Origin of the sequence: Rhizobium sp. CG4, assembly GCF_023701965.1 — a bacterium.
Taxonomy (GTDB): Bacteria; Pseudomonadota; Alphaproteobacteria; order Rhizobiales; family Rhizobiaceae; genus Agrobacterium.
In genome coordinates, this window is record NZ_JABAEG010000009.1 from 1 (window position 1) to 115343 (window position 115343).

Sequence of the window (115343 nt, forward strand, 5' to 3'; positions counted from 1 at the left end):
GTCTAATGTCCGTTTCTGTTGAAACTCGCGATCTGTCCATTTCCTTCGGCACTGAACCCAATGCGGTCAAGGTTCTGCCCGGCGTATCGTTTTCTGTTCAGCCGGGAGAATGTTTTGGCCTCGTCGGTGAATCCGGCTCTGGCAAGTCCACCGTTCTGCGTTGCGTTTCCATGCTGACGGATTTCTGGAAGGGTGAGGTGCTGATCGCCGGCAAATCCGTTCGGGATATGCCGCTGATCGACCGTTGCCGCATCCTGCAAATGGTGTTTCAGGACCCCTATGGTTCCTTGCATCCGCGCCAGTCGGTGCGCACAGTTCTGAATGAACCGCTGGTCATCCACAAGCTGGGCGACAGGGAAGAGCGCATGCGCAAAGCCATCACCGATGTTGGCTTGCCGGTTTCGTTCCTTGATCGTTTTCCGCACCAGCTGTCCGGCGGTCAGCGCCAGCGCGTTGCTATTGCCCGCGCGCTGATCCTGGAGCCATCCTTGCTGCTATTGGATGAACCAACTTCGGCACTGGATGTGTCTGTTCAGGCGGAAATTCTCAACCTGTTGCAGCGTCTTCGCGAAGAGCGTGGTTTTACCTACATCATGGTCACCCATGATCTGGCCGTGGTTGATCATATGTGTGATCGCTTTGCCGTGATGTTGCGGGGCGAAATTACGGAAATCCTGCCGCGCCAAGCCATCGCTGGAAACGGTGCCACGCATGAATATGCGCGTGAACTCATAGGTGCATCTCTGGAGTACGAAGGCGCACATTAAAGTGCTTGGCGCTTAACCGCGCAAAAGGTGTTTCGACTATACCAAACCGGCGTAATCTTCGCCCCTATATGGGGTGTGCTTAAGCCGATATATCGCATCTTCTATCGGGCCGCACCTCCATTGCGGCCCGTGTCCCGGGGCATCAGCCCAACTCCTCCCCACTTGCCCGGCATTTTTGCCGGGCATTTTTTCTGCGAAGTGTTTTAGATGGCCGCGAGGATGCGGTTGCAGATCGGCTTGCTGGCTGCTTTCTGCATGGTCACTTTTTGCTCGACTGCTTGAATGATTGTGTCGCTGAAGTCTACACCGCTCAATTCTTTGATATTCCACAGGCCGCCCGGCGAAAAAACATTCACTTCCAATATCTTGTCACCGACAATATCGAGACCGACAAGGAACATTCCGTCCTCAATCAGCTTGGGGCGCATGACCTCTGCAAGCGCCAGAATGTCGTCATTGATTTTTACTGCCTCCGCAGTCCCCTTTGCATGAATGTTGGAACGCAGATCGCCCTTGGCAGGGACGCGTCTCAGCGCCGCATGCACGCCATTATGGACAAGTGGCTTGCCATTCATCATGAAAAACCGAACGTCACCTTCGGTCGCAGCTGGCAGATATGCCTGCGCAATCAAATAGCCTTCGACGCTGATAGCTTCGAAAATCTGGTTAAGGTTGGCTTCCTTGCTGGAGCTGATTTTAAATACGTTCTTTCCGCCTGATCCCTGTAAAGGCTTTACGACAACCCCTTTGGGATGCTGTTCCACAAAGCTGCGCAGTTCCTCCGGATTACGGGTGATCAGTGTGGTAGGGCGCACAATTTCCGGAAAGCTTTGAAAATAGAGCTTGTTCTGGGCCTTTGTCAGTCCCTCGGGATCGTTGAGGACAACTACACCGCGTTCTGCCGCCATTCGTCCGAACAGCACACCGGCATGAACTGCCCAAGGGCGGGCCGTTAGGTCAAGCGACGGGTCGTTGCGCAACATCAATGCATCGATTTCGCTAACATCGAATGTCTTGCGTTCCAGAGCCTTGTCTTGCAAAGCGGCATGGAAGGTTTCCGGCTTCTTATATTTAGCGTGTGGTAACACTGCTGCATGAACAGCGAGGCTGTCGTCATCACGCAGGCTGAAATCGCCGGGGCAGAGGTATACGACCTCATGTCCGCGATTGAGTGCTGCCATAGCCATCAGTGCGGTTGCAAACTGTGGGCCTTCTGACTCGATGGAATTTACGAAAAATGCAATACGCATATGTCCCTCCTAAAGATTTGCCATGTCCGATATCGGCAATCCCTTGCTGATGTCTTCCAGTCGCTTTTTTGCGCTGACGTCAGCGAGAAATGCCGGATAAATATTTGGTGAGCGCAGGAGGCCACGTTGTGCCAATTCCTGCATAATGGGAAAATGATCGGCAGCAATTTTGCCCATCCAGAATGGATCAAGTGATCCGCCATCGCGCAGATGAAAGACCACCTGGGCCAGACCGCGAAGATAGATCGCATCCTTGCTCAAGCCACCACCGCGATAAATCCTCAGTGTCAGGTTGAAAGCACCCGCAGCACTAAGTCCGTGGGTTTTGGTCATCAGGTGAAATGTTTCGGTAAATGATGCGCCGTCAAGCATGGCCGCGCAGGCAACGACCCGCGCTGCAATCAGGCGCAAGCGTTCGCGGGTCATGCCGCCGGTGAGATATTCAGCCAGCACGGCCAGCCCTTCCTGAACACCTTCGTAGCCGGAAAGGCCATTTCTGAACACTCGCAGGCCCTGCGAGGAGCCGTTGAAGTATGTTAAAAGATGCACGCCGATTTCATGGGAAAGAAGGGCATCGATCCGTCGCCGTTCCATGAGTGTATGGCGGGAAACCAGCAGTTTACTGCCAGTGACCATCAGGCCGGGTGGCAAGTCGTCCCGTATTTCAACCCTCGCCGAAAACTCGGGTGAAACATCATGATATGCCGCCACCATGTCACGGGACTTTTGAGCCACTTCATAACAATCTGCCATGGCGATCTCGCTTGCATCGTCATCCAGTTTGCAATGTGCAAGCACATCTTTGGCAAGAGAGAGCAGGTTGTCCTCGACCGGACCGTAAAGGGCGCGGCTGAAATCCGTGAAGCGGTGGGTGTTCAACGATCGTAACATCGTCAGTTGCAGGTCTGTCTCCTGCTGCTTTTCTCTGTAAAGACGATAAAGAACCGGGTCTTCCAGATGTTCGAAAGCTATAGAATAGAGTTTTCGTTTTTGTGCTTCCACGTCCACACCCAATGGACGGTAGAGGAATTTTGGCTCACGCCCAAAATCGCTTTTCTCAAAATCCTTGAATGCCTGACCGGCATTGATGGGCGTGACGGCGAGTAGAAAGTCGAAAGAAGAAACTATCTCGTCCATAGCGCGATCTGCGCGACGCACAGCGTCGACGAAAGCTTTACGGCCAAGTGCGCGGTGTGAAGCAGTTTCGAGCGCTCCGGTCTTGCTGCTATAGGCCGCGAAAGCCTGTAACCCTGCATCGGAAATGTTGGAGATCAGACGTTCCCGCAGGTCTGGATAAAAAGCACCGGATTCGGGTTGTCGATAGATTGGTGCATAACGCACGGTGATACTGGGAAAATCGATGCCAGCTTTGCGCAATTTAAGCTGAGGGTCGTCTTCTGGACGCGGCGCTGTAATACGCGGTATTCGGAACATGACCTCTGCATCGCAGACTGCCTTGATGAACGCCTCCATGGCGATATGTATTTCAGGCCCGTTGCTCGCTGAGACAGAGACATTGAAATGTGGAAGATATGGCGAGTCATCGGCAAGAAGGATGTCATGCTCGAGTTCGCCCACATCCAGCAGCATGAATGCGCCAAAGGTCTTTCGCATGGCGTTGCCGACAGCGCGGATAAGCGGGGCGGCTTCATTCAGTGTATTGGCGATGAGATAAGATGCATTTGCGGCGACGACATCGCGGGCAGCGAGGTCCTTTGTACCGCCTGCAATGTGAACACACAGGAATGGCAATGGCCGGTCGATGTGCAAACGCCCCGCCGTGCCGATATCTCGGCGAACGGGGGTGCCCGCCTGAAGACAGTTGACGACATCATCCAGCAGTTCGTCGCTCGCTGTTGTACTGATCAGAGGAACAACGCTCATCTGCCATCCCGAACCAAGCTCTCAAGCATCTTGGCGCCCGCTGATACAAGTTCTCTCAACTCGGTAATCGCCTGCTGATCTGGCTCGCCGGTCCATTCATCCATGAAGATTTTCTTGAATTCGACTGCTATTGCGCAGCCGGTCTGCGGAAAGCGCTCGTGAATGAAACGGGTCTGCTCACCTTTGCCTTGAAATGCCACATTTTCGCGGACGTCCAAAAGACGCCCTTTTATCCGGCGTGATGCAAAAAGCTGTCCGAGTGCCGTTACAACACTGCTCCAGCGCTGCGTATCCATCGACCATGTTCCGATGTTAATATCAGGGGCATCAGCTTGCGGAGTAGGCGCAACATCTGCGCCGCCACGGCGATGGTTGTAGCTGTGGACATCCAGAACGATAAACTGGCCGTGCCGCTTTTCCATGCGCTTCAACACAGTTTCGAGCGTTGCATAATAGTCATCATGAAATGAAAGGGACTGGTCAATTTCGTCTGATGAAAGGGGTCGTTTCCAGACCTCAAGCCCCCAGGATTGTTCGGGACTACTATAGACGGCATCCGGTTTGGCGCGGTTGAGATCGGTTTCAAACCGCGAGTGATGGACGATGATGCGGTTCTGGACGTCGCGAATAATCTCGCCGGTAAACGGATCTTCTTCACGTAGCCTTTGATCAGCCGAAAGTGCCATGATGTCGCTGATATCAGGGCGCACAGCATGTCCGTCATGTATGGCAGTGGCAATAACGGGGCTATCGGCAAATTCCAGCGTCCAGAGTTTCCCTGTTGCTGTCTTTTCCAAGCCTTCGTTGATACGCATACTGTCCCAATCCTTACTTATGTTTTCTGGATTGGGAAATGATTGGCCAGGCTTGTTTGTTCCCTTGATGCGTGTCCCTAGACAGCAATTTCTGGTTTTAGATGGGGGATACGCAGCGCGGCAAAGGCGATTGGCCGATGGAAAAGACTGGTGGGATGTGGCCGTTTTTTATGTCTGCGGCTGATGCATTTTACGGCAGCTTTACATACTGGCGCAATTAATTCGGCTCTAATGGATGTTAAACCCAATGTGGCAAGCAGACCCAACGTTAGGTGCGCCATCGCCTGCTTTCCGTCCGATATGCATCAGCAAACGGTTTGGTAGCGCTGGACGATTGTCGACAGTACCTCGTCCACTGGACGGGCCAGCCAGCGGTGCGAGAAAATCTCCACCTCTTGGGGGCCATGGAAACCGGCAGCTTCTATCATGCGCCGGAAGCCTTTCAGGTCGATGACGCCATCTCCCATCATGCCGCGATCATTAAGCGGGTCCGTGGTTGGGACAAGCCAGTCGCAGATATGATGCGCCAGAATTTGACCGTTGCGACCAGCGCGTGCCACCTGTTCCTGAAGCTCGGGATCCCACCACACATGATACACATCAATGGCGACGCCTGTGCCGACTCCAAGCCTGTCACAAAGGTCGAGCGACTGCTTGAGTGTGTTGAAACATGCGCGATCTGCGGCATAAAACGGATGAAGAGGCTCGATGGCCAGCGGAACGCCGGCCGCACGGGCATAGGGCAAAAGTGCCGCCATGCCATCCTCAACCATTTGTCTTGCTCCTACAATATCGCGAGAGCCCTGTGGTAATCCGCCGACCACCATGACCAGGCAATCTGCGTTCATGGCGGCTGCTTCCTCTACCGCGCGACGGTTATCTTCGAGAGCTTTTTGTCGTCCGGCTTCGTCCGGTGCGGGGAAAAAACCACCGCGGCAATGGCCGCTGAGGCGTATGCCGTTTTGTTCGATGATTGTGGCAGCCTCTTTCAGACCAACACCGTGAACCTGATCGCGCCACGGAGAAATGGTGGTGATGCCGTGGGCAAGGCAGGCATCGATCAGTGCGCCGAATGAACCACCCTGTTTGATCGTCGCAAAATTGATCGAAAGACCGTCGATAGTCATTATGTTCTCTCCTGATCTGACGAAGATGTTTCCAAGGCGCTAAATGTGGCTTTCGCCGCATTGGCAGCGACCCCAAGCCCCTTGGCCGCGATAACTGTCGCCAAAGAAATCTGGCCGTTGACGGCATTGAGTTTGGCTCGGCTGTCGCCTGCATTACGGTAGAGATCCGGATGCGCACTCAGCCAGGCGTGGTTTTCACTGTCTGTTGCTCCGGCCATGCCGTTAACATAGTGGTGACCGTTTCGCTCGATGTGGCCAAGGCCGAGCAGGGCGGCCAGCGCCAAATCCTGCTGAACTGCAATGCCAGCCTGCGTGGTCAAATCTTCCGCCGACATGAAGTAACCGCCGCTATTTTCGCCATTCCATTTTGAAATGCGCATGGCGTTCAGAACCGAACGGTAAAAGCCCTTGCAGGATTTCGATGAGATGCCGCGATACCCCTGCGCTTTCGCCAACAGGAAAGCGTCTGGTGTGCCATCCGATTCATCAATTTCAACCGGTACCTTGGCGGCAAGGCGGGATACAGATTGATTGAAAGCATTATGCCTGGCTATCGGCTGTTCGATGAACAGCAGGGAGCGTCGCAACTGTGCAAGTGCCGGTTCAGCATCAATCCGCGCCAATAGATCGAGCACACTGTCTTCATCTGCGAACTGTTCGTTACCATCAAGTGTCACCCGATAGTCTGGCAGGGTCGCCAGAACTGCTGCTATGGCCTTCAGTCTTTCCGTGTCTTCTTTTGGTCGTCCCGATACCTTGAGCTTGAAGTAACGTATGCCGTAGGTCGCGATTTCTTCTTCCAGGCATTCCGGTAAGCCGTCATTGAGGCGAGGGGCCTTGATGTCATCAGGTCGCAGCGCATCTATGTAGCCGACCGTATGACGCAGAAAGAGGCTTGGTTGTGGTTTTAAACCTTCGAGGAAAACGCGCATATCAAATGCGGCAAGATCGGGCGTGGTCGATGCATTGATGCCGGGTAGGTTTATGCGGATTGCGTCTGTAACGGACAGATCATTGAGCCTGCAAATTGCGTCGAGAATGGCACGGTCGACAAGGGCAAGTCCAAATGATGCGATAAGGCCGTTAAACCCGCGCTTTGCCGCATCATTGTGATGCTGAAGCTCCATCCTCGCATGAAGCTCAAAAGCCGTTGCAGGCTCTGCCGTTCTAGCAAGGGCGACCGCCATATGCAGCGATTGGCGCAGTTGATCTTCGTTCTCTGCATTTCCAAGATCCGGGTTCTTGTCGAACCATTTGGGCACCATCAACTCGGCTGCATAACCTTCCGCTACGCGTCCCTTGCTGTCCTCAATCGTCAGCGAGAGAAAAGCCTGCGTTGCTTCGGTTACGGTGGCCGCACCAAAACGAAACGGCACCCGCATGGCAAGACGCCGTTCGTAAATTGCGGCGTCCTTGATTTTCAAGACAGGTGTTTCGGACATCTCAATTGACACCTCGAACAGCGAGAAATGCTTTCATGCGATGTGTGGCTTCATCCGGGTCCGCCAAGACATTGGCCTTGTCAGCCAATCGAAACAGCTCTGCAAAATGTTGAGTCGAACGGGTACTTTCCTGTCCACCAATCATGGTGAAATGGTTTTGTAGTCCATTGAGGTAAGCAAGGAAGACAACGCCAGTTTTATAAAAACGGGTTGGTGCCTTGAATATATGGCGCGACAACGCAACGGTTGGCTCCAAAATGTCGAAGAACTCATTGTTGGCACCACGTTTCAGACTGGCGAGTGCCTTGGACGCGGCGGGCGCGATGGAATCAAAAATGCCAAGCAAAGCGTCGGAATGGCCGTGCTCATCACCGGCAATGAGTTCGGCGTAATTGAAGTCGTCGCCGGTATACATGCGCACACCAGATGCCAGTCGGCGACGCATCAATATTTCCTTTTCCTTGGAAAGAAGAGAGATCTTGATGCCGTCGATCTTGTGGGTATTGGCAGAAATCATTGCAAGGCAGGTATCCATCGCCGCCATATGATCGCCCGATCCCCAATAACCCTCCAGCGCGGGATCGAACATTTCACCCAGCCAATGGATGATAACCTTCTCTTTTGCCTGTACGAGAACCCGTGCATAGGTTTCGAGATAATCGTCAGGTGATTTTGCTGCGGCCGCCAATGCGCGACTTGCCATCAAGATGACCCGTCCACCTTCGCCTTGCACGAAATCCAGCTGTTCAAGATAGGCGTCAACAATCGCATCGAGGCTGTAATCGGTGCCGACCAGATGATCAGTACCGACGCCGCAGGCGATCAATGCGCCCTTGCGACTTGCAGCTTCCTTCAGGGAGCGGGAAATCAGTTCCTGCGCCTGTGGCCATGCTAGTCCCATACCACGCTGGGCGGTATCCATGGCTTCTGCAACACCGAGCCCCAAATCCCAAAGCCGGTGGCGGAAATGCAGCGTGCCTTCCCAGTCAATGGCCGGGGTTAGCCATGGGTCGTTTTCTGCAAATGGGTCTGCGACAACATGGGCGGCTGCAAAGGCCACGCGGTTAAAATCTACGGCACTGCGCTTTTCGAGCGCTATAGGTGTACCACTCAGTGTGTAAAGCTCGATCGAGCGATCAGCTTTAGGCAGCTTGAGTTCGGTCATTGTCGCCTCCCTCAGGAAATGGCCGGAACATCGAGCCAGCGGCGTTCCTTCCAGGATTTTAGCCCCAGTTCTGCCAGCTGTACGCCCTTGACGCCTTCGATCAGGCCGTATGGCCAAGGATCATAGTCAACCAGATGCCGAACGAACATTTCCCATTGGGCTTTGAAGCCGTTGTCGTAAACGGTGTTGTCAGGCACTTCCTGCCATGTCTTGTAAAAATCGATTGTCTGCGGCTGGTCCGGGTTCCAGACCGGTTTCGGCGTGTTGGTGCGATGCTGTGTCCAGCATTTCGTCAGGCCGGCCACGGCAGAGCCATGGGTGCCATCCACTTGAAATGTCACGAGATCGTCGCGACGAACGCGAACTGCCCATGACGAATTGATATGAGCGATAACGCCACCTTCAAGTTCAAATGTGGCATAGGCGGCGTCATCGGCGTCGGCAACGTAAGGGCGGCCTTGTTCATCGAAACGCTGTGGAATGTGCGTTGCACCAAGGCAGCTCACAGCTTTGACTTCACCAAACAGATTGTCGAGCACGTAGCGCCAATGGCACAGCATATCGAGAATAATGCCGCCGCCATCCTTCAGGCGATAATTCCAGGATGGACGTTGCGCTGGCTGCCAGTCACCTTCAAACACCCAATACCCGAACTCGCCACGAACCGAGAGGATTTTGCCGAAGAAGCCGCTATCGCGCAGCATTGCCAATTTGCGCAGGCCCGGCAGGAACAGCTTGTCTTGTACAACGCCATGTTTGATGCCCGAGCTTTCCGCAAGGCGCGCAACTGCAATCGCTTCTTCCATGTTGTCGGAAATCGGTTTTTCACAATAGACATTCTTGCCCGCCTTGATGGCCTTCGTCAGCAGGCTGCCGCGCATCTGGGTGGTGCCAGCGTCAAAAAACAGCGTATCGTCCGGGTTGGCCAATGCGGCGTCGATATCTGTCGTCCAGCGCGCAATGTTGTGTTTCTTGGCAATAGCCTCGATTTTTTCACCGTTTCGCCCGACGAGAATCGGATCAAGCATAACTTTTTCGCCACTTTTTAGTGTGACGCCGCCCTGATCGCGAATGGCAAGAACAGAACGCACAAGGTGCTGGTTGTAACCCATGCGGCCAGTAATGCCATGCATGATGACGCCAATACGTTTCATGATATTTCCTCCCATGACCACCTTCTCCCAAAGGCGGTGTCTCCTCAGACAATGGCAACTTGTAACCATTTGGTTATTTGTGAAATTGAAAGGCCTGTTCTGTCAAGATGTTTTTCAAAATATGGAGGCGCCATTTTACTGTGCCGTGAGGCGGCAAGGGTGATGCAATGCAACGACGGGCGCGCAGCGGCGCGCGCCTTTAAGGCATCAGATGTATCTGAATCGATGGTGACGTCAGGGTCTTATGCTGGCTAGCACGGTATCGACAATATGCTGTCCCCATCGATCGAGTTCTGCCGGTGCGGCAAGGTCCCGCTGGAAAATTGTTGAAAGCGTGTAGCGGTTCGACAGGTAAAAAAATCCGAGTGACGCGATGGTCAGATAAACGTCGACCGGATCAAGGCCGGCTCGAAATTCACCGCTTTCAGCGCCACGCTTCAGCACGTTTTCCAGTTCCGAGATAAAGTTGGAATGCATCTCGGTAATCGTTGTGGATTGCCTGAGATAGCGGGCCTGATTGAGGTTCTCAGTTGCGAGAATACTGAGAAATTCCGGGTGATCCAGAAAGTAATGCCAGGTAAAAAGCGCGAGTTCTTTTAGACCTGCAGACGGTGCCTTGTGGGTCAGGTCCAGTCTGTGTTCTGCGTGACGAATGTGGTGATAAGCGTCTTCAAGGACTGCAAGATAAAGCGCATCCTTGTCACCAAAATAGTGATAAATCATGCGCTTGTTTGTGCCGGCCCTGCGCGCCACAACATCAATACGTGCTCCGGCCAGCCCCTTCGCTGCGACCTCGCGACGGGCCGCCTCTAAAATGGCCGCGCGTGTCCGTTCTGGATTGCGCTGCTGTGTAGACCCGCGTTTGCGAACAGGCTTCACGCTCTCGTTTATGTCCGGATCAATATTGTTATTCGTATTTGTTTTATCCATCACGACACCCGCTTGACAATGCGCTCGATCAGTGTTCCCATGTAACCAATTAGTTATAAAACAGCAATAGCTGTTCTCGAGCATCATCAATTGGCATTCAATATGGGAGGAGTTGCCAATGTCCATGACGCTTCACAGGCGCACTGTGCTTTCGGGAGGCCTTGCGGCCTTAACTCTTGCAACTCTTGGCGGTGGTTCTGCCAATGCGCAGGCTGCGCGCCTCCGCATGTTATGGTGGGGTTCGCAGGAGCGAGCTGACCGTACCAACAAGGCCATTGAGGCCTATAAGGCGGTAAAGCCCGACCTTGCGATTGCGGGAGAATTCGCAGGCTGGAGTGATTACTGGCCACGCCTTGCGACACAGGTTGCCGGGCGCAATGCCCCAGACCTGATCCAGATGGATTACCGTTATATTTTTGAATATGCGCGCCGCGGCGCGCTGGCGCCACTTGATGATTATATTGGCAAGGCGCTGAAAATTGATGATTTCGGCAAGATGAACATCGATTCCGGCCGCGTGGATGGCAAGCTTTACGGCGTCAATCTCGGTGTGAATTCCAGCGTCATGTTTTTTGATGCTGCAGCCTGGGAAAAAGCCAAGGCAACGCCACCATCAGCCGGCCAGACATGGGAAGAGTTTGCAGAAAATGCCACGATCTTTGGCAAGAACAAACCAAAGCCCGGTTATTTTGCAACGGCTGATTCCAGTGGTCTGGAGCCGAGTTATGAAAACTGGCTGCGCCAGAACGGCAAGTCACTATTCACGCCTGAAGGCGGTCTGGGATACGATGCCAGCGATGCTGCCAAGTGGTTTACGATGTGGGCCAAGATGCGTGAAGCCGGCGCCTGTGTACCCGCAGATATCCAGGCTCTTGATCAGCTGAACATCGAAACGAACCCGTTGACCACGGGCAAGTCGGCGACGGCTTTTGCTCACTCCAACCAGTTTGTCGGCTATCAGGCACTCAACAAGGCCAAATTGTCGTTGACCTCCTATCCAAAGGTTTCCAAGGATTCGCCATCCGGTCACTATCTCAAGCCGTCCATGCTGATGAGCGTTGCCAATGGCAGTGCGGGTGCTGAAGCGGCGGTTGAATTTATCAACTTCCTCGTATCGGAGCCGGAAGGCGTTGATATCTTGGGTGTGGAACGCGGCGTGCCAGCATCGGAAGCCATGCGTAGCCAGTTGGGTCCAAAGCTGAACGACGTCAGCCAGGCAATGGTGAAATACATCGCCGACATTACCCCTGATGTCGGTGACTTGCCGCCTGCACCACCACCCGGCGCCGGTGAGCTGGCGTTCGTACTGACCCGCACCAGCCAGGAAGTATCGTTTGGGAAAATGACGCCGGAGCAGGGCGGTGAGCGCCTTGTCACAGAAGCTGAAGCTGTTCTGAAGCGGAAGTAATCGCAAATGACCATGCAGTCTGACATTCTTGCGAGGGAGGGCCGTGAAACGGCTCTCCCAAAACGGGGCGGTTTGCGTCGTGTTTTTGATCGCAACTTCCACGCCTATATGTTTCTGCTGCCATGGCTGATCGGCTTTTTCGGCCTGACGCTGGGCCCTGCATTGGCCTCGCTCTACCTGTCATTCACCAATTACGATTTGCTGCAATCGCCCGACTGGGTGGGGGCATCCAACTATGTGCGCATTGCAACGGCCGATCCGAAATTTGCCGCAGCGATGAAGGTGACCTTTACGTATGTTCTGCTGTCGGTGCCGCTGAAGCTGGCTTTCGCCTTGCTGGTTGCGATGGCGTTCAATCGCGGCATCAAGGGGCTGACGCTCTATCGTGCTATCTTCTACCTGCCGTCGCTTCTCGGTTCCAGCGTGGCAATAGCCGTGTTGTGGCGTCAGCTGTTTGCCTCCGACGGTCTCGTCAACATGGTTCTGTGGCAACTGTTCGGTTACGAGGGACCAAGCTGGGTCTCCAACCCGGATTATTCGCTCTACACGCTGGTTATCCTGTCTGTTTGGCAGTTCGGCTCGCCGATGATCATCTTCCTGGCCGGCCTTCGCCAGATCCCGCAGGATATGTATGAAGCCGCCGAAATGGACGGTGCCAGCAAAACACGTCAATTTTTCCGCATTACGTTGCCGTTGCTGACGCCAGTGATTTTCTTCAATGCGGTGATCCAGACAATCGACGCCTTCAAGGCATTTACGCCAGCCTTCATCATCTCCGAGGGTACTGGCGGACCGATCAATTCGACATTGTTCTACACATTGTATCTCTATCAGGAAGCCTTTGGGTTCTTCCGTATGGGATACGCCTCCGCTTTGGCATGGATCCTGGTTGTCATCATTTCTTTGTTCACAGCCTTTTCCTTCCTCAGCGCACGTTATTGGGTGCATTACGATGACTGATGCTGTTACCGCCCCACGTCCGGGAACCGAAGTTCAACGTTCGCCAGTTCGCTCCACCTTGTTGCATGCGGCCCTGATCATCAGTTCGATCGGCATGCTTTATCCCATCTTGTGGATGATCTCCGGCTCGTTCCGACCGCAGGAGGAATTGTTCGGTTCCTCATCGCTTATTCCATCTGCACTTGATCTCGGCGGTTATATCCGTGGCTGGACAGGTTTGCAGGTCAGTTTCGGCCAGTTCTTCTGGAACTCGTTTTTCATCGCCGTGCTGGCAACAATAGGTAACGTGGTCGGATGTTCGCTGGCGGCCTTCGCCTTTGCGAGACTGCGGTTTGGTGGGCGCAATTTCTGGTTTGCCTTGATGCTGGGCACATTGATGCTACCCTATCACGTGGTGCTCATCCCGCAGTACATCATGTTTTTGGAGCTTGGCTGGGTCAACACATCACTGCCTTTGATCGTGCCAAAATATCTGGCGACCGATGCCTTCTTCATCTTTCTAATGGTGCAGTTCTTCCGGGGTATTCCAAGAGAATTGGATGAGGCTGCGGTGATGGATGGATGCAGCCCCTTCCGTATCTACTGGAAGATCATGCTGCCCTTGTCTTTGCCGGTCCTAGCCACTGCCGCGATCTTTTCTTTCATCTGGACTTGGGACGATTTCTTCGGGCCGCTGATTTATCTGAACGATATCAATACCTACACGGTGCAGCTTGGTCTGCGGTCCTTCATCGACTCCACCGGTAGCTCCGACTGGACAGCCTTGTTCGCCATGTCCAACCTGTCGCTGATACCTGTTTTCCTCTTCTTCCTGTTTTTCCAGCGCCTTCTGATCGAAGGCATCGCAACAACCGGCATGAAACGCTGAAACGCCAAGGCATACCCATGAAACCTGTTCGATTTGCAGCCATAGGCATCAACCACGACCACATTACCGGGCAAACCCGTTGCCTGCTGGATGCGGGCGCTGAGTTTGTCGGTTTCCATGCAGTGGAAGACGACTTGTCCCAGGCCTACAGCGCGAAATTCCCCGGCGCACAGCGGTTTGATGATAAGCGCCGCCTTATTGAAGACGAAACCATCGATCTGATTATCAGCGCCGCCATCCCCGATGAGCGTGCTGGCATCGCCATCCAAGCGATGAAGGCGGGCAAGGATGTGATGGTTGATAAACCTGGAATGACCACGCTTGAACAACTTGCCGAGGTGAAACGCGTTCAGGAAGACACTGGCCGCATTTTCTCTATTCTCTACTCAGAGCATTTCGAAAATCGAGCGACCGTAAAAGCGGGAGAACTGATTGCCGCTGGCGCAATTGGCAAGGTGGTGTCGACGGCCGGTTTTGGGCCACATCGCTTGCGCGCACCGACCCGACCCGAGTGGTTTTTCAAGCGCGAGCGATACGGCGGTATTCTGGTTGATATAGCGTCGCACCAATGCGAACAATTCCTGTTTTTCACGGGGTCAGATACGGCCGACATCCTGTCGGCAACGGTTTCAAACCGTGCCAATTCGCAGTTTCCTGGCCTGCAGGACAGCGGTGATATCCATCTTTCGACTGCTGATGCCGATGGCTTTATCCGAGTAGACTGGTTCACACCCGAGGGGTTGCCGAGCTGGGGTGATGGTCGTCTGTTTATCACTGGAACGGAAGGCGCAATCGAACTGCGCAAAAATATTGACGTTGCTGGTCGTGAAGGTGGCAATCACCTGTTCCTCAGCGACAAAAAGGGTGTTCAATACATCGATTGCTCCAATGTGCAGCTTCCCTATGGTGCGCAACTGCTCGCCGATATCCGCAACCGTGCCGAAACGGCGATGCCGCAGGCCCGTTGTTACGCAGCGATGGACATTGCCCTGAAGGCCCAGAAGCTGGCGGAGGATAAAATCCATGCCTAAGCGTTACAAGGTCGGCATTATCGGATGCGGTATCGGCAAGTCGCACATGGAAGAGGGATATTTTCCGCATGTCGACAAATATGAAGTTGCTGTGTTGTGTGATCTCGATGAGGTCAGGCTGAATGCGGTTGCTGACGAGTTCGGTGTCAAAACGCGGACACGCCTGTCCGATGAGGTGATGGCTATGGAGGATATCGACATCATCGATATCTGCACGCCGCCCGCCACCCATACCAAGCTCATTCTGCAGGCGCTTGCCGCAGGAAAACATGTCGTTTGCGAAAAGCCGCTGACAGGATCATTGGCGGAAGTGGATGAAGTAAGGCGTGCCGAACAGACCGCAAAAGGCGTTCTCATGCCGATTTTCCAGTACCGATATGGTGAAGGTGTCGCTCAGGCGCGTCACATCATTGAAAGCGGATTGGCAGGTAAACCTTATGCTGGGACTGCAGAAACCTTCTGGAAGCGTACTGCCGATTATTACGACAATCCGTGGCGTGGACGCTGGGCAACCGAGCTTGGCGGCGTGCTGATGACCCATGCAATCCATCTGCATGACATGCTGACATATCTCATGGGACCGGTTGAGCGTGTTTTTGCGCGCACGGCAACGCGAGTCAATGCCATTGAGGTTGAGGATTGTGTTTCAGCCAGCCTTCTCATGCAAAATGGTGCGCTTGTTTCCGCCACCTGCACGTTGGGGTCTCAGGAAGAGATCAGCCGCCTCCGACTCGCATTTGAAAATGTCACCTTCGAAAGCGTGCATTCTGCCTATTCGCCCGGGGATGGGCCGTGGCAGATCATTCCTGCAAATGAAGAGATTGGTTTGAAAATCGCTGAGCTTGTTAAAGAAATGCCGTCGATTGGTCGACGGTTCAACGGCCAGATGGCAGCCTTTTATGAGACGCTTGAAAAAGGAGAACGCCCGCCGGTGACGAGTGATGACGCGCACCGCTCCTTGGAGCTTTTGACGGCGATTTATCATTCAAACGATACCAACAGCGATGTTGCTCTGCCGATTACGCAGGCCCATCCGAAGTACAAGAGCTGGCGGCCTTAACAGGCTGGATCTAGGCTGCCGGACGGGAGGAAACGATATGGCAAGCAGCATTATACTGGAAAAAATCGTCAAACGTTATGGTTCGCTGCCAGTCATCCACGGCATCGACCTGCAAATTGAGCCGGGTGAGTTTACGGTTTTTGTCGGTCCTTCCGGCTGTGGCAAGTCTACGCTGTTGCGCATGATTGCCGGGCTGGAAGAAATCTCCGGCGGCGAATTGCGTATTGATGGTGAGCGGGTGAATGAGACGGCTGCGTCCAAGCGTGGCATCGCCATGGTGTTTCAGTCCTATGCGCTGTACCCGCATATGAGTGTTTATAAGAACCTGGCTTTTGGTCTGGAAACGGCCGGTTACAAGAAGCCGGAAATCGAAGCACGCGTCAAAAAGGCAGCTGATATTCTGCAGATTGATCCACTGTTGCAGCGCAAGCCAAAAGCACTCTCCGGTGGCCAGCGTCAGCGTGTTGCGATTGGGCGTGCAATTGTGCGCGAACCCAAGATATTTTTGTTCGATGAACCTCTGTCCAACCTTGATGCCGAACTGCGCGTGCAGATGCGCGTTGAAATCGCCAAGCTGCACCAGACACTTGGCAGTACAATGATTTATGTGACGCATGATCAGGTGGAAGCCATGACCATGGCCGATAAGATTGTTGTGCTTCGGGACGGACATATCATGCAGGTTGGCAAGCCGCTTGACCTCTACAACCACCCGGCAAACCAGTTCGTTGCAGGCTTCATTGGCTCGCCAAAGATGAATTTTCTCAGTGCGAAGCTGGCGGCCGACGATGGTTCAAAGCGAACTTTGGAGGTTGCAGGCCAGAAAATACAGCTTGAAAAACCATTGGCGGCACAAGACGGCGAGCCGCTGACTTTTGGTGTGCGGCCCGAACATGTTGAACCGCAGGCACAGTCAGCCACCCTTGGTCAGGGCGCAATTCAGCTTGTCGAGCATTTGGGTGGTTCGACCGTTGTCTACACCAATACAGTGGATGGCCAGTCCGCGACGGTGCTACTGGATGGCCAAAAGCACATCAGGATTGGTGAAACCATTCCGCTGGCGTTTGAGCTTGCAAATACACACATCTTTGGCGCTGATGGGCGCAGGCTTTGAGGATGCTCCGCCCCCCGTCTATTTTGCAATCTTGAACGGGATGCCGGACACCAGTGTTTTCACATAGCGTTTTTTCTGGAAAAGGCCGTTCAGGGAAACGCGAGGTAGAAGTCCCATGGTGTCAAGACTGGCGTTCGACAGAACACCCGGTTGCGTGGTGACGGCGACCGGGATGCCAGCACTTAGAACGGCATCCGCTTCGCGTTCTCCCGTTGCCGACTTGTAGCCGTAGGGATAAGAGAACGAGCGCGGCTTGACGCCTGTAAAGCCGTGCAATGTCGAAATTGACTGGCGGATTTCCCTTTCCAGTCGTGCTTGGTCGACACGTTTCAGATTAACATGTGTCATGGTATGCGCACCCATATGCGCAAATGCATCGTCGCTTACCAGTCGGTGCAACTCATCCGTTGTCATGATGAGATTATCGACAATGCTGAGCGGATCGACGCCATACTGACGCGCTGCCGCGTCAATGCGTGCAACGGCGACATCCTCATCATTTGAGTGCACGAAGGCGGCCAGACGGTCAAACGCATCGTATTTTTGCGTTAGGCTTGCTGCTATTATGGTTTCAGTGCCTTGGCCAAAATCAAAGTCAAATTTGTCCTGTTGGCGGACCAGTGCCTCCGCGGTTTCCCACCACATGGAACGCGTGCGTTGTGTGAGGCCCGGGGATATGAATATCGTGTAGGGAACTTTGTATTTGCGGAAGATAGGCGCCGCAAACTGCGCATTGTTGCGATAGCCGTCATCCAACGTGAATGCGACAAAAGACCTGACATCTGTCGGGTCGCTCAGCAGGGCTGGCAGATCATGCAAATGTACCGGCGTGAGGTTCAATTCCAGCGCGGCGTTGATCGCCTCTTCCAGGAATTGCGGGGTGACCGAGAGAATGGCGTTCGGGCCAAAGGCGGGTGGCGCATCCGGGCGGACATGATGCAGGGTGAAAATGAGGCCCCGTCCACCTGCTTTGGGAAACAAGGCCCGAATAACCGGGATGGCAGAGACTTCGAGACCGGCCCTGATAATCTCATATTTCAGGATGCGCTTTGCGGATTTCAAAGAGAACATGGGATCGGTCCGGTTGTCTCGCGATTTTACTTCTTTGACAGGTTGAGCACTCTGTGTGTCAATACACGCCATGCGGTTAACGGCAGGTCAAGCAGGCCTGGCAGGGGATCTTTCCAGGCAAACGCCGCCACGGCGCGCACTTTGGCGAAGGAGCGGATGAATGTTTCGATATCCAGATTACCGCGTTTGATGAGTGTCATGGCCGCGGCAAGGTCACGAACAGCGTAAATCCATGCTGTTCCGGGCTTTGCGGTGGCGGATACTGGTGTCTGATGTCCTTGGGCGATGTTCCACATCATTGGGCCGAAATCGACGCCGGCTGCGGCTGAAAGTGCGAGCCAGGCCCAGGGTCTTGGATTGACGTCGAGAATATTGAGGGTGCCGTTGAGAGCGTGGCGTTTGAATTCAATCTCGACCAGACCACTAAATGTCAGGGATGAGAGCAGCTTGTGCGATGCTTCGATTAGTGAAGGTTCGTTGACCACCTCGACATAGGTGCTGGTAAAGCCGAAATCGACGGGATATTGCCGGGTGCGGCGCGCCGTGAATTCAGCCACCGTTTTTCCATCATGCCACAAGCCGACATAGGAAAACTGGCTTTCGCCGCCGCCAGGGATAAGTTCCTGCACAACAACATTGCGCGCGCCAATTTCACCGGCAGCATCGGTGAAACTGTAGATAAATGTCGTTTTATCATTAGCCCTGATGACTTTTGCCTTGACGATGCGGCTGTTTCCACCGCCCATATTGGGTTTCAAGATCACCGGGAATGTGGGCGCCAGCAAGTGCGCTTCTTCGGTGGATGCCAGTTCATAGGTGCGTGGATATTGCAGCCCCAGTTCCTCTGCACGCTTGTAGAGAAGAGGTTTGTCGCACAGCCATTGCAGCTCTTGCCATTGTGGTAACATGATGCGGTATTCGGCTTGCAGAATCTGTTTCTCTTGCGAGACCAGTAAAACCTCTGCGTCGCCGGCCGGTACCAAAAGACTACCTTGCAATGCATTTTTACGAGCAAAATCCACAAGGAAGCCGGTTGCGTCCGCATGGTCCGCGCCTGGCCATCTGATCTGCTTTTGCACGAAGCGCGACCAGCCGGTGAGGGGGGAGTCATTGCTGATATAATGTACCTTTATGCCTGAACGCCCGAGGCTTCTTGCCAATGCCAGTGCTCCGTGCGCTCCGCCAAGGATAACGACACCTGTCGATTGCGGTGAAATGGCTGTGCGTGGCAAGATTTTGGTCCTGAAAGGGCGCCGGACAAGGACGGCAAGGCGGGGCTGATACGTTAGAACGATACGCCCAAATGACAAGCAAACCCTTAATTCCTGCGGGACACTCACCAATGCCGTCTGAATAGTTTCAATGGCTTCAAATTGCTTATGCTCGAATATCTGAAACAATATGTGGAAACGTTACCACAATTTTGTTGACGCTCACTCTTGAACCCGATAGCAAAATATGGAAACGTTACCATATTGGGAGGAACCATCATGAAGGCAGCACGCCTCAATCGTCTTTTCGGCACGTCCGGAAACTGCTTTGACGTGGCAATCGACCACGGCATGTTCAATGAGCGCACGTTCCTTGCGGGCATTGAAAACATGAAAACCGCCATTCATGTGATTGCTGAAGCAAAGCCGGATGCCATTCAGCTTCCGCCGGGTACAGCACCCCTTCTTCAGGCGATTCCAGGCAAGGACCGTCCAGCCCTGGTGCTGCGCACCGACATCGCCAATATCTACGGCAACCCACTGCCATCCGTTCTGTTTTCAGAAGTGATTGACCGGGCTGTCGAACAGGGCGTGGTGCTGGATGCGGCCTGCGTGGTGGTCAATCTACTGATGTTGCCGAACCAGCCTGAGGTTTACCGGGCCTGCGTGCGCAATGTGAACATTCTCAAGCGCGAATGCGAAATCTACGGCATGCCATTGATGGTTGAGCCTCTGGTCATGCAGGACAATTCCAAGGGCGCTTATATGGTTGACGGCGCGATTGATAAAATCCTGCCTTTGGTACGCCAGGCTGCTGAATTGGGCGCTGATATCATCAAGGCCGATCCATGCGATAACGTTGAAGAATATCACCGCGTTATCGAGATTGCGCAGGGGCTTCCCGTGCTGGTGCGTGGCGGTGGCCGCGTCAGTGATCAGGAAATCCTGTCACGCACCAAGGTGCTGATGGAGCAGGGCGCTCGCGGCATTGTCTATGGTCGTAACGTAATCCAGCACAACAATCCCAAGGGCATGACACAGGCGCTGATGGCTATCGTTCACGACGGTGTAACTGCAGAGGAAGCGGCACGCCATCTCGGCTAACCGTGCGGTAACAAAGGGAGGAATGTTATGACGAAGATTTTCCGCTTCGGCGTTATCGGCTGCGGTCTGATGGGTCGCGAATTTGCAAGTGCGGCCGCGCGTTGGCTGCACTTGGTGGATGCGCAAGCCCGACCTGAAATTGTTGCGGTGTGCGATACGAACACCGCCTTGATGGACTGGTTCAGCGACAACGTACCAACCGTGCGACAGCGCACAACGGACTATAATGAACTGCTGGCTAATCCCGATGTGGATGCCATTTATTGCGCCGTTCCGCATGTCCTGCATGCGGAATTCTACACGGATATCCTGCGGGCAGGCAAACATCTGCTCGGCGAAAAACCATTTGGCATGGATCAGTTACAAAACAGCGAGATCATGAAGGTTTTGGGTGAAAAACCTGAGCTCGTGGTGCGTTGCTCGTCTGAAATGCCGTTTTTTCCTGGTGCGCAGAAAGTCATTGAACTGGCGCGTGGTGGCGAGATGGGTGAGATTCTGGAAGTCGAAGCCGGCTTCCTGCATTCTTCCGACATTGATCGGCAAAAGCCGATCAACTGGAAGCGTATGGAACACATCAACGGCGCCTACGGGTGCATGGGTGATCTTGGCATGCACGTGCTGCATGTACCGCTGCGTCTCGGCTGGCGCCCTTCCACCCTTCACGCACAATTGGTGAAGAAGGTAACGGAACGCCCAGACGGCAAGGGTGGCATTGCACCTTGCACCACTTGGGACAACGCGACTATCAGCGCTCGTGTCACGACGCAGGATCAGGACTTTCCCATGGTGCTGAAAACCTGGCGTATTGCGCCCGGTGAATCCAACACCTGGTATATCCGCATTCTCGGTATGAAAAAGAGCGCCTATTTCAGCACCAAGTCTCCACGCCAGTGGCAGTGGATGGACTATAACGGCGCCAGCCAGGCCTGGAGCACCGAAGATCTCGGATATGGTTCGCTTTTCCCTGCGATAACAGGCAAGATTTTCGAGTTCGGTTTTGCCGACGCCATCCAGCAAATGTGGGCAGCATTCGTTGACGAATTGGCGGGTGGTAATGGCAGAGGTTTCCATTGCGCGACACCGCAAGAAGCCGCTGCACATCATGCCGTGTTGACGGCGGCCTTGCAGTCTGGCCGCGAAAATCGCGTTGTTTCCGTCAATTATGCCGAGGGGGCGTCCTGATGAAGCGCTCCGAAATCAATACGGCCCTCAAATTTGCCGTTGAGATGCTGGATAACTGGAAATGGTCGCTTCCGGTGTGGGGCGACTGGACCGGTGAAACACTTGCAGCCCGACCCGAAGATGCTGCTTATCTGCGCGCTCACCAACTGGGCTGGGATGTGACAGACTTTGGCAGCGGCAAGTTTGCGGAGTGTGGTCTTGTGCTTTTTTGCCTTCGCAACGGCATCGTTGGGCAGGCAGATGAACGCACCTACGCTGAAAAACTGCTGTTCGTTGCCGAAGGGCAAATGACGCCCGCACATCTTCACAAAGCCAAGATGGAAGACATCATCAATCGCGGCGGCGGTACACTGGTGATCGAGTTCTGTGCTGCGAATGAAGATGGTACGTCGAGCAGTGAGGATGTTGTTGTGCTTGTTGACGGCCTGCCACAGCTGTTGGCGCAGTGGGAAGAGCTTGAGCTGTCTCCCGGACAGAGTGTGACGATCCATCCCGGTCTTTACCACCGGTTCTACGGCAAGGCAGGAGACGGACCAGTGCTGGTCGGTGAGGTCAGCCAGGTCAATGACGACCGCAACGATAACTTCTTCCTTGAGCCGATTGGGCGTTTTGCGGACATTGAGGAAGATGAGCCACCCTTCCGGCCGCTCTGGAACGAAGGGGGCGGCTGATGTCTTTGGGGGAGGAGACAAAAAGCGGACATACTGGAGGTATCGTCTGCGCCGGAAATTTCATCGTGGACCGCGTCCATGCTCTTTCCTATTGGCCGGAGCAGGGTAATCTCACGCACATATTGCATCAGGACATCGGCGTTGGTGGTGGAGCCGCCAATGTTGTCACTGATCTTGCTTCGCTTGGTTTTCCCGGCGGGCTTTCTGCAGCCGGCTGCCTTGGTGATGATGCTGATGGCTTGTTTGTCCGCGAACGTCTTGCACAACACGGCATCGATGTTTCAGGCATGGTGTCGTCAGGTGAAGCTGCCACAGCCCATACCCATGTGATGACGGTTCCCGGGCAAAGCCGGACCTTCTTCTACCATGGCGGTGCCAATGATGACCTGACGCAGGCGTCGATCAACACGGCATCCTATGCCCAACAGGGGTATCGCCTTTTTTATCTGGGCTATCTCATGTTGCTGCCGGGGTTGGACAAGCTTGATGGTCATGGCCGCTCCGGTGCCAGTCATCTGCTGGAAGCTGCGCAAAAAGCGGGATTGCTAACCTGCGTGGATTTCGTTTCCAGCGAGGACCCTGCCTTCCAGCGTCAGGTTGGCGTTGCTTTGCCCTATTGCGATTACGTCATCATAAACGAGATTGAAGCCGGGCGGGCAACGGGAATTGCCGTTCGTGACAGTCAAGGCAAGTTGCTCGTTGATGCCGTTCACAAGGCAGGCAATAGTTTGCTGGCAGGTGGCGTGCGGCGTGGCGCAATCATCCATGCACCAGAACTTTCTTTATGGCTTGAGCGTGGATGTGAGGCGATCACAACCTACTCGCTTCCGGTCGCAGTAGAAGATATCGTTAGCCCGGTCGGTGCCGGAGATGCTTTCTGCGCCGCTGTTCTTTACGGCCTGCATGAGGGCTGGCCCTCTGCCAGAATTGCCGCTGTCGCGCATCGTGCGGCGGCCCACTGTCTCGGTGGTGCAACCGCCACCGATGGAATTCCGCATATGTCCGTTCTCGTTGAGGAAACAAAGGAGACGAGACCGGCATTCGGCTAAATCCCGGTTTTTCGCAGAAGGAGTATGCGAAGGCCGGTACCATCAACACAAGGGAGGAGAATAGCATGAAGGCATATCTTAAAGCCGCAGCATTGGGTTTGATTACATCTGTCAGCATGGCGCCAATGCTGGCACAGGCTGCCGACAAACCGGTGGTGGCAAGCATCGTGTTCCAGGGCGACCAGTTCATGAAATCCTTGCAGGCCGGCATGCGCAGTGCGGCCGAAAAGGCCGGTGCGGAAATTCTTGAAATCAATATCGATGGCGATCAGGCCAAGGAAACGCAGGCGATCGATACCTATATCGCCCGCAAGGTGAATGCGATCGTCATTGCCCCGGTGTCTGCCAAGAACTCGGCCGCAGCTCTGAAGCGCGCCCGTGATGCAGGTATTGTGGTGGTTGCCGTAAATGGCGGCCTGACCGATGCCGGTATTGCACAGGCAACATTCTCGACCTCAAACAAGGATCTTGGCATTTCCACCGGCAAGGCGGCAGGCAAGTTCATCACTGAAACTCTGGGCGGTAAGGCAAAGGTTGCCATTTTGGGCTTCAAGTCGCTGTTGCCCGAACAAAGTGGTGAGCGCACAGGGGGCTTCAAGGAAGCTGCAGCTGAAGGCAATACCGTTGATGTCGTGACCGAACAGGACGCATGGCTTCCGGAAAAGGCAGTGTCTGTCGCCACCGACATTCTCACCGCCAATCCTGACGTTAATGTGGTCTACGCGGCCAATGAAGGTGGTACGATTGGTGCCATGCAGGCAGTGCGCAATGCTGGAAAGGCTGGTTCCGTTTATGTCTTCGGTATCGACGGTTCCGAACAGCTTGCCAAAGGCTTGATGGCCAATGACAATGTTTTGCAGGCCGTAACGGCGCAGTCTCCATTCGACATGGGCGCACAGGGTGTCGATTCCGCTCTTTCCATTCTTAAGGGCGACAAGGTGGCTGAACAGACGACCGTTCCGGCTTTGCTGCTGTCACGCGCTGATCCTGACGGCGTGAAGGCCTTTGCCGAAAGCCTCAAGAAGTAAGGAAACGCGCACGGCATAATCAATTTATGCCGTGCGTATTCTCCCACCCTCCAGACAACATAACGGAGAACGTATGTCTTCCGTCCTCGAATTGCGTGGCCTCACCAAGCATTATGGCCGGGTGACGGCGCTCGATGACTTCAACCACTCCTTTGAACGGGGGAAGGTTCACGCCCTGCTTGGTAAAAACGGTTCAGGCAAAAGCACCTTCATCAAGATGATGTCTGGTGCCACCGAACCGACAAGGGGCGAGATCCTTCTGAATGGTGAAGTATGCCGTTTTTCGCGTCCATCCGACGCGCTAGAAGCGGGTATTGTCACGGTTTATCAGGAGCTAAGCCTTGTGCCACATTTGAGTGTGGCCGAGAACATCTTCATGGGACGTTTGCCCAAGCGCAAAGGCACGCCGTTTATTGACTGGCCTGATTTGCGCAAGCGTGCGGCCCAACTGCTGAATGATATGGGGGCGGGTGACATTGATCCGGATATTCCCGCTGGTTCCTTGTCCGTCGGACGCCAGCAGGTCGTGGAAATCGTCAAGGCGATGTCGTTCAAACCGATTGTGCTGCAATTGGACGAACCGACCTCGGCGCTGGCACAGGCTGAAGTCAAACAATTGTTTGAGCTTGTCCGGCGTCTGCGGGATCGCGGTGTGACGATCATCTATATCTCGCATAGACTGGCAGAACTGACCGAGATTGCCGACACGGTAACAGCGCTGCGGGATGGTGTTTTCACGGGCTCCTGCTCGATTGAGGAGGCGACACCTGCGGTTATTCTTGAAATGATGTTTGGGCAAATCCAGCCGGTTCATCGCCCGTTGCACCCCAAAGAGCGGACCAAACCCATCCTTTCGGTGCGCAACCTGTCGCTTGCCCCTTTGCTAAAAGACATTTCCTTCGACCTTTACCCCGGTGAAGTGGTCGGTATTGCGGGAATGCTCGGCTCGGGCAGAACGGAGCTTTTGCGGGCGATCTACGGCGCAGGACCGCATGATGCGGGTGAAATTGTCGTTGATGGCAAAACCGTTTCGAATGTCTCCATCCCTGTCATGAAAGCATTTGGTATCGGCTACACCTCCGAAGACCGCAAGCATGGAGGACTGGCGCAAATTCTGTCCAGTCATGCAAACCTGTGTCTTGCCGCCATGCAGCGCATTGGCAAACTCGGTTTCATAACCACCGGTCGCGAAGACCCTTATGTCAAACGGCAGATCGACAATTTGCTGATCAAGGTTGGCGACCCATCCTTGCCCGTGTCGAGCCTTTCTGGCGGCAACCAGCAGAAAATCGTTGTCGGCAACTGGCTGAATGACGATCCTCGCATACTGCTCTTTGACGAGCCGGGGCGCGGCGTTGACGTGCTGGCCAAACAGCAGATCTACAACATCATCTGGGAACAGGCGACCCGCGGCCTTGCCAGTATTGTGGTCTCCACCGAACTGGAAGATCTGGTCGAATGCTGTGACCGCATCCTCATCTTGCGCGACGGCGTTATCGCCGACGAATTCGTCAATGAGAAGCTTGATCCCAAAACCCTCTATGCCGCCTGCATGGTCCGGCACCAAACCCATTGAATTCAGGAGATTTCCATGACGCTTTCCGGCGGAAAAATCGGAACCTTCGCACGGCGGAACTCCATGCTGATCATCCTCATCGGCCTTTACGTGCTGGTGGCGTTCACCGCACGGGGGTTCATGTCGCTTGATAACCAACTCAATATTTTGCGCACCATCGCCGTGCCTGGCATGATCGCATTTGGCATGACACTGCTGATCATTGTTGGTGAAATCGACCTTTCAGTCGGCTCCATGGTGGCGGCGTCGTCATGTCTTGTCGCGTGGCTGGTGTCATGGATATCAGGCGGTGACTTTGAGCCCGCCATATGGGTCGTTATTGCGGCCTTTGCACTGACATTCGCTTTCGGCGCCGGCATCGGCATCTTTAATGGCTGGTTGAGAAACCGCTTCATGGTGCCGACCTTTATTTCTTCGCTGGCGATGATGGCAACGCTTGCCGGCTTGGCCAATCTGATCACCGACGGAACACCGATCGAGTCCTTCCCGTCATGGTATTATTTCATCGGAAGCGGACGCATATTCCACGTTCCGGTACCGGTATATCTGCTGTTGATTGCCTTTATTATCGCTTACGTTCTGGCCAATTACACCAGCTTTGGACGTTCGGTCTACGCCATCGGTGGTAATGCGGAGGCAGCGCGCCTTTCAGGTCTTGCTGTGAGCCGCACCCGCACCTTGTGCATGATCATTACCAGCCTTTTTGCTGTCACGGGTGGCATCGTTTATTCGTCGCTTCTCAATTCCGGCAATCCGACCATTGCTAAAGGCATGGAATTGGAGGTCATCTCTGCTGTCATCATCGGCGGTGTCAGCCTGTTTGGGGGCAAAGGATCGATATGGGGAGCCTTTGTTGGCGTGTTGTTTTTAGGTGTGCTTTTGAACGCTATGACGTTGTGGGGCTTTAACCCCTACGCGCAGCAGGTGGTTCGTGGCGCACTGATCCTTGGCGCTGTATTCATCAATCTGATCATCGATCGCCCACATGCCGGCCATGGCTGAGGAAGACAAGCACATGCAAAATTTGTCGATGTTATGGGATCGGGGTGAGGCAGCACTGCAAAGTCTGGGCGGCATGCTGGGACCGGTGTCTTTTATCCTCGAGGATGGGCGGTCAGTGTCGCCGTTGCATGTTGCTCCCTGGGCAAATGAGGATATGGCCGATCAACCGGCCATCCTTCAGCGTTTGCGCGGTGTATGGCCTTGCGTGCCATTTGGTGCGGTTCCGGATCGACCACTTCCCGAACGCTGGCGCGAGGCGCAAGGACGCGCCGTCATCTCTGATCCTGCATTCGAGGATCCACGTGGCTTTGGTTCAAACCACCATTGGACCATCTCGGCTGGTGGCGAAGGAGAACTTCTGGCTGAAATTGAATATCCGCAGGCAAGCGTGATCAAATCCCTGCAACGGCGTATTGTAGCTCTGACCGGCAATGCGGGGTTGGAATTTGAGCTGACGATCACGGCGCGGCGCGATTGCGAGATACCTATTGGCCTGCATCCCTGTTTTGTTTTGCCGGAAACGCCTGGTGCCATCAAGCTTCACACCGGTCCGCACAGTGGTGTGTGGACACACCCTCTGGATGAACGCCAGCCATTGTCACGTTTTGCAGAGGATCAATGTTTCGCAGATCTGTCCGTGTTAAAGAGCCGCGACGGCGATGAGGTCGATGCCACCGCTTTGCCATTTGCGGGGCAATCCGAAAATCTTCTTCTGGTGACGGTCGTTGAAGGACGGCTGGTCCTCGATAATCTCGAGCAGAATTATCGCACCGTTCTTGAATGGGACCGTGAAATCTTCCCGAGCCTGATGTTGTGGATTTCCAATCGCGGCCGCAGCCAGCGCCCGTGGCTCAACAGACATCTGGCACTCGGGGCAGAGCCGGTGAGGGCGGCGTTCGATCTGGGGGTCGGCATTTCAGCGGCCTCAAATCCGCTCAATCAGGCTGGTGTGCCAACAGCGTGGCGTTTTACGGCCGGTGAGAGCCTGACGACACGTTATTCGATTTCAGCTTCTGTTCTGCCGTGACCGCAACATTGCCACCGGGTTAAAGCCGTGCAGGCCCGGTGGATTCACGCTCAACCAGCGTAACCGGCAAGCGCAGCACTCCCATGGCTGGAAGGTCCTTTTCCTTGCGGTGTGCATCAATCAATTTTTCCAGCCGCTCGACAGCCTGCAGACCAACCTCACGAATGGGCTGTGCAATAGTGGTAAGGCGCGGCAACATGTGCGACGCTTCCGGCAAATCATCAAAGCCGATTACCGAGTAATCCTGCGGCACAGAGTGCCCCTGATGATGAATGGCATGAATGGCGGCAATCGCGGCAATATCGGTTGTCCCAATCAGCCCCGTTACGTCGGGGCAGTCGCGCAACAGCTGTTGCGCCATTTCGTGGATTTCCGCAAAGCGATGTTCCTCGCCGATTGCTTCCTTGGCGGGCGCAAGTCCGTGAGCGGCAAGTTCCTGGCGCACACCTTCAAGGCGCAGTTGAATAGGCTGGCTGTGACCGGGTGCGCCGATGACGGCGATTTTGCGGTGGCCAAGGTCGAGAAGATGTTTCGCCATCATGCGTCCACCCTCGATATGGTCAGCCATAACAGCATCTTTGGAAATGCCGCTCATTTCGCGGTCAATTCCGACGATTGGAATTTGTGTACTGGCGAGAGAACGGAAATGCGACAGGTCGCCAAAGGCGCTTGCAACGATGACGCCATCGACACGCTGCGACAACAGCATGGAAATGTAGCGTTCTTCATGTTCACGGTTTTCAGCGGTGCTGCAAATCAGCGTCTGATAGCCCCGTTCAAAAAGCTGTTGTTCGATGCTGTGGGCAAGAATACCAAAAAACGGCAGATCGATTGATGGCAACAGCAAACCAATCATGCGGCTTGGTTCGCCGCGCAACATGCGCGCCCCCTTGCTCGGCGTGTAGTTGAGTTCCTTGATTGCCGCTTCGACCTTTTCACGCACATCTGCGGACGTGTAGCCGCTGTTGTTCAGCACGCGCGAGACTGAGGTAACGGAGGTTCCCGCCAATTTGGCAATGGTTCTAATGCTTGTTTTCACGTCGATGGGTTCCATACCCAGAGGGTATTCAGTCAATACTTGGAAAAGGCGATGTTCACAAGTTTTATCAGTGCCTTATCGTGACTGAGGTGACACGAAACGGATGGTCTCGTCATGTAATTCGCCATCGATCCCCAGTATGGCCCGCCACTGCCGGTTGCCACACCGCAAGGTAAGCCGCCAGGTGTTGGCGTCAGTGTCGCGACCTTCCTCGACCAGGCTGTGAACGAGGTTGCGCCGCATCAAGTCGCGCACGGCATTTTCCTGCAGGCCGAAGCGGCTGGCAATGAATTCTGCATCGAGAATGAAGTTTCCGTCTTCATCGCGCTTTGCAGAAGGGGCTTTTTTGTCAGGTGATACTGTTGGAGGCTGGCTCATGGTGGCTGGTGATTTCCGCACAAATGGCGTTGGTTGCTTGCCTTTGAGGATAATGCGCAGATGCGTGATGCGCCAGTGACCGACTGACGCATCAATTCCTGAATTTCAAACGATCGATACGAGCTCGCGAGAAAGACGGTTCATGGTTTCTGCGCCAGTTGATGTGATCAGGAATTGCTCCTCAATCATCAGCGCACCCAGGCCGTTGGCATAAAATGGCGCTTCCAATGCCAGCACCATATTGGGTTCTATGGTGATGTCATTGCCATGCGAAATAAATGGCCATTCTTCGATGCCAACTGCGGCGCCAACCGAGTGGCCGAAATGGCCGCGATAATATTCTTCAAAGCCGAGCTTGCGCATGTTTGCCAACATGACTGCGTGGGCCTGACCGAATGTATTGCCGGGTTTGAGTGCGTCCACCCCGATAAGAAACGTTTCAAGCAACGCCTTGTAGACTTCGCTGGCGAGTGGTGAGGGCTGACCAAAGACGAATGTTCGCGCGCCATCGGATGAGTATCCGCAGACGAGCGTACCGACATCGGCCTTTATCAGGTCGCCGTCTTTAACGGTTGCTGCCATGTTCTGCAGATCTGCGCCGATGGAGATGTAATCCCAGTGTCCTGAAAGAACCTCACCATTGGCGATCGCTGCTTCTGTCGCACCTGTGAGCCATGCGGTGGACAAATCCTTGAGGCTGGAGCCAGATTTTGCTGACTTTGCCAGCAGTTGCAGCCCGGCTTCCGCATAGGATGCAGCATTGCGCAAACGCTGGATTTCAGGGGGATTCTTGATCATCCGCAGCCGTTTGACGATGCCGGACGCGTCCTGCCAGTTGACTGTCGGGATCGTCTTTTTCAGTTTCGCAAAATCGGCTGCGGGCATGAACTCGAGATCGACACCGAGGCGTGCATGATCGAGACCACGCTCCTTTATGATGTCGGCCAGAAGCTGAAAACATGCCTGTTGGTCAAAGGTTTCAGGCCTCGGCCCAATATTATTGCTGTTGCGATAGGCCGCATTGATGTCTGAAACCGAGGTCGTCTCATGAAGTGACACGGCATCGATCCAGATGCGGTGTGAACGCAGATCGATCGATTGGCGCAAATTGCCTTTACCGGCAAAAACATGGTCGCTGACGACTGCGGCGAGCCTCGATGTGCTGTCGGCCGGGACCAGTGCGATAGCCGAGCCCGCACGCCCCCACATGGTGGCAACGCCCGCGCTTATGCCGGTCGCATAACGGAAGGTTTCCGGCTGGAATAAAACCATGCCGTCCAGCCCCGAGGCGCCCAGCAGTTGCTGCGCCCGTTCGCGATCCATATCCGCCATAATGTCCTCTTGTCGTCGATTCCAGATTTGATGGAGTGAAGTTTATCCTGTCCGACGAAAACATGCTTCTGCCAATTTAGCAAAAAATCTCTGCGTAATGATCTTTAATCGAGATAAATTTCTATGAAACAATTATAAATAGGTGTTCAGCCAGATATCGATCCTATCGGCGTGATTGTATAATCTCTGTCGACGGCAAGCCACAACAGGCAGCAATTTCGAACAGGAGAATGATATGAGCGGTTTCAAAACCCGCAACGGCACCATGAAACACACCAACCGGGCTGTAGCGACCGCACTTGCGATCGTGCTTGGAGCTGGCGTGTTCACCCATGCGTTTGCTGCTGAAAACAATCCGGATGCCACAATCAATATCGGTTCGCTCTATGAGCCGCAAAACCTTGATAACACCGCCGGTGCCGGTCAGGGTATCAACGAAGCCTTCAATGGCAACGTTTATGAAGCGCTTTTCCGCCTTGATGATGATGGCTCCGTACAGCCCGCCCTGTCGAAAGAGTTCACTGCAAGCGAAGATGGTCTGACATACACCTTCAAACTTCAGCCTGGTGTGACCTTCCATTCGGGTGCGCCGCTGACCTCGAAGGACGTCAAGTTCTCTATTGAACGCGTTGCTGCGCCGGAATCGAAAAGCTCGCGCAAGAACAGCCTGAAGACAATTGCCGGTATCGAAACCCCTGACGATGAAACGGTTGTCATCAAGCTGTCGTCGCGCTCGATCTCGCTGCCGTATAATCTCAGCTATGTCTGGATCGTCAATGATGACGCGACGGACCTGCAGGCGAAAGAAGACGGTACCGGTCCATATGCGCTCGAAGATTGGCGTCGCGGTTCATCGCTGGCCATCAAACGCTTTGACAAGTACTGGGGCGAAAAGCCGAAAAATGGCGAAGTTGTTTTTCAGTATTTCACGGAAGCGACTGCTCTTAACAATGCCTTGCTGACCGGTTCGGTGGACGTCATCACATCGGTACAGAGCCCGGATTCTCTGGCGCAGTTCAAGGATAATCCTGACTTTACCGTCAGCGAAGGCAAGTCCACCACCAAGCTTTTGCTTGCCTATAATGACCGCGTTGCACCATTCGACAACGTCAAGGTTCGCAAGGCGCTCGCCCGCGCAATTGATGATGAAAAGCTGCTCAAGGCCGTTTGGGGTGATTATGGTACTCTGATCGGTTCCTTCGTACCGCCAACCGATCCATGGTATGTCGATCTGACCAAAGTTGATGCCTATAATCCTGACAGCGCCAAGGAATTGTTGAAGGAAGCCGGCTATCCCGATGGCTTCACCTTCACAATCGACACGCCGAACTACGACCCGCATCCGATTGCTGCCCAGTTTATCCAGAGCGAACTGGCCAAGGTGGGCGTGAAGGTCAACATCAACATCATTACCGCCAATGAGTGGTACACAAAAATCTACAAGGCGCATGATTTCCAGGCGACCCTGCAGGAGCACGTGAACCACCGTGATATCGTGTTCTACGGTAACCCGGACTTCTACTGGGGTTATAACAACCCTCAGGTTGTTGATCTGATCAAGCAGGCGGAAGCCAGTGCAACGACCGATGAACAGACCGCAAAACTGACCGAAGCAAACAAGATCATTGCTGAAGATGCAGCCAGCAACTGGTTCTATCTCTATCCGCAGATTGTTGTTTCGAAAAAGTCGGTCGGCGGTTATTCGCTGAACGGATTGAACTCGCAGTTCTTCGCTTACGACATCACCAAAGCCGAATAAGCAGAGAAACTCTATACTCGACACAGAACGCCGCCTGAATTATTTTCCGGCGGCGTTGCTGCGTTTGCTGTAATCCGTTGATCTTGTATAAGGAAATGGTCAGAAGCAAACTGTGAAATGTCAGCCGATGAGCGGACCGGACGTCGGCAGCTCATGCTTGAGAGGTAAGCGTCATATTTTCCTATCTTGTTCGCCGCTCGGCCATTCTGGTCCTGTCGGTTGTTATCGCTTCTCTCGTCCTGTTTCTTTTGCTGCGGCTGCTGCCGGGTGATCCTGCCAATGCGCTTGTTTCTGTCGGTGCCGATGCCGTGCAGATTGAGGCAGCACGCCGGCAAGTTGGTTCCGATCTGCCACTTTACGAGCAGTTTTTGCGCTTCATCAGCAGTCTTGCACGCTTTGACCTTGGAAACTCATTCGTCAGTGGTGCGCCCGTGCTGTCTGAAATCGGCAAGCGGTTGATTGTGACCGTACCGCTCACGTTGATGGCGTTTTTTGTTGCGATCGCGATCGCTGTTCCGCTCGGGATTTTGTCGGTGGTGCGTCAGAACCGCTGGTATGGGACGGTGATATCCGTCGTTTCACAGCTCGGTATCGCGGTTCCAGTCTTCTGGATCGGCATTCTGCTGGTCGGCATTTTTGCGGTTAACCTGCGGCTGTTTCCATCGGGCGGCTTTCCGTCTCGTGGATGGCAAACCGCGCCTGCCGCGTTTCAATCCCTTGTGCTGCCCGTTGCGACCATCGCCATCGTCATGTCAGCCTCTTTGATCCGCTATGTTCGTTCTGCGACGCAGGATGTGCTGGGCAGTGATTATCTGCGCACCGCACGTGCGCTCGGAGCGACGTTTTCGCAGGCGCTGATCCGCCACGGAATTCGAAACGGCGCTGTGCCGGTCATTTCCATTATCGGTATGGAAATGGCGTCCACATTGCTTGGCGCTGTGGTGGTTGAGCGGGTGTTTTCGCTTCCCGGCCTCGGCTCCATGCTGCTTTTAGGCATTGAGCAGCGCGATTATCCGAATGTTCAGGGCGTGCTTTTTATCTCGACATTGTTGGTGCTGCTTGTCGGTTTTGCGGCTGATCTGGCGCAACGAATTATTGATCCGCGATTGCGCAATCGTGTAGCAGGAGGTGGTGCATGAGCGATCATCATATGACCCTTCCTGTGGAGACAGCCGAAGCGAAGATAAAACTGCCATTGCCGCTGCTGATTGGTGGTCTGTTTGTCGGGTTGCATCTGGCAATCGCGCTTCTGTCACTGTTTTGGACACCTTACGGTGTCAGCGACATGGTGGGTGGGAGGCTTGAAGGTCCATCGCTCATTCATTGGGCGGGAACCGACAGGCTGGGCCGCGACCTGATGACACAAATCATGATTGGCTCGCGGATCGCTCTGATCGTCGGCTGTGGTGCGGTTGCCATCAGTGCATTGATCGGGGTGACAATTGGCATACTCTCGGCATTTGCAACGCAGACACTGGATGATGTGCTGGCCGCGACGCTTGATATTCTGATTGCCTTTCCGACACTGCTTCTGGCCATGCTGATTGTCGCCTCAAGCGATGGAGCAAGCCTTTGGACCGCAATCCTTGCCATCGGTATTGCCGGTTCGGCCATTGTCGCCAGACTGACCCGCATTCTGGCAAAGCGTGTCTTGGCGATGGATTACATAACGGCCTCCAGAATATCTGGAACCTCGTGGCTGGGCACCGTTCGTATTCACGTCCTTCCCAACATCTGGCCGACATTGATCGTCAATTTTGCCCTGCAATTCGGCTTGGCCGTCATTGCGGAGGCGTCGCTTTCCTATCTTGGACTTGGCGCGCCACCCCCCAATGCATCGTGGGGAAGATTGCTGCAGGAAGCACAGGCATCCGTTTATACAGCACCTTTTGGTGCCATTGCTCCCGGTCTTGCTCTTGTGTCTCTGGTGATTGGGTTGAACCTGTTTGCCGATGGCCTGCGTGATGCGGCAGATCCAACACGCAGGAGACAGAGATGAGCATTTTGCTGTCGGTTGAAAATCTTGAAATCGAAACCGCAGGCCGCAAGCTGGTTTCCGGCATCTCCTTCTCGATCTCACAGGGTGAACGGGTTGGACTTATTGGTGAGTCCGGCTCGGGCAAATCATTGACGGCGCTTGCTGCTATGGGTCTGCTGACCGACGCCATGCGAGCAAGCGGCTCCATTATCCTTGATGGACAACAGGTGATCGGGGCGAAAGACCGTGATCTCGTGCCTCTGCGCGGCAACAGCGTGGCGGCGGTATTTCAGGAGCCGATGACAGCGCTTGATCCATTGATGCGAATTGGTGACCAAGTCGCAGAAGTCGTATCTCGCCGTGCTTTACGTGATCGGCAGAGAGCTTCGAAGGCCGAGATTCACAAACGGGTTGTGGCGTTGCTGGAGCGCGTTGCATTGCCGGATCCGGAGCGGATTGCTGCGTCATGGCCGCATGAAATCTCCGGCGGCCAACGGCAGCGTGCGGCGATCGCAATGGCCTTGGCCTGCCGCCCCAAGCTGCTGATTGCGGATGAACCGACAACTGCACTTGATGTCACAACGCAGGCCGAAATCCTGAAACTGCTTGAGGCGCTGGTGCGGGATGAAGGCATGGGGCTGCTGTTTATCAGTCACGACTTGCCAGTTGTTGCGACGGTAACAGAACGCGCACTTGTTTTGCGGCAAGGAGAGTTGATTGAGCAAGGACCGGTAGGATCCCTGTTTTCCCAACCCGCGCATCCTTATACGCAGGGGTTGGTTGCCGCTGCCCGTGCCTTTGATAAGGCGTTGGAGATTGCGTCATGAGCCTGCTGAATTTGTCCAATGTGTCGTTTTCCTACACCGCAGGAAAACCGGTGTTGTATGATATCAACCTGACGCTGGCGGCTGGCAGCAATCTGGGAATTGTTGGCGAATCCGGTTCAGGTAAGACAACCATGCTGAAGCTGTTGCTTGGGCTTCAGCGAGCGTCTGCTGGACAGGTTTCTTTCCGCGGAGAGGCGCTTGATATTAAAAATAGCGGTTTCATGCGTGGCTTTCGTCGCAGCGTGCAGGCCGTGTTTCAGGATCCCTATTCGTCGCTTGATCCTCGTCAGCGTGTGTTCGACATTATTGCCGAACCACTGCGTTCTCTCAAAATCGAAACAGATATCATGCAGGCTGTGTCGCAGGCTCTGGCAGCGGTTGACCTGCCTGCGGATGCGCTCAGACGTTATCCTCATGAATTTTCCGGTGGTCAGCGTCAACGTATTGCGATTGCCCGTGCGATTGTCTCAAACCCCGATCTCATTATCGCCGACGAGGTCGTCAGTGCCCTCGATCTTTCCACGCGCGCACGTATCATCGAGTTGCTGCGTGACCTATCAAAACGCATGACTTTTGTGGTGGTGTCGCATGATATTGCGCTGGTTGCTTTGCTGTGTGACCAGCTGATCGTGCTTGAAAAGGGCAGGATAGTGGAGCAGGGCGCAACACGCGATATTCTGGCGAACCCTTCGCATATCTATACGCAAAATCTACTCGCCAGCACACCTCGCATGCCAAAGGCGGGTTGAGCTCTTCCGAAGATCAATTTCCTGAACTGCTCTGCAGGGGGATTGCGAAACGTGCTGCGCTGCGTCATGAATTGCGCCATGACGCATCTGGACCTCACAATCCTAGTTATCGACGAAAACGCTATCCGCGCTTCTATTATCGAGGAAGGGCTTCGAGAGGCAGGGCACAGCCGCGTCACAGTGATTCATGAGGTCCATGGCGTGGCGCGCACAATCGAAACGTTGCGCCCGGATGTGATTGTTATCGATATAGAAAATCCTAATCGCGATATGATGGAACATCTGTTCCAGTTGACGCGCACCGTTGGACGGCCGATTGCGATGTTTGTGGACCGCTCAGATACGGCCTCTATCGAGGCGGCCGTCGAAGCCGGTGTTTCTGCCTATATTGTCGATGGATTGAAGAAGGAACGGGTCAAGCCGATCCTTGATATGGCTGTCAGCCGCTTCAATGCCTTCAGCCGTTTGCAGCGTGAATTGGCGGAAGCCAAATCGGCGCTGGTAGATCGCAAGGTTGTTGAGCGCGCCAAGGGTGTTTTGATGAAAATGCGCGGTCTTTCCGAAGAGGAAGCTTTTGCGTTGCTGCGTCAGACGGCCATGAACGAGAAAAAGAAGTTGTCTGAAATTGCGCAAAGCGTGGTTACGGCTGCCGGTTTGCTGATGTGATGTCTACAGGTTTTGGTCCTGGGCATCAGCGCAAATTGACGGTAGATGTGGAGTTAATGGCATGACGGCAAACGGCAATAAAACCGAAGGGCAGAGCAACGGTGATACGTCACACGTTGCTCCGGCATTGATCGGCAATGACCGGCAGCGCACGCTACGCGCCGGGTTCATTCCCCTTGTTGATGCTTCTGTGCTGATTGCTGCCGCAGAATTTGGCTTTGCTGCCAAAGAGGGGCTGACCCTTGATCTAGTGAAGGATGTTTCATGGGCAAATGTGCGTGACAGGCTGGCGTTTCGGCAGTTTGATATTGCGCATATGCTTTCTCCCATGCCGGTCGCGTCCATGCTTGGCCTCGGCTCAAACCCGTCGCCGACCATCACGCCGTTTTCTCTGGGACGTGGCGGTAACGCGATTACGCTATCCAGTCGGCTTTTTGTCAAAATGCGCGAAGCGACCGGACTTTCGGAAACGGCAAGCGCTCTGGAAAACGCTGTCGCACTGAAGCGGGTTCTTGAAACCATGCGTGAGCAAGGTGAGCCACAGCCAACTTTTGGCGTAACCTATCCGTTCTCGTCGCACAATTATGAGTTCCGATACTGGCTGGCAGCTGGCGGCATCGATCCTGATCTTGATGTGAAGCTTGTTGTCGTGCCGCCGCCACTAACCTCGGATGCGTTGGCTGCAGGTGCTATTGATGGATTTTGTGTCGGTGCGCCATGGAACATGGTGGCGTGTGAGCGTGGTGTAGGCAAAATTGTCGCCGCCAAGCAGGACATCTGGCCCTCTGCGCCTGAAAAGGTCATTGGCATGCGCCCTGAATGGGCAGAAACGCAGCAGGAATGTGTGGCGAGACTGCTGGTCGCATTGGATGCGGCGGCGCGGTGGTGCGATGTGCCTGACAACCATGATGCGCTCAGCAGTGTGCTGGCTGACCCGCGCTACATCGGCACTTCGTCTGAGATTTTACGGCATGTATTGGCGGGCGAGTTCAACATTGATGATCGCGGCAACCGTCGGGTCATCAGCCGTTATTTCACCTTCCATGGTGACCATGCCAACTATCCCCGGCAGAGCCAGGCCCTGTGGATTTATAGCCAGATGATCCGCTGGGGGCAGACGAGGTTTTCATCGCAAGGTGCGGATGCCTGTGCATCTGCCTACCGCCCGGATATTTATCGTGCCGCGCTCGGCGACAGCAATGTACCGTCTGATGCTGATATTCGCGTTGAAGGTGCTGATGCTGATGATCGTTTCATGGACGGACATGTATTCGATCCGGCGTCCATTGAAAGCTACGTAGAGGCATTCGCGGTGCGCCGGAAAACCGGCGAACTTGCACGTCGCGATCACGAATAAAATCTGCCAGCTGCACAAACGCTGCCCAAAACTGATTTCGTACTTTGCAGCAATTGCATAAATAACGCCCTATTCTTGTGCGGCCTAAAAAATAGGCGATTGAATTTTCATTCAAAATAATCGTTTGAATACAGCGCTTTGTTGTCCGTTTTTCGAACTGGCACGCTGATTGCTTTGTATTTTGCGCAGCGGTCAATGGAGATCGCGGCAAGCTGGGTGCGGGATATGCACCCACAGAAGACACGGACGTCGCAAGGTTTTGCTGCCCGGGACATTGGATCCTGATGGCGCAATATCCGAGCGGCGTTTTTTTATTTCCGGATTTTTTTCGCAAGAAACAAACCACCGTTCCGGTGGTCACCAAAAGGGGAACATGCGAATGAAAAATATACTCACGGGTTCTGTCAGTCGCCGCGGCCTTTTGAAAACCACAGCAACCGCTGCCCTGATTACGGCGGTCCGGTCAGCATTTCCATCCGGAGCCTTTGCTGCCGCTGCCACTCCGGAAGTAACGGGAGCAAAGCTTGGTTACATCGCCCTGACGGATGCCGCTCCTTTGGTGGTGGCAGCGGAAAAAGGTCTGTTTGCCAAACATGGCATGCCGGATGTTGAGGTTATCAAGCAGGCGTCCTGGGGTGCGACCCGCGATAATCTGGTGCTGGGTGGTGCCTCTAACGGCATTGATGGCGCGCATATTCTGACGCCCATGCCTTATCTCATGCATACCGGTAAGGTAACGCAAAACAATGTGCCGGTGCCGATGGCAATTCTTGCTCGCCTCAACCTTGATAGTCAGGGCATTTCGGTCGCCAAGGAATATGCCGAAACCGGTGTCCAGCTGGATGCTTCGAAATTGAAGGCAGCGTTTGAAAAAAAGAAAGCTGAAGGCAAGGAAATCAAGGCCGCCATGACGTTCCCTGGTGGAACACACGATCTGTGGATCCGCTATTGGCTGGCTGCAGGTGGTATTGATCCCGACAAGGACGTGTCCACCGTTGTCGTTCCTCCTCCGCAGATGGTCGCCAATATGAAGGTTGGCAACATGGATGTTTTCTGTGTTGGCGAACCGTGGAATGAGCAGCTCGTCAATCAGGGTATCGGCTTCACAGCCTGTACCACCGGTGAATTGTGGAAAGGACATCCTGAAAAGGCGCTCGGCATGCGTGCCGATTGGGTCGAGAAAAATCCAAATGCTGCAAAGGCCCTGCTCATGGCCGTGATGGAGGCGCAGCAGTGGTGCGACAGCATGGACAACAAGGATGAGATGTCGACGATCCTTGGCAAGCGTCAATGGTTTAACGTGCCCCCGAAAGATGTTTTGGGCCGCCTAAAAGGCGACATCAACTACGGCAATGAACGTATCGTTCACGGCAGTGATCTCTATATGAAGTTCTGGAAAGACGGTGCGTCTTATCCATACAAGAGCCACGACACGTGGTTCATTGCTGAAAATGCCCGCTGGGGCAAGTTTGCACCAGACACTGATATCAAGGCGCTGGTCGATCAGGTCAACCGCGAGGACCTGTGGCGGGAAGCAGCGCAAGCGCTTGGCGTCGCTGCTGCCGATATTCCTGCCTCACCTTCGCGTGGCAAGGAAACATTCTTCGACGGCAAGGTCTTCGATCCGGAAAACCCATCATCCTATCTCGAAAGTCTCAGCATCAAAGTTGCCTCCTGAGGAGGAGAGCGGGGATATGTCATGCCTGAGCGTCGCACCCTTTCGTTCCCCTCTTGGGTGCGGTCAGAACGGCGGGCATATCCCCACGGCATACAATTGATTTTAAAGGAATAATTCATGTCTGCATTGGCCCGTGAATTGCAACCGCAACCGGAAAAGCCGAAGATTTCCAAGGCGACGGTCGTGACACTGACGACGAAGCCCGCTTCGCGTTTTCGGTTTGACCAAATTGGTGTAGCTGCTGCACGCAATACACTGCCTCCTCTGGTGGTCTTGGTGATGATGCTGGGGATCTGGCAGTTTCTCTGTTCTGCCCCCGGTGCGACCTTGCCGCCTCCCAGCCAGGTTTTTCAGGAAAGCTATGACCTGATTGCCTATCCGTTCTTCAATTACGGCTCGCAGGATATCGGTCTTGGCTGGCGTGTCCTGGTGTCGCTGGAGCGTGTCGCTTACGGATTTGGTCTTGCCGCGATTGCCGGCGTCGTGGTCGGTGCTGTCATCGGACAATCGATATGGGCCATGCGGGGTCTCGATCCAATCTTTCAGGTGCTGCGGACAGTACCGCCGCTTGCTTGGCTTCCGCTTTCGCTTGCTGCGTTTCAAGACAGTAATCCATCGGCAATTTTTGTGATTTTCATCACGTCAATCTGGCCGGTCATCATCAATACGGCCGTGGGTGTGCGTAACATTCCGCAGGACTATCGCAACGTCGCCAAGGTGTTGCGGCTCAATCAACTCGAATTCTTCTTCAAGATTATGTTGCCGTCCGCCGCGCCCTACATTTTCACCGGGCTTCGCATTGGTGTTGGCCTGTCATGGCTGGCTATTGTTGCAGCCGAGATGCTGACGGGTGGTGTCGGTATTGGCTTCTTCATCTGGGATGCGTGGAATTCATCCCGGCTGCCCGACATCATCGTCGCGTTGGCATATATCGGTGTGGTTGGTTTTGTCCTCGACAAGCTGGTGGCCGCACTTGGAAAATTCATCACCCGTGGCGCCGCGGCAAATTGAGGAGCCCATCATGAATGCTTATCTCAAGCTTGATCATATCGACAAATATTTCGACAAGGGTGGTTCTCGGGCCGAGGTATTGAAAGGTATCAATCTCACCATCGACAAAGGCGAGTTTGTGTCGGTCATCGGCCATTCCGGATGCGGGAAATCAACGATGCTGAACCTGATTGCCGGCCTGACGAAGGTGTCGTCCGGCGCTGTTCTGCTTGAAAACCGTGAGGTGAATGAACCAGGGCCAGAACGTGCCGTCGTGTTTCAGAACCACAGCCTGCTACCCTGGCTTTCGGTCTACGAGAACGTCAATCTAGCTGTCGAGAAAGTATTCAGCTCCACTAAGAGCAAATCCGAGAGGCATGACTGGGTCATGCGCAATCTTGATCTGGTTCAGATGGGGCACGCCCGGGACAAGAAACCCTCGGAAATTTCCGGTGGCATGAAACAGCGTGTCGGCATTGCCCGGGCACTTTCTATGGAGCCAAAAATTCTGCTGCTGGATGAGCCGTTTGGCGCGCTGGATGCGCTGACGCGTGCGCATCTCCAGGATGCGGTGATGGAAATCCATGCCCGCCTCGGGAACACTATGGTGATGATTACCCATGATGTCGACGAAGCGGTCCTGCTGTCCGATCGCATTGTCATGATGACCAACGGACCAGCCGCCCATATCGGTGAAGTGCTTGACGTGCCGCTGTCTCGACCACGCAACCGCATCGAGCTTGCGGCCGACAAAACCTACCTCAAATGCCGCGAAGCCGTTTTGAAGTTCCTTTACGAACGTCACCGTTTTGTTGAAGCAGCGGAGTGAAACCATGACGCAAAAACTTGTCATTATCGGCAACGGCATGGCTCCGGGCCGCATGCTAGAAAATCTGTTTGAGACGGCTCCAGGCCTTTATGATGTTACGATTTTTAATGCCGAGCCGAGAGTTAACTACGACCGTATCATGCTGTCACCGGTGCTTTCCGGCGAGAAGGATTATGAAGATATCATCATTCATTCGGATGAATGGTATGCGGCAAATAATGTGACATTACACAAGGGAGCCAAGGTCTCCGATATTGATCGTGATCGCAAGACGGTAACCAGCGAAAACGGAATTACAGTTTCCTATGACAAGCTGGTGATTGCGACGGGTTCTTCTCCCTTCATCATTCCAGTGCCGGGCCATCAATTGCCGGGGGTTCTGGCTTACCGCGACCTGGATGATGTCACAAAGATGCTGGACATTGCGGCGCGACGCGGCCGAGCAATTGTCATCGGGGCAGGTCTGCTGGGACTTGAGGCGGCCTATGGGCTGAAGCGCCAGGGAATGGACGTTACCGTCATTCACCTGATGCCGACCATCATGGAGCGCCAGCTTGATCCCGCCTCTGCCTATCTTCTGGAAAAGGCTCTCACTGATCGCGGTATCGACATCATCACCAAAGCCAACACCAAGCGTATTCTCGGTGAGGACAAGGTGGAGGGTATTGAACTCGAAGATGGCCGTATCATAGCAGGTGAGATGGTGGTTATGGCGGTCGGCATTCGTCCGTCCGCCGGCCTCGCGAAGGATGCTGGCCTTGCCGTCAACCGCGGTATCGTGGTCGACGATGGTATGATGACCTCTGATGCTTCGATCTATGCGTTGGGTGAATGTGCCGAACATCGTGGCATGTGCTACGGCCTTGTCGCTCCGCTCTATGAAAGTGCAAAGGTTTTGGCCGACAGGCTGACTGGCGGCCAAACGGAATATCATGGCTCCGTTACCAATACTAAGCTGAAGGTCACAGGCATCAATCTGTTTTCTGCAGGTGATTTTGCCGAGGGTGACGACCGTGAAGAGATCGTGCTGCGTGATGCCACGGCCGGCGTCTACAAACGCCTGATCCTTAAAGAAAACCGTATTATCGGTGCTGTGCTTTACGGTGAAACCTCGGATGGCTCGTGGTTCTTCGACCTGTTGAAGAAAGGCACGAATGTCTCCGAAATGCGGGATACACTGATTTTCGGGCAAGCCTATCAGGGTGGTTCTCCGCTCGATCCGATGGCGGCAGTGGCAGCCTTGTTAGCTGATGCGGAAATATGCGGCTGTAACGGCGTCTGCAAGGGACAGATCGTCAGTGCCATTACATCCAAGGGTCTGACGAGCCTTGACGACGTTCGTGCCCACACCAAGGCCTCTGCCTCCTGTGGCAACTGTACGGGTCTGGTTGAGCAGTTGATGACCCTGACGCTTGGCGACAGTTACAATCCGGCAGCCGTTCAACCGATGTGCAAATGTACGGATCTTGGCCATGATGATGTTCGCCGACTGATCAAAGCCAAGGGTCTGAAGTCAATTCCTGCTGTCATGCAGGAGCTGGAATGGAAGACATCATGCGGTTGCGCGAAATGTCGCCCGGCGGTGAACTACTACCTCGTCTGTGACTGGCCAGATGAATATGCCGACGATTACCAGTCCCGTTTCATCAACGAGCGCGTTCACGCAAATATTCAAAAGGATGGCACCTATTCTGTTGTGCCGCGAATGTGGGGCGGTGTGACCAATGCCAATGAATTGCGTGCAATCGCCGACGTTGTCGACAAGTTCGAAATTCCGCTTGTGAAAGTTACAGGCGGCCAGCGTATCGACCTGTTGGGGATTGAGAAAGAGGATTTGCCAGCGGTATGGGCTGATCTTGGCAAGGCCGGGTTCATTTCCGGCCAGGCCTACGCCAAGGGTCTGCGGACGGTGAAAACCTGCGTTGGCCAGCAGTGGTGCCGCTTTGGAACACAGGATTCGACCGGATTTGGAGTGCGCATCGAAAAGTTCATGTGGGGTTCCTGGACACCTGCGAAATTGAAGCTGGCAGTGTCAGGTTGTCCACGCAACTGTGCTGAGGCGACCTGCAAGGATATCGGCATCATCTGCGTGGATTCCGGTTTCGAAATCCATTTCGCCGGTGCCGCCGGTCTGGATATCAAGGGAACCGAGGTTCTTGGTCTTGTAAAGACCGAGGACGAGGCACTGGAGCACATTGTGGCTCTGACCCAGATGTACCGTGAGCAGGCGCGGTATCTTGAGCGCATCTACAAATGGGCCAAGCGTATCGGTTACGACGAGGTCCGCCGCCAGATCATGGAGGATGGAGAAAAGCGACGCGCTTATTACAACCGCTTTGTCTTTAGCCAGAAGTTTGCGCAGGTCGACCCATGGTCCGAACGTGTGTCTGGCGAACATAAACACGAGTTCAATCCGATGGCGACCATCGGTTTTAATCAGGCCGCGGAGTAAAACCATGAGCAACTGGGTCGAAATTGGTCATGTCTCGGATATTCCACTGCGAGGTGCGCGCTGCGTGAAAACACCTATGGGGAAGATTGCCGTTTTCCGCACAGCGGACGATCAGATTTTTGCGATTGAAGATCATTGCCCGCACAAGGGCGGCCCGCTTTCACAGGGCATCGTCCACGGCGCGTCCGTTACATGTCCACTGCACAACTGGGTGATCTCGCTTGAGACGGGTAAGGCCTTGGGAGCGGATGAGGGGGGGGTGAGAACCATTCCCGTTCGCAATGTAAATGGCATGCTGGCCATTACGCTTGAAGCGCTGATGATCGCGGCAGAGTAACCGCAGTCTAGTCGCGGTCCTGGATCCGAAAACGCCTGCGCCATTTTCTCCTGGCGCAGGCGCAAACACAACAGCCACATTTTCAATGCCAACGCGACCTGCAACAGATCGGCCGCTGCGATGGAAGGGATCAGCCATGGATGTCGTGCAAACCGCGCGAAATGAAACCGTCCGCATGGAGGCGCTGGCCAAATTGCCGGTATTTTGGGATTTGGCTGGCAAGGCCGTTGTCTTGTGTGGCGGCTCAGATGCTGCGGCGTGGAAGGCGGAACTCCTGCTGGCCTGCGGTGCGCAATTGCATCTGTATTGTCCGCAACAGGCGCTTGGTGAATCGATGCTTTCGCTTATGGGGCGGGCTTTGCCAAACCCTGCCGCAGTCATCACTCATCACGATACAGATTGGCATGAAGGCTGCTTTCAGGCCGCAGTTTTGGCGATTGCAGATTGTGATGACGAACAGGATGCCAAAGTATTTTTTGAGGCAGCCACACGTGCAGGTGTTCCTGCCAATGTTATCGACAAACCGCAGTTTTGCCAGTTTCAGTTTGGTTCGATCGTCAATCGATCACCTGTTGTGGTTGCGATTTCCACTGATGGTGCAGCGCCTATCCTGGCGCAGGCTATCCGCCGACGCATTGAGACCCTGCTACCGCTGTCGCTTCAGAAGTGGGCCGACATGGCTCAACATATTCGTGAGCATGTGAACGGCTCACTTGCGCCCGGAAATGCCCGGCGGAACTTCTGGGAGCGGTTTGTTGATCGCGCATTTACCGAGAGCGCCGACAACCAGATGCAGGACAAGTTATTGTCGGATATTGGCGGCGCCGGAAAGCTCGCTGCTGGCAGATATGGCAAGGTCACGCTGGTTGGTGCCGGGCCGGGGGATGCGGAGCTGTTAACGCTCAAGGCGGTTCGTGCGTTGCAGGCGGCAGATATTATTCTGTTTGATGACCTAGTGTCTGATGAGGTGCTTGAACTTGCCCGACGTGAGGCCAAACGCATGCTGGTTGGTAAGCGTGGTGGCCGCACAAGCTGCAAGCAGGAAGACATCAACGCCATGATGATCAATTTCGCCAAGGCAGGCAAAAGGGTTGTGCGGCTGAAATCGGGTGATCCGATGATTTTCGGCCGGGCAGGGGAAGAAATTGCAGCCCTTAAAGCCGAGAATATTCCGGTGGAAATTGTGCCAGGCATCACTGCGGCGAGCGCTATGGCGTCCCGCCTTGGCGTTTCTTTGACGCATCGAGATCATGCACAATCCGTGCGCTTTGTGACCGGACATTCCCGCAAAGGAAATTTGCCGGAAAATCTCGACTGGAACGCATTGGCAAGCCCGACCGTGACGACGGTTTTTTACATGGGCGGTCGTACAGCACCAGAAATCAAAGCACGCCTCATCGAACATGGCATGAGCGATTGCGCACCCATTGTTATCATGAGTGCTATTACCCGAGCTGGAGAGCGGCGCTGGTGCGGACGTTTGCGCGATCTCGATGCCGGAATTATTGAAATTGGTGTAGATGAGCCGGTTTTGATTGGCATCGGCAACGCATTTGCACCGGCGCTCTGCCGAGTTATCGATGTAACAACTGCCGATGTTTTTGCTTCAACGGCTATGCTTTAATACCATCTATCTTTTTAGCCTGTCGGCTTTTCTGGGGGCGGGCTGTGTCGAGGGTGCTCCATAATCAGGCGCTGCTTCATCCCTAGGCCACGGCTGCATCGCAGCCATTTAGCCATGTACACATTGGGCTATGCGACTGTGCGCTGTTCCAGATGAATACCCGCGTGACGAGGATATTCAATGCTAACCAACACTCGTCCGCTGCCGCCGAGTTGTGTCGTAAAAAATATAGTTTAATCCGCAATTTCCAATCAGCTTTCGAAGGTGCTCAGCTTATTTAAAAGGTCTTGGGATATCTCGAATTGACGCGCGGTCCCCCTGCCCATGGAATTGGTACCCATGGTTTCATTCAGCATGCCCCGCTTGACGAGCAGATCAACAGTCTCCTTTGCACCGCTTCGGGTTAATCCTGAAATATCTACGATATTTGTGAGGGTTAACCTCTGGTGAGCCTGGCTCATAGTGTAAAGGATCGTCATCATTCCGATCTCCTTTAGCCGTGCTTGTGGCGTTTCGTCCTCAAGCGGATGTTCGAAAATCTCCTTCAGGATTAGTCCGGAGAAGGCAAGGTTGTGCAATTGTGTCTTGATCGCTCTTGTCATGCTATTTAACTATGTTATATACGATAGTAAAATTGCATTGCGTACTTGTTGGCCATTGCTGCCGCAGCGCGCTGTCGTTGTACCGGAGGGGCAAGTCCATGAAAAACCTTCTGCTGAATAGTCTGCTGTCTGTCTCCTTCATGCTGCTATCCTATCTGATTTCCGGCAGCAATGCGCGTGCAGATAATTGGGGATGCGAGGTCATCTTGTGCCTTTCCAATCCCGGCGGGCCAACCCAGTATGCCGAATGCCGGCCTCCAATTCAAAAACTCTGGCGCGCGCTTGCCAAAGGCCATTCGTTCCCAGCGTGCAGCGGCGTCGGATTTCGCAGCTCCCGGCCGGGCTACGAACCATACTATTGCAATGGGGGCTATCGCCTATCAGGCAGTTACGGTCCACGTGGTCGAGAGACGACCTGCGTTTCAAGCGAGCTCCAACGGATAGACCGGTCACTTTGCTCCTTCGGACATGACCATTCAGCTGGAGATTCCGACTCTGTCTTGTCTGCGCGGTGGCAGCGCCAGGAAGGTCGGCTTGAGTGCATGGGCTACCTTATCATGCGCCCCAATCTGCGATCACAACCCCACTACGTCGACGTCACCATCGACGGCGCCGGCAAGCAGCGCGTCTGGTATTGAGCGATGAGCGAAGCTTTCGTCGATATCGCGCAGAGCTGCGCGCCGGAAGTCCGGGTGGAAACACTAGCCGCCGTCGTGAGCCTTGAGAGCAGGTTCCTTCCCTTCAATATTCGTATCAGTAGAGGTATGCCGCTCCTTGCGCAGCCCGCCAGCAAGGCTGAAGCAATCGAGGTTGCAACCGCCTTGATAGCGGATCGCCAGGAGATCCAGATCGGACTTGGTGGTATCGGGGTTGCGGAGCTTCGCAAGCTGAACCTCTCTGTCTCTGATGCCTTTGACCCATGCGAGAATCTTAAGGCGACCGCTACGCTTCTCGACGGCTACTATCGCCTCGCTCTGCGTTTCGGAATGAGCGCCGCGCGGGCCGAAACGGTGATGCTCCAGTCCTACTATGGGCGATATGAACCTCCCGATGGAGACATGGTCCGGTATGACGAACAGGTACGCGATGAGGTGATGCGCCTCTCTCCAAAACTCACGTCACTCGCGATTGGCGGATCGCCTAGGTCAATGACCCGCGATGACACCACCAAAGAGCGCTCAGAAAACCAACTGACGAAGTCAGTCGCCAATCAAGTCACACAGACGGAAGAAACCGCATCATGGAACGTGTTCCGTTCCAGACGGCACTCTTCTGTCTTCGTTTTCCACAATGATCAATCGGAGCAGAGTGAATGATCTCCAGAACCAGCCTTCGACCCTATGCAGCCTCGGCGCTGATGGCAATCGCGATTGCTGCATGCCTTGTTGAACCGGCCTTTGCCCAGGCTGCCGGTATCGAAACCGTGTTGCAGAACATCGTTACCATGCTCACCGGCAATATTGCCCGCCTGCTGGCGATCATCGCCGTGATCGTCATCTGCATTGCCTGGATGTTCGGCTATATGGATCTCAGAAAAGCCGGATACTGGATTATCGGCATCGGTGGCATTTTCGGGGCCACCGAACTCGTCAACACCATCGTCGGCAGTTGAAGAGCATGGTGAGCGTTCCTGCACTCGAAGAAGACACGCTGTTCCTGGCTTGCACCCGACCGGCCATGGTCGCCGGTGTGACCATGGAAGCGATGGGCATCAACATCATGCTGACCACTGTCCTCTATATCACTGCCGGATCCATTGCTTATGCTCTTGTCGGTATCGTCTTCCATCTCGTGTTCCGGTCGCTGGTCAAGCAAGACCACAACATGTTCCGTATCCTGCTTGCCTGGATCGAAACCCGCGGACGCGCGCGCAATGCTGCTTATTGGGGCGGGGCGACACTCTCGCCGTTGAGGCTTGTCCGGTGCTACAACGAAAGGGATCTCAGCCTTGCGTGATCTCGCCAAATTACGGTCCCGGGAACTTGGGCCGGAGACCTTCATTCCCTATGTCCGCCACGTCGACGAGACCACCTTGGTGCTCGATTCCCGCGCGCTGATGACCGTGCTCGTGCTCGAAGGTGTTTCATTCGAGACTGCCGATAGTCTGGATATGAACGGTCTGCATCGCAACCTCAACACCCTCTATCGTAATATCGCCGACGAGCGGTTGGCGCTCTGGACGCATGTCATCCGTCGGCGTGACAACGACTATCCAGACGGACGCTTCACCAATCGTTTTTCCGAGGGCCTCAATGCCAGATACCGTGCGCGGATGGTGTGCGAGGACCTGTTCCGCAACGATCTCTATCTTACCCTGGTCTGGTCTCCGAGTCGTGATCCCGTCGACAAAGCCGCGCACCTTCTTTCTCGTTTGCGTAAGGCGCGGCGATCCGGGGTTGAGCTGGACGAAGCGGCGCTCAAACACCTGCACGACAAGGTGGTCGATGTGGTCGCCGGGCTGAGGCGATTCGCCCCGCGCGTCCTGTCTCTCCATGAGCGCGACGGGATCTTATTCTCCGAGCCGAGCGCGTTTCTCCACCAGCTTGTCGGTGGGCGTCGTGAGGCTTTGCCACTGACGGAGGGACGGATTTCGTCAGCGATCTATTCCGACCGGGTGATTTTCGGTCGTGAGACGGTGGAAATCCGTCATGAGGCGCAAACCCGCTATGCGGGCATGTTTGGCTTGAAGGAGTATCCGGCAACGACGCGTAGCGGCATGCTTGACGGCATCCTGACCGCGCCGTTCGAGCTTGTGTTGACACAGTCCTTTGCATTCACGTCGAAGGCCGACGCCCGCGCGATCATGGGCCGCAAGCAAAATCAAATGGTTAGCGCGGCCGACAAAGCAGCCTCACAGATCGAAGAGCTCGGTGCGGCGATGGATGATCTCGAATCCAACCGCTTTGTGATGGGCGAACATCACCTCGGACTTGCGGTATATGCTCCGTCTGTCAAGGAACTGACCGATCATATCGCAAAGGCACGCGCCCATCTCACCAGCGGCGGGGCCGTTGTCGCACGCGAGGATCTCGGGCTCGAGGCTGCCTGGTGGGCGCAACTGCCGGGCAATTTCCGATACCGCGCCCGCTCGGGTGCTATTACCTCGCGAAATTTCGCCGCTCTTTCCCCCTATCATTCCTACCCTGCCGGCCAGAAGGACGGCAATGAATGGGGGCCGGCGGTCGCCATGTTGAAAACAGCGTCCGGATCGCCGTTCTATTTCAATTTCCACCATAGCGATCTCGGCAACACCTTTGTCTGCGGTCCGTCTGGTGCGGGTAAGACGGTGCTCCTCAATTTCATGCTCTCACAGCTCGAGAAGCATGATCCGCATGTGGTGTTTTTCGACAAGGACCGGGGGGCTGACCTGTTCGTTCGTGCCGCAGGTGGCACCTACCTGCCGCTTCAAAACGGGGTGCCAACTGGCTGCGCGCCGCTGAAGGCGCTTGATCTGACGTCAGAGAACAGGCTTTTTCTTATCCGCTGGGTTGGCAAGCTGGTGGGAGCGGCGACACGGGAACTGACTGCCACTGAGCTGCGCGATATAGCCTCAGCCGTTGACGGTCTCGCGGACCTTCCTGTCGAACGCCGCTCGATCGGCGCGCTGCGTACGTTCCTCAACAATACCGATCCCGAAGGTATTGCGTCGCGGCTTCGACGCTGGGAACGGGGAGGGCCGCTTGGCTGGGTCTTCGACAATGATCTGGATGATATCGGGTTTTCCATGATCGAAGACGACTGTTCGAAACCGATTGATTGCTTGGCAAGGTTGCCCATCGCTTCGAAACCGGGATCCACGTTGTCGATGAGATCGCCACCATTGGTGACCGACATGATCTGCATGAGATAAGCCGCCATGATGTTCTGGAACGTCGGGAGGATGACCTTCCCTTTCAGTTCATCGCGAAATAAGGCCGACCAAGAGGCAGGCGCGAATGCAAGTTTGTCTTTGCGCCACAGAAGAGACAAATACTGAACTTCGTGGACCGCCCCGCAAGCGCCCGCGATGCTGCTGATCTCCGGACTGAGTTTTGCAATGTTCGGAACACTTTCCAGTGAAAATTTCTCGAGAAGGCCGTCCCTGCATCCGTCGAGCGACTGTGAAGCAGTCATGACGACGACATCGAAACCTGGCCGACCGCGTGTGGCCTTGATTTTAGCGTAGTCTTGCGACGCGGATCCCACCGCATCGTAAATGACCTTTGTATTGAACTCTTTTTCGAAGGGTTCGATGATCCGACTGCGGATGATATCCTCGTATGGTCCGCCATAGCTGTTGACGATCAGTTGCTCTGCAACTGCAGCGCTGGCCACGCTGGTTGCTGCTATAAATGTAATAAACAAAAATCCGCGTTTCATCGTTCGCCCTTTTGATTTTGCTGATTGTCCAGGATTTCCGCGAGATATTGCCGGTATTTTATTGGTAAGTTCCAATATTAATTTCCGACTATTGATCGGATTTGACGAACAATTAAATGGCGAAGGTTTTGGGAACAAAACAAGCGATTAAGATTGTCGCGAATGGTTTCGTCTTTTTGAGCATAGTCACCTTCAACCATCGACCGATCAATTTCTACGATCGGGGGCGGAAGGAGAGAAAAGACGGGGGAAGTCTTGCGAAGTTCGCAAAAAAGACCGAACCAGAAACGGTAGTGGTCATCGATACCATCGCTACGCGCTTCTATGGCGCACCACGCTGCTGCTGTCGCGGCATGGAGTCCATAGAGATCACGCATTACCTCAAGGGCGGTAGCAATAGGTATTCCGTCGTACACCTCAACAGGTGCGAACGGCAAAGGTGGCATTGCAGAAGATTTTTCTGACATGACGACTCTCCAATGAGAGTCCGGCCGAGCTAGTGAAAGAGTTGTGGCCGGACACTGCCTTGGCGACCCTCGCCGTCCGGATGCACACCACTTGTCATGTCCTCGCATGCTAGGACAATTTGTAACAAGAATGAAGCTAAATATCCATTCGGACAATACAAAGTGACCGGGCGCTAACGACTGACGCGACAATTCAGGTTTGGCAGCAAGTTTTTTTAAGGCGTGTGGGACCTTAATTGATCGTTACAAGGGACCTGTGATTATAGTCCCGAAGCACGGTCGATTTGGAGCAGATGATGGTAAGCATCCGGTAAGGGGCGCAGCTCGGGTTGCTTGAGAGTTAATGATTGAAGGCGTCCAATTCCACGGAAGCATAGCTCGAGTTTGACAACCGGTGTGGTCGCGACGCGGACGAGAACGTCGGCAAGCCACGCTTTTGGATCGATGTTGTTGAGCTTTGCCGTCAAGATCAATGTGGTAGTGAAGGCTGTACGATCTGCACCGCGATCTGACGCCGCGACGAGCCACGATTTTCTGCCGAGTGCAAAGCCTCGGAGTGCTCGCTCGCCCGCATTGTTCCTCAGGCAGATTCTGCCGTCTTCCAATGATGACGTGAAGCCATCTCATCGCTGGAGCGTATAATCGATCGCCTTTGCAACGGGAGAAGTGCGCGACAGGTTTTCCCGCTCTGTTTGAAGCCAGGCCTGCAGTTCGTCGACAGGGGGCGGACTGTCTGTGCTACGTCGATCCAGGCGTTGGTCAGCTGTAAACCGGTTGATCGTCACCTCGATACAGAACAGGACGCCGATCCGCTTGACGGCTCCCAGCGCCATCGGTGCGGTATTTTTTCCATGATTGGCGTTTGCGGCAATTTCGAAGAGCACGAAAAATTTGCGCTGCGAGTGCGCCCAGCTCTGTGCTTGCGTCAAAGGACCTGCGATCAACCTTGAACAGCGAATTGTAGCCGGCATATGGGTCAGCTTACAATATTCCGGAGACGTGATTCAGGGGGCGTCGTGGATGTTTCTGCGGTCTATCGCGCGAGTATAGTAAAGGCCGGTCGGCGGTGAGTGGCCTTCGAACGACCGATCCTCCCGCAGGTACTTACAGACGCGGCCCGTATTGGTCCTTTCCTTGGCTAGGATCGGCACGGTCGTACCGTCACCATGCAGGCGCTCAGCGGCAAGGACATGCGTTTCGATCAGAGAACGAAGTGGCTTGAACACCGTGGCACATGCTCGGACCTAGTCGGCCAGCGTTGATAAACTAACGGCGTCGCCTTCGCTATGGCGATTGAGCGGAGGGTGCTGAGCGAACTTCTCAAATAGGATCATTGCTAGCAAGTTCGGCCCGGCAAAAGCAAGGTGTGTCATATGGAAGGGAGCCGGTGGCTGGGCAATCTTCTGACATTCGCGGTAGGTAAACTTCTCTCGCTCCGTCTGGACAACTTTCCACTGGCGAGGGATGACCTCGAGGGTTTAGGTGATGTCCTCATCAAGCTTCGATAATTCGACCGAACCGCAGCAGGCTCAGTTCATCTTCCCCAGCGTCTGCCTCGAGTTCTTCGAGTTTTAACTCCATCTGCTCCAGGAGGCCTGCTTTCGGTTGGGCTGGCTGCCATAGAAGTCGCGGCGGACTTTTTTGATCTCCAGCTTCTACAGCACGATCAGCGGCTCAGAATGGGATACAAGTATCTCTGCAATGGCAGCCTTGGCCTTGACGGTCATCGGTTCTGCCTCAGCGGCGGCACGTCGGGAACGTCGGGCACATCGGTCGCATCGACCATAAAAAGATTGAATCATATTCGACCCTGTCATGCCAAGTTTGCTCATCCGGCAGATGTCGGACGCGAAGTCTTTTGCAGCATCCGCCATACGATACCTTCCAGCAGATAGCCGAATTGTGCAGGTGTAGTCGCCACCGTGCTGTCGACCGCTGATGGCCAGATGGACCTCCCGCGTTCCAGCTTCTTTGTGAACAGGCAAGCTCCCTGTCCATCATGCCAGATGACGATTATCAGGCGACCTTCAAGACAGCGGAATACGAGCAGGTGCCCACACATCGGGTCACGTTTCGATGCATCCTGCACCATCAAAGTAAGATCCGGAACGGCTTTGCGCGTTTCGGTGTAGCCCTTCGCCAGCCAGACCTTCACACCAGCAGGTGCGGGATCATCCGAGCACCATCACGCAATCGAGAATACGGCCAAGCCGTTCGGTATGGATGTCGTTATCCACCCAGACGCGACGGTTCCGTCCAAGTTCGATCGTCACATCGCTGCGCTTACAACGAGACTTGTATGTAGCAGGCGGTTACGGTTGAACCCTAGGTAATGCCGATGCGGCATCCGACACCAACGTGCTCGGTATCTGTGTTGGAGGCTCTCGATCCGGCAGGGTTCCTTGCGCCAACGGAAGAGCTGGCTCCAATGAACCCCGGCATTACGTGCAATCTCAGAGATGAGGACTCCCAGTTCAAGGCAAGCAGCAAAGAGTTGCCCCTTCTTCACGCGATCAACGCCGACTGAGTTGTACCGAGGTGATGGATTCAATCTGCACGGTAGTAGGACTACCTCTCGTGTTTGCACTAGGACTGGCAGTCCACACCTATCTCCGCAGGATGGCCTCAACCGTGTATTTACCTCTATACTCTCACTGCATTTTTGAACTCGGGTAAATGCGTGGTTATACTGCTGTTGTAGGAGGGATTTTTCGGAGAAATATTTAAGAATTTCCGTTCATACGTTGTCTGATCATCACCAAATCAACAATATCGGCGCTTGGACGGTAGCCCGATACCATTGTAGCCATCAGTTTGAGCACTTCAACAAGATCGTTGGCATCCATAGCGGATCTCAGTTTGTCGAGCATGGACTGTAGTTCCGACCATTGGAAGAACTCCTCATGCGCTGTCATGATGCGAGGGTGTGTCGTTGCGGTAGGATTGTCGCCAATCAACAGTTCTTCATAGAGTTTTTCGCCTGGTCTCTGGCCGGTCATGACGATCTCGATATTGCCATCGGGATTTGCCTCGTCCCTGATTGTCAGGCCGGAGAGTTCGACCATGCGACGGGCAAGATCGATAATTTTAACGGGCTCACCCATATCTAAAACGAAAACGTCTCCGCCAGTTGCCATCGCGCCGGCCTGAATGACAAGCTGGGACGCCTCGGGGATAGTCATGAAGTAACGGGTCATCTCCGGGTCGGTGAGCGTGATAGGTCCGCCATTGGCAATCTGCTGCCGGAAGAGTGGGACGACTGACCCGGAAGAACCCAATACATTACCAAATCGCACTATGGAAAAGGTGATATCACGGTTCTCTGCGGCCAGAGCCTGCAAAACCAGTTCCGCCATGCGCTTGGATGCGCCCATGATATTCGTAGGGCGAACCGCTTTGTCTGTGCTGACCAAAACGAACGATTCAACGCCTTTCTCAATCGCAACGCGTGCAGTCGCAAGTGTCCCGAGAACGTTGTTAGAAATGCCTTCTACCGGGTTTTGCTCGACAATAGGGACATGTTTATACGCTGCTGCGTGATAAATTGTATGTGGCCTAAAGCTTTCCATGACATCACCGAGACGCTTCCCATCGCGTACAGAACCAAGGAGAGCGACAATAGTGTATTCTCTTGATGGATCACCGCGAACAAGCTCGGCGTGGATGGAATAGAGTGTGAATTCGTTTTGCTCGAACAGGATTAGTCGTTCTGGACCAATCTGCAAGATTTGACGACAGAGTTCACTGCCGATCGAGCCGCCTGCGCCTGTGACCATTACGACCTTACCCTTGATGTTCCGGGTTAGCAGTTCATCAGACGGTTTTACCGGGGCACGGCCGAGGAGGTCGTCGATAGCTAGTTCCTGGAAGTCAGCCATGTTCACACGGCCCTGTGCAATCTCGCTGACATTGGGAACCAGTCTGACCGCGACGCCTACACCCCGTAAGCTCTCAATAATGGCCATGCGGCGTTCAGCGTTAATTCTAGGGGTAGCGAGAAGAACTGTTTTGACGTTCAAATGTGCGACGGCTTCCTTAAGCTCGTGAGGTGCATAAACACGCACACCGTTGATAAGTGAACCATGAAGATTTTTATCGTCATCAAGATAGCCGCGCACCATTAGCTGCCCGCCGTTCCGTAGAGCACTGGCAAGTTGCCGCCCGATGGTTCCTGCGCCGTAGATTAGGACATTACGCTGTGCATTTTTGGTGAGTTCACGACGATATGGTGCTCCTAGTATCTGTCGAGTGACCAATCGTGAAATGCAGATCGCCAACAGCAGCAAGAGAGGCTGCATGATGCCAACGGTTCTGGGTATACCCGGCACGCTAATGACCGAGAACACCAACATGAACACTAGGCCATAAAGCGCAATGGCGCGAATAATGGCAAGAAAGGCCGCCCAGCCAATGTAGCGAAAAATTGCCCTATACAAGCCGTTTACAATAAAGAGAGGTAGTGCAATGGCCAGAGAAACCGGTATCGTTAACAGTTGAACGTCCGATAAAAAATCCCAGGTGTCGAGGCGCAACGAGAAGGCTAGCCACAGCGTCAATACACAGAGCGTACTGTCAACAAAAACAGCAACTGTGCGTTTTGTCCAACGAGGCAGAGCCAATATCTCTGATGTAATGTATTCCCACTTCATCAACTATTGCCTGTCTGTCCTCTGATTTAATTTCTCATGTAGCGGACAATAGCCTGTCGGATCAATCTTTTGATGAACGATGGGATTTGTAAAATGCCCGAATAAGATAATTTCTGCTGGATGGTTTCTGTTTGGTGTCGGCTTGTTTGCGCTAACGGGTTAGGTGGAGCAGCCGATCCAGACAAATTGGAGACTTTTATATTGTTTTAGGGACGGCAGCCTTTTCTGGCCATGTAACAGTGCTGGAAATCAGTTGCCTAACTTCGGTGTAATTGTCCGACAAAATGAATGCGGTAGTTCACTTCGGTTATTCAAGCCATAGGGCTCCAATGCCTTATCAACCTCCTGACAGCCAACGCAAGAACTGAAACAGTTCTGATGAGCATTACGCTCACTGAGGTCAGCGAGAGCCGGACCATTGCTTGGAAGGCATACGGACCCATCACAGGTAAGGGAGCACTGATTTACCTTAGTGCTGCCTCGGTTGTTCCTGACAGCATGGTGCATAGTATTGTCGCTGAGTAGAGCGCAGACGCCACGGGAATTAATGGTAGAGCGTGGACAAATGTTCCGTTCATCCCCGTTAAGCCGGTTGGTGAGAGCTCGACCGTCCCCATGGCCACGTGGCAATATGTTCTGATTCGTGTGATTACTGCGGCAAACCCGATGGTTCGCCTGACGATCACAAAGGACAACAACTCAACAGCGCGAACGATACGGGCTGGGCTATAGCAACGTCCAGCAGTTGGGATACCTGACGATATTGTGATGTTCTCCGGCCCATCTCTGATGTCGCCCCAAAATGCGATCAGTCAAAATAAAATCTCACATCGCTTGTGCGTCAACACGTAGCTTGGCGGATGAGACATAAGAATGACGGCCCCACATTGGGCGTCAGTTGGTGACGCCGAGAATGTGCATAACGGCCAAGCCTTTGCAATCAGCCGTTTATCCGCTCGCGCGCTGGAGCCGATAGCTCAGGCAGATATCGGTTTGCCAATCGGCCCAAAAGTGTCGTTGCTGGCCATGGGCTGTTCTTGTCGAAGCCCTTCTTGCGCCACCGCTCGTTATAGCAGTGCAGAAAGCCAGCACTCTTCGGCAGACGGGTGCCTTTCATAAAGAGCGCGCGGGGGCATTCAGCGGGCAAGAGCGGATTGGCGAAGTCCGGTTCCATCAACGTGGGTACGACCACCGGGTAGTTTCTGGCGAGCATGGTTAGCAGCCGCGGTCCGCAATCACCCCATCGCAGCTTCTGCGTTTCGTAGCGCTCCGCAATCGCAAGGGCCAGATCGATGATATCGCCGGATTTCGGCTGGGGGAGATAGATCAGATTGTTGTTCAGCCGGTAATGACGCCCATCCATTTTGTGCTCCGTTACAACGAAGCCATCAACTGCCTTCGCTTGCAACTGCAAAGCAGGAAGCATGCAGATGACGTCAAGATCGGACCAAAGACCACCTTTCACGCAAAGGACGGCATAGCGGAACAGATCGGCGAAACCCGCGTAGCTGCCATTGTGGTAGCGAAAAATGCGGCTCTCCGGCAGGATTTCGCGCGCGTCGCACAGCTCCACACCAGCGGGAACTTCACGCATATCGCCATATGTCCAGAGCCGAACACGGTATCCGTTTTGAACGAAGCTGGAGCATGAAAGCCGTTCGAGGTTGCTCAGTTCTCCATGAACCCAAAGCATATGGACCGCGACCTCGGCATCGGGTGCAGCAGGCTTTTCTGGCAGGTCACTAAAGTTTGAGAGCGGTATGCTGTGCTTACTTGAAATTGCTTTTGAAAAGCTTTTTTTCAATTTAAAAAACACGAAAACTTTCCCTAGCGTCGCACCGATGGGATCGCACAACCACAACTATATTGCAATCACCCCTTAGGCAAATAGTGGGGTGCGTATCGTCTAATTCTAAGGTAAGGTTGCGCTAACAATGGAGGTTAAATCAATGACCGATCCTCGTGACAATCCGATTGTGCTGCAGTTGGTTCTGGACAGCCTAGCGTCAGAAACAATACCCGATTTGACGACTTATCCTTGCTCCCAAGAGCAGTTCCTTGCGATCCGGAATGAAATGCTAGTGTTGCTCGTACCAACGCAAAAAAATGATTCGTCAGAGCCGATTTTGAATGCGCCTTGGTAACCACCACTATTTTAATGGTGGGGACCAGACACGAAAAAAACCGCCCGTAGCGCGGCCTATGGGCGGGCCTCGTTTTTCCTTTTTTGGATAGGGACAGCCCTAAAAACAATGCACGCACGGTTTGGCAATATCAAACCGGGATTTGAAAGCACTTTGAAGCTCCCTTCAATAGGCGATCGGCAACCATTCGTGCAGCATTTACCCGTGGATGGACATATGTTTCCAGAAACACCACTGAGCTGCTCCAATTGCCTGCCGCCATCGTTGTCGGAATGTCCATCCCAAGTTCAAATGGTACGGTGACACAGGTTTGCCGAGCAGGGGTGTGCGGTGGCTCCTGAGAAGCCTCAGAACTTTCACAAAGCTTTTTTCGAGAAAATACGTCAAATGGCCCCGGGCGAGGTTGGCTGGACAATTTCATAATATCGCGAAAAAGATAGGTTGACTCTGGAAACAGCGGGGCGTCGACTGGGGATCTCGGATAGGTAAGTGCATTTCTCGCCTCTTATCTATCTCTGACATACAATGCGCAGAAAAAAGGCATTCCAGTTTCACGTTCAAAATCCCGAAAAATCGCGGCGAGCCAGAACGCTTAAAAAGCGCTAGCAAAAACAACCGAAGAATTTTTCTGTCCAGGAGCTATTTCATTTCCGTCCAGAAGGTGGCGCCGCGCCACAACCGTCCGCCGGACTGGAACACTTAGGCCCATTTAAGTGATTGGCGATGCAGCTGAGCGCTTAAAATATTGTGACCACGCGCGCAATTACAAAGGCAATTGAAATCTACGACCAGTCCGCTGATCGCTGTTGCCGCGCACGATGGGGTTGCATCCGGTGTAGGGTTTGACGCGGGCGAGCAAATTTAAGAGACACTCGTCACGCGCAATAATCAGTGGTTACTCTGTCGCACTATTCGGTGAGCGGATCGATAGTTGACAGTTACTTTGGTGCAAGCAGAAATGCGATAGCGAAGTCATGGGTTCATTCGTGAAGGAGTTTCTCTCCGCTCGTCAGGCTAATGCTATGCATGCTAACATCCGGTCTAGGCGGCTTTCCCAGTCGAACTGTCGGAGCTCCTTATCAGCGAGATCAACGGCCGCCGGCGGTTTTTTTAGGCAAGCGTCGATTGCGCGCAACCAATCATCGGTTGTCCCAGCTATGTATGCGGAGGAACACATAGTTACAAGCGAATCAATCGGTGTCGCAATCACCGGTTTCCCAGCGGCTACATATTCGTAAAATTTCATCGGAAAGACCCCTTTCATATAGCCCATAGTCAAATTTGGTAGGATGGCTATATCTATACTGCGGAGGTAATTCGGAAGCTCGTCGTAAGCCCGATATCCAAGGAAATGTACATTTGGCAGTGAATGAAGATATGCAAGTTCGGGGTTCGATTGTCGTTCTGGTTCGTCACCAATAAAAATCCAGTTGATATCTGGTCTGGCAAGGGCGCACGACTTTATTAGATCAAGATCCAACTTGTAATCCGATAAAACGCCTGTGTAGCAAAGTTTCGGTCCTTTAATATTTACCAGATCGTCCGGAATTGACCCTGGCAAACGGGCTTGCGCAAAATGGTCTATGTCAGCGACATTTCGCTCGTAGATACATCGCACGGCACCAAGTGCCTCACAATGTGCTTTGAGGTGCGGGCTTGTGGCAAAAACCACGTCAGCTGATTGGGCAAGAACGGTTTCGGCAGCCCGAAATGCTTCCGCATCTACACCTGGAATGACTGCGAGGTCATCGACGCAGTGATAGACGAGTGCCTTACGTTGCAGGTTCTCGTACGCCCCTTCTATATAAGGATGATAGGCCCATACAATCATATCACCCTTGCCATGCCGCTTAAGCCATCGGCGCAAAACTGAACCCATTAGCCACGCGTTGAAGCGTTTGATAAGGTTGGTGCGGTGGCCGAAGGGGATTGTTAGCGGGGCAAGTATCCAAAGCTCGGAATTGATGCGTTGGGGTGGCGTCCAGGCGCGCTTCAGTCGTTCCCATATGCGTGAAAAGTCACGCACGTTTCCTTGTGGCGGGCGTATGCCGGGCGATTCGATGTAAAGGACTCGATAACCACGCTTGGATAGCCTGTCGGCAATGTGTTGCTTATTGGTCCAATAGGGTGCAGCCCAGTCAGCCGTAGAAAACATCACTACAGTAAATGGCGCATACTTACTGCTCGTCAATCTGCTAGCTCCTCTGCAAGAATCTCCACTATGCGCTCGGCAGCTTTGCCGTCCCCGTAAGGGTTTGGCTGACCTTTGAGCAGATGCCTGCGGTCTGACTGTAGCCATTCCGCAACGGTCCGCGTCAGTCCATCATGGTCCAACGGAGCAAGGGCTGTGAAACCCGCCTTGATACCCTCCGGTCGTTCTGTCGTGCGCCGCAGTACAAGGCATGGAACATGGAAGGAGGGCGCCTCCTCCTGTAAACCACCGGAATCTGTCAGAACAAGTTCGGCTTTAGACAGGCAATGCATCATATCCTGATACGTTATAGGGTCAGACAACAAGACATTAGAGATTCCCCGGAGACGCGGAAGGATCTGCTGTCGAACGCTGGGGTTTAAGTGGACAGGAAAAAAGAACAATCTGTCGGGGAATTGTCGGGCTAAGGTTTCGAGCGCCTGCACGATAACGTCTAAATCGTGGCCGAGACTTTCGCGTCGGTGGCACGTAACGAGCACAAGGCGATCTCCAGACCTCGCAACAGCCTTTCTTACATTGTCCGAAACCATTGCTTCGCAAAAGCTTTTTTGCAGCACTTCAAGCGCATCCACAACCGTGTTGCCAGTAACATGGATGCATGCCTCAGACACGCCTTCTCGCTGGAGGTTGGCCGCGGCATCACTCGTGGGTGCAAAATGATAGGTCGCAAGGCGTGCCATCAGCGAGCGGTTCATTTCCTCTGGGAAAGGATTATAACTATCGCCGGTTCGCAGGCCGGCTTCGACATGTCCGACCGGGATACGCTGGTAGAAGGCGGCGAGCGAGGCGGCCACCACGGTTGTCGTATCGCCCTGCACCAGCACGATATCCGGACGCTGGCTTGCCAGCACTTGGTCGCAGGCTTGGACGGCAGCTGCGGTCAAGCCTGCTAGTGTCTGACTCGGCTGCATAATCGCGAGGTCTAGATCAACATCAATGTCGAAGCTTTGCAGAGCCTGTTGTAGCATCTCGCGATGCTGCCCTGTCGAAACCAGCGAACATCGGAACCTGTGTGACTGGCGGCGAAGTGCTTTGAGGACAGGTGCCATTTTGACGGCCTCCGGCCGTGTTCCGACAAAAATCATCACATGCGGCTTTTTTTTATCAACCATTGATTAGATCCTGCAAAGGTTGGCGCATACCTTTGTACCTAGCACCAAAGGTCATTCCTCGAGCGAGCAGACTGCTACTTCCAGACGCAAGCGTGAAGCCTTCTCTTGAAGGCTTCAAAACCAATCTCGCTTTTGCACTGATCCAGTCGAGAGCCTCGTTCTCGTTCATCCACAATAATTTGCGGCTCGAGGTTTCGGTCTTTATAAAATCGAGAAACTCACTATGGCAATCTAGTCGATGGGTTTCAGATCCCCATCCATAATCATAGCGAGGCGAGAAGGGGTGGTCGAGGTAACCGAACAGCATTTCGCTATTCAAAGCAATCAAGAAAGCCTCTTTTGTGATCGCCAGGCGGTCGCCTTTGGCTAGAACGCATTCGCCATGCATCATGCATTGCTGGCTGTGAGTGACGCACCCCGTTTCGTCTGCAGGTATGCGACCACCCCTTGCCAGCAGCATTTCCGGATCATTCGCGACAATCCCACCTATAAATCCCTTCAACCCAGCCCGTGTGAGGCCTTCCGGCACATAGGGAGGATTCTGGTGGAATGGCGATACCGCGTAGCGAACCTTGATGCCAGGAATCCGCTCTTCAAGCCATTTAATGGAACCTCGGGCTTCTGCTTCACATGCTTCTTTCGAACCGCCCCACCGGGGAGCATGAGAAACGGAGTGCGACAGAATTGCCCCGCCAGCCTTGAGTACCTCCGTGAGAAGGGCGATATGCTCACTGTGATCTTCCTGATCTGTTTTGATCGCCATCGAAAATGGCAAGCCCCGTTGCTTATATATCTCGAATAGGGGGCGTGCAGACGCTATATCTTCATCGCAATCCAGGCGCATCGTGATTGCGCCATCATAGCTCCACGGAATCTCGCTGATTACCGGAGTACAGGGAAGCTCATGCGGTCTCCAATCAGCAAGAAACGCCTCTATGACCGCCCATTCCGCGCTATCGACGGGGCCGGAAGGCCGGTTCCACCAAAGGACGGATGACTGCGCAGTTTCATGAAGTGTGACAAATGGCGAGACAGAACCAGTGCCGGTCTCTGCCCGTGCGAGAACATGTGCTGCCCCGGGTTCGACCTGCTGTGAGATTGACCAGATTCCGCCATTCGCCGTTATGCGGCCATAGCCGAGATTGTTCCATTCATCCGCATAATCGAAACGGAGAAAGGGGCGCTCCCTGATAGGAGATTGCGAAGCCAGTGGATGGTCTGACCACACAATTTTGGCGGTTGAGCGGGATGTTGCATAGAGTGGCGCCGGCGGGCATCTGGCGCCATCTTCCCACTCAGGACCCGGTGCCGAAACGGCTTCGAGACCGCAAAGCTCGATCGCCTCTTCCGGTAGTTCACCGAATATCAAAACCTTGGAAGGCCGGTTCATGACCGCGACGATACGCTCAACATCGGATGCATCTGGTCTGATAAAGACGAATATTCCTCCAGAGGGAGCTTCCGCATCAGATGTCCCGGCGGTCTGGACGAGACCTGTGGTAACAGATCGGGCAAGTGCCGTCGTGATGACGTCGGTGGCAAAACCGCTCTGTTTTCCTGAACAAACCTCGATCATTCTGCTTCCTGTTCCGAAACGAGATGTCTGAATTTCTGGCGGCTACCCACAAGCTTGAGGTCTGCCAGCGCTATAAACTCGATCACGACTTCATCACCCCACCACGAGTAGACGCGCTGGCGGATGCCTTCCGGGTCCATCCCGTCTTCCGGCACAAGGCGGAAAACGGGCTTGCCGCCGCGCATTTCTATCTGGAACTCGCGAATACCGCCAACCCTGTCGAGGACATCCTGAATGTAATGGGTCGGCATGGGCTTGCCTGCCAGCATGATAACATCATGGATACGGCCAACCATGCGCGGAATGACATAACCATCAGGGCGGTCAGCCAGAATAGCGTTATCGCCTGTCCGGTATCGCAAAAGAGGCATCAATCGATTGAAGAGCGGTGTGACCACCAGCTCTCCGCCCTTCGAATCCGGAGGTATCTCTCCGAGATCGGCGTCCTCATCACGCCGGATTTCCGGCCAGGCGAAAAACTCATAAAACTTCATGTCCGTCACTGCCGGATCGATCTGGTAGGCGACGACACCCGCTTCAGCCAGACCATAGCGATCAATGACACGACAGCGCAGAACCCGCTCGATCCGCTCCCGCTGGCCGGGTTGTAGCAATTCCCCCGAGGATTCGAAAATCTCGAATGCCTTATCCGATCCCCGTGTCGCTTCGACATGCGCCGCCAGTCGATCTGCGGTCGACGGGTGAGCATGCGCAAGGTGCGGACGGATGGATTTCATCTTGCGCCAGATGGACTCCAGCTCCTCACCAGAAAATGTGGCAAAGAAGATGTTATCGCGATTCATAGCAAAGCATTTCACATATTCGCGCATCCGAGCCCCCCACGGAAATGTCTCGGGAAAACTCGAGGCGAAATGCAGCTCGCTACGCCAATGAGTGTTGCCAATACGGCGGCGGCTTTCGTTGGTCATCGCAGATGACCAGTCAGCCGCTTCCTGATCGTAATAAATATGTGCTGATGGCCCTGTGGACCCGCCGGTCTTACAAACATGCATCCGCATTCCGGCATGGTCATCCCGAAACAGCCGTCTCCCTTGCTCCCGGATAATATCCTTCGTCAGATAAGGGATATCCTGAAGATAAGCCATATCGATGGCAAGCTTGTCGGGCTCGAATCCGGTTGCCTGAAAAAGATCGCGGTAATAGGGCACATGTGCGCCGGAAAACCGTACGAGATCGATTAGGCGCTCTTTCGCCCGCGAACGTCTCTCTGTATTCGGCCGATCAATTTCCTGCTCCAGCCAGAAGCGCTTGCTACGGATATCGCGCTTTTCGTGGCGTTCCGTCAGCGGATAGACCACCGCGGCAGCAAGGACGCCCCGGACCCCGTTGTACATCCGTCTTAGTGTCATTGTCTGTTCCTATACCTGTCGAACCACTGCTCTCCCAAAGGCCGAATCACGCTTTTTCCAGCAAGCGGCGATAAAGGTCGACTAAAGCGTCCGCAGCCTGATGCCAAGTAAAGCGGGTATTTACACGCTCCATCAATGCGCTGGAACGCGGAGCGCTCGACGCCGCTATTAGGGCCGATGCAATACCTTCCACATCGTCGCTTCGCACATAAAGGGCATCATCGCCGAAATATTCTCGTGTCGAGCCTTCTTCAGTAATCACCAGACTTGCTCCGGCGGCCGCTGCTTCCAGCGCGGCAAGTCCGGGTGTTTCGAGTGTCGAGGGCAGACAGAACGAACTACACGCAGCATAGGCGGAGCGCAGCAGCGGGCTGTCATGTTCCACCGGGCCAAGATAGCGGGCATGTTCGCCCATTTCAGCAAGGCAGGCATCGCCATACTCACGATTTCGGATATGGCCCATCAGCACCAAGGTCTGCCCCGCCTGCTTTGCCGCACGGATGAGGTTAAGTTGATTCTTGCGCGGCTCTATGTTTCCGACATTAAGGACAAATTCGCCATTCACCGAAAACGCCTTGCGGAACAGGGCAGGATCGATGGGTTGCCCGAACCATGGGTCGCAAGCGTTGCGCACGGTGTGAAACCGCTCTCTTGGCAGTCCGAGAATAGAGGAAATCCGGTCGCTCTCGATATCGCCATTCGTGACAACAGCATCTGCTAGTGCCATCTGAGCAGCGATCTCGCCAAGCGGATACAGGTGCCGCGTCTCTTCCGTCAGCCAGAGACTGGCAGAAATCACCAAAGGCACTGAACGGGTTTTCACGTAGTTGCAAAAATGGACGGAGCCGCCAACACATGAGAAAAAATGAAAGATATCGGCCTTGCCTACATAGTCACGCCAGGGATCGTGCCTGGTGACGTTGATACCGGCTTTCAGCAAATACTCCTCGTATTTCAATAGCTGTATCTCGCCGCCTCCCGGCGTCTCAAAGGCCCATGGATAGGTCGCAAAGGTAATACGCATTATTCGCTCTCAACCTTCCGCACTGCTTCAAGGATCAGTTGACCGTCTGCCAGATCGATCATCTGGCCCAGTCGTTCCCTGCGCAGGGCCGAATGCCTCACCATTGTGTCTTCATCGCCGAAATAATCGGCGATTTTTGTGGCCGCTGCGCCCTGGTCGTGCTGCGGTATCACCAGTGCTGCCGATCCCAAGACTTCCAGCACCGCTGGCAGCGATGTGACGAACATGGGCTTGTCGAAAGAGAGAGCATCTAGTGCCGGCACGCAGAATCCTTCATGACTGGAATGAGCCATGCAAAAACTTGTGTTCTGATAGATTGCCTTCAATTCCTCGTCGGAAATTCCATGGAGGAACCTTGCCCTGAAGCCCGGGCGGTTTTCGGAGCTTCTCGCTGCCTTCTCACGCAGCATCTCGACATAAGCACCATCCGACGGCCCCCCAACAATAATCAGTTCCACATCAGGCCGTATGGCTGCCAGATGGGAAAGTATATCCAGTATTTCACTCACACCTTTATGTGTAACCAAGCGCCCGACAAATAGCCCCTTAAGACTACTGCTGGTATCAGTTCGCTCTACCGCCTCGACACCCTGCCAGCGATCTGCTCCGATCAGCGGGGGACAGATGACGATCGAATTTCGAAATCGATCGGCATCGGCAGGTGTCATTGCATTCAATAGGGTCTCTGCCGTAAATTTCGAGTTTGCCAGCAGACTATCAAATGCGGCGAGGCGACCGCATTCATCAAGGCCAAGCCGGCAGTTCTTTACAGTGGCAGCATCCGCGGGATCGATCAGTTCCGGGGGCGTGACATTATGGAAATAAGCCAGCTTCCGATTCGGCAACGAAATTATGCTGTCCAGAGCCGGATCGTGGATCGAATGATTGAAGAAAATGATGTCGGACGGCGAAAGCGTTGCTTCAAAACCCCGGCGATTGCCAACGGGATGCGGAGCATTCACATTGGAATGCTCCGCCCATAGCTTCACATGGTACCCGTTTCTTTCTAGCAGCATGGCTGTTTGTTGGGAAAAGCTGCCCACCGCATCGTGATACACAATGTCCCTCGCGTGGATGTGAACAGTCGTCATTGTTTACCTTATCTTTGTAAAAACGCAGATTTCAATTCGCCGGCAAGGGTGATTGTAAGCTATCTCGCCACCGATTCATCCGAGAGAATATGGCCCTTTTCCAGCGTGATAATCCGCGTGCAGATCCGCTCAAGCATCTCCATGTTGTGGGAGGCAATCACAAGTATCTTCGAACGTGAAACCAGTTGTTGCATACGGGCTTCGGCCTTGTCGGAAAATGTTTTGTCAACGACGCTTAGCCACTCGTCGAGAAGCATGATCTCTGGTGAAAAAGCTGTCGATACGGAAAACAGGACGCGCATCAGCATGCCTGAAGAGAATGTGCGTAGTGGCAAGCCACGCATCTTGTCCTCAAGCTCGGTGAAAGCCCAGATTTCATCAACCAGCCGGGGTGTGGGCTTGATGCCATCGACACGCAACAGCAGCCGAATATTGTCTTCCGCTGAAATTTCCATATTGGCGCCAATGGCCAGCCCCAGCAAAGGTGTAATTTGCCCTGTGACATTTATATTGCCGCTGGAAATTGGAAATATGCCGGCAATAGTGCGCAGCAGCGTTGTCTTTCCCGATCCGTTAGGACCGTAGAGACCTATACGTTCACCGGATCCGATTTTAAGATCTAGGTCGTGCAACGCGCGAATGACGGGCGCCCTCTGCACTGAACCACCCACTGTAGCCAGCATAAGTCGCTTTAGCGACTTATCATTCAGGTCGTATACCGGGTAATCTAGTGTTACCTTGTCGAGAACTATAGAAGCCATGATCAGATCCAGAACGCTGCGTTCTTCAGTCGGGAGAGGGCGTACCAGGCCATCAATGCAAGGACGGCTAGCAGCGCCAACGCGATCCCGAAGCTATTCCATGGCATGACCCCGTCAAGCAGAGGGCCTCGCCAGATAGCCAGTAGATGGACAACCGGATTGTAGTCGAGCAGATAGTCCCTGCCAGCGACAACATGAGGTTTCCACATAATGGGAGATGCCAGAAACGCGAGATTCATAAGCGATTCCACAAGCGGTTGCACATCGCGATAACGTGTTGCAAGCACTCCTGTGACGATGGAAAGGCAAAGGGTAACGGCCACGAAAATCAGAAGCCCTGGTAGAGCTGCAAACAGCCCAAACCAGCTTGCACCGCCGAGAAAAATAAAAAGTAAAATCGGTACTATAATATTGTGTGCCAGAAACAGCAGGTGCCTGAAGAAGCACTGAAGATAGAACACGTAAGCAGGAATGCCTCGGTCCTTGATGAAGCCGCCAGCCCCCAGCAGAGTTGTCGTGGCATTGTTTGTGGTGCCGGACAGGAAGCTCCACATCACGAAGCTGATGGCGAAAAAGGGCAGAAAGTCCAGTACAGTAACATTCGAGATTGCACTGAAGACAAAGCCGATGCATGCAACGAAGATGGCAGTCTGGAGAGTTATCCAGAACGGCCCAATAATCGAGCGGGCGTAGCGATGACGCACATCGTACCAGGCGAGAAAAAACGAAAGTTTTACCTTGTTTCCAATGCCTGCTCTGGCCCGTATGGCCCGGAAACGTTCATCTTCCGCGGTCGCCACGATAACATTATCGGCAGAATTCTGGCTGACGCCGTCCACGATCATTCACTCCATGAATTTGACAATTGCCAGAGTGCTTCCGGGCAAACCCGGTTCATGAAGCGCTCTGTTTACTTGTTTGTACGTAATTGCGAACGGAAAATCGCTATGCACTTTTACTCAGACTACATCCCGGTATCAGATGTTTGCGTGCAAAAGAAGATTGAGTCCTTGTCGTTGAGCGCCGTTATGGCTCGGCTTTAATTACGTACTCGATACACGAAGCCAGTGCAGGGCGCCAATCGGGTGGCACAATACCTAGATCATTATGTATCTTTGTGCAATCGAAACGCGAATTTGCAGGCCGCCTTGCTGGTGTCGGATAATCCGCTGTGGTGATCGGCAGGACGCAAGCTGGCACCTTCAGACCAAGCCGGGCTGCTTGCGTAAAGATTTCGACTGCGAACCCATGCCATGTTGTGTGCCCGGAACCTGAAAAATGAAAAATTCCACCTGTCCCGGACTCTCCCGCTGCTGTCTTTGCAATGATCTGCAGACAGGCATTGGCAATATCTCCCGCATAAGTCGGGTTTCCATACTGATCAGCGACTACACGTATTTCTTCCCGCTCACGCCCCAACCTTAACATTGTCTTGACGAAATTGGTGCCATGTTCGTGGAAAACCCATGCGGTTCGCAAGATGGTTGCGCCGGGATGGGCCTGCATCACTCTGCTTTCACCTTCAGCCTTGGTCCGTCCATAGACACTCACAGGTCCGATGGGATCTGTCTCGACATATGGTGTGGATTTGTCGCCGGAGAAAACGTAATCCGTCGAAATATGAACGAACGGAATGTTCATCTGCCGGGCAGCTCGCGCAACTTCGGCAGGCGCCTCGGAATTTAGCATTGCAGCTTCGGTCGCTTCCCTTTCGGCCTTGTCTACCGCCGTGTAGGCGGCCGCATTGATAATTCCAGCCGCACCCGACCGGACGACACGTTCATAAATACCACCCACGTCGCTGAGGTTTAGTTGCTGGCGCCCCCATGCCTCAACGTTCCATCCAGTTGGAACGCCTTTGCGTGCTGAAACAAGAGCGGTGGCTACCTGACCTGATTTCCCAAGAACAAGTACCTTCATATGGATTTGTCCTGATAGATTGCCTCGGCCGTTCCCTTGTGTGGGCGCCACCACCATTCGTTCGACAAATACCAGTCAATTGTCGCTTCCAGTCCAGTATCGAAGTTATACTTTGCCGACCATCCAAGCTCTGTTTCGAGCTTCGACGCATCGATGGCATAGCGGTGATCGTGACCCAAGCGATCCGTTACATACGTGATAAGGCTTGCATATCCTCCAGCAGGTCCGGGAGGTCCTACTCGATCGAGGATTGAACAGATCGCCTCAACAACTTCCAGGTTCCGCCGCTCATTCCGACCACCAATATTGTATTTCTCGCCAAGGCGCCCTTGCGTGGCGACAAGCCAGAGTGCTGCAGCGTGATCGTCGACATGTAGCCAGTCGCGGACATTTTGCCCCTTGCCGTAGACAGGAAGATCGCCATGCTCAAGTGCAGTGGTAATTATACGGGGGATGAGCTTTTCCGGGAAGTGATATGGTCCATAATTATTGGAGCAATTGGAAATGACGACTGGCAGGCCATAGGTGTGATACCAGGCATTTGCTAGATGGTCTGATGCTGCCTTGGATGCCGAATAGGGCGAGTTGGGTGAATAAGGGGTAGTTTCAGAAAACAGCCCCTCGTCACCGAGAGTCCCGTAAACCTCATCTGTGGATACATGCAGGAAGCGAAATTCACATTTTTTTTCCACTGGTAGCTCTAACCAGTAAGCCCGAACGGTTTCCAGAAGGCGGAAAGTTCCTACGATATTGGTTTCAATGAAAGGTGCTGCGCCGCTGATCGATCTGTCTACATGTGATTCGGCAGCCAGATGCATGATAACATCCGGTGCCTTGTCGGCGAGAAGATGTTTGACGGCTTCCACATCGCCAATGTCAGCCTTGACGAAAGTGAACCGCTCGCACTCCTCCACATCGCGTAACGACCGGCGATCACCTGCGTAGGTCAGGAGATCAAGACAGATAACGCGGGCATCAGTATTTCCTATGAGAAAGCGGCAAACCGCCGATCCGATGAATCCCGCACCTCCGGTCACCAAAACTGTCTTTGACATTCACACTCCACGATGTTGCTCTCGGATTTGAGAATGCTATATCGGCATATCGATACGAATAAAAGCGCCAGACAAAACGATACTTGGAACTAAAGGTGAAAAATGAGCTTCAAGGTGACCCCGCAGTCCATACCCGATGTCCTTCTGATCGAACACAGGGAGTTCGCAGACGATCGCGGAGCGTTTTCCGAAACGTTCCGGGCTAACGCGTTTGCAGGAATCGGGCTGCCGGAATTTGTGCAGGACAACCAGTCACGCTCGGCAAAAGGCGTTGTTCGCGGCCTTCACTTCCAGAACAATCCCTATGCCATCGGCAAACTAGTTCGCTGCATCAGCGGTTCAATTTTCGATGTAGCTGTTGATTTGCGCAAGGCATCGCCCACCTATGGAAAGTGGACGGGCATCACACTCTCTGCTTCCGATAGTCTGATGTTTTATGTGCCGGAAGGCTTTGCCCACGGATTTATGGCTCTGGAGGACAACACTATCGTTGCCTACAAGCAGACAGGATATTGGAATCAGGAAACCGAGCGCTCCCTGCTCTGGAACGACCCGGCCTTAGCTATAGCTTGGCCGGACCAGGCACCCCGACTGTCACCAAAGGACGAAATCGCCCCTTTGCTGTTGCAGCTTGATCATAATTTTTAAGAATTGCTATTATACCGCGGTATCTATTACCGCGGTATAAGGTTTAGGAGATATTTGCCGTAGCCGCTGGATACCAGCGGATGGGCAAGCTGCTCCAGTTGTTCATCATCAATGAAGCCCATGCGCCATGCGATTTCCTCGATACAGGCAATCTTTTGGCCCTGGCGCTTTTCGATAGTATGAACAAACTGGCTGGATTCAAGAAGGCTATCATGGGTGCCTGTATCGAACCACGCGTTGCCGCGCCCCAGTTTTTCCACATTCAACTTGCCAGCCTGCAAGTAGACATCGTTCACTGTGGTGATTTCCAGCTCGCCACGCGATGATGGCTTGATATTTTTGGAAACCTCGATGACGTCGTTATCATAGAAATAAAGACCGGTCACAGCATAATTGCTGCGCGGTTTGGTCGGCTTTTCAACAATCGACACCGGGGTCGATCCGTCCTCACCAAACTCTACGATACCATAGCGTTCGGGGTCGCTGACGCTATAGGCAAATACCGTTGCGCCCGAACTGCGCTCTGCGGCATTGCGCACGCTCGTGCCCACGCCGGTTCCATAGAAGATGTTGTCGCCCAGCGCTAGGGCTGCACATGAGCCACCAATGAAGCGTTCACCAATAATGAAGGCTTCGGCCAGACCACGCGCCTCTGCCTGAATGGCATATTCAAAACGCATACCAAGTTGCTCGCCCGAGCCGAGAAGTTGCTGATAAAGCGGCAGGGCACTGGGTGTCGAGATGATGAGCACTTCGGTGATGTTTGCAATCATCAATGTGCTAAGAGGATAGTAAATCATCGGCTTGTCATACACAGGAAGCAGTTGCTTGCTGACCGGTATTGTTGCGGGATAAAGACGTGTCCCTTTTCCTCCAGCCAGAATGATGCCTTTATATTTGGGCTGCTGCATATTTTTTAAAGCACCTTGAACGTTCAGTTCCACTGTAAATGCCGACGATCTATAGGTCATGCCTAGGTGAACTGCAACACAAATGGAGGCACAAATTTTCCTTGCAACCTACGTCTTATGATGCAAGGCAGGCTTCCTGCGAACCCATTAGGCGATCGTCTAGATTGTCATAGCTTACGAGGTTGTTGAATATGGATGTACGTCTCTTTCAAAATTGCGTTCAGGACAAACACTTTGGCCTCGTTCAAAAAGGGTTTGAGCCGCTGGATTTCAGGCATAATCCCCACCCAGAACTTCGCGAGTTTCAGATTTTTGAAGCACTGTATCGGGATGGTGTTTACAAGAGTGCTGATGTTCTCGGAGCGGTATCAACGCGTTTTCAGGGTAAGAGCCTTCTTGACGGCAAGCAGGTTGCTGACTGGATAACGAGCAGTCCTGGCTATGATGTTTACGTCGTAAATCCATATCCCCAGTTCGCCTATACGCACAAGAATCTCTGGCAATTCTCCGAAAATACGCGCGATCCAAAATTTACTGAAAAGTCGCAGGCTGTACTTAATGCAGCAGGTCTCGATTATGACCTGTCATCTGTTGGCCACCACCATACCGACATACTGTCCTGTTGTAGCTATTGGTTCGGCACGCCCAGGTTCTGGGAACGCTATATGGAGGAGATGATCCTGCCTGTGTTGCGTTTGTCGGCCCAAGACTTGGGAGTGGAACTGCACGACTTTCTTTATAAAAATCAAGAGTACTACGGAGTGGCTGCAAAAGGATGCGGTTCACTTCCTTTCCTGCTTGAGCGCAGTGTTTCAATCTATCTTCAGAAGCAGCAAGACATTCGCGCACTGTTCTATCCATCGCCGCGAGAGCGGGTGTACGAGTGTTGTCTCTTTCCATTTGAACGAGATCTCGTCGCTACATTTGGCGACAGGGTTGATTATTGGCACAGCAACAACATTGAGAATGACGAGACTGAAGATTACTTCAGATTCTCATCTAAAATGTGCGGATCAGGTTGGCGCCTCTACTTCAAGTTTCACCCCATGAATTTCGAACATAAGGATCAGCGGTTGTCTATGCCTTGGGCACATGAGTCTAATAATGATCATGAAAACTTAAATCGGGACGCGCCATAACGGGTTTCGCTCTGAGTCTTCTCCGGGGCACATCCTAGATGATTGTGCGTTACCTTCTCCGTAGTGTCTTGGCGGGGAGGGATGCGCACCTGTAATTTGCGGGTGAGGCGTTCGGAGGGACGCTGGGCTGTGGAGATGATCACGACATGCAAAAACTGCCAAGCTCGCTCTAAATCAGCTCAATTTGATCAGTTCGGCGGTCACTTGACGCGCGGAAATGCAATGGTCTAATCCTCGCCTCGTTATCAGATTTCGAAGACAGAAAATGATCGTTTTGTGGTAGATGCGCTTTTGCAGCATGGATAAGGCTAACCGATGACTACTAACAATGATTGCAAATCTATTTGCGCCGCAATTTCATCTGAATTCGATAGCGAAAATTATATTTTTGCGCAACAGGCCAGGGCCTTGAAGATCACGGCGATCGAGCATTATGTACAAGTTGGCGAGCGCGAGGGAGCGTTTCCGAACGAAGTCTTCGATCCTAAATATTACGCGGCCAATAATCCCGATGTCGTTCGACGTGGATACAACCTCTTTTGGCATTACCTCACGTACGGTAAAGCAGAAGGGCGTATGGCATCGCTGCCTCATGTAGCAATGAAGTTTCCGGTTGGGCGGCTTGATCCTTCCAAAAAGGTATTGATTGTTCTGCTGCACGAAGCGTCTCGTACTGGCGCCCCGATCTTGGGCTGGAACATCGTACGGGGGTTAATGGATAACTACAACGTCATCGTTGGAGCGTTGCAGGGCGGCCCTATTTTGGATTCTTTAAAGCAAATAGCAACAGAAGTTATTGAATTTCCCGCCAGTTTGGGGCAGGATTCTCGCATGTGGATAGCTGTCGCTACACAGCTCAAATCGGCATATGATCCGGTTTATGCCATTGCAAACAGTTCTGCCACGCAGAGATTAGCCGTCGCACTTGAAGCTGTTCACATTCCAGTAGTAGCGCTGGTCCATGAATTTGGCTCGGATATGCATCCGATAGGAATACTGAATGCACTATATCAGTCGGCATCACGTATCGTATTCCCGGCCCCAATCGTGGAGCAGAATTCGAGAGAGGTTTATTCAGCGTTGCGGGGGAGGCAAACTTTAGTTGTTCCTCAGGGTCAATCTGCGATTCCAGCATTCTCGGACGTTGATGTTGGGCGCGCTATCTCGACTAGGCCTGTGAGCGGTCCGGACGGAGGGCAGTTCATTGTCCTCGGTGTTGGCACCGTCACATTCCGGAAAGGGCCGGATTTATTCGTCTCTGTTGCTGATTACTTAGTAAACTTTCTCGGTGTCAAAAACGTAAAGTTCATATGGATTGGGGTGAACATTCCGTCAGAAGCAAGGTACAAAACTGCAATCGAGCTTCAGATCAACAGATGTCAGCTTGAGGGGTACGTTGACTTTATTGGCGAAGTGGATGATCTCACCTCATATTATGAGGCGGCAAATATCCTTTTCATTAGTTCTCGGATCGATCCGTTGCCCAATGTTGGTATCGATGCGATGGTTAAGGGGCTTCCTATAATTTGCTTTGAGGGAGCAAGTGGATTCTCTGATCTTCTTTCAGGGCTACCAGGCGCAAGCTCTTTGATAGCACCCTACGCGAACGTCGCGAAAGCAGCTGGTATTATCGAAAAGGTTTCGGGCGATGTGGCTGTCCTGGAGGCGGTAGGTCGTGAGCTTTCCATCCGCGCAGCGGCGTTATTTGATATGTCTCAATATATCGAGAAACTGGACGCAATCGGGACTGATGCGGTTCGCGACATGCGCCAAGCCGAAGAAGATTTCGGTCTGATTTTTGAGGCCGATGTTCTTGAAAAAGGATTTTGTTTTGGCCGGGACGCCGAGGCGCTAGATGATGCTGGTGCTGTCGCAAAATATATGGCGGGAAGCCGTCGGAGCTGGCCGTTGGCTCGACCTTTTACAGGAACGTTCATCCGGAGGCCAATGGTCGGATTTAATCCGTTAATCTACGACATGCATAACGCGCCTGGAGGCGTGACACGTAGAGATCCTTTTGCAGACTTTCTTTCAAAAGGAAAGCCTGCGGGCCCGTGGCTTCATAAAGTCATCAGGCCTCAGGATGAATATGTCGGAAAGACAGCTAAGTTGGCTTTGCATGGTCACTTCCATTATCCTGATCTGCTAAACGAGTTAATTGATGCAATTGCGGTTAACGTGAACCGACCGGATCTCTTCCTGACTACCACCTCGGATGAAAAGATGGCCGAAATTAAATCGATCCTTGACAAGCGTGGTGTCAGAGGAGCGAGAGTTTGGTGTGTCGCCAACAAGGGGAGGGATATTCTTCCATTCCTTAAGGATATGCCCAGGCACATTGGATCCCAATATGATGTGGTAGGCCATATTCATGGCAAGAAAAGTGCTCATGTTGTGGGAGATGCCGGAGATCGCTGGCGCGATTTTGCATGGCAGCATCTTCTTGGGTGCCAGTTTCCGATGATTGACCGGATTGCAAGTGCGTTCGTCGAGCATCCGGAGATCGGTCTTGTTTTTCCGGAGGATCCCCATTTAAATGGTTGGGACTTCAACGAGACAATCGCTACCGATCTCGCGAAACGACTAGGGATTCGCACCCCGCTTCCTCTCCATTTCGATTTTCCGATCGGCACAATGTTTTGGGCTCGGCCCAAAGCAATGCAATCATTGTTCGACATGCCGTTGGCATTGGACGAGGTTCCAGACGAGCCTGTACCAATCGACGGTACAATATTGCACGCCATCGAGCGGATCGTTCCTTTTGCGGTGGACAAAGCGGGTTACTCTTACGCGACAACGCATGTAAAGGGGGTTTACCGGTGAGTCACCATCTAGTTATAGGCGGCAGCGGGTTCATCGGACGACATGTCGTGAAACATCTCCTTGCGGATGGGCACGATGTCACCGTTACGGGTAGGGGAGGCCATGATAGCCTGGAGAACGTGCTCGGAGCCAAGCGCGTGTTCTTCGACTTGCGTCTCGCTGCAGACACGGACTTCGATCGTTTAATCGATCAAGTGGATACTATACACTACTATGCTTGGACGACGATACCCCAAACGGCTAACAATGATCCGCTTGCGGACCTGCTGCATAATGTCGGGCCAGTTGTGAAGCTGCTCGAAGCAATGCGGCGACGCGGGGGAGGACGTGTAGTATTTACTTCATCGGGGGGGACAGTATATGGAAAATTACGAACTGTTCCTGTGCCAGAAACGCATATTCTAGCGCCACTGACTGCCTATGGTGTATCAAAGCTATCGGCTGAGACCTATTTCAATTTCTATAGTGAACTCCATGGAATCGATGCTCGAATTGTGCGGGTTGCGAACCCATACGGTGCGGGACAAAATGTCGTTAAGGGCCAAGGTGTCATTTCAACTCTTATATCACGCGCGCTGAGAGGTCAGATCATTGAGATCTGGGGAGATGGTGAGGTAATCCGTGATTTCATTTACATTTCCGACGTCGTAAACGGCCTAGCGCTGCTCGCTCAGGCTGATAAAATCTCGATGAAGATGCCATTTGTCTACAATCTGGGTGCAGGGCGGGGAGCCAGCATTAATGAAGTTATCGCCGCAATTGAAAAAGGTGTGCGGCGAAAACTTAATATCGCGCGGCGTGCAGCACGCCCATTTGACGTTCCGGTAAGCGTACTGGATATTAGCAAGATACGGAGCGAGTTTGACTGGCGGCCAAGAGTAACGCTCGATGATGGTATTCGATATATGGTAGAAGACCTCATCAGGAACCCGGAGTGCAAGTTTGCCACACCGTAAATTGAATAGCGAGATAAGCTGTCTATTTACCTGGTAAGGCGATAGAGACGGTTCATTCAATCTAAGGTCATGAATGTGTTGCATGGTTGGACATGATCCGTGATTGGCAAACGCTGGTTAACCACCACTGCATTTCTTCTACCAACTGTGCTGAACGGATTTTTGTTAACGGTGACCGGTCGCTTTAACTCTGAAGCTATTAAATGCTTCGAGTAAGACTAGATGATTGACGGAAGGTACAGAACATTGCGAATACTATTAACGACCTATCACCAAGCGTTTATTAATCCAGCGGGTGGCGAGGCGGAATTGCAGCAGCTGTCCGAGTTTTTAAACGACGTTGGCGCGCGTGCTGAAATCTACGGTCCGCAGTCCAAGCGACTGGGCTTTTATGATGCTGTGATACATTTTTCGACGCATGGAGGTGGGGAGGGGCTGCTCAGGGACATAAAAGCTGCTGGTAAACCGATAATTCTCGTACCCAATTTTAACTTTTTCGATCTGGACCATAAGTCTATCGATGTTGTGCAACGTCATCTAGATCTCGCAGACATCGTGGTATTGCGGACCCAAGTCGAGTATGAGCTTTGCCAGAGAAATTTTGTGGTGCCCGGGGGGAAAATTACAATCGTGCCTCCAGGTATTGCAAGTGGTTTTGGTAGGCCTGCTGAGGATGGCCTGTTTCAGGCTGCATATGGAATGAATGAGTTTATCCTTTGGGTTGGCCAACTGGCCGAGCACAAGAGACAGTTAGAAACGATTGTGGCCCTTAAGAATGTTTCTGTTCCTTTAGTCTTTATCGGTGGCTATGCCGATCGAACATACTATGAAACGTGCCGTGCAATGGCCGGGGACAACGTTCGGTTCTTACCTTACATGCTACCAGCGTCCGAAATTTTGCGATCAGCAATGCAAAGCTGTTCTCTTTATCTGGAGCTCGGCGATGATGCCCCTGGTTTCTCTGTTTTAGAGGCTGCGCTGGCGGGAAGCCCGCTTCTTCTGCGAGACCATCCATGGTCGAGAGAATTGTTGGGCGATATTCCGACTTATCTACCGTCTAACCCATTCGATTGTTTGCTCGAAACTGTACTGGAAAAAACCAGCGGCGTTTCGGCTCAGATTAGAGATGCTGACAAATGGAAACGCTACATTCAGCCTAATCCGACGATAGAGATGCTTGATCTAATTTCTGATTTTCTCAAGCGTTGAAGGGTCACACGTTTACTACGTCGTTTCGTAGTTATGGTGGGGCGTGTTTCTGAAAGACACACAAGTGTAAGCAAAAAAAGACGGCGGGGTCGTTTGAATTCATTCAAACGACCCGGGTTTGGGTATTGGTTTGACATAGAGCGACACCTCTATCGAACCCGGCGATGTCTTTTGAGACAGCACATTTCAATCATATGCATGTTTCAACGGTGGCAAGACGCTTAGATAAGGAGATGCGCTTTAATGGATAATGAAAACCTACCCGGCGTTAAAGCTAAGCCGTGGCGGAACGTTTCAAAATATGGCTTTGCGCTCCCCGATCTTTTAGCGGGTATATGGGTATCGTGCGGAGCTGGATTTCAGCAGTTGTTTGACCTTAACTCAGACGACGACTGCATTAATCTGGTGTTTTGGTGGGTGAGCATAGGGCGAAATGAGTTCCCAGGTGTGAGGGATGTATTAGACGCTGATCTAGTCCATCAACTCCATTTTGCGCATATTGGACCCGACTATGCGTTTAAGAAACCCACCCCTTTGATGTCGTTGATATATCAAAATAGGGCAGATGTACGCGCGGCCTTTGACATCTGCGATGCTGACAATTTTGTTGGTTTTTGGTGCTGGTGGCTGAATGCGGGATTGGGAGAGTATTTTATCGGTGCGAAACAGGTCACACTAGACCAAATCAAGCTCATCCTTGATCTGGAACCCGAGCGTTACGATGGCTTCGATCGGCAAATTGATAGCATTAGGTTCGGAGCGCTGCAATCCATAAGGCTTTTACCGTTCCCAACCACCGACACCATTTCTACTCTTTTCAATGATATTCATTTCGATCATCTTCGGAACTTAACTGTCGGCATGGAAGATCGCCCCAGTCCCTTGATGATGCTGATTTATCGCAACCGAACTGATCTACAGGAGGCTTTTCCATCGGTTGGGAAGGGCGAAAATAGGAAGTTTTGGGAATGGTGGTTCGCATCTGATCTATCCGAATTTCTTGCCAATAACAAAACATTTCGCATTGATGAAGCTTTCGCTTTGTTGGCGAACTTAGGCGAGAAAGTGGGATGCTTTGACGGAGCATTAGCGTATCAAGCTTTCTTGAAGCTTTCTGTTAAAGGCGCTTCGCAGAAGGATGAATTTGCCAGACTTCTCGACGATATTCATTTCAGTTTGGTTGAGACGAGTCGTGAGAACGGCGAATTGACACCTCTTATGCGACTGATTTACCGAAATCGGGTAGATTTACAGGAGCTTTTTCCGGTAGGGCTTCCAACCTTAGTTGAGGATATCTATCACTGGTGGGATGAAACAGGTCACTCGGCATACGGCGTTATGGAGTTCCCGTATTCGCCGAGTGAAGTACTTCCTGTCGGTAGCGCAAATGTTCAAACTGTGGAGGGCGGCGTATCCATCTCCTTAGTTGGATATCCGCGCGGTGAATTCGGGCTTGGAGAAGATATTCGCCTTCTACGCGCATCACTGCAGACTGTGGGAATCCAGCCTGATGTTATAAGGGTGCCGTGGAAAATAACGGCCCGCGAAGGCATAAGTGAACCTATCATCGAAGCGGATGAAGCTGAATTCGGATCTGACGTGATGATTTACGTCATGCCTGCCTTCGACACCTTGACACTGCTAAACAAGGTCGGCCCACGTGCTTTTTCTGCGCGGAGAAAAATTGGTTACTGGCAGTGGGAATTGAGCAAATTTCCTGAAACCGCCTTGATGGCGTTCGATTTGATTGACGAAATCTGGTGTCACTCAAAGCATTCCGCCAAAGCATTTCGTGCCGCGACGGACAAACCTGTCATAGAGGTTCCCCTTCCCGTAAAGCCTCCTGTCATTGAGCGCGTCGCGCGCAGCGCCTTCAATTTGAAGGAACAAAGCTTCGTTGTTTTCACAAGTTTCGATGGAGCTTCATCGATCTCCCGCAAGAACCCAATGGCTGCGATTCTCGCCTTTCAGAAGGCCTTTCCTCGAGGCGAGTACCCGCAAATGCAACTTGTGGTGAAGGCAATGAATGCACTTGATGATGGGTTGTGGCGTGATTGCGTTCGGAAATCCTATCTTGATGATCGAATTCAAATTAAAAATGAGGTGCTCGACAGGGGCGCCTACTATCAACTTCTTGCTTGCTGTGATGTGGTCTTGTCGATGCACCGTGCTGAAGGATTCGGTCGTCTGATGGCAGAGGCAATGGCCATTGGGGTGCCGGTTATTGCCACTGGATACTCAGGCAATCTTGACTTCATGACGCAGGATAATAGTTGGTTAATATCGGGACAAAACTGTAAACTCGTGCCGGGAGATTATCCGTTTTACAAGGGGCAAGAATGGATGGAGCCGGACATTGATGAAGCCGCTGGTGCGCTCCGTGATTGCTATATAGATCGCGCAAAACGTGAACGGTTCGTCACCAATGCTAAGGAAACTCTTGAGCGCTATTCATTGCAGAGTTGTGGGGAAGAGTATTTAAAACTGTTGCATCACAGGCTTTGACTAATTGGTTTTTGTTACCCGTCGTCCAGATCAACTATCTGGTATTGAAGCAATTGTTGGGGGGGGCTTGAAGCTCAGTTGCACTGGATTACGTATCGAGGTATAGCATGCGCATATTGGGAGTGGATCTCTCCGCTGGGGCGAGAAATGCGCAATTTCCAAACTTGCTTTATGTTGGTGGGGGGTAGATTGACACCAATCGTTTCGGCGCTTTCTGGTCGTTCATCCGTTAGCATATGGTTGCGCTGGTCCTAGGAGTGGTAATTCGGCGGTGTTAGAATGCGGGTGCGTCCGAAAGACGAGATAGAGAAAATGCTCCGCGAGGATTAGCCGTTGGCTGGCATCGTCGCCGATGTGGGGTTAAATTTGTAATAGGATACAAACTAGACCATCAGTCGGTTTGAAGGGTCTCTGTGGGGCTTCCGATTTCGACAGCGATTTGCCGTGCAACCTGGATTTGGACCCGACGATATCAGACGGTCTGCCAGATTACTGAATTTGGGCCCAGCCGATGCGTGTACTTCATTTTTTTAAGACCTACTATCCTGACTCGTTCGGTGGTGTGGAAAGAACAATTCATGCCATTAGCAAGGGTTCTCTCGCACATGGTATTCAACCGGAAGTCTTATCTCTCAGTTCTGATCCATCCTCTAATACATTAGAGTTCGATTATCATATGGCTTATAAGGCGAAGCTTGATTTCGAGTTTGCCTCCACCGGATTTTCACGCCATGTTATTTCGAAATTCTTTGAGCTGAGCGCGAAAGCAGACCTCATCCACTACCATTTTCCATGGCCCTTCATGGATTTAGTGCACCTAATTGCCCGCCCACAGAAGCCAACAATCGTTACCTACCATTCCGATATTGTGAAGCAAAAGACCCTGTCATACCTCTATAGGCCTCTTATGCATCGATTCTTTTCGAGCATAGATCGCATTGTTGTGACTTCACCAAACTACTTGGCAAGTAGCGAGGTGTTAAAAAAATATCGTCATAATACAGAAATTATACCTATTGGTCTCAACGCGTCGGATTATCCTCGGGCATCCGAGGAGTTGAAAGAGAAGTGGAGGTTACGTTTTCCCAGGCCGTTTTTTCTCTTTGTGGGTGTTTTAAGGTACTACAAAGGTCTGCATACTTTAATTGAGGCATCAAAGCATGTTGACGCCGATATTCTTGTAGTTGGGGAAGGTCCCATGGAAGCAGAGTTAAAAACCCGGGTAATCAAATCGGGGCTGACTAACTTGCACTTCCTCGGTGGAGTCAACGACATTGACAAAGCCGCACTACTAGACTTGTGCACAGCTTTTGTTTTTCCCTCACATCTGAGGTCGGAAGCGTACGGGTTGTCCCTAGTGGAGGCAGCCATGTTTGGTAAGCCGATGATTAGTTGTGAGATTGGCACGGGTACTAGTTTCGTCAATGTGCATAACGTAACCGGCCTTGTGACCAATCCAAATGATTCATCCGATTTTGCAACGGCAATGAACGTAATGCTACACGATAAAGAGCTGGTGAAGAGGTTTGGTGCGAACGCTTATTCGCGCTTCCGTTCCGAGCTGAGTGCTGACCTGATGGTGGAGCGATATTGTCACTTGTATCGAGAGTTGAAACGCTTCAGGTCTGCCGGTAAGCGAGGAATATAGGTTGCATGCTTCCCAGCACTGTCTAAGGCACCAAAGGTTTGTATTTTGAGGTGGCGTTTGACATCTGATGTCATGTCGGTGGTGTAGGGACATTGTTATTAAAAATATGGATAAACGACAATCTTGTCCCAAGTCGGTGGATGCCGTTGCGGCTACATTGCTTGTATTTGTTATGCGCGGTCCCAATCACATTTGCAAGAATACGACCGCCAGGCAACCGAAGCCGTTTTTTGCCCATCTCGCGTGGGATTAATCGCTCCCGTTCAGCTTTGTTCCCGAACTCTGCTGTCTTAAGCTAGTTAATAGGTAGGTTGAAGTTGTTTCCTAAAATGGTTAGCGCGGAGTTGTATTCATTTCTTCATACAGAAAATTATCACAGCGGACATTGGTCAGTTTACCTTCTCAACTATTACATCATGAGGCATAAATTATGAGGCGAACCGACGTGGCTCGAGTGTCAAATCCGCCCAAAATAGGGATGGTGCATAAAATTCTCCTACGTCGACGCTTCATCGACCCAATTCTCTTGTCGGTTTTGGTCGCCTGCTTTCCCATCAAACTCGGTATCGACATGGTCTTGCTGGCTTTTTTTATTGGCTCCGGCATCTATTTAATTGCTGTAGGTCACGGGTCGCGTCGTCTAATAGATCGGGATTACGCCACTGCAAGTCTCTGTTATGCAAGCGTGGCGCTGTTAATTGGAGTTTATCACGGAAATATTGCCGAGAACATCAGGTGGATCGGGCTGCCTCTGTATTTTGCAGTAGGTGTTCCGCTGTTTACGGGCTTTGTTTTGATAAAAGACCCCCTTCGGCAAATCGCTCTTGGTGCCAGAGTTGGGTTGCTGTTGACGTTCTGCTTGGCCATCTACGAGAGCCTAGCAGGCATATCGCGCATAGGTCTCGGTGGAAACGCCGCCAATGCTGCATTCGTTACGTGTGTGATTGCGGTGCTTGCGCGATTTACGGCAAAGAACTCTCCCATCTACTTACCGAATACTCGCGCATGGTTCTACGTGGCTATCGTCCCAGTTATAATGACAGGGACGCGAAGTGTCTTGCCCGTTTTCGCGATTGCTGCGCTGGTTGACGTCATCAATCTTCGTGGCGAACTTCTTTCAGAGATGCGTAAGCTTACGCGCCGTCGCCTAATCGTCTTAGGATTGACGTGTTTAACTGTGATCATCGCAACAACATATAAAACCAGTGATCTTCTCATAACCCGTTTCGAAAATACCATTGAGGAGATGGACAATCTAATTGCCGCTCCGGATGGGCATATAACCGGGCTAGATATGCGAGTTGCACTTTGGAAGGGCGCATTGGAAATTTTCTACGAGCATCCAATCTTAGGTGTAGGTGCTAGCGAAAGCATGCAACAGATCAAACAAGGTATTCCTGCGTCTCAGAGGGAAATCTATGAAGAGTTTGTCCATGTGCACTTTTTTGTACTTGATGAATTGCGCGATAGGGGGGGGATTGGTTTTATCTTCCTTATTGGCTTTTTCGCAATTGTCTTCAAGAAAGCAATCAAGGGATCGAACAAAGACGTCCAAGCCAACATGATCATTTTTTTATGTGTCTTGGTTCTTTACGGCTCGCTTCACGGCATGCTGCTGGGGGACAGAAATGTGGCGGCAATTACAATAGTGTTTGTGGGGGTTCTGGCAACACAACGTAGAGCCGTATGCGGAAGACGCGTTGCAAAGATTTAACCCAATCTAGCGTATCTTATCCTATGAGCAGCTTCAGCGATACGGATGCCGTAGGTCCTAAACCGCTTCCACCAAGGAAACTTCGACCGTTTGTAGATGGCACGTGTAGCAATTGTGGTAGTACCTCTAATCGGCACGGCGACATTTGAGCGCGTAGTGTAAACTTGCGCCCCAGAATCCCACCCGCGCTCCAGTGCGATATCTATTGGGTATTCCATTACTTTAAGTGTTTTGGCCAATTTCTCAGCACCGCGACGAGTGACAACATAGCAAGCGGCAGAACCAAGTGGGCCATGAGAAGCTCGGCCTACGTCATCGCCTGCTTTTGATGTTGCTACTCGTCTGAATCCAACAACACGGTGACTAAAAAACTTTATGACGTCAGCATTAGGGACAGCTTCTACTGCACTTTGCGCTCGTGCAATCAGATCTCTCGTAACGTCAAGATCATCCTCGATAATGACAGCAACTTGTTTACCAGAAAGATGGACTTCCGAAAGTGCTTTGAGATGGCTGCGATAACAACCATATTCACCAGGCAATATGGAGCGTCCATTGTTTCGCTCGAATGAACGCGTGTTGCAATCAACACGATCGTTCATGGCGATCGTCGTGCCGTCCACGCCTGATACACGAACAGCCGGTAGGCCAAGGCTTTCCAACTGTCCCTTTAGTCTCTCCCAACGGTCGACTGATCGATCAAGATTGATCGCGAAAATACAGATGTCCATCAGATGATTTTCTCCAGTGTTCTCGGGCCATGCTTAATGTGCGGTATAGTGAACCAGGCAGATATCATTGTTCCTTGCCGACGAGCAATGACCTGAGCCCCATCTTCCTCCAATTTACGGGAGAGTCGCGGTTTTTTGCTCTTTGACAAAACTTTGGACCGCTGGAAGATGGAGTTTTCCGGGTCAGAACACGATGGCTGGCTGGTTGCGCCACCGGAAGTGAGTAGGGCAAATGGGAACTTATATCCGACTGCCGAATAAGGACGTTTCACGTTGTCGTATCGACCCCAAGTCTCCAACTTTTCGTGTGAATCCGCACAAGTCAGAATCCATTGGGCTTTCAGGCATTCGGACCACAGGTCGAGATCGCGAGATATAATTCCCTACGTTTGTCCACTCTGGCCGTCTTGGGATTGCCTGCCTTCCAATGTCCGGACCACTTCCTCGCCGAGGTGCATGAAGTGGGCAGGGGTGGATTGCAGAAGCGCGAGTGTGTGTGTGGACTACGGTCAGGATGCAAACTGGTGCGGTTGATCTTGAAAACCTTATCAAAATTGTCACCGTTGCATTTGAAACTGGAATCTGACTATGAGGCGATCTACTTTCTAACAATCGAAAGCCGGGAAAGTCATGAGGTGGATATACCAAGAATTAATGCACTCGGCATGGTGGCAAAATTGAATACCGAAGAAATCTTCCACGATAAAGGCAAGCTTGATCGGGCAAACGGTCAAACTGGTAGAAATGCAACCCCAACCAGTCGGAGAAAAATGCGAATTCTGCATTTGCTCTTTTCGTCCGGAATGAACGGCTCTGAACGTTATTGCGTCGACCTTGCCAACGAGCAGGCCGATTTGGGTCATACGGTTCACGTCGCGGGAAAAGCAGGATCCGCACTGGAAAGGTACCTCTCCCCAAAAGTCAAATTCCATTCATTTTCAATACCGTTTCTTCGTGGCATTCAAACCAGGAGATTGATCACACGTCTCTCTCTCGACATTTGCCATGGACACCTCAGTCGCGGCTGCAAGGTTCTTGGTTCGATACGGGGGATAGCACGGATTGCCACCCTGCACGTCGGCTACAAAAGGCGCCAGCATGCCGCTCTCGACGGTCTGATTTGTATCAACAATGCGCAGTTAAATCGTAGTGCTTCGTTCAAGGGCAAACGTCGTCTCATTTATAATTGGGTACCAGCTCTGGAAGAGATTGCGCCTTGGGATTTAAGGGCAGAACTAAATCTTTCTCCAACGGCAAAAATTATTGGCGCTGTAGGTCGTTTGCATCCCAGTAAGGGATTTGATCTGCTGATAAACGCTTTCCGAAGTGCTTCTCTCGACGACACTACTCTGATGATCATCGGTGAGGGCAAGGAGAGGGAAACCCTCACGAAGCTGGCAAATGGCGATGGGCGTATTCATCTTTTGGGCCACCGGAAGAATGTTGCTGGCTTTTTGCGGAACCTCGATCTTTTTGTCTCATCATCACGTGAAGAGCCCTTTGGTCTTGCAATACTCGAAGCTATGGAAGCGGGCGTCCCGGTCATCTCGACTGCGACGGAAGGGCCAGGCGAATTTCTTCATTCTCATCCTGTCTCGCTTATCGAGAGCCAATCAGTCGACGTACTCGCTGCGGAGCTTGTTAAAGTTTTGCACGAAATTCCAGGAGGAGGTAGACGCAGGGTCAACTACGATATGACTGAGTTTTCACGGTCGACCGGTGTTGAGAAAGTCTTGGACTTCTATCACGAGGTCCGAGCTGTACGAGAGCCTTAATATAATCGCGTGATGTCGGCGAATGGAAGCTCTTTGTTAGCAGCGTGTTCTGGCCTGAGAGCCCATGTACATTCAATTCGTTTGGATCAGAGGGAAAATTTCAGTCGCGTTTACGCCAAAAAGCAACCGACGTTACAGGCGTTAAATCGGATCGGCGGGTTACCTTGCTGCAAGTTTACAATTAGTAGCGCTGCTGAACCAATTCGTAAACTCCAGCTCTCTCGGAACCGGATTTTACAACCTTAAATGGCTATTTATGAAGTTGAGTTTACGGTCTTGTGAGTTTGCGCATGCTCTCCTTGACCGTAAGTGGGGGTGCCCAGCCTAGTGACTGTGTCGTCATTGACGCGTCGATCTCAAGGTTTTCCGTCAACCGTGCAATCATGTCCTTGCGACCGACAAGTGCTCCAAGTCCTCGTAAGATAAACTGGGGGAATGGTATACTTTTAGGCGTGCGGCCAAGCTCACTAGTCAATCTGGTTAAAAGTTCATGGGTTGAAAGATCTTCGCCATCGCTTACCAGAAATACTGAATTTGATGCATTCGGGTGATCCAGAACCGTTATTAGAAAATCACAAAGATTATCGACGGAGATGAAGGATCGTTTGTTGTCTACGTTGGAAAAAATCGATGGACCGCCCTTACGTGCCCATTTGATCAAGGTTTGAAAATTACCTTTAACACCGGGGCCGTAGACGAGTGGGGGGCGAACGATTGTAATCCCCATTCCCGTTTTCGCGCCTAGTTCAATGAGTGCTTCCTCGGCTTCTGCTTTTGATACGCCATATGGATCAAGTGGGCTTCGCGGGTCAGTTGCGCGAAATGGTTTTCCGGCCGGTGTGCACTCACCATTCACCTTGATGGAGCTCACGAATACAAAACGTTGAACGCCGGCTTCTGCGGCCTGTTTAGCCAAATTAATCGTCGATAAAACGTTTGCTTCACGAAATCGCTTGATTGTATCGACGTCGGTCTCTCTCATCACGTGAACGCGGGCGGCTAAATGTACGATAGTCTCGACATCCTCGAGATAAGGATGCCAGCTCATGTCGGAACTGTAAGAGGGGATCGTTACCAAGTTAGGCGCACTTCCTCTCGTAAGTCCCCTAAACGGCATGTTACGTCGCGCCATCTCGGTAACTAGGTGGGAACCCACAAATCCAGACGCTCCAGTGACCAATGTCGTCTTCAACAAAAATACTCCATCAATCAATTCAAGTGTGCTGACCACCTTTCTCAAAGAAAGGCAAAATTCTAAGTGGCGACGACTTGGCGTCAAAAACTGAAGTTCTAGTGCTTAACGCCTCTGGCTCCGATAACGCTCACGGCGGTCATAATCAAAATGCGCATGTCGAGAAGGAAGCTATGTCGTGCCAGGTAGTGGGCATCCAAGGCGACTTTTTCTGGAATCGCCAATTCATCTCGACCGTTGATTTGTGCCCAGCCCGTCAGCCCTGGCGGAAGTGAATGGACATTGCACAAGGTCCGCGCTTCAATCAGGTCGTATTGATTATAAAGAGCGGGCCGCGGCCCCACGAAACTCATCTCGCCATTCAGTATGCACCAGAGCTGGGGTAGTTCGTCGAGACTGGTCTTGCGCAAGAAGCTGCCAATTGGCGTTAAATGCTTCGCTGGGTCATTTAAGAGATGTGTTGCGACGACTGGGGTATCCACAGCCATCGTTCGAAACTTTGGCATATCGAACAATTGATTGCCTCTACCAACGCGTTTCGACCAGTAAAGAGCCGGACCCTTCGAGGTAAGCCTCACGGCAATGCCGACCATGATCATGGGCACGGCGAGAATTATCGCTGCTAGTATCACGAGAACTAGATCGGTTATGCGTTTCGCCGTCATTTTCAGAGCTCTGAGTTATAATATTGTTATCTCATAGAGTGGAGATAGGCGATGTATTTCGAAACGGCCAGCCTAGCAACCTCGATATCTTAATGGCCGGAAGAGTACCCAAAAACCGTTACAGTCTCCAATCGGTTGTTTCCTTGGCGAATATGGATTTCACGTCCAGCAATGCGCCATTTTCCTTTGCAAGGTTGCGCAATGCGTCTGTGCCCATTTCCTTGAATTGGCTGTGGCCAACAGCGACGATAACAGCACTGTAATCGTCAGTTTCTGGTAATGCTGTCAGGCATTTCAGGCCGTACTCACGGTCGGCGTCCTCAACATTTATGCAAGGGTCGTAAATATCGACCTCAAGATTATATTCTTTGAGGGAGTGAATGATGTCGACAACTTTGGTGTTGCGTAGATCCGGGCAATCTTCCTTGAATGTCAGCCCGAGCACGAGTACCCGCGCATTGTTAAGCGGTAAATCACGTTGCAAAATAAGCTTTACCGTCTTTTCTGCAACAAATGCGCCTATGCTGTCATTGATGCGGCGCCCGGCTAGGATGACAGCTGGATGATAACCGATCTGTTGAGCCTTGTGTGTGAGGTAGTAGGGGTCAACACCAATGCAGTGGCCGCCAACGAGACCGGGTCTGAACGGTAAGAAGTTCCATTTCGTACCGGCGGCTTCAAGCACGTCCATCGTGTCAATTTCCAGCCTCTGAAAGATCAGGCTCAATTCATTCATCAAAGCGATGTTGACGTCTCGCTGGGTGTTTTCAATCACTTTGGCGGCTTCGGCAACACGAATGGAACTGGCCTTGTGGGTGCCAGCCAGAATGATCTGTTTATACAGGCTATCAACAAGGTCAGCGGTTTCGGGCGTGCTGCCACTCGTGACCTTTACGATGTTCTCCAAACGGTGGACCTTATCCCCTGGATTGATACGTTCCGGGCTGTAACCGCAGAAAAAATCTCGGTTGTAGACCAAGCCAGACTCCGCTTCCAGGATAGGTACACAGACTTCTTCCGTCGCGCCCGGATAGACCGTGGATTCGAAAATGACGACATCGTTTTTTTTCAGCACTCGTCCCACTGTTTCGCTTGCCTTAACAAGCGGTGTCATGTCCGGGCGATTTGCCTCATCTACGGGTGTCGGAACTGTTACGATAAAGATGGAGGCGGTTAATAACTGCGCCGGATCCGCCGTGAACGATATTTTGGTGCTGGCTTTCAACTCATCTGGCGTCAGTTCTTGAGTACGGTCGTGTCCCGACGAAAGTTCCGTTATTCGCGTTGGGTTGATATCGAAGCCGATTGTTTCTCTAACGCGACCTAATGCTGCTGCGAGAGGAAGTCCGACATAGCCAAGGCCAATAACGGCTACAGTTCGATTTTCCAACGTCATTATCTCACCTTTCAGAATGATATGAGCAGCTTCTTCGTAACGCTTGAAGGTACGTGCGATTAGCAAAGTGCACGTGGTTTTTCTATGGTGGATTGTCGTTTTAAACTGCACTATCTGAATGTTGATCGTCTTTAAGCGTAAAACGAATTGACGATTTATCGATTGTGTTGGAAACGCTTGGTGTTCCGTTGCCGAGGCGACGAGTCACACATTACTGAACTAAACTGCGAGTTGGAGCGTCTGTCGTGAAAATACTGCTTACTGGTGCGGCGGGATTTATCGGGATGCACACGAGCATTCGTTTGCTTGAGCGTGGCGATACGGTCATTGGCGTGGACAACTTGAACGACTACTACGACGTCGCTTTAAAAGAAGCGCGTTTGGCACGGTTGAAAGATTATCCGAATTTCATCTTTTCCAAGCTGAGTGTCGAAGACAAGGATGGTGTTGCCCGCATCTTCAAACAACACCGTCCGCAGCGCGTCATTCATCTGGCCGCACAGGCCGGTGTTCGGTATTCTTTAGAAAATCCGCACGCTTATATCGATTCCAACATTCAGGGTTTCCTGAATATTCTTGAGGGTTGTCGGCATAACGGTGTTGAAAGTCTGGCCTATGCAAGTTCGTCCTCGGTGTATGGTGGAAACACCGCTTTGCCGTTCAGCGAACATCACAATATCGACCACCCGATAAGTCTTTACGCTGCCACAAAAAAGGCAAATGAACTCATGGCTCACACATACAGCCATCTGTTCAATCTACCGACGACAGGTTTGCGCTTTTTCACGGTCTATGGTCCGTGGGGACGCCCGGATATGGCGCTGTTTCTGTTCATTAAAGCAATATTGGACGGTAAGCCGATCAATGTCTTCAACCACGGGCAAATGGTCCGTGATTTCACCTATATCGATGACATTGTCGAAGGTGTTGTGCGGATAAATGATCGACCTGCCGAGGCCGACCCTAATTTTGATCCGGCCAATCCTGATCCCTCGACCAGCAACGTGCCGTATCGTGTATTCAATATAGGCAACAATCAGCCAACCCATCTCATGGACTACATCGGCGCGCTAGAGGATGCCCTAGGCATGAAGGCTGAGAAAACCTATCTGCCGATGCAGATGGGTGATGTGCCGGCAACCGCGGCTGATACCGATGAACTCGAACGTTGGGTCGGTTTTAATCCAGACACTCCGGTCAAGGTTGGGGTCGCGCGGTTTGTCGAGTGGTATAAGTCTTACTACTCCACGAAGTCGTGATACCTTTTTCTCGTCTTCCTCAAGTCTCCTGGCATGACCCGTTTTTGGATCGTCAAAAAATCACGACACCTCTATTCGTGTGGCTGAATTTGTGCGCAATGTTCGAAACCTGATGAACTGCAGGCTATGTCAAGGAAGAGTTTAGATGGCAGCCCGAAACAAGGTTTTGCGTAGAGGGGAAAATGAGAGTGATCACGGCGCCGGACAGCTGAACAGTGCAAAACTCACCGACCGCCATCTCGAGGTGCTGGAAGCAGCAGGTGCGCTGTTTGCCGAGCGTGGGTTTGCAGCAACCTCCATCCGCGACATAGGTGAAAAAGTCGGGCTGCTCGGTGGTTCGCTTTACCACTACATCAAGTCCAAGGAAGCCCTGTTTGTCAAAGTCCATGATATGGCCCTGCAAATGGGTGAGGACCGTATCCGCGCTGCGATCGAAGGCGTTGAAGACCCCTGGAAGCGGCTGGAAGTCGCATGCATCACCATGCTGGATATTCAGCTAGACCCGAATTCATTGACCTTGCCGCTAATGAATGATTTTCAGTCAGTGCCACCTCCCGTCCGTGAAAAACTGATCCTGAAGCGTGACGCCTTTGAGGCGCTGTTTACAGATCTTGTCAACGCGCTGCCGCTTGATCCAGCACTGGATCGAAGCGTTTATCGCCTTTTGTTGTTGACGCTGCTGAATAAGGTGGCTGGCTGGTATCGGGCAGGTAGGCTGTCACCTGAGGATATCGCGAGACAAATTGTAGCGATATTCCATCATCCGGCGAAGTAAGCATCAACTAACTCGATTGTTTTGGGAATTCGGCGGTGCTATCGACCTCAGACATAATGCATAAGCGATACTGTGACAGATCCATTGCAATTTTAGTGATATGTGACGCAGTTCATTAACCTTCAAATTGTTCTGTTTTAGAACAGGCGCCCGAATTTACCTGTCATTTCCATATTCCACCTAGCTTGCCTTCAAACAGGGCGGTTGGGAAAAGAATAGTGAACGCACAACGTAAACTCACAACCAATATAATTGATCCTCGGGCAGATTTGACGACAGGCTTGTCGGTTGCGCATGCTCGCATCGAAAAGACCTTTCTGGATGGCGGCGCGGTGCTGGTTTCCGTCATGGAAATTTTGAGTGATCTGATTGCAATTCTCGACCGCATGGCCGGTACGATGGATGGTGGCACTGCCGATGCTGCGATTGCCGGCATGCGCAAGACGATTGAAGACCTTGCCCGTCTGCCCGATACTGAGCAGCAACGGCAGGTGGCGTTTGAAGCCATGGCTGAATTCTGCAAGTCGACGGACAATCATCTCGATGATATCAGAGAGACAATCCGCTATCTCAAGACATTTGCCATCACCGTGAAGATTACCGGCGCGGGTATTGCCGAATTTTCTGGCTTCGCTGACGAAATTCGTGAGCGCATTCAGTTCGGTGCTGATGAAGTTGGCAGGTTTGGTACCTATCTTGAAACCATGCGCCAGCAGCTTGGCAAGGCGCGCAATTTCTCGGCAACGATCCTGAAGGATTTTCAGGCAACGATCCCGGAAATCATTGACGGTTTGAAGCGCAATTCAGCGCTGGTGGGAGAACAGCACCGCGAAATGAAGCAGATGGCCGCGCAGGTTAAATCCATTGCGCAGGGCGTTCAGAGCAAGATTGCCTCCGCACTGTCATCTTTGCAGATCGGCGACATCACACGCCAGCGCATCGAGCATGTTCAGTCGACTATGCAGATGCTGGATGAATACCTGAATTCGGATGAGGGCAGGGAGCTCTCTCAGGATGAAGTCGATACGTTGAAAGAAGCGGTGGCGGTTCTCGTGAATGCACAGCTGGAGGAAACCACGACAGATCTGCAGCGGGACTGCCGCAAGATTTTCGCAGGTATTTCCAGCTTCGCCGATGACGCTGCGCGTATTCTGTCCCTGCGCGATAACCTCGTCGAGAACACACGCCAGGCCGGTGGCGGTGCCTTGCAGCTTATGGAGCGTGATATCTCCAAGGCTTGTCAGTTGGCAGAACGTGTGCAGGGTAGCAGTACGGATGCCGATGCTGTTGTGAGCACGGTTACACAAACTGCTGACGACCTACTCCGAGGCATGGGGGTACTGCGTTCAATCAAGACAGAAATTCACTACATGGCTTTGAACTCCAACCTTCGTTGCTCCAAACTGGGTGATGAAGGACGTTCCGTTAATGTGGTGAGCGCGGAATTGCGGGTCTTCGCGGAGAAGCTGGAAAGTCCTGCAGATGCGATCGTGTCCGACCTGCAGCAGATCGAAACGGCCATCGGCAAACTTGGTCTCAATGAAACCAATGCCTCCAATGACCTCAGCCAGCCTCTGCGCGAGGCACTTGCTGCCGTCACCGGTGCCAAAACTGAAATGGAAGCTGGCATGGAGGACCTGGCGCGGGAAGGTCAGGCCGTGTTCAGCCGTATCAGCTCGGCTGTTGTGAAACTCGATTTTGAAAACGAACTTGGCAACGTTCTGGATGAGTGCTGCGGACTGTCCGCCAGCGTTTTGAACGGTGGTTCGACTGACGTCGCGTCAATCGGCGAAAGAATCCAGCCCTTCTCGAACCGGATTTACAAGCTTTACACCATGGCGCAGGAGCGTGACATTCACGCCCAGTATTTCCCGGTTGATCTCGGCCCCGCCAAAGCAACGGTTAGCTCGTCATCCGTAAACGACGATGACGACCTGTTCGCTGACGCTTTGTTCTAAACCGGTCGGTGCTGCCTGAACTTGTTCAGGCGGCGCGCATCATGTCCGACTTGCGTTTGGCTGTTGAGGCCGGAAGCAGACGCAGAATTTCATCTGCAAAACATCCGGCGTTGTGAATGGCCTTGTCCAGGTTGCTCACCTGCGCCGGGTTCATCATGTGCAGATAACCGTTAAATTCGAACATGTCGCGGAATGCAGAGCGCTCGATGATTGGCGTATCCAGAACATGCACATTACGCGAGGCCAATAGTTGACGTGCAGCCTGCAAGGCGCGTGTGGTAACCAGTGAATTGACGCGGGTCAGCACAACGGAATGCGGAATGCTGATATTGGCCTTCTCATAGAGATAACGCAGCAGTTCCAGCACTTGGGCACCACCTTGCGCGTCCATCGTGCTTCCCTGCACGGGGATCATGACGTGATCTGAGAGACCGATTGCTGTGGCCAGCAAAGGTGATTGTGCGCCTGGCAGGTCGATGATGACGTGATCAAAGGCCTTGCGGCTGTCCAGCACATGCTGCTGCAAGTTGGATGCGGTGACGTAAGTAATGACTGTAAAGCTGACCCGGTAATCGGCGGCATCGCGCCACCGTGAGATCCAGCGCTGTGGATCGGTATCAATCACACATACGCGCAGGCCCCGACGGGCAAGTTCAGTCGCTAGCAACAGGACTGCGGTTGTTTTGCCCGCGCCGCCCTTGGTGTTTGCAAACGTGATGACTGACATGGCCGCAGATCCGAAATTTTGACAGAGACGTTCATGCCTCACAGGACGCACCGGGTCGCATGGTGGTGCGTCCATCATTCGCCAACATGGTTAATGAACAGTAAAATAGCCGCCGGAAATCTGATTATCGCCGGCGATCTTCGGCCAATATTTCCGCAGCAATGCGGTCGAGTGGCAGGATCTTATCGACACCGCCATGGGCAATGGCTTCCTTCGGCATGCCGAAGACGACAGAACTTGCTTCATCCTGAGATACGGTGAAAGCACCAGCCTGATGCATTTCCAGCATGCCTCGTGCGCCGTCGTCACCCATGCCGGTCATGATGACACCCATGGCATTGGCGCCGGCGGCGCGCGCTGCCGAACGGAAAAGCACGTCAACAGACGGGCGGTGGCGTGATACCAGCGGGCCGGTGCGCACGGACACATGATAACGCGCGCCCTGACGTTCCAGCAACATGTGTTTGTCCCCGGGTGCAATCAGCACATGACCACGCAACACGGGGTCACCGTCGGCCGCTTCCTTGATTTCCATCTCGCACAGGCTGTTGAGACGTTTGGCAAAAGCGGCGGTGAATTTTTCCGGCATATGCTGGACAATGACGATGCCTGGGGTATTGGCAGGAAGTTTCTCCAGCATTTCCCTAAGTGCTTCTGTGCCACCGGTCGAGGCACCCACGCAGACGACCATTTCCGTGGTGCGGGCCATCGCCTTGCCCGAGGGAGGAGGAAGAACTGCATCAGCCGTCAGCTTGGCAGTTGGCCCACTGAGTTCCGACTGGCGTGCGGACGTAACCTTACGACGTCCTAGCCTTGCCTGGGCAGCACTCTTCACGACTTCGCATATCCTCATGGCAGACTCTGCAAGATGGTCCGCTGCGCCAATTTTGGGCTTGAGGATAATATCGACGGCGCCGGCTTCGAGAGCCTGCAGCAGGGTTTCCGAGCCGGATTCCGTCAATGAGGAACACATCACCACAGGGATCGGATGTTGTGACATCAATTTGCGGAGAAAGGTGATCCCGTCCATACGCGGCATCTCCACATCTAGTGTAATGACGTCGGGGATCTCTTCTTGTATTCGCTTGGCGGCGATAAAGGGATCGGCCGCTGCGCCGATCACTTCGATCTGCGGATCGGATTGCAGGACCGCTGTGAGCGTCTGGCGGACACTCGCAGAATCGTCAACGATGAGGACGCGGATCTTCTTGGACATAACGCTGGTTAGTTCTTCTTGAACACGGTGTTGGCAACTTGTCGTATCGGAAGGTCGATCCCCGTGACGGTTTCAGAATGACCGATAAACAAATATCCACCTGAGACAAGGTTTTCACAAAGTCGCGACAACACGTGGACTTGCGTTTTCTTGTCGAAGTAGATGAGGACGTTCCGGCAGAAAATCATCTGAACGGGTTCGCCGATCTGATACTTCGCGTCCATCAGATTAAGGCGTGCGAACCCTACCTTCGACCTTAATGCGGGAGAGATACGAACGTCGGTCCTGTGGTTGTCCACCGGCTGCATCACATATTTTTTTGCCAGTGAGGCGGGTACAGGCTCTACAAGATCACGCGTGTAAACCCCACTGTGCGCTTTTTTCAGGACATCCGTTGAAAGGTCCGTTGCCAGGATACTGTAGTCCTGGATCACGTTCCTTTCGACAGCTTCCGCCAATATCATGGCCATTGTGTAGGGTTCCGCACCTGTTGAACATGCCGAACTCCAGGTGCGAATGCGACGATGACCGTCTCTCGCGAGTGTCGGCAGGACGACTTGTTCCATGTACTCAAAATGGTTCGGTTCACGGAAAAAGTCTGTCTTGTTGGTTGTAACGACATCGATCAGGTGAATGGACTCTGCATCCATGCCACCTTCTCGAAACACGTAGTTACAGTAGGCGCTGAATGTCCCACAGCCTGTCGCCCGCAATCTCTTGCGAAGGCGACCTTCCAGCATTGATCGTTTTGTATCGGGCATCTTGATGCCGCAATAATCATAGATGTAAGCCGCGAGTTGACGAAAGTCCCGTTGGCTCAGGCTGTCATCAAAGGTGTTTCTTGCAGTCGCATTCAAGACAAAAGCTCCTTTATGCGGCTTGGTCAGGGCGGCTGGATGGGCGCGAAAGCACTCCGGCAGCATCGGAGAACAGCCGTGCGAGATCGATGATCACCACGAAGTCAGTTTCCCGTCGTACCACTCCGGCTATGTAGTCCGAACTCCAGTTTACCCCGATGTCAGGAGCTGTTTCGATCTGGTCACCCCTGAACGGTGTGACCTCAAACACCTTGTCGGCCACCAAGCCGAGCGCAAGTACGCGCTCGGTCATTGGAATATCGAGAACTAACATCCTGGTGTGGGGTGTCTTGACCGTCCCGCTCATGCCTAAGCGAAGTCTGAGGTCAATGACCGGAACGCCTTGTCCACGCACATCGCGCAAGCCAAGAAGATAATCCGGTCCGTGTGGGATCTTGAATGCATCCTCATGATCGAGGATTTCACGAACCACCTCAACAGGTACCGCAAAGACTTCGTCGCCCAGGCTGAATGTAACAAACTGACCTTCGGAGGATACATTGGTCATAGATCAGGCACTTTCTCTAAAATCTGCATCGCCTGCGTCCGGTCCGCCCATGGACATGTCGAGAGCGAAGCCTTTTGCCCGAGCTTGCTGAGATGCGACCGAGTTCGCTGTTGCGGATCTCGATGCTGGAGCCTTGGCGACAGGTCGTGCAGCAATTACAGGCTTTGCGGCAGGTTTGCGAACCGCAGCGGCTTGCGGAACTACCGTACGGTCAACGCGGAAGAAAGCGATGCTGCTCTGCAGTTCTTCAGCCTGTGCGGCAAGCTCTTCAGATGTTGCAGACATTTCTTCGGAGGCACCGGAGTTTTGCTGCGTGACTTTGTCCAGCTGCTGAATGGCTTCGTTGATCTGGCTGGCTCCGATATCCTGCTCACGGCATGCGGCCGAAATTTCGGATACCAATTCTGCAGTCTTACGGATGTCGGGCACGAGGCGGTTGAGCATTTCGCCCGCTTCCGTCGCGACCTGAACGGTCTCGCCGGAGAGTGAACTGATTTCCGATGCAGCTGCCTGGCTGCGTTCGGCGAGCTTGCGGACTTCGGAAGCGACGACCGCAAAACCCTTGCCATGTTCACCCGCACGGGCTGCTTCCACAGCGGCGTTGAGAGCGAGAAGGTCTGTTTGACGTGCGATCTCCTGAACAATCGAGATTTTTTCAGCGATGGTACGCATTGCACTTACCGCACGACCCACAGCCTCGCCGCTTGCTTCGGCATCCTTAGATGACTGGCGGGCAATCTTTTCGGTCTGAGCGGCGTTGTCGGCGTTCTGCTTGATGTTGGCTGCCATCTCTTCCATCGAAGCAGAGGCTTCTTCGGCGGATGATGCCTGTTCGGTTGCACCCTGAGAAAGCTGCTCAGAACTTGCAGACAGTTCCTGGCTACCGGAAGAGACATTGTCTGAGGCAGACAGTGCGTCTGCCACAACGCCGCGAAGGCGCTCAACCATACGTTCCAGTGCCAATCCGAGCGTGTCCTTGTCGGACAGCGGTGTTGGCGTCACAGTCAGATCACCGTCGGCAATCTGGTCGGCGATAGAAGCCGTGTTGCGCAAGTTGCTCGTCATCACATTGATGCGGTTAACGAGATCCTTGATTTCATCATTCGTCTTAATGTCGACATCCTGATTGAGATCGCCAAGAGCAACGGCTTCAGCGACAACCATGATTTTCTTCAAACCGCGGTTGATGCCAAGAGCAATCCACAAAGCTGCACCAATCGCGAGCACAAGTGCAATGACCGTCAGTCCTATGATGTAGTCGCGAGTGGCCGTGTACTGCTCATTCGTGTCCTGGTCTGCCTGGACCATTGAGGCCTTGTTCGCCTCGACACGGGCTGTGATCAAAGCCTCGATTTCATCCACGATAAGCCGTCCCTGGCCAGTGGCAAGACGGACTGCCTCTGTCGCGTTGTTGACGCGTGCAAATTCCCGGATCTGATCGTCAATCGCGAAGAGGCGAACACTCGCAGCACGCACTTCTCTCCAACCACGCTTGCCGTCTTCGGTTGTGGATGCCTGTTCGAGTTCATTGACCTGTTCATCAAAGCGCTGACGGTTTGTGGTGCTGGCTTCGATGTATTTTGCAACGTCCGCACTATTGGTCGCCGTCGCCATGTTCATCTGAGAGCGGGTGATCCGAAGCTGAATGTTGCTTAGGTTCTGGGCGCTTTCGAGACGATGCGCCGGACCTGCGATGATGTCAGTCACGGCCTGATTAAGATTTGCCAGGCTATAAATGCCGTAGCCCGCAGTGATGGCGAGCAGTGTAATAACAAGACCGAAGGCCATTGCCAATTTCAGTTTGATAGTCAGACGCATGTATGTCCCCGATGACGGTAATGTGCGAAGTTGGCTCTTCATACTTCACGGAAGAAAAGCTTTGAGAATGCAGTGGGGAGAGACATCCACCTGTCTGCAGGTCCGTGCGACCCTTTGGGCCACCGCATACACGCGGTGGTGTGATGCCGGATTAACCGGCATCAGATTGTCGTGTTTCAGGCGCTTTCCCTGAAGTCAGCGTCGTGTGCGTCCGGTCCACCCATCGACATGTCGAGCGCGAAACCCTTTGCGCGGGCCTGTTGAGCCTTGACCGTACCACTCGAAGCTGGCTTGAACGAAGAGGGCGCGGCAGGCTGGCGTACAGATTTTTGTGGCTTTCCGACGGGCTTGCGCACTGGCGCGGACTGCGAGGTGGCGGCGCGGTCAACCTTGAAGAAGGCGATGCTGCTTTGAAGTTCTTCAGCCTGTGCAGCAAGCTCTTCTGAGGTCGCCGACATTTCTTCGGATGCACCGGAGTTCTGCTGCGTTACCTTGTCGAGCTGCTGGATCGCCTCATTGATCTGCGATGCACCGATATCCTGCTCGCGGCACGCCGCGGAAATTTCAGCCACCAGTTCAGCAGTCTTGCGGATATCCGGAACCAGACGGTTCAGCATTTCGCCTGCCTCTGTGGCCACCTGCACAGTTTCGCCGGACAGGGAGCTGATCTCGGATGCCGCTGCCTGGCTGCGTTCAGCCAACTTGCGCACTTCAGAAGCAACAACCGCAAAGCCTTTGCCGTGTTCACCCGCACGGGCAGCCTCAACCGCAGCATTAAGCGCGAGCAGGTCGGTCTGACGGGCGATTTCCTGAACGATGGAAATCTTTTCGGCGATCGTGCGCATCGCGCTGACGGCGCGGGCAACAGCCTCACCGCTTACTTCAGCGTCCTTCGAAGACTGACGTGCAATCTTTTCAGTCTGTGCGGCGTTGTCAGCATTCTGCTTGATGTTGGCTGCCATTTCTTCCATCGAAGCGGATGCTTCTTCGGCTGACGAAGCCTGCTCGGTTGCACCCTGCGAGAGTTGCTCGGAACTTGCAGACAGTTCCTGACTGCCGGACGAAACGTTATCGGATGCGGAGAGTGCATCGCCCACGACGCCGCGCAGTCTTTCAATCATACCATTCAGGTAGCTGAGCATTTCGCCGATTTCATCTTTGCTCGAAATAGCGGCGAATTCAGTCAGATCTCCTTCCGCGACGCTCTGTACGGCACGCACCGCATTGCGCAAGCCCTTGTTGATCGAAAGTGCAATCCAGAATGCAGCGATAACAGCGATGACCAACGCAAATGCTGCGACGGAAATCATGATTGTCCTGGTGTCGATGTAGGTTGCATTGGCATCCGTTTCAGCTTCGTCCAGGCGGGTCTCTTCCAACGTCACCACTTCGCTGAGCAGCGCGTCAATTTCGTTTGTGACTTTTCGTGCCTCGTTCGTGGAAACCTGAAGTGCGGCGGATGTGTTACCCTGCAGCATCAATGAGCGAATGCGGTCGTCCTGACGGCGGAATTCTGCCGTGAACTCAGCCAGTTTCGCCCAGATGGCCTTACCCTGTTCGGTTGCGCGGGCGTTCACTTGGTTGAAGTTTTCATCAAAGGCGCGACGTGCGTTGTCAGAGGCCGTTATGTAGCCCTGCATCTCTGCTGCACCTGATGCCAGGAGCAGGTTCTTTTGCTGCCGTAGCTGCTGAAGCTGCTCGTTGCTCAGGTTTTGCGCCAGCTTGAGGCGTAGAGCAGGTCCCTGCAGAACACTTCCCAGCGTATTGTTGAGGTTACCAAGGCTCAGAATTCCGTAGCTCGCGGTCGCAACGAGCATGACGATGATGAAGCCGAAGGCTAGTCCAAGTTTCAACTTGATCGAAGCACGCATGTTAGTTCTCCATTGCTGGCTCAGTTTAACCGTGCGAGGGTCCAGCCGCCGATTGTGAATTGTGATTTGAGAAAATTGCCGCCAGGTTCGGCAGGATAACAAACTGGTTTTCCCGCTTGATCAGGCAATCGATGTAATCTGCGCGCCAACGCATTCCGACGCTGGGTGGGGCTTCACTGGCGCTTTTTGAAAAGGTGGTGACCTCAAAAACTCTATCGGTACGAATTCCGATAAGCGTGCGTTCATCACCAAGTGGCAACTCAATCACCACAATCCGGCTGTCGATCGTCTTTTCTCCTGCCTCCATTCCGAAGGCCAGTCGGATGTCCGCCAGCGGAATGACTTTGCCACGAAAATTGATGACACTCCCAACGAAAGGCAAGCTTCCTGGAACCGAGGTTTCGGGCAGAAGATCAAGGATTTCCTGGACCTTGACTGCTTCAATCGCGAAGGTTTCTCCGGCGAGACTGAAGGTAAGAACCTCTACGTCGTCGTCCTTGCTCCAAATGGTACCGGCATTGATTGTAATGTGCTGGTTCATCCTGCTGCGCGCAACTGCGCCTCCTGGTGTTGTCCCGCTGCCACGAGGTGGCCGACGTCGAGGATCAGAGCGACGCTGCCGTCGCCGAGAATTGTCGCCCCTGAGAAGGTGGATACGTCATGATGCAGTTTCGACATCGCCTTGATGACGGTCTGGTGATCGCCGATAATCTGGTCAACAACCAAGCCCACACGTTCCGAGCCCGTCGATACGACGACGACTTTTTGGAATTGGTCCGGAGGTGTTCCTGTTCTGAAGAGGTCACGCAACCGGATGAATGGCACGAGACTTTCGCGCAGCGAGATGAACGACCGACCGCGAGAACGCAGGTCTTCTTCGGGAGAAAGCTCAAGGCATTCTTCAACAGCGGACAATGGAATGACGTAGCAGCCCGTGCCGACCCGTACGAGCAGACCATCGATGATGGCAAGGGTGAGCGGGATTGCCAGAGATATCTCGGATCCTACGCCAGTGGTGCTGGTGACGTTGATCGTGCCGCGAAGCGCTTCGACGCTGCGCTTGACCACATCCATTCCGACACCTCGGCCCGACAGGTTGGTGACCTGGGCGGCTGTCGAAAAACCGGGCTGGAAGATCAGTTGCAGGAGTTCCTGATCTGCAAGAACCGCGTTCGCTGCGATAATCCCTGAAGACTCAGCCTTGGCGCGTACACGGTCGCGGTTAATGCCCCGACCATCATCACGAATGCTGATCGTGACATCGCCACCGGATTGGCGCGCAACCAGAGTAATCGTACCAATTGCAGGCTTACCTGCAGCAATTCGTTCTTCCGGTGTTTCCAATCCATGGTCACAGGAATTGCGCACAAGGTGTACCAGTGGATCTGCCAGGCGCTCAATGACCCCCTTGTCGACCTCGGTGCTTTCGCCTTCGGTGACCAGTTCGATATGTTTGCCGGTTTCCCGGGCAAGATCATGGATCAAACGGCGGAACCGGCCAAAAAGCTGGGCAATCGGCACCATGCGCAACACCATCATGGTATCGCGTAACTCGCCGGAAAGACGCTCGACATCCTCGGAAACAGAGCGAAGTAGAATGTCGGCGCTACCACCGGCCAATTGCGACAGGCGCGACTGGGCAATAACCAATTCACCGACGCGGTCCATCAGTTCATCAAGCCGCTCAGCGGGAACGCGGACGTTCTCGTTGGCCTTGGCGTTCTTGGCGTCGTTTTGTACCGGGGCTGCTGCTGGCGCGACTTTCGCTGGTGTCTGAGGGACTTCTTCTACAACAGGGGTCTCTTCGACTTCTGCAGTGTCTTCAACCTGGCGAATGTTGATTTCCATGTCATCCATAACGAAAATGAAAACATCTTCGATGGCGGACTTTGGTTGTTCCGTCGTAAGCGTTACCGACCAACCGACATGCAGATCGCTCGGATTGAGAACATCGAGAGATGGGACCTTTGAAAGGTCCGCGACAATTTCGCATTCACCCAGTTCATCCAGCTCATCCAAAAGCCCAAGCGGATTGGTTCCGTTTGCCATGGCGTTGATGGGAAGGCGGAAGCTGACGTTCCATGTCGTTGCTTTCGGCTTTGGTGCCGGTTGTGCCGCTTTGACTGCGGCTGGTACGTGGGTTACCGATCCGCGGTTACCCTCGCCAACGGCGTCATGCAGTTTGGCCAGCAATTTGTCGCCGATATCGCCGGGAACACCGAGTGGGTTCGCTACGAGGGCGCGCATGTGGTCCTGCGCGGCCAGAACAGCTGCGATAAGTTCGCTTGTGGCGGGCACTTCGCCCTTGCGCACCCGGTCAAATGCCGTTTCGCAATGATGGGTAAAGGCGGCAAGTGCCTCAAACCCGAACATTGCGCCGGACCCTTTCAGCGTATGCAGGCCGCGAAACACGGCGTCGATCTGATCTTGATCGGAAAGGTCGTGAAGCAGATCAAGCAGGCCGCTTTCGATCTGTTCGAACAGCTCAGCCGCTTCCGTCCTGAAAACCTGAATAGGGTCAAGCGTGGTCATTTTCCGAGTACCTTTTTGGCAATCTTGACGAGGTTTTCAGCGTCGAAGGGTTTTGTCAGCCAGCCAGTTGCGCCGGCCGCTTTCGCACGTGCCTTCATGTCGGCATCGGACTCAGTGGTGAGGAAGATGATCGGAATACCGGTATGTGCTGGCGACTGGCGCAATGCCTCGATCATTTCCAGGCCGTTCATGTTGGGCATGTTCAGATCTGTGATGATCAGGTCGAACGTCGCACCCTTTGCCTTGGCAAGGCCGTCTTGGCCATCAACCGCTTCGGTGACCTGATAACCGGCGTTGGTCAACGCGATCTTTGTGGTCATGCGGATGCTGGCAGAGTCGTCGACTGTAAGAATATTGGCGCTCATTAGATGTCCTTTCCATGCAGCCAAAACTGACGTGACTCTTTGTCCATACGTGACAGGAAGCCGCTTCTGCGGAGTGTCTGCTGGAGGTTTTCACTGGCAGGGTGTTTCAGGCTGACTGTTTTTCCGTGTTTTTTGGCGTAGAGGCGGGAGGCCTCGATCAGTTGAATGAAGCTGAGGTCAGTGTCGGCGTCGTCTGCAATGTCCAGAAGCAGGGCGTCTTCTTTCTCGAGCTGCTTTAAAAGCAGTTCGTGTGCGCCGGATATCTGCCTGATGGAAAGCGAGGGAGGGAACACCAGCGTTTCAGCGGTTGCGTTACTTGACATTGGATGTTTCTCGTATTGGTGCGGGTTTTTCAGAGACGGTTTGGTTCGGGCCAGCCGGTTCGTCGGGTGTTTCCAAGCTGGGAACATCAACGATCGTTTTTGGCAGATCCTGCGACATGAGGCTGGCGATGCGTGACCATTGGTTTTCAAAGGCCGTCACACAGGCTGGGTCGAAATGGAGGCCGCTTTGCGCGATGATGTGGTCGCGGGCCTCTTCAATGGGCCAAGCGCGTTTGTAAGGCCGTTCTGAACACAGGGCTTCAAAAACATCGGCGATTGCGACGATGCGGGCTTCGATCGGAATGTTTTCGCCGGTAATGCCCTTTGGATAGCCGGTGCCGTCCCATTTTTCATGATGGCCACCGGCAACCGCCTCGGCAATCCTAACCAGATCGGAGGTTCCTTTTTCCAGTATCCGCACGCCAATTTCGACGTGTCTGCGCATCTCTGTAATTTCATCCGGCGTCAAGCGGCCGGGTTTGAGCAACACGCTATCTGAGATTCCGATTTTGCCAACGTCGTGCAAAGGGGCAGCAAGATAGATCATGCGGCAGTGTTCACTGGAGAGCCCGAGATCCTTTGCAATCAGCTTGCTGATTTGGGCGACACGGGAAATATGATCACCAGTATCGCCATCGCGAAACTCGATTGCACGTGCCAATCGCCAGATGATTTCTTCTTCACGTTCGGCAAGCTCTTCGGTTGCCTTGTCAACTTCATCGACAAGCCTGCTGGCCTGCTGGGAAAGGTCGCGTTGCGCTCTGCGCAGCGCCAAAAGGTTGCGCACTCGCGCTTTCAGTTCAATCGAGTCAAAAGGTTTGCCAATGAAGTCGGTTACGCCAGTCTCAATGGCCTGAATGCGGATGCTGCGTTCCGTTTCCGATGTCACCATGATGACGGGGATATGTTGCAGGACGTTTTGACGTTTGAGTTCAGCCACAAGCTCAATGCCGGTATATTTGGGCATTGTGAAGTCAACGATCAAAAGATCAATTGGGGATTTCAGGCAGTGTTCCAGTGCCTTTGCGGGATCTTCAAATGCAATAACATGCACGCCGGGAATTTCCCGAACTGCTATATCAAGTGCAAAAAGAGCAGACCTGCTGTCGTCTACCAGTACAATATGCACGTTTGGCCCCCGATTGCCGTATTCAACTGAAAAATGCGCGCACGAAAACGGTCCGTGAAAACGGTGAATTTCGCTAAGATTGGACATTTTTTGAAGGTGTTCTGAGTGGCGTCATGCCATCAGTTGAGAAGCACGGAGACGTCGCGAGAGCTTCCTCGAGATATTCCGCTTCGGGTTGCACTATGTGGGCACATAGTTAATGTCTAATTAATGTGAGGGTGCAATTGATCGCCTATTAGTAGAGGGCAGTGAATTGAATATACTTGTAAATTTAGAAGTTTAGTCATGTTCGAGGCGAGCGCCGCCTCGTTTCATGCTTGGTTTTGACATTTTTTTGCCTTTTTTTAGGTTGTGTTTTTCCACCCCTTAATCGGCTGTAAAGGTTCGCACGTCTCTCCCTTCTCAAAAATGGGAGGTCTCGCGAAGTTTGCCGTGATTTTGTTGTCTTTATTGCGGACGTGTAATCGCCTGGGTTTGCTCCATCAGGAACGCAAGCGTCTCTTGCTTTACCCTTGATGAGAGCACCTCTCTCACAGTCCGATGGTAGTTGTTCAGGTAAAGAATTTCGTCGTCTGATAGTTTGGCAACATCGACGGCCGAGAGGTCGATAGGGACCAACGTCAAGGATGCAAATCCGCAAAACTTCGAGGAGACGGCAGTCACTTCGACCTGGTTTTCAATACGCAGCCCATATTCTCCGGCCGCATAATATCCAGGTTCGATCGTCATGATGTTGCCGGGCTCAAGCCCATAGGGATTGGCTGTCTTGGCAAAGCGGTGCGGGTATTCATGAATGAGAAGATTATGCCCTACACCATGCCCTGTGCCGTGATCATAATCGAGGCCGAGATCCCATAGAGGACGGCGGGCAAAGGCGTCCAATTGATGGCCCTGTGTGCCGATCGGCATTTTTGCCATGAGCAGTGACAGAAACCCTTTCAAAACGGCTGTGTAGGTCTGCCGCACGGCATCACTCGCCGTTCCCAGCATTAATGTGCGGGTTACATCTGTTGTGCCGTCTGTATATTGGCCTCCGGAATCAATCAGATACGGTGAGTGGCTGTCGATTGCAGCGTTGGTGTCTTCTGCGGAATTGTAGTGGCACATTGCAGCATTGGAGCCCGCTGCGGAAATCGAGCGGAAACTTGCTTCCAGAAAACCTGCGCCTTGCGCTCTGAATGCCAGCAATTTTGCTTCGGCCTCAAGTTCGGTCAGCGGATTTGCCGTGCCTTCACGCTCACGTCCTTCTTTCAGCACCCAGGCCAGGAAATTGGTGACGGCAACGCCATCCTCCACATGGCACCGACGGTAACCCTCCAGCTCGACAGCATTTTTGGATGCTTTCAAAATTGTCATTGGACTGGTTTTGCTCACTGTCTTGCCGCCAGAGGCTTCGACCGCGAGACGCACAGCAACAGGAGAAAACTGCGGATCAATCATAACGGTATTGCCGGACGCCAGTTCGCCGAGACGATCTATGAATGTGTCGGGCGACGATAGTTGCACGTTATCAAGTTCGAACGTCGAGAGATCGTTTCCGAGTTTGCGCGGATCAACGAACCACTCCGCTGCTCCATCGGATGATAGCGTCAGGAAGGAATGTGGCACGGGGTTCATAGGCACGTCTGAACCACGAACGTTCAAAAGCCATGCAATATTGTCTGGCAGTGTCTCCACGATGATGTCCGCACCGCTTTGAGTGATTGATGCGGCAATACGTTGTTTTTTGCTGTTCGAAGTCTCGCCTGCGACGCTCACTGGCATCGCGCGAACAGCTCCCAATGGCTTGCGTGGACGGTCTTTCCAGACCTGGTCGAAAATGTCGTCTGCTACAGGCGTAAGAACGGCGCCCACATCCGTCAGGGCGTTGGACATCCTGTTGTGCAGTTCACCATTGATCAACATCGGATCAAAGCCGATCTGCATGCCCCTCGTCGCATTGCCATGCATCCATCGGTCGATGGGCGCATTGTGCAGGTGATGAACCTCAAACAATGCCTGATCCACCTCGTGGCGCACCTGGATATCATAGCGTCCATCGACGAAAATCAGGGCTTTGTCTGCCATGACCAATGCCAGACCGGCAGAACCGGTGAAGCCAGTGATGAAAGCCAGGCAGTCGTCACGCGGTGCCGCCACTTCGCTTTGATGGGCATCTGCTCGGGGTACGACAAAGCCATCTAGCCCCTTGGAGGCCAAGACCGCACGAAGCGCGGCAAGCCGCGTTTTGATATCAGCAGAAGAGGTCATGCTAATTTGCTTTCATTCAGGAGAGCGGGCCGCCTTTGTCCCGGACCATATCAAGCAGGCGACGGAACACTCTGGAAGACTGGCGTACACCATCATGCTCATATTCGTTTGTAACCCATGCCTCGACATTGCCGGTGCGTTTCGCGGTGTCCAGCGACAGGCCCGCGTCGACATACATGTCATCAAAATAGACAGCGGCGGCCACTGGAACCTCGTTGCTGGCAAGCCGTGTGGTATCGTAGAGCTGGCTGTGGTTCTGGCGTTCGGCCAGAGCACGTGCGCCGGCACGGAATGGTTTGAGAGAACGGATTTCGTCAAACATCCATGAGAACATCATCTCGCCGGTGAATTGCAAAGGCCGTTTTGTTCCCTCGAAATCGGCAAACTCTGCGCGAATGCGTTCTGCTGCCCAATTGGTGGCACCTTGTCCTTGTGCGTAAATGCTTTCCTGCAGCACGGCAAAGAGCGGATTTCCATCATAAGATGTCAGGTTCATCACTGATGCCAGAAAATGATCAGACAGGCGATCCTCCGCGCTGGACGAAAAAGCCTCATCAACCAGCCAGTGAATGTTTTCAAAGCCGGGCGCCATGCCAAAATCGATGCCAACGGTCTGGAAGCGACGCACGGTCAGACGATCGCCATCCGGCAACCGAACATCATTGTTGGCGATGAAATCGGCAATCTTACCCACTTTGGCGCGATCGGCAGCGTAGCGTTCGTAATAACGAGCCGTTTTGGCAGCGACACGCGGATAGGTGCAGCGGTAGACATCATCTGCCGTCGCATCAATGCCAGCCAGACCACCAGTGACGTAGCAGGCAGACAGACCTTCAGGGGCCTTAGATAGATAGGTGAGCGTCAGGAAGCCACCATAACTCTGGCCAAGCGTCTCCCATTTTTTTCCGCCAAACAAGGTTTTGCGAATGTGCTCGCAATCCGCAACGATGCTGTCCGCACGGAAGCAGGCGAGATAATCCGCCGCCTTTGCGCCGTCGTCACCAAAACGAGCCATGGTGGCGCTTTCAATGCGGCTGCTGCGGCCCGTGCCGCGCTGGTCGACCAGAATGACACGGTGGCTTTTCAGCGCTTCAGCAAGCCAGGGGGGACCACCATTTGCCGGACGGGGAGATTTGCCGCCGGGGCCGCCCTGCAGAAACGCAAGCAGCGGCAGTGTAGCGTTGCGCTTGGTCGGGTCACATACCTCGCGTGCAAAGACCTCGATCGTTTCGCCATCCGGTTTGCTCCAGTCGAGCGGAACAGTGACGATGTGATCACGAATGAACATGCCGGGAATGACGTATTCGGAAAGAGCCATTTTATTTTCCGTTCCTATCTTCGAACCCTGGGGTCCAGAACAGCGTAAAGAAGATCGACGACGATATTTGTCACGACGATGAAAAGACCACCCAATAACACCACGCCAATGATGATCGGGCGATCCTGGTTGTTGACAGCCTGGACAGCCAGCGCACCGACACCCTGCAGGCCGTAAATCTGCTCGATGACGATGGCGCCGCCCAGAAGCAAGGCGATGTCGGCACCGAGTTGCGTTACCAGCGGCGTCAGGGTGCTGCGCAGACCGTGTTTAAAGAGAACGGTTCGCTCTGAAAGTCCCTTTGACCGGGCCGTGCGGATGTAATCCTCCCCCATGACCTGCAAAAGATGACCACGTGTGAGACGGGCATAGACCGCAGCTGTAACCAGCGCAAGCGTCATCCACGGCAGGAAGAGATGCCATGCCCAGATGATTGGATCTCTCAGGAACGGCTTGTAACCGCCGGCCGGAAACAGGGTGAACCCCGCCTGCTTGGGCAGAAAATAGAACACATAAAGCGACAGCATACCCAGAACGAAGGTCGGGAAACTGAGACCAAGCAAAATAAAACCTTGCCCCATGCGATCGCGAAAACCGCCGGGGTGTCGGGCAGACATCACCCCGATCGGAATCCCGATCAGCAGCCAGAAAATTACACCGCCGATAACCAATGAAACGGTGGCGGGAATTCTGTTGACGATGAGCTTGGTAACCGGCTGCTGGTTTCGATAGGAAAAGCCGAGATCACCCTGAACCGCTTTGCTGATGAATTTGAAATATTGCTCGGGGATCGGTCGATCCAGCCCGAGATTGGTGCGGATCTGGACCAGTTGCGCTTCAGTTGCCTTTTCTCCGGCGATGACGCGGGCAGGATCTCCGGGCGCAACAAAGAACAGAAAGAACACGAAACCGCTGAGGGTGAAAAGGATCAGTGCTGAAAAGCCCAGTCTTTTTAAGAGGTAACGGATCATGGCTTTCCTGCCTTTCCGGCTTTTTTCAAAAACCGGCTCATGCGAACGGGGCGAGCTTTCGGATCAAGCGCATCACGCAGTCCATCGCCCAGAATGTTGAAGGCAAGTGTCGTGAATAGCAGCGCCATGCCCGGGAACACCACCAGCCACCACGCCACAAGATAAATCGAGTTGGTGGCCGCATCGGCCAGCATGCCGCCCCAGCTCGGCGTTGGTGGCACAATGCCCAGCCCAAGGAAGGAAAGAGTTGCTTCAAACACGATGGCGCTCGGGATCATCATCGTGGTGTAGACGATGATGGGTACGCTCAGATTGGGCAGAATATCCCGCAGCATGATGGACACCGGACCTGCTCCCAATGAGCGGCTGGCTTCGACAAATTCACGACGACGAAGCGAATTGACCTCGGCGCGTATGACACGGCCCATCGTCGTCCAGCTGAAGAACACGATAACCCCGACACTGAGGCCCAGACTTGGTCCGAACACCGAAACAAGAGCCAAAGCGCAAAGCAGGAAAGGCACGCTCATGACGAGGTCCATCAGGCGGCTCAGAACCATATCGGTTGCCCCGCCGACATAACCGGCAATCATGCCAATCGTCAGGCCAATGAAGGCGGCAGCCAGCGATGCCAGAACGCCAACCAGCAAGGAGACGCGCGCGCCGTATGCGAGACGGACAATAACGTCACGGCCCAGATGGTCGGTGCCCAGCGTAAATTCATCGTTCGGGGCGACCGGCAGGCCCATTTCGCTTAGGCCGGTTGTCCGGTACTGCTCAATAGGAGAGTGCCCTGTCGCATTTTCGATCAACGGTGCGCAAATGGCGATGACGATGAGTGCCAGGATAAAAATCAGCGCAATGACGCTGGCACGATCTCTGGAAAAGCGACGCATTGTCAGCTCTAAAGGGCCGCGCTGAATAACCGTCGTTTCTGGTGTGGTTTGTGTTGTGTCGGTCATGCAGCCTCTCCCGGAATGGAGCGGATCAACTGCCTGTCTTGCGCAACAACCGTGTTCGGGGTGTGGATGGACGCGGCAATCAGCGTTTTTGTGTAGGGATCCTGCGGGTCGGAATAGATGCTTTCTGCATCAGCAAGCTCGACGATCTGCCCTTTGTTCATCACCGCGATGCGGTTGCACACGTGTCGTACGACGGAAAGATCGTGGGAGATGAACAGATAGGTCAGATTCAACTCCTGTTGCAGTTCCCGCATCAGATTCAGCACCTGTGCCTGAATGGAGACATCCAGGGCAGAAACCGGTTCGTCAAAGATGATAAGTTCAGGGTTGAGTGCAAGGGCGCGGGCAATGCCGATACGCTGCCGCTGACCGCCTGAAAACTCGGATGGAAAACGGTTATAATGTTCTGGGTTAAGCCCGACTTTTTCCATTAATGTCTGAACGGCCTGCTTGCGCCGGTTTCCCGCAAATACGCCGTGGATGCGAAAGGGGTCGCCGATGATGGAGCTGACGCGTCGACGTGGATTGAGGGAGCCGAACGGATCCTGAAACACCAGCTGAATGCGCTTTCGCATCTCACGCCATTCGCGACCGCTGAGGGCTTGAAGAGATTTTCCTTCGACCATAACGCTGCCGTCGGTTGCCGGTATCAGGCCAGCCAGAACACGTGCCAGTGTTGATTTCCCGCAGCCGGATTCTCCGACCAGGCCCAGCGTCTCTCCCTTGTAGAGATCGAGATCAATGCCTTTCAGCACCTCCAGCGTATTGCCCGGTCCGAATGGGCCGCCGAGATTATAGCTCAGCTTGACGTTGCGCGCTTCAATGACCTTGGCCGGTGCCGTGACCATGTCGACTTGCGAGGTCACGGCCAAGGTATTCTGCTTTTCTTTCAATGATGCAGGTATTTCGAGCCAACAGAGGCTTTGCGTTTCGTCATTGAAAATTCGAAGCGGTGGTGGATTGGCGCAGATTTCCTGCGCCTGCGGACAGCGGGCTTTGAACACGCAACCTTTTGACAGGTGAATAAGGCTTGGCGGCCGGCCGGGGATCGGCACCAGTTCTGCACCCGGTGTGTAATTGGCCGGAGACGAATTCAGCAGCCCAGCGGTGTAGGGGTGCGCTGGCTGGGAGAAAAGCGCGTTGCTGGAGGCGAGCTCCATGCGATTGCCCGCATACATCACCATGACATGGTCAGCGATACTGGAAAGCAGGCCGAGATCATGGGTGATCATGATGACGGTGGTGCCGCGCTCGCGACGCATCTCATTGAGTAGTTCGATAATTTGCGCCTGAACGGTGACATCAAGGGCTGTCGTTGGTTCGTCGGCAATGACCAGCGGCGGATTAAGCACAAGTGCCATGGCAATCATTACACGCTGACGCATGCCACCGGAGAACTGGTGAGGATAACTGTTAAAACGGCTGGCGGCATTGGGTATGCCCACTCGCTCAAGCATGGCAATGGCCCGCTTTTTTGCCTCGTCGGCCGAGACGCGCTCATGGGCATGGATCATCTCTGTGATCTGCGAGCCGATGGTGTAATAGGGATGCAGGCTGGACAGTGGATCCTGGAAGATCATGCCAATGCGCGCGCCGCGATAGCTGCGCATTTCCTTTTGGGAAAGGGTCAGCAGGTTCTTGCCCTGAAACAGGACTTCGCCGGTAATCTCGGCGTTGGGCAGCAGGCCCATGACGGCTTGCGTCAAGACACTTTTTCCAGAGCCAGATTCGCCGGCAATACCGAAAAGTTCCCCCTGTCTTACTTCAAAAGAAACATTTCTGGCTGCCTGAACAATGCCGTCTTCCGTCGGGATTTGGATGTTCAGATTGCGGGTTTCCAGAATGGGCATCGATCAATTCCCTGAACTCAAAAGTTGCAAAGGCGTGACCATGCTTTGACGATAGCTGGTCCACACCATTGGAACAAACAACAAGGGAGGCGAATGGTCGCCTCCGCACGTCCTGTCGGGACGAAAAAGGCCACCTGCAATGTGCAGGCGGCCTTTGTGATTAGCGATCCAGCCAGACGTTGGTCCAGTCACCCTGTGCACCAATGGCATAAGGCTGGAAGTTCTGCACAGCCTCACCATGGTAGAGAACGACCTGTTCGGAGATGAACGGAACGATTGGTGCGTCCTTCATGACCAGTTCGTCAACTTTGGCCCAAAGCTTGGCAGCTTCGTCCGGTGTTGTGGCGTTTATGGCCTGCTGGGCGAAGGAGTTCGCTTCCTCGTTATTATAGTCGGTGTAGTTATAGGTCTGGTGCGTGCCATTATATGTGAACTGCGGCTGGAAGACCGAGCGTGCAGCACCACCAACCCAGTCAGGAGACCAGCCAACCGGGGCAATGTCCCAGTTTCCTTCCTTGGTGTTGAGCGGGTTGGTCATGAATTTGGAGTAGTAGTCGGCAGGTGCGACCGGCGTCAGTTCAATCTCGATACCGGCTTTCTTCATGCTGGCCTGGATTGTCTGGGCGATAGCAGGCTCCGCATTCTGGTTGCGGTAAGGCATTTTCAACGTGATGCCATCAGGGAAACCGGCCTCAGCAAGCAGAGCCTTCGCTTTTTCAGGATCGCCCTTTGAACCTTCCGACGGGTAGAGGTCGAAGTCGTGATAACCGAGGACACCGGGGCCAAAAATACCATGCTGCGGCTTGGCAACGGTTGGGCCACCACGCTGCTGCACGGTTGCGGCCTTGTCGATGGCATATTGAAGCGCCTGGCGGACTCGCAGGTCTTTCAAAGCGCCTTTGTTGTTCTCGGAAACGGTGTTGATGAAGATGAAGGCGGTACGGCCAACCGACATGGTCATCAGCTTTTCATCGCTGGCAGTCGTCAGCATGTGCAACGTTGCAGGCGGAATAACGATGTCATAGGTCATGTCGCCATCACCGGCCTGCAACTGCTGGATGGCTGCATCAGGCTGGATGCCGAAGGTGATTTCCACTTCATCGACATAGGCTTTGCGAAGCGGGTCGGATTCTGCTTTCCAGGATGGATTGCGCACCAGCTGAAGGCGGCTGTCCGGCACATATTCGCCAATGGTATACGGACCGCTGGAGATGAAGTTGGAGCGATAGTCAGGACCGTCAGGCATGTAGTCGAGAACTTCAACCGGTGCCGGAGCCGCTGTTGGCAGGGAAAGCATGTAGACGAAGTCACCGGCTTTTTCGGTCAGGTTGATGACGACAGTTTTCTCATCAGGGCTTTCGATGCCAGAGATGTCATTGCCTTCAATATAGGCCTTCATTGCTTCGGCGGTTGGTTCAACCTTGGCGAAACCGTCGCAGAACTCGCGCATGCCCTTGATCAGGTCGACGTAATAGGTCAGCGCAGCCGAACCCAGTGATGGGTTGCACATGCGCTTCATGCCACGCTCGAAGTCCTGCGAGGTGATTGCGCGTTCGCCTGACGGTGTGTTCCAGGTCACACCATCGCGCAGGGTGAAGGTATAGGTCAGGCCGTCATTGGTCGGCTGGGGAACTTCTGTCGCAAGGTCGCCTTTTGGCTCAAGGCGGGCGTTCTCATCGGTCGATGCTTCGTAGCTGATCAACTGGCGGCTAACTGCGCGCAGGAAATTGTTGGTGGTCACCAAGGCGCCGGAGGTCGGGTCAAAATGGTCGACATCAGCTGTTCCGAGAATTCGTAGCACGCCGCCGGCCTGTGGATCGGCTGCCAGTGTCAGCGTCGAGCAGGATGCCGCAAGTATAAAAGCAGCGAGACCCAATGCGTGTTTTTTTGTCCGAAAGCTCATGTGTCCAATCCCTCTTTGAAGTTCCCTGATTGTTACGGCGTCTTAGATGAGGCCGCTGACGTCGCATTCTGGACAATCTCAACAGACTGTCAACTTATTTGTCGACAGATTGCCCACAAAAGAATTTGGGACAATTTTTCCAGTACCTTATCAGCAGGATTGGCGAGCAATCAGGCTGCAACGCAGCTTGCGCGTACCACCAACTGTCGTCTCTCCTTTTGAAAGCGCCAGCACGGCGAGCCCTGCCTGTCTGCCCAATTCCTTCAATTCCATGTCGATCGTGGTCAGCGCTGGCCGGGTCTGTTCAGCGACGATTTCCCAGTTGTCGAAGCCAACAACAGAGACGTCTTTCGGGATCTGGATGTTGCGATCGCGGAGTGCATCAATCACACCGCGGGCGATCTGGTCGTTTCCGCAAAATATGCCATCCGGGGCAGGGGTGTCTCGTGACCAAAGGCGCTCGACGGCGTCATGCCCCCAAGTCTCTGTCCATTCGCCAAACAAGGTGGGTTCGCTGTCGCCGCAAATCCGGTGATAGGCGCTGGATCGGGCGCGCGCTGCGCGAAAATCTTCCGGCCCGGTAATGTGAACGATGCGTTTGCGTCCCTTTTCAATCAGGTGATTGACGGCAAGTCGTGCGCCCTGTTCATCATCCGGGATGATCGTGACGCTGCCTGGTGGCCCCTCGGCGAAGACATAGACCACAGGAATAGGCAGGTTCGACAAGTCCATTGGTGGTCTACGGTCAAGCCGGGTCGCCGAGAAGATGATGCCATCGACCTGTTTGTCGAGCAAAGCCTCGACATGCAGTCTGGCAAGCTCCGGATTGTCATTGGTGGCGCAGAGAAAGACCGAAACCCCGTTGTCGAACAGCGCCTCGGAGGCACCTGCCATCATCGGAAGCGAGAATCGGCCGTAGGTATCGTTGGTCAGCAAGCCGATTGTCAGGCTTCGACGGCTTAACAGTCCGCGGGCAAGGGCGTTGGGCCGAAACCCTATTTCTGTGGCAATCCGCTTGACCCGTTCGCGGGTATCCGGATGCATCCGGCCGTTGTCGTTGAGAGCTTTTGAGGCTGTCGAAATACTGACGCCTGCCGCTTTCGCGACATCGTGAATTGTCTTGCGTCGCGATATTTGAGGTTTCAACCAATTACTCCCTGTCATTTTGAGAAAACCTTTTATCAAACGATTTCAACGTTGGGAAAA

96 protein-coding genes and 3 pseudogenes are annotated in these 115343 nt (G+C 53.3%); 45 read left to right on the forward strand and 54 right to left on the reverse strand.

The genetic code is table 11. From position 1 onward, the window contains the following. Positions 1-5: 5 nt before the first annotated feature. Positions 6-767, forward strand: coding sequence for an ABC transporter ATP-binding protein (locus HGO37_RS21410; protein ID WP_250984079.1), 762 nt, complete (start codon positions 6-8; stop codon positions 765-767). Positions 768-970: 203 nt separating this feature from the next. On the opposite strand, the gene HGO37_RS21415 is transcribed toward HGO37_RS21410, so the two are convergent. The 8 genes from HGO37_RS21415 to HGO37_RS21450 form a co-directional block, all read right to left on the reverse strand. After that, entirely contained in the window at positions 971-2017 is a 1047-nt protein-coding gene (locus HGO37_RS21415) for a glutathione synthase (protein WP_250985130.1), read from the reverse strand. 9 nt (positions 2018-2026) lie between these two features. Further along, positions 2027-3901 (reverse strand): flavohemoglobin expression-modulating QEGLA motif protein, encoded by a 1875-nt coding sequence (locus tag HGO37_RS21420; protein ID WP_250985131.1) that lies wholly within the window; start codon positions 3899-3901, stop codon positions 2027-2029. Next, complete coding sequence (locus tag HGO37_RS21425; RefSeq protein WP_250985132.1) at positions 3898-4716, reverse strand: N-formylglutamate amidohydrolase; 819 nt, start codon at positions 4714-4716, stop codon at positions 3898-3900. Before HGO37_RS21425 ends, HGO37_RS21420 begins: the two co-directional genes overlap by 4 nt. 305 nt (positions 4717-5021) lie before the next feature. Then, positions 5022-5843, reverse strand: a complete 822-nt coding sequence (locus HGO37_RS21430; RefSeq protein WP_250985133.1) for a sugar phosphate isomerase/epimerase family protein — start codon at positions 5841-5843, stop codon at positions 5022-5024. Then, positions 5843-7285: an enolase-like domain-containing protein gene (locus HGO37_RS21435; RefSeq protein ID WP_250985134.1), complete on the reverse strand. Its 1443-nt coding sequence runs from the start codon at positions 7283-7285 to the stop codon at positions 5843-5845. The genes HGO37_RS21430 and HGO37_RS21435 overlap by 1 nt, the downstream gene beginning before the upstream one ends. A gap of 1 nt (position 7286) precedes the next feature. After that, positions 7287-8450: a dihydrodipicolinate synthase family protein gene (locus HGO37_RS21440; RefSeq protein WP_250985135.1), complete on the reverse strand. Its 1164-nt coding sequence runs from the start codon at positions 8448-8450 to the stop codon at positions 7287-7289. Positions 8451-8461: 11 nt separating this feature from the next. Continuing rightward, positions 8462-9604, reverse strand: a complete 1143-nt coding sequence (locus HGO37_RS21445) for a Gfo/Idh/MocA family protein (RefSeq protein ID WP_250985136.1) — start codon at positions 9602-9604, stop codon at positions 8462-8464. A gap of 234 nt (positions 9605-9838) precedes the next feature. Further along, positions 9839-10534 carry a TetR/AcrR family transcriptional regulator gene (locus HGO37_RS21450; protein WP_250985347.1) on the reverse strand — a complete coding sequence of 232 codons (696 nt, stop codon included), beginning with the start codon at positions 10532-10534 and terminating at the stop codon, positions 9839-9841. A gap of 118 nt (positions 10535-10652) precedes the next feature. On the opposite strand from HGO37_RS21450, the gene HGO37_RS21455 reads away from it, so the two are divergent. The 6 genes from HGO37_RS21455 (at position 10653) to HGO37_RS21480 (ending at position 16975) form a co-directional block, all read left to right on the forward strand. Further along, positions 10653-11942: an ABC transporter substrate-binding protein gene (locus HGO37_RS21455; RefSeq protein WP_250985137.1), complete on the forward strand. Its 1290-nt coding sequence runs from the start codon at positions 10653-10655 to the stop codon at positions 11940-11942. A 108-nt stretch (positions 11943-12050) separates the two neighbouring features. Beyond that, positions 12051-12902 carry a carbohydrate ABC transporter permease gene (locus HGO37_RS21460; RefSeq protein ID WP_246787955.1) on the forward strand — a complete coding sequence of 284 codons (852 nt, stop codon included), beginning with the start codon at positions 12051-12053 and terminating at the stop codon, positions 12900-12902. Next, a complete protein-coding gene (locus tag HGO37_RS21465; protein WP_250985138.1) occupies positions 12895-13770 on the forward strand; it encodes a carbohydrate ABC transporter permease in 876 nt (291 codons plus the stop codon). Before HGO37_RS21460 ends, HGO37_RS21465 begins: the two co-directional genes overlap by 8 nt. 17 nt (positions 13771-13787) lie before the next feature. Further along, positions 13788-14801: a Gfo/Idh/MocA family protein gene (locus HGO37_RS21470; protein WP_250985139.1), complete on the forward strand. Its 1014-nt coding sequence runs from the start codon at positions 13788-13790 to the stop codon at positions 14799-14801. Next, positions 14794-15861 (forward strand): Gfo/Idh/MocA family protein, encoded by a 1068-nt coding sequence (locus tag HGO37_RS21475; RefSeq protein WP_250985140.1) that lies wholly within the window; start codon positions 14794-14796, stop codon positions 15859-15861. Before HGO37_RS21470 ends, HGO37_RS21475 begins: the two co-directional genes overlap by 8 nt. 37 nt (positions 15862-15898) lie before the next feature. After that, on the forward strand, positions 15899-16975 hold the full coding sequence (locus HGO37_RS21480; RefSeq protein ID WP_250985141.1) for an ABC transporter ATP-binding protein: 1077 nt from the start codon (positions 15899-15901) through the stop codon (positions 16973-16975). 18 nt (positions 16976-16993) lie between these two features. On the opposite strand, the gene HGO37_RS21485 is transcribed toward HGO37_RS21480, so the two are convergent. Together HGO37_RS21485 and HGO37_RS21490 are read right to left on the reverse strand one after the other, a co-directional pair. Beyond that, a complete protein-coding gene (locus HGO37_RS21485) occupies positions 16994-18046 on the reverse strand; it encodes a polysaccharide deacetylase family protein (RefSeq protein WP_250985142.1) in 1053 nt (350 codons plus the stop codon). 26 nt (positions 18047-18072) lie between these two features. Beyond that, positions 18073-19278: a carboxylate--amine ligase gene (locus tag HGO37_RS21490; protein ID WP_250985143.1), complete on the reverse strand. Its 1206-nt coding sequence runs from the start codon at positions 19276-19278 to the stop codon at positions 18073-18075. Positions 19279-19536: 258 nt separating this feature from the next. Between HGO37_RS21490 and HGO37_RS21495 the strand changes: the two genes are divergently transcribed. The 8 genes from HGO37_RS21495 to HGO37_RS21530 all read left to right on the forward strand — a co-directional run bounded on the left by HGO37_RS21495 (position 19537) and on the right by HGO37_RS21530 (position 27896). Continuing rightward, entirely contained in the window at positions 19537-20361 is an 825-nt protein-coding gene (locus HGO37_RS21495; RefSeq protein WP_250985144.1) for a class I fructose-bisphosphate aldolase, read from the forward strand. 27 nt (positions 20362-20388) lie between these two features. After that, positions 20389-21543, forward strand: a complete 1155-nt coding sequence (locus HGO37_RS21500; protein ID WP_250985145.1) for a Gfo/Idh/MocA family protein — start codon at positions 20389-20391, stop codon at positions 21541-21543. Further along, positions 21543-22214, forward strand: coding sequence for a D-lyxose/D-mannose family sugar isomerase (locus HGO37_RS21505; protein ID WP_250985146.1), 672 nt, complete (start codon positions 21543-21545; stop codon positions 22212-22214). Before HGO37_RS21500 ends, HGO37_RS21505 begins: the two co-directional genes overlap by 1 nt. Then, positions 22214-23263, forward strand: coding sequence for a carbohydrate kinase family protein (locus HGO37_RS21510; RefSeq protein WP_250985147.1), 1050 nt, complete (start codon positions 22214-22216; stop codon positions 23261-23263). Before HGO37_RS21505 ends, HGO37_RS21510 begins: the two co-directional genes overlap by 1 nt. A gap of 65 nt (positions 23264-23328) precedes the next feature. After that, positions 23329-24291 carry a substrate-binding domain-containing protein gene (locus HGO37_RS21515; protein ID WP_192489306.1) on the forward strand — a complete coding sequence of 321 codons (963 nt, stop codon included), beginning with the start codon at positions 23329-23331 and terminating at the stop codon, positions 24289-24291. A gap of 73 nt (positions 24292-24364) precedes the next feature. After that, positions 24365-25867, forward strand: coding sequence for a sugar ABC transporter ATP-binding protein (locus tag HGO37_RS21520; RefSeq protein ID WP_250985148.1), 1503 nt, complete (start codon positions 24365-24367; stop codon positions 25865-25867). A 15-nt stretch (positions 25868-25882) separates the two neighbouring features. Next, positions 25883-26869 carry an ABC transporter permease gene (locus HGO37_RS21525; protein ID WP_192489304.1) on the forward strand — a complete coding sequence of 329 codons (987 nt, stop codon included), beginning with the start codon at positions 25883-25885 and terminating at the stop codon, positions 26867-26869. Between the two features lie 13 nt (positions 26870-26882). After that, positions 26883-27896, forward strand: a complete 1014-nt coding sequence (locus HGO37_RS21530; protein ID WP_250985149.1) for a hypothetical protein — start codon at positions 26883-26885, stop codon at positions 27894-27896. 19 nt (positions 27897-27915) lie between these two features. Here HGO37_RS21530 and HGO37_RS21535 read toward each other — a convergent pair whose 3' ends face one another. The 3 genes from HGO37_RS21535 to HGO37_RS21545 all read right to left on the reverse strand — a co-directional run bounded on the left by HGO37_RS21535 (position 27916) and on the right by HGO37_RS21545 (position 30645). Then, positions 27916-28935 (reverse strand): LacI family DNA-binding transcriptional regulator, encoded by a 1020-nt coding sequence (locus HGO37_RS21535; protein ID WP_250985150.1) that lies wholly within the window; start codon positions 28933-28935, stop codon positions 27916-27918. Between the two features lie 75 nt (positions 28936-29010). Next, entirely contained in the window at positions 29011-29313 is a 303-nt protein-coding gene (locus tag HGO37_RS21540) for a DUF6522 family protein (protein WP_250985151.1), read from the reverse strand. A 105-nt stretch (positions 29314-29418) separates the two neighbouring features. Further along, a complete protein-coding gene (locus tag HGO37_RS21545) occupies positions 29419-30645 on the reverse strand; it encodes a M24 family metallopeptidase (RefSeq protein ID WP_250985152.1) in 1227 nt (408 codons plus the stop codon). A 235-nt stretch (positions 30646-30880) separates the two neighbouring features. Here HGO37_RS21545 and HGO37_RS21550 point away from each other — a divergent pair, with 235 nt between their 5' ends. From HGO37_RS21550 to cysG, 13 genes are all read left to right on the forward strand, one after another. Further along, entirely contained in the window at positions 30881-32404 is a 1524-nt protein-coding gene (locus tag HGO37_RS21550; protein WP_250985153.1) for an ABC transporter substrate-binding protein, read from the forward strand. A gap of 173 nt (positions 32405-32577) precedes the next feature. Then, positions 32578-33543: an ABC transporter permease gene (locus tag HGO37_RS21555; RefSeq protein ID WP_352230599.1), complete on the forward strand. Its 966-nt coding sequence runs from the start codon at positions 32578-32580 to the stop codon at positions 33541-33543. Then, positions 33540-34403 carry an ABC transporter permease gene (locus tag HGO37_RS21560; protein ID WP_250985154.1) on the forward strand — a complete coding sequence of 288 codons (864 nt, stop codon included), beginning with the start codon at positions 33540-33542 and terminating at the stop codon, positions 34401-34403. The genes HGO37_RS21555 and HGO37_RS21560 overlap by 4 nt, the downstream gene beginning before the upstream one ends. Further along, on the forward strand, positions 34400-35209 hold the full coding sequence (locus HGO37_RS21565; RefSeq protein WP_250985155.1) for an ATP-binding cassette domain-containing protein: 810 nt from the start codon (positions 34400-34402) through the stop codon (positions 35207-35209). The genes HGO37_RS21560 and HGO37_RS21565 overlap by 4 nt, the downstream gene beginning before the upstream one ends. Continuing rightward, entirely contained in the window at positions 35206-35958 is a 753-nt protein-coding gene (locus HGO37_RS21570) for an ABC transporter ATP-binding protein (RefSeq protein WP_250985156.1), read from the forward strand. The genes HGO37_RS21565 and HGO37_RS21570 overlap by 4 nt, the downstream gene beginning before the upstream one ends. Positions 35959-36036: 78 nt before the next feature. Continuing rightward, complete coding sequence (locus HGO37_RS21575; RefSeq protein WP_250985157.1) at positions 36037-36624, forward strand: ANTAR domain-containing response regulator; 588 nt, start codon at positions 36037-36039, stop codon at positions 36622-36624. Between the two features lie 61 nt (positions 36625-36685). Next, a complete protein-coding gene (locus HGO37_RS21580; RefSeq protein WP_250985158.1) occupies positions 36686-37981 on the forward strand; it encodes a CmpA/NrtA family ABC transporter substrate-binding protein in 1296 nt (431 codons plus the stop codon). Between the two features lie 379 nt (positions 37982-38360). Further along, on the forward strand, positions 38361-39659 hold the full coding sequence (locus HGO37_RS21585; protein ID WP_250985159.1) for a CmpA/NrtA family ABC transporter substrate-binding protein: 1299 nt from the start codon (positions 38361-38363) through the stop codon (positions 39657-39659). 117 nt (positions 39660-39776) lie between these two features. Next, positions 39777-40670, forward strand: a complete 894-nt coding sequence (ntrB, locus tag HGO37_RS21590) for a nitrate ABC transporter permease (protein ID WP_250985160.1) — start codon at positions 39777-39779, stop codon at positions 40668-40670. Positions 40671-40680: 10 nt separating this feature from the next. Continuing rightward, on the forward strand, positions 40681-41478 hold the full coding sequence (locus tag HGO37_RS21595; RefSeq protein WP_192489293.1) for an ABC transporter ATP-binding protein: 798 nt from the start codon (positions 40681-40683) through the stop codon (positions 41476-41478). Positions 41479-41482: 4 nt separating this feature from the next. Then, entirely contained in the window at positions 41483-43930 is a 2448-nt protein-coding gene (nirB, locus tag HGO37_RS21600) for a nitrite reductase large subunit NirB (RefSeq protein ID WP_250985161.1), read from the forward strand. 4 nt (positions 43931-43934) lie between these two features. Then, a complete protein-coding gene (nirD, locus tag HGO37_RS21605; protein ID WP_192489291.1) occupies positions 43935-44267 on the forward strand; it encodes a nitrite reductase small subunit NirD in 333 nt (110 codons plus the stop codon). Positions 44268-44403: 136 nt separating this feature from the next. After that, on the forward strand, positions 44404-45891 hold the full coding sequence (cysG, locus tag HGO37_RS21610) for a siroheme synthase CysG (RefSeq protein WP_250985162.1): 1488 nt from the start codon (positions 44404-44406) through the stop codon (positions 45889-45891). 251 nt (positions 45892-46142) lie between these two features. On the opposite strand, the gene HGO37_RS21615 is transcribed toward cysG, so the two are convergent. Continuing rightward, positions 46143-46493: a MarR family transcriptional regulator gene (locus tag HGO37_RS21615; RefSeq protein WP_192489289.1), complete on the reverse strand. Its 351-nt coding sequence runs from the start codon at positions 46491-46493 to the stop codon at positions 46143-46145. A gap of 98 nt (positions 46494-46591) precedes the next feature. Here HGO37_RS21615 and HGO37_RS21620 point away from each other — a divergent pair, with 98 nt between their 5' ends. The 5 genes and pseudogenes from HGO37_RS21620 to HGO37_RS21640 form a co-directional block, all read left to right on the forward strand. After that, positions 46592-47131, forward strand: coding sequence for a hypothetical protein (locus HGO37_RS21620; protein WP_250985163.1), 540 nt, complete (start codon positions 46592-46594; stop codon positions 47129-47131). A 3-nt stretch (positions 47132-47134) separates the two neighbouring features. After that, positions 47135-47809 (forward strand): lysozyme family protein, encoded by a 675-nt coding sequence (locus HGO37_RS21625; protein ID WP_250985164.1) that lies wholly within the window; start codon positions 47135-47137, stop codon positions 47807-47809. Further along, a complete protein-coding gene (locus tag HGO37_RS21630) occupies positions 47806-48105 on the forward strand; it encodes a TrbC/VirB2 family protein (RefSeq protein WP_250985165.1) in 300 nt (99 codons plus the stop codon). Before HGO37_RS21625 ends, HGO37_RS21630 begins: the two co-directional genes overlap by 4 nt. Positions 48106-48110: 5 nt before the next feature. After that, positions 48111-48449: a VirB3 family type IV secretion system protein gene (locus HGO37_RS21635; RefSeq protein ID WP_250985166.1), complete on the forward strand. Its 339-nt coding sequence runs from the start codon at positions 48111-48113 to the stop codon at positions 48447-48449. Next, positions 48442-50211 (forward strand): annotated as a pseudogene (locus HGO37_RS21640) (VirB4 family type IV secretion/conjugal transfer ATPase); the annotation flags it as partial. The gene HGO37_RS21635 and the pseudogene HGO37_RS21640, both read left to right, overlap by 8 nt. On the opposite strand, the pseudogene HGO37_RS21645 reads toward HGO37_RS21640, so the two are convergent. The 17 genes and pseudogenes from HGO37_RS21645 to rfbB form a co-directional block, all read right to left on the reverse strand. Beyond that, a pseudogene (locus tag HGO37_RS21645) lies at positions 50205-50852 on the reverse strand (type 2 periplasmic-binding domain-containing protein); the annotation flags it as partial. The pseudogenes HGO37_RS21640 and HGO37_RS21645 sit on opposite strands and share 7 nt — an antisense overlap. A 77-nt stretch (positions 50853-50929) precedes the next feature. Continuing rightward, the gene (locus HGO37_RS21650; protein ID WP_250985167.1) at positions 50930-51319 is read right to left on the reverse strand and encodes a Y4oE-related protein; all 390 of its coding nucleotides are present in this window, start codon (positions 51317-51319) and stop codon (positions 50930-50932) included. Between the two features lie 260 nt (positions 51320-51579). Then, positions 51580-51792 carry a transposase domain-containing protein gene (locus tag HGO37_RS26550; protein WP_352230600.1) on the reverse strand — a complete coding sequence of 71 codons (213 nt, stop codon included), beginning with the start codon at positions 51790-51792 and terminating at the stop codon, positions 51580-51582. Between the two features lie 81 nt (positions 51793-51873). Next, positions 51874-52545 (reverse strand): annotated as a pseudogene (locus HGO37_RS26555) (IS66 family transposase); the annotation flags it as partial. A 602-nt stretch (positions 52546-53147) separates the two neighbouring features. Further along, entirely contained in the window at positions 53148-53474 is a 327-nt protein-coding gene (gene tnpB, locus HGO37_RS21660) for an IS66 family insertion sequence element accessory protein TnpB (protein ID WP_250985168.1), read from the reverse strand. A gap of 568 nt (positions 53475-54042) precedes the next feature. Further along, positions 54043-55968 (reverse strand): polysaccharide biosynthesis protein, encoded by a 1926-nt coding sequence (locus tag HGO37_RS21665; protein WP_250985169.1) that lies wholly within the window; start codon positions 55966-55968, stop codon positions 54043-54045. Between the two features lie 940 nt (positions 55969-56908). Next, positions 56909-57784, reverse strand: coding sequence for a glycosyltransferase (locus tag HGO37_RS21670; RefSeq protein ID WP_250985170.1), 876 nt, complete (start codon positions 57782-57784; stop codon positions 56909-56911). A gap of 1337 nt (positions 57785-59121) precedes the next feature. Continuing rightward, on the reverse strand, positions 59122-60303 hold the full coding sequence (locus tag HGO37_RS21675; RefSeq protein ID WP_250985171.1) for a glycosyltransferase: 1182 nt from the start codon (positions 60301-60303) through the stop codon (positions 59122-59124). Next, complete coding sequence (gene wecB / locus HGO37_RS21680; protein WP_250985172.1) at positions 60300-61436, reverse strand: non-hydrolyzing UDP-N-acetylglucosamine 2-epimerase; 1137 nt, start codon at positions 61434-61436, stop codon at positions 60300-60302. Before wecB ends, HGO37_RS21675 begins: the two co-directional genes overlap by 4 nt. After that, positions 61429-63012, reverse strand: coding sequence for a polysaccharide deacetylase family protein (locus HGO37_RS21685; RefSeq protein WP_250985173.1), 1584 nt, complete (start codon positions 63010-63012; stop codon positions 61429-61431). Before HGO37_RS21685 ends, wecB begins: the two co-directional genes overlap by 8 nt. Further along, positions 63009-64382, reverse strand: coding sequence for a phenylacetate--CoA ligase family protein (locus tag HGO37_RS21690; protein WP_250985174.1), 1374 nt, complete (start codon positions 64380-64382; stop codon positions 63009-63011). The genes HGO37_RS21685 and HGO37_RS21690 overlap by 4 nt, the downstream gene beginning before the upstream one ends. A gap of 46 nt (positions 64383-64428) precedes the next feature. Further along, complete coding sequence (locus HGO37_RS21695) at positions 64429-65406, reverse strand: glycosyltransferase (protein WP_250985175.1); 978 nt, start codon at positions 65404-65406, stop codon at positions 64429-64431. Beyond that, positions 65406-66497: a glycosyltransferase gene (locus tag HGO37_RS21700; RefSeq protein WP_250985176.1), complete on the reverse strand. Its 1092-nt coding sequence runs from the start codon at positions 66495-66497 to the stop codon at positions 65406-65408. The genes HGO37_RS21695 and HGO37_RS21700 overlap by 1 nt, the downstream gene beginning before the upstream one ends. Before the next feature lie 59 nt (positions 66498-66556). Continuing rightward, positions 66557-67258 (reverse strand): ABC transporter ATP-binding protein, encoded by a 702-nt coding sequence (locus HGO37_RS21705; RefSeq protein WP_250985177.1) that lies wholly within the window; start codon positions 67256-67258, stop codon positions 66557-66559. A 2-nt stretch (positions 67259-67260) separates the two neighbouring features. Then, complete coding sequence (locus HGO37_RS21710; RefSeq protein WP_250985178.1) at positions 67261-68097, reverse strand: ABC transporter permease; 837 nt, start codon at positions 68095-68097, stop codon at positions 67261-67263. Positions 68098-68284: 187 nt separating this feature from the next. Then, positions 68285-69178, reverse strand: coding sequence for a dTDP-4-dehydrorhamnose reductase (rfbD, locus tag HGO37_RS21715; RefSeq protein ID WP_250985179.1), 894 nt, complete (start codon positions 69176-69178; stop codon positions 68285-68287). Beyond that, on the reverse strand, positions 69175-70233 hold the full coding sequence (gene rfbB, locus HGO37_RS21720) for a dTDP-glucose 4,6-dehydratase (protein ID WP_250985180.1): 1059 nt from the start codon (positions 70231-70233) through the stop codon (positions 69175-69177). The genes rfbD and rfbB overlap by 4 nt, the downstream gene beginning before the upstream one ends. Positions 70234-70335: 102 nt before the next feature. Here rfbB and rfbC point away from each other — a divergent pair, with 102 nt between their 5' ends. Continuing rightward, positions 70336-70881: a dTDP-4-dehydrorhamnose 3,5-epimerase gene (rfbC, locus tag HGO37_RS21725; RefSeq protein ID WP_250985181.1), complete on the forward strand. Its 546-nt coding sequence runs from the start codon at positions 70336-70338 to the stop codon at positions 70879-70881. 26 nt (positions 70882-70907) lie between these two features. Here the strand turns inward: rfbC and rfbA are convergent, their stop codons facing one another. Beyond that, positions 70908-71792 (reverse strand): glucose-1-phosphate thymidylyltransferase RfbA, encoded by an 885-nt coding sequence (rfbA, locus tag HGO37_RS21730; RefSeq protein ID WP_250985182.1) that lies wholly within the window; start codon positions 71790-71792, stop codon positions 70908-70910. A 191-nt stretch (positions 71793-71983) separates the two neighbouring features. On the opposite strand from rfbA, the gene HGO37_RS21735 reads away from it, so the two are divergent. The 7 genes from HGO37_RS21735 to HGO37_RS21765 all read left to right on the forward strand — a co-directional run bounded on the left by HGO37_RS21735 (position 71984) and on the right by HGO37_RS21765 (position 83786). Further along, entirely contained in the window at positions 71984-72931 is a 948-nt protein-coding gene (locus tag HGO37_RS21735; RefSeq protein ID WP_250985183.1) for a hypothetical protein, read from the forward strand. Between the two features lie 315 nt (positions 72932-73246). Continuing rightward, positions 73247-75754 (forward strand): rhamnan synthesis F family protein, encoded by a 2508-nt coding sequence (locus tag HGO37_RS21740; protein ID WP_250985184.1) that lies wholly within the window; start codon positions 73247-73249, stop codon positions 75752-75754. Continuing rightward, positions 75751-76710: an NAD-dependent epimerase/dehydratase family protein gene (locus HGO37_RS21745; RefSeq protein ID WP_352230592.1), complete on the forward strand. Its 960-nt coding sequence runs from the start codon at positions 75751-75753 to the stop codon at positions 76708-76710. The genes HGO37_RS21740 and HGO37_RS21745 overlap by 4 nt, the downstream gene beginning before the upstream one ends. Before the next feature lie 222 nt (positions 76711-76932). Continuing rightward, positions 76933-77919 (forward strand): glycosyltransferase family protein, encoded by a 987-nt coding sequence (locus HGO37_RS21750; RefSeq protein ID WP_250985186.1) that lies wholly within the window; start codon positions 76933-76935, stop codon positions 77917-77919. Positions 77920-78162: 243 nt separating this feature from the next. After that, a complete protein-coding gene (locus tag HGO37_RS21755) occupies positions 78163-80424 on the forward strand; it encodes a glycosyltransferase family 4 protein (protein WP_250985187.1) in 2262 nt (753 codons plus the stop codon). A gap of 511 nt (positions 80425-80935) precedes the next feature. Next, positions 80936-82072 carry a glycosyltransferase gene (locus HGO37_RS21760; RefSeq protein WP_250985188.1) on the forward strand — a complete coding sequence of 379 codons (1137 nt, stop codon included), beginning with the start codon at positions 80936-80938 and terminating at the stop codon, positions 82070-82072. 430 nt (positions 82073-82502) lie between these two features. Next, positions 82503-83786 (forward strand): O-antigen ligase family protein, encoded by a 1284-nt coding sequence (locus tag HGO37_RS21765; RefSeq protein WP_250985189.1) that lies wholly within the window; start codon positions 82503-82505, stop codon positions 83784-83786. On the opposite strand, the gene HGO37_RS21770 is transcribed toward HGO37_RS21765, so the two are convergent. After that, positions 83783-84517, reverse strand: a complete 735-nt coding sequence (locus HGO37_RS21770; protein WP_250985190.1) for a glycosyltransferase family 25 protein — start codon at positions 84515-84517, stop codon at positions 83783-83785. The genes HGO37_RS21765 and HGO37_RS21770 overlap by 4 nt on opposite strands. A gap of 524 nt (positions 84518-85041) precedes the next feature. Here HGO37_RS21770 and HGO37_RS21775 point away from each other — a divergent pair. After that, positions 85042-86292, forward strand: coding sequence for a glycosyltransferase (locus HGO37_RS21775; protein ID WP_250985191.1), 1251 nt, complete (start codon positions 85042-85044; stop codon positions 86290-86292). Positions 86293-86560: 268 nt separating this feature from the next. On the opposite strand, the gene HGO37_RS21780 is transcribed toward HGO37_RS21775, so the two are convergent. The 3 genes from HGO37_RS21780 to HGO37_RS21790 all read right to left on the reverse strand — a co-directional run bounded on the left by HGO37_RS21780 (position 86561) and on the right by HGO37_RS21790 (position 89545). Next, a complete protein-coding gene (locus HGO37_RS21780) occupies positions 86561-87523 on the reverse strand; it encodes an NAD-dependent epimerase/dehydratase family protein (RefSeq protein WP_352230593.1) in 963 nt (320 codons plus the stop codon). Between the two features lie 59 nt (positions 87524-87582). After that, positions 87583-88149, reverse strand: a complete 567-nt coding sequence (locus HGO37_RS21785; protein ID WP_192489270.1) for a sugar transferase — start codon at positions 88147-88149, stop codon at positions 87583-87585. A 118-nt stretch (positions 88150-88267) separates the two neighbouring features. Continuing rightward, positions 88268-89545, reverse strand: coding sequence for a nucleotide sugar dehydrogenase (locus tag HGO37_RS21790; RefSeq protein WP_250985192.1), 1278 nt, complete (start codon positions 89543-89545; stop codon positions 88268-88270). 245 nt (positions 89546-89790) lie between these two features. On the opposite strand from HGO37_RS21790, the gene HGO37_RS21795 reads away from it, so the two are divergent. From HGO37_RS21795 to HGO37_RS21805, 3 genes are all read left to right on the forward strand, one after another. After that, a complete protein-coding gene (locus HGO37_RS21795) occupies positions 89791-90804 on the forward strand; it encodes an NAD-dependent epimerase (RefSeq protein WP_352230594.1) in 1014 nt (337 codons plus the stop codon). 145 nt (positions 90805-90949) lie between these two features. Beyond that, on the forward strand, positions 90950-91579 hold the full coding sequence (locus HGO37_RS21800; RefSeq protein WP_250985193.1) for a TetR/AcrR family transcriptional regulator: 630 nt from the start codon (positions 90950-90952) through the stop codon (positions 91577-91579). A 218-nt stretch (positions 91580-91797) separates the two neighbouring features. Continuing rightward, positions 91798-93537: a methyl-accepting chemotaxis protein gene (locus HGO37_RS21805; protein WP_250985194.1), complete on the forward strand. Its 1740-nt coding sequence runs from the start codon at positions 91798-91800 to the stop codon at positions 93535-93537. 25 nt (positions 93538-93562) lie between these two features. On the opposite strand, the gene HGO37_RS21810 is transcribed toward HGO37_RS21805, so the two are convergent. From HGO37_RS21810 to HGO37_RS21895, 18 genes are all read right to left on the reverse strand, one after another. Beyond that, complete coding sequence (locus tag HGO37_RS21810) at positions 93563-94264, reverse strand: ParA family protein (protein WP_250985195.1); 702 nt, start codon at positions 94262-94264, stop codon at positions 93563-93565. 124 nt (positions 94265-94388) lie between these two features. Further along, positions 94389-95480 carry a protein-glutamate methylesterase/protein-glutamine glutaminase gene (locus HGO37_RS21815; protein ID WP_250985196.1) on the reverse strand — a complete coding sequence of 364 codons (1092 nt, stop codon included), beginning with the start codon at positions 95478-95480 and terminating at the stop codon, positions 94389-94391. 8 nt (positions 95481-95488) lie between these two features. Next, on the reverse strand, positions 95489-96337 hold the full coding sequence (locus HGO37_RS21820) for a CheR family methyltransferase (RefSeq protein ID WP_250985197.1): 849 nt from the start codon (positions 96335-96337) through the stop codon (positions 95489-95491). Between the two features lie 13 nt (positions 96338-96350). After that, positions 96351-96845 carry a chemotaxis protein CheW gene (locus HGO37_RS21825; protein ID WP_250985198.1) on the reverse strand — a complete coding sequence of 165 codons (495 nt, stop codon included), beginning with the start codon at positions 96843-96845 and terminating at the stop codon, positions 96351-96353. Positions 96846-96848: 3 nt separating this feature from the next. Further along, positions 96849-98663 carry a methyl-accepting chemotaxis protein gene (locus HGO37_RS21830; RefSeq protein ID WP_250985199.1) on the reverse strand — a complete coding sequence of 605 codons (1815 nt, stop codon included), beginning with the start codon at positions 98661-98663 and terminating at the stop codon, positions 96849-96851. 176 nt (positions 98664-98839) lie between these two features. Continuing rightward, positions 98840-100534: a methyl-accepting chemotaxis protein gene (locus HGO37_RS21835; RefSeq protein ID WP_250985200.1), complete on the reverse strand. Its 1695-nt coding sequence runs from the start codon at positions 100532-100534 to the stop codon at positions 98840-98842. A 25-nt stretch (positions 100535-100559) separates the two neighbouring features. After that, the gene (locus HGO37_RS21840) at positions 100560-101075 is read right to left on the reverse strand and encodes a chemotaxis protein CheW (protein WP_192489260.1); all 516 of its coding nucleotides are present in this window, start codon (positions 101073-101075) and stop codon (positions 100560-100562) included. Continuing rightward, a complete protein-coding gene (locus HGO37_RS21845) occupies positions 101072-103066 on the reverse strand; it encodes a chemotaxis protein CheA (RefSeq protein ID WP_250985201.1) in 1995 nt (664 codons plus the stop codon). The genes HGO37_RS21840 and HGO37_RS21845 overlap by 4 nt, the downstream gene beginning before the upstream one ends. After that, on the reverse strand, positions 103063-103431 hold the full coding sequence (locus HGO37_RS21850; RefSeq protein ID WP_250985202.1) for a response regulator: 369 nt from the start codon (positions 103429-103431) through the stop codon (positions 103063-103065). The genes HGO37_RS21845 and HGO37_RS21850 overlap by 4 nt, the downstream gene beginning before the upstream one ends. Then, the gene (locus HGO37_RS21855; protein ID WP_250985203.1) at positions 103431-103754 is read right to left on the reverse strand and encodes a hypothetical protein; all 324 of its coding nucleotides are present in this window, start codon (positions 103752-103754) and stop codon (positions 103431-103433) included. Before HGO37_RS21855 ends, HGO37_RS21850 begins: the two co-directional genes overlap by 1 nt. After that, positions 103744-104883, reverse strand: coding sequence for an HD domain-containing phosphohydrolase (locus HGO37_RS21860; protein ID WP_250985204.1), 1140 nt, complete (start codon positions 104881-104883; stop codon positions 103744-103746). Before HGO37_RS21860 ends, HGO37_RS21855 begins: the two co-directional genes overlap by 11 nt. 447 nt (positions 104884-105330) lie before the next feature. Next, on the reverse strand, positions 105331-107133 hold the full coding sequence (locus HGO37_RS21865; RefSeq protein WP_250985205.1) for an aminopeptidase P family protein: 1803 nt from the start codon (positions 107131-107133) through the stop codon (positions 105331-105333). Between the two features lie 16 nt (positions 107134-107149). Then, positions 107150-108451 carry an alpha/beta fold hydrolase gene (locus HGO37_RS21870; protein ID WP_250985206.1) on the reverse strand — a complete coding sequence of 434 codons (1302 nt, stop codon included), beginning with the start codon at positions 108449-108451 and terminating at the stop codon, positions 107150-107152. A 14-nt stretch (positions 108452-108465) separates the two neighbouring features. Further along, complete coding sequence (locus HGO37_RS21875) at positions 108466-109422, reverse strand: ABC transporter permease (protein WP_192489253.1); 957 nt, start codon at positions 109420-109422, stop codon at positions 108466-108468. Then, positions 109419-110384 (reverse strand): ABC transporter permease, encoded by a 966-nt coding sequence (locus tag HGO37_RS21880; protein ID WP_192489252.1) that lies wholly within the window; start codon positions 110382-110384, stop codon positions 109419-109421. Before HGO37_RS21880 ends, HGO37_RS21875 begins: the two co-directional genes overlap by 4 nt. Continuing rightward, positions 110381-112234 carry an ABC transporter ATP-binding protein gene (locus HGO37_RS21885; RefSeq protein ID WP_250985207.1) on the reverse strand — a complete coding sequence of 618 codons (1854 nt, stop codon included), beginning with the start codon at positions 112232-112234 and terminating at the stop codon, positions 110381-110383. The genes HGO37_RS21880 and HGO37_RS21885 overlap by 4 nt, the downstream gene beginning before the upstream one ends. Before the next feature lie 160 nt (positions 112235-112394). Continuing rightward, the gene (locus HGO37_RS21890) at positions 112395-114137 is read right to left on the reverse strand and encodes an ABC transporter substrate-binding protein (RefSeq protein ID WP_250985208.1); all 1743 of its coding nucleotides are present in this window, start codon (positions 114135-114137) and stop codon (positions 112395-112397) included. Between the two features lie 150 nt (positions 114138-114287). After that, complete coding sequence (locus HGO37_RS21895) at positions 114288-115283, reverse strand: LacI family DNA-binding transcriptional regulator (RefSeq protein ID WP_250985209.1); 996 nt, start codon at positions 115281-115283, stop codon at positions 114288-114290. Positions 115284-115343 lie beyond the last annotated feature (60 nt).

What these genes read in the sequence shown, in the direction of transcription:
- HGO37_RS21410 (WP_250984079.1), top strand. Translation starts at nt 6, where the DNA reads ATGTCCGTTTCTGTTGAAACTCGCGATCTGTCCATTTCCTTCGGCACT.
- HGO37_RS21415 (WP_250985130.1), bottom strand. Translation starts at nt 2,017, where the DNA reads ATGCGTATTGCATTTTTCGTAAATTCCATCGAGTCAGAAGGCCCACAG.
- HGO37_RS21420 (WP_250985131.1), bottom strand. Translation starts at nt 3,901, where the DNA reads ATGAGCGTTGTTCCTCTGATCAGTACAACAGCGAGCGACGAACTGCTG.
- HGO37_RS21425 (WP_250985132.1), bottom strand. Translation starts at nt 4,716, where the DNA reads ATGCGTATCAACGAAGGCTTGGAAAAGACAGCAACAGGGAAACTCTGG.
- HGO37_RS21430 (WP_250985133.1), bottom strand. Translation starts at nt 5,843, where the DNA reads ATGACTATCGACGGTCTTTCGATCAATTTTGCGACGATCAAACAGGGT.
- HGO37_RS21435 (WP_250985134.1), bottom strand. Translation starts at nt 7,285, where the DNA reads ATGTCCGAAACACCTGTCTTGAAAATCAAGGACGCCGCAATTTACGAA.
- HGO37_RS21440 (WP_250985135.1), bottom strand. Translation starts at nt 8,450, where the DNA reads ATGACCGAACTCAAGCTGCCTAAAGCTGATCGCTCGATCGAGCTTTAC.
- HGO37_RS21445 (WP_250985136.1), bottom strand. Translation starts at nt 9,604, where the DNA reads ATGAAACGTATTGGCGTCATCATGCATGGCATTACTGGCCGCATGGGT.
- HGO37_RS21450 (WP_250985347.1), bottom strand. Translation starts at nt 10,534, where the DNA reads ATGGATAAAACAAATACGAATAACAATATTGATCCGGACATAAACGAG.
- HGO37_RS21455 (WP_250985137.1), top strand. Translation starts at nt 10,653, where the DNA reads ATGTCCATGACGCTTCACAGGCGCACTGTGCTTTCGGGAGGCCTTGCG.
- HGO37_RS21460 (WP_246787955.1), top strand. Translation starts at nt 12,051, where the DNA reads ATGTTTCTGCTGCCATGGCTGATCGGCTTTTTCGGCCTGACGCTGGGC.
- HGO37_RS21465 (WP_250985138.1), top strand. Translation starts at nt 12,895, where the DNA reads ATGACTGATGCTGTTACCGCCCCACGTCCGGGAACCGAAGTTCAACGT.
- HGO37_RS21470 (WP_250985139.1), top strand. Translation starts at nt 13,788, where the DNA reads ATGAAACCTGTTCGATTTGCAGCCATAGGCATCAACCACGACCACATT.
- HGO37_RS21475 (WP_250985140.1), top strand. Translation starts at nt 14,794, where the DNA reads ATGCCTAAGCGTTACAAGGTCGGCATTATCGGATGCGGTATCGGCAAG.
- HGO37_RS21480 (WP_250985141.1), top strand. Translation starts at nt 15,899, where the DNA reads ATGGCAAGCAGCATTATACTGGAAAAAATCGTCAAACGTTATGGTTCG.
- HGO37_RS21485 (WP_250985142.1), bottom strand. Translation starts at nt 18,046, where the DNA reads ATGTTCTCTTTGAAATCCGCAAAGCGCATCCTGAAATATGAGATTATC.
- HGO37_RS21495 (WP_250985144.1), top strand. Translation starts at nt 19,537, where the DNA reads ATGAAGGCAGCACGCCTCAATCGTCTTTTCGGCACGTCCGGAAACTGC.
- HGO37_RS21500 (WP_250985145.1), top strand. Translation starts at nt 20,389, where the DNA reads ATGACGAAGATTTTCCGCTTCGGCGTTATCGGCTGCGGTCTGATGGGT.
- HGO37_RS21505 (WP_250985146.1), top strand. Translation starts at nt 21,543, where the DNA reads ATGAAGCGCTCCGAAATCAATACGGCCCTCAAATTTGCCGTTGAGATG.
- HGO37_RS21510 (WP_250985147.1), top strand. Translation starts at nt 22,214, where the DNA reads ATGTCTTTGGGGGAGGAGACAAAAAGCGGACATACTGGAGGTATCGTC.
- HGO37_RS21515 (WP_192489306.1), top strand. Translation starts at nt 23,329, where the DNA reads ATGAAGGCATATCTTAAAGCCGCAGCATTGGGTTTGATTACATCTGTC.
- HGO37_RS21520 (WP_250985148.1), top strand. Translation starts at nt 24,365, where the DNA reads ATGTCTTCCGTCCTCGAATTGCGTGGCCTCACCAAGCATTATGGCCGG.
- HGO37_RS21525 (WP_192489304.1), top strand. Translation starts at nt 25,883, where the DNA reads ATGACGCTTTCCGGCGGAAAAATCGGAACCTTCGCACGGCGGAACTCC.
- HGO37_RS21530 (WP_250985149.1), top strand. Translation starts at nt 26,883, where the DNA reads ATGCAAAATTTGTCGATGTTATGGGATCGGGGTGAGGCAGCACTGCAA.
- HGO37_RS21540 (WP_250985151.1), bottom strand. Translation starts at nt 29,313, where the DNA reads ATGAGCCAGCCTCCAACAGTATCACCTGACAAAAAAGCCCCTTCTGCA.
- HGO37_RS21545 (WP_250985152.1), bottom strand. Translation starts at nt 30,645, where the DNA reads ATGGCGGATATGGATCGCGAACGGGCGCAGCAACTGCTGGGCGCCTCG.
- HGO37_RS21550 (WP_250985153.1), top strand. Translation starts at nt 30,881, where the DNA reads ATGAGCGGTTTCAAAACCCGCAACGGCACCATGAAACACACCAACCGG.
- HGO37_RS21560 (WP_250985154.1), top strand. Translation starts at nt 33,540, where the DNA reads ATGAGCGATCATCATATGACCCTTCCTGTGGAGACAGCCGAAGCGAAG.
- HGO37_RS21565 (WP_250985155.1), top strand. Translation starts at nt 34,400, where the DNA reads ATGAGCATTTTGCTGTCGGTTGAAAATCTTGAAATCGAAACCGCAGGC.
- HGO37_RS21570 (WP_250985156.1), top strand. Translation starts at nt 35,206, where the DNA reads ATGAGCCTGCTGAATTTGTCCAATGTGTCGTTTTCCTACACCGCAGGA.
- HGO37_RS21575 (WP_250985157.1), top strand. Translation starts at nt 36,037, where the DNA reads ATGACGCATCTGGACCTCACAATCCTAGTTATCGACGAAAACGCTATC.
- HGO37_RS21580 (WP_250985158.1), top strand. Translation starts at nt 36,686, where the DNA reads ATGACGGCAAACGGCAATAAAACCGAAGGGCAGAGCAACGGTGATACG.
- HGO37_RS21585 (WP_250985159.1), top strand. Translation starts at nt 38,361, where the DNA reads ATGAAAAATATACTCACGGGTTCTGTCAGTCGCCGCGGCCTTTTGAAA.
- ntrB (WP_250985160.1), top strand. Translation starts at nt 39,777, where the DNA reads ATGTCTGCATTGGCCCGTGAATTGCAACCGCAACCGGAAAAGCCGAAG.
- HGO37_RS21595 (WP_192489293.1), top strand. Translation starts at nt 40,681, where the DNA reads ATGAATGCTTATCTCAAGCTTGATCATATCGACAAATATTTCGACAAG.
- nirB (WP_250985161.1), top strand. Translation starts at nt 41,483, where the DNA reads ATGACGCAAAAACTTGTCATTATCGGCAACGGCATGGCTCCGGGCCGC.
- nirD (WP_192489291.1), top strand. Translation starts at nt 43,935, where the DNA reads ATGAGCAACTGGGTCGAAATTGGTCATGTCTCGGATATTCCACTGCGA.
- cysG (WP_250985162.1), top strand. Translation starts at nt 44,404, where the DNA reads ATGGATGTCGTGCAAACCGCGCGAAATGAAACCGTCCGCATGGAGGCG.
- HGO37_RS21615 (WP_192489289.1), bottom strand. Translation starts at nt 46,493, where the DNA reads ATGACAAGAGCGATCAAGACACAATTGCACAACCTTGCCTTCTCCGGA.
- HGO37_RS21620 (WP_250985163.1), top strand. Translation starts at nt 46,592, where the DNA reads ATGAAAAACCTTCTGCTGAATAGTCTGCTGTCTGTCTCCTTCATGCTG.
- HGO37_RS21625 (WP_250985164.1), top strand. Translation starts at nt 47,135, where the DNA reads ATGAGCGAAGCTTTCGTCGATATCGCGCAGAGCTGCGCGCCGGAAGTC.
- HGO37_RS21630 (WP_250985165.1), top strand. Translation starts at nt 47,806, where the DNA reads ATGATCTCCAGAACCAGCCTTCGACCCTATGCAGCCTCGGCGCTGATG.
- HGO37_RS21635 (WP_250985166.1), top strand. Translation starts at nt 48,111, where the DNA reads ATGGTGAGCGTTCCTGCACTCGAAGAAGACACGCTGTTCCTGGCTTGC.
- HGO37_RS21650 (WP_250985167.1), bottom strand. Translation starts at nt 51,319, where the DNA reads ATGTCAGAAAAATCTTCTGCAATGCCACCTTTGCCGTTCGCACCTGTT.
- HGO37_RS21665 (WP_250985169.1), bottom strand. Translation starts at nt 55,968, where the DNA reads ATGAAGTGGGAATACATTACATCAGAGATATTGGCTCTGCCTCGTTGG.
- wecB (WP_250985172.1), bottom strand. Translation starts at nt 61,436, where the DNA reads ATGGTTGATAAAAAAAAGCCGCATGTGATGATTTTTGTCGGAACACGG.
- HGO37_RS21685 (WP_250985173.1), bottom strand. Translation starts at nt 63,012, where the DNA reads ATGATCGAGGTTTGTTCAGGAAAACAGAGCGGTTTTGCCACCGACGTC.
- HGO37_RS21690 (WP_250985174.1), bottom strand. Translation starts at nt 64,382, where the DNA reads ATGACACTAAGACGGATGTACAACGGGGTCCGGGGCGTCCTTGCTGCC.
- HGO37_RS21695 (WP_250985175.1), bottom strand. Translation starts at nt 65,406, where the DNA reads ATGCGTATTACCTTTGCGACCTATCCATGGGCCTTTGAGACGCCGGGA.
- HGO37_RS21700 (WP_250985176.1), bottom strand. Translation starts at nt 66,497, where the DNA reads ATGACGACTGTTCACATCCACGCGAGGGACATTGTGTATCACGATGCG.
- HGO37_RS21705 (WP_250985177.1), bottom strand. Translation starts at nt 67,258, where the DNA reads ATGGCTTCTATAGTTCTCGACAAGGTAACACTAGATTACCCGGTATAC.
- rfbD (WP_250985179.1), bottom strand. Translation starts at nt 69,178, where the DNA reads ATGAAGGTACTTGTTCTTGGGAAATCAGGTCAGGTAGCCACCGCTCTT.
- rfbB (WP_250985180.1), bottom strand. Translation starts at nt 70,233, where the DNA reads ATGTCAAAGACAGTTTTGGTGACCGGAGGTGCGGGATTCATCGGATCG.
- rfbC (WP_250985181.1), top strand. Translation starts at nt 70,336, where the DNA reads ATGAGCTTCAAGGTGACCCCGCAGTCCATACCCGATGTCCTTCTGATC.
- rfbA (WP_250985182.1), bottom strand. Translation starts at nt 71,792, where the DNA reads ATGCAGCAGCCCAAATATAAAGGCATCATTCTGGCTGGAGGAAAAGGG.
- HGO37_RS21735 (WP_250985183.1), top strand. Translation starts at nt 71,984, where the DNA reads ATGGATGTACGTCTCTTTCAAAATTGCGTTCAGGACAAACACTTTGGC.
- HGO37_RS21740 (WP_250985184.1), top strand. Translation starts at nt 73,247, where the DNA reads ATGACTACTAACAATGATTGCAAATCTATTTGCGCCGCAATTTCATCT.
- HGO37_RS21750 (WP_250985186.1), top strand. Translation starts at nt 76,933, where the DNA reads ATGATTGACGGAAGGTACAGAACATTGCGAATACTATTAACGACCTAT.
- HGO37_RS21755 (WP_250985187.1), top strand. Translation starts at nt 78,163, where the DNA reads ATGGATAATGAAAACCTACCCGGCGTTAAAGCTAAGCCGTGGCGGAAC.
- HGO37_RS21760 (WP_250985188.1), top strand. Translation starts at nt 80,936, where the DNA reads ATGCGTGTACTTCATTTTTTTAAGACCTACTATCCTGACTCGTTCGGT.
- HGO37_RS21765 (WP_250985189.1), top strand. Translation starts at nt 82,503, where the DNA reads ATGAGGCGAACCGACGTGGCTCGAGTGTCAAATCCGCCCAAAATAGGG.
- HGO37_RS21770 (WP_250985190.1), bottom strand. Translation starts at nt 84,517, where the DNA reads ATGGACATCTGTATTTTCGCGATCAATCTTGATCGATCAGTCGACCGT.
- HGO37_RS21785 (WP_192489270.1), bottom strand. Translation starts at nt 88,149, where the DNA reads ATGACGGCGAAACGCATAACCGATCTAGTTCTCGTGATACTAGCAGCG.
- HGO37_RS21790 (WP_250985192.1), bottom strand. Translation starts at nt 89,545, where the DNA reads ATGACGTTGGAAAATCGAACTGTAGCCGTTATTGGCCTTGGCTATGTC.
- HGO37_RS21800 (WP_250985193.1), top strand. Translation starts at nt 90,950, where the DNA reads ATGGCAGCCCGAAACAAGGTTTTGCGTAGAGGGGAAAATGAGAGTGAT.
- HGO37_RS21810 (WP_250985195.1), bottom strand. Translation starts at nt 94,264, where the DNA reads ATGTCAGTCATCACGTTTGCAAACACCAAGGGCGGCGCGGGCAAAACA.
- HGO37_RS21815 (WP_250985196.1), bottom strand. Translation starts at nt 95,480, where the DNA reads ATGTCCAAGAAGATCCGCGTCCTCATCGTTGACGATTCTGCGAGTGTC.
- HGO37_RS21825 (WP_250985198.1), bottom strand. Translation starts at nt 96,845, where the DNA reads ATGACCAATGTATCCTCCGAAGGTCAGTTTGTTACATTCAGCCTGGGC.
- HGO37_RS21830 (WP_250985199.1), bottom strand. Translation starts at nt 98,663, where the DNA reads ATGCGTCTGACTATCAAACTGAAATTGGCAATGGCCTTCGGTCTTGTT.
- HGO37_RS21835 (WP_250985200.1), bottom strand. Translation starts at nt 100,534, where the DNA reads ATGCGTGCTTCGATCAAGTTGAAACTTGGACTAGCCTTCGGCTTCATC.
- HGO37_RS21840 (WP_192489260.1), bottom strand. Translation starts at nt 101,075, where the DNA reads ATGAACCAGCACATTACAATCAATGCCGGTACCATTTGGAGCAAGGAC.
- HGO37_RS21845 (WP_250985201.1), bottom strand. Translation starts at nt 103,066, where the DNA reads ATGACCACGCTTGACCCTATTCAGGTTTTCAGGACGGAAGCGGCTGAG.
- HGO37_RS21850 (WP_250985202.1), bottom strand. Translation starts at nt 103,431, where the DNA reads ATGAGCGCCAATATTCTTACAGTCGACGACTCTGCCAGCATCCGCATG.
- HGO37_RS21855 (WP_250985203.1), bottom strand. Translation starts at nt 103,754, where the DNA reads ATGTCAAGTAACGCAACCGCTGAAACGCTGGTGTTCCCTCCCTCGCTT.
- HGO37_RS21865 (WP_250985205.1), bottom strand. Translation starts at nt 107,133, where the DNA reads ATGACCTCTTCTGCTGATATCAAAACGCGGCTTGCCGCGCTTCGTGCG.
- HGO37_RS21870 (WP_250985206.1), bottom strand. Translation starts at nt 108,451, where the DNA reads ATGGCTCTTTCCGAATACGTCATTCCCGGCATGTTCATTCGTGATCAC.
- HGO37_RS21875 (WP_192489253.1), bottom strand. Translation starts at nt 109,422, where the DNA reads ATGATCCGTTACCTCTTAAAAAGACTGGGCTTTTCAGCACTGATCCTT.
- HGO37_RS21880 (WP_192489252.1), bottom strand. Translation starts at nt 110,384, where the DNA reads ATGACCGACACAACACAAACCACACCAGAAACGACGGTTATTCAGCGC.
- HGO37_RS21885 (WP_250985207.1), bottom strand. Translation starts at nt 112,234, where the DNA reads ATGCCCATTCTGGAAACCCGCAATCTGAACATCCAAATCCCGACGGAA.
- HGO37_RS21890 (WP_250985208.1), bottom strand. Translation starts at nt 114,137, where the DNA reads ATGAGCTTTCGGACAAAAAAACACGCATTGGGTCTCGCTGCTTTTATA.